The 115,343-nt window shown below is 35.9% G+C and carries 115 protein-coding genes and 1 tRNA gene (2 of these 116 running past the window's edge); 35 read left to right on the plus strand and 81 right to left on the minus strand.

Annotated elements, in window-relative coordinates; translation table 11 throughout:
• The 17 genes from FB551_RS08860 to FB551_RS08940 all read right to left on the minus strand — a co-directional run.
• Positions 1-694, minus strand: partial view of an EboA domain-containing protein gene (locus tag FB551_RS08860; RefSeq protein WP_142016833.1) — the 5' portion only. It extends 164 nt beyond the left edge of the window; the window shows 694 of its 858 coding nt (coding positions 1-694); its start codon is at positions 692-694; its stop codon lies beyond the left edge, outside the window.
• Positions 695-782: 88 nt separating this feature from the next.
• Positions 783-1,625 carry a hypothetical protein gene (locus FB551_RS08865; RefSeq protein ID WP_142016835.1) on the minus strand — a complete coding sequence of 281 codons (843 nt, stop codon included), beginning with the start codon at positions 1,623-1,625 and terminating at the stop codon, positions 783-785.
• A 52-nt stretch (positions 1,626-1,677) separates the two neighbouring features.
• Positions 1,678-2,256 (minus strand): hypothetical protein, encoded by a 579-nt coding sequence (locus FB551_RS08870; RefSeq protein ID WP_142016837.1) that lies wholly within the window; start codon positions 2,254-2,256, stop codon positions 1,678-1,680.
• Complete coding sequence (locus FB551_RS08875; RefSeq protein WP_142016839.1) at positions 2,243-2,800, minus strand: hypothetical protein; 558 nt, start codon at positions 2,798-2,800, stop codon at positions 2,243-2,245. The genes FB551_RS08870 and FB551_RS08875 overlap by 14 nt, the downstream gene beginning before the upstream one ends.
• A 22-nt stretch (positions 2,801-2,822) precedes the next feature.
• Entirely contained in the window at positions 2,823-3,380 is a 558-nt protein-coding gene (locus tag FB551_RS08880) for a hypothetical protein (protein WP_142016841.1), read from the minus strand.
• 30 nt (positions 3,381-3,410) lie between these two features.
• Complete coding sequence (locus FB551_RS08885) at positions 3,411-3,998, minus strand: hypothetical protein (RefSeq protein ID WP_142016843.1); 588 nt, start codon at positions 3,996-3,998, stop codon at positions 3,411-3,413.
• A gap of 45 nt (positions 3,999-4,043) precedes the next feature.
• Complete coding sequence (locus tag FB551_RS08890) at positions 4,044-4,541, minus strand: hypothetical protein (RefSeq protein ID WP_142016845.1); 498 nt, start codon at positions 4,539-4,541, stop codon at positions 4,044-4,046.
• Positions 4,542-4,562: 21 nt separating this feature from the next.
• Positions 4,563-5,423, minus strand: coding sequence for a DUF4138 domain-containing protein (locus tag FB551_RS08895; protein WP_142016847.1), 861 nt, complete (start codon positions 5,421-5,423; stop codon positions 4,563-4,565).
• The gene (locus FB551_RS08900; RefSeq protein ID WP_142016849.1) at positions 5,420-7,777 is read right to left on the minus strand and encodes a TraG family conjugative transposon ATPase; all 2,358 of its coding nucleotides are present in this window, start codon (positions 7,775-7,777) and stop codon (positions 5,420-5,422) included. The genes FB551_RS08895 and FB551_RS08900 overlap by 4 nt, the downstream gene beginning before the upstream one ends.
• 33 nt (positions 7,778-7,810) lie before the next feature.
• Positions 7,811-8,980 (minus strand): conjugative transposon protein TraM, encoded by a 1,170-nt coding sequence (gene traM / locus FB551_RS08905; protein WP_142016851.1) that lies wholly within the window; start codon positions 8,978-8,980, stop codon positions 7,811-7,813.
• A gap of 3 nt (positions 8,981-8,983) precedes the next feature.
• Positions 8,984-9,391, minus strand: coding sequence for a M23 family metallopeptidase (locus FB551_RS08910; RefSeq protein WP_167497841.1), 408 nt, complete (start codon positions 9,389-9,391; stop codon positions 8,984-8,986).
• A 134-nt stretch (positions 9,392-9,525) separates the two neighbouring features.
• On the minus strand, positions 9,526-11,490 hold the full coding sequence (locus tag FB551_RS08915) for a type IV secretory system conjugative DNA transfer family protein (RefSeq protein ID WP_142016855.1): 1,965 nt from the start codon (positions 11,488-11,490) through the stop codon (positions 9,526-9,528).
• Between the two features lie 104 nt (positions 11,491-11,594).
• The gene (locus FB551_RS08920; protein WP_142016857.1) at positions 11,595-12,284 is read right to left on the minus strand and encodes a hypothetical protein; all 690 of its coding nucleotides are present in this window, start codon (positions 12,282-12,284) and stop codon (positions 11,595-11,597) included.
• A 48-nt stretch (positions 12,285-12,332) separates the two neighbouring features.
• Complete coding sequence (locus FB551_RS08925) at positions 12,333-12,593, minus strand: hypothetical protein (RefSeq protein WP_142016859.1); 261 nt, start codon at positions 12,591-12,593, stop codon at positions 12,333-12,335.
• Between the two features lie 212 nt (positions 12,594-12,805).
• Positions 12,806-13,105, minus strand: coding sequence for a hypothetical protein (locus FB551_RS08930; protein WP_142016861.1), 300 nt, complete (start codon positions 13,103-13,105; stop codon positions 12,806-12,808).
• A 184-nt stretch (positions 13,106-13,289) separates the two neighbouring features.
• Entirely contained in the window at positions 13,290-13,604 is a 315-nt protein-coding gene (locus FB551_RS08935; protein WP_142016863.1) for a hypothetical protein, read from the minus strand.
• Positions 13,605-13,954: 350 nt separating this feature from the next.
• Entirely contained in the window at positions 13,955-15,112 is a 1,158-nt protein-coding gene (locus FB551_RS08940; RefSeq protein WP_142016865.1) for a hypothetical protein, read from the minus strand.
• 1,318 nt (positions 15,113-16,430) lie between these two features.
• On the opposite strand from FB551_RS08940, the gene FB551_RS08945 reads away from it, so the two are divergent.
• On the plus strand, positions 16,431-17,729 hold the full coding sequence (locus FB551_RS08945) for a M20 family metallopeptidase (protein ID WP_142016867.1): 1,299 nt from the start codon (positions 16,431-16,433) through the stop codon (positions 17,727-17,729).
• Between the two features lie 813 nt (positions 17,730-18,542).
• On the opposite strand, the gene FB551_RS08955 is transcribed toward FB551_RS08945, so the two are convergent.
• The 11 genes from FB551_RS08955 to FB551_RS09005 all read right to left on the minus strand — a co-directional run bounded on the left by FB551_RS08955 (position 18,543) and on the right by FB551_RS09005 (position 30,144).
• Entirely contained in the window at positions 18,543-18,980 is a 438-nt protein-coding gene (locus tag FB551_RS08955; RefSeq protein WP_142016869.1) for an HvfX family Cu-binding RiPP maturation protein, read from the minus strand.
• A 60-nt stretch (positions 18,981-19,040) separates the two neighbouring features.
• Positions 19,041-19,781, minus strand: coding sequence for an HvfC/BufC N-terminal domain-containing protein (locus tag FB551_RS08960; protein ID WP_142016871.1), 741 nt, complete (start codon positions 19,779-19,781; stop codon positions 19,041-19,043).
• Positions 19,771-20,607 (minus strand): HvfB family MNIO-type RiPP peptide maturase, encoded by an 837-nt coding sequence (locus FB551_RS08965; protein ID WP_142016873.1) that lies wholly within the window; start codon positions 20,605-20,607, stop codon positions 19,771-19,773. The genes FB551_RS08960 and FB551_RS08965 overlap by 11 nt, the downstream gene beginning before the upstream one ends.
• 81 nt (positions 20,608-20,688) lie before the next feature.
• The gene (locus tag FB551_RS08970) at positions 20,689-21,009 is read right to left on the minus strand and encodes an HvfA family oxazolone/thioamide-modified RiPP metallophore (protein ID WP_142016875.1); all 321 of its coding nucleotides are present in this window, start codon (positions 21,007-21,009) and stop codon (positions 20,689-20,691) included.
• Between the two features lie 464 nt (positions 21,010-21,473).
• Positions 21,474-22,193, minus strand: coding sequence for a carbonic anhydrase family protein (locus FB551_RS08975; protein WP_226798652.1), 720 nt, complete (start codon positions 22,191-22,193; stop codon positions 21,474-21,476).
• A gap of 54 nt (positions 22,194-22,247) precedes the next feature.
• Positions 22,248-22,886, minus strand: coding sequence for a peroxiredoxin (locus FB551_RS08980; RefSeq protein WP_142016877.1), 639 nt, complete (start codon positions 22,884-22,886; stop codon positions 22,248-22,250).
• Positions 22,887-23,373: 487 nt separating this feature from the next.
• Positions 23,374-24,396 (minus strand): hypothetical protein, encoded by a 1,023-nt coding sequence (locus FB551_RS08985; protein WP_142016879.1) that lies wholly within the window; start codon positions 24,394-24,396, stop codon positions 23,374-23,376.
• A 342-nt stretch (positions 24,397-24,738) separates the two neighbouring features.
• Positions 24,739-24,813: transfer RNA gene (locus tag FB551_RS08990), tRNA-Arg, on the minus strand.
• Between the two features lie 70 nt (positions 24,814-24,883).
• Positions 24,884-26,647: a TonB-dependent receptor gene (locus FB551_RS08995; protein WP_142016881.1), complete on the minus strand. Its 1,764-nt coding sequence runs from the start codon at positions 26,645-26,647 to the stop codon at positions 24,884-24,886.
• Between the two features lie 35 nt (positions 26,648-26,682).
• Positions 26,683-27,039, minus strand: a complete 357-nt coding sequence (locus FB551_RS09000; protein ID WP_142016883.1) for a hypothetical protein — start codon at positions 27,037-27,039, stop codon at positions 26,683-26,685.
• Between the two features lie 141 nt (positions 27,040-27,180).
• Positions 27,181-30,144, minus strand: a complete 2,964-nt coding sequence (locus tag FB551_RS09005; RefSeq protein WP_142016885.1) for a tetratricopeptide repeat protein — start codon at positions 30,142-30,144, stop codon at positions 27,181-27,183.
• A 257-nt stretch (positions 30,145-30,401) separates the two neighbouring features.
• On the opposite strand from FB551_RS09005, the gene FB551_RS09010 reads away from it, so the two are divergent.
• The 4 genes from FB551_RS09010 to FB551_RS09025 all read left to right on the plus strand — a co-directional run bounded on the left by FB551_RS09010 (position 30,402) and on the right by FB551_RS09025 (position 37,344).
• A complete protein-coding gene (locus FB551_RS09010) occupies positions 30,402-32,639 on the plus strand; it encodes a CocE/NonD family hydrolase (protein WP_142016887.1) in 2,238 nt (745 codons plus the stop codon).
• A gap of 169 nt (positions 32,640-32,808) precedes the next feature.
• Positions 32,809-35,061 (plus strand): CocE/NonD family hydrolase, encoded by a 2,253-nt coding sequence (locus FB551_RS09015; RefSeq protein WP_142016889.1) that lies wholly within the window; start codon positions 32,809-32,811, stop codon positions 35,059-35,061.
• 104 nt (positions 35,062-35,165) lie between these two features.
• On the plus strand, positions 35,166-36,848 hold the full coding sequence (locus FB551_RS09020; RefSeq protein ID WP_047433513.1) for an APC family permease: 1,683 nt from the start codon (positions 35,166-35,168) through the stop codon (positions 36,846-36,848).
• Between the two features lie 157 nt (positions 36,849-37,005).
• Positions 37,006-37,344, plus strand: coding sequence for a DUF962 domain-containing protein (locus FB551_RS09025; protein ID WP_142016891.1), 339 nt, complete (start codon positions 37,006-37,008; stop codon positions 37,342-37,344).
• 340 nt (positions 37,345-37,684) lie between these two features.
• Here the strand turns inward: FB551_RS09025 and FB551_RS09030 are convergent, their stop codons facing one another.
• From FB551_RS09030 to FB551_RS09040, 3 genes are all read right to left on the minus strand, one after another.
• Positions 37,685-38,143: a hypothetical protein gene (locus FB551_RS09030; protein ID WP_142016893.1), complete on the minus strand. Its 459-nt coding sequence runs from the start codon at positions 38,141-38,143 to the stop codon at positions 37,685-37,687.
• A 25-nt stretch (positions 38,144-38,168) separates the two neighbouring features.
• On the minus strand, positions 38,169-38,624 hold the full coding sequence (locus FB551_RS09035) for a lipocalin-like domain-containing protein (RefSeq protein WP_142016894.1): 456 nt from the start codon (positions 38,622-38,624) through the stop codon (positions 38,169-38,171).
• 131 nt (positions 38,625-38,755) lie between these two features.
• Positions 38,756-40,765 carry a hypothetical protein gene (locus tag FB551_RS09040; RefSeq protein WP_374709950.1) on the minus strand — a complete coding sequence of 670 codons (2,010 nt, stop codon included), beginning with the start codon at positions 40,763-40,765 and terminating at the stop codon, positions 38,756-38,758.
• Between the two features lie 155 nt (positions 40,766-40,920).
• On the opposite strand from FB551_RS09040, the gene FB551_RS23500 reads away from it, so the two are divergent.
• Positions 40,921-41,535 carry a DUF4377 domain-containing protein gene (locus tag FB551_RS23500; RefSeq protein WP_226798653.1) on the plus strand — a complete coding sequence of 205 codons (615 nt, stop codon included), beginning with the start codon at positions 40,921-40,923 and terminating at the stop codon, positions 41,533-41,535.
• A gap of 151 nt (positions 41,536-41,686) precedes the next feature.
• On the opposite strand, the gene FB551_RS09055 is transcribed toward FB551_RS23500, so the two are convergent.
• The gene (locus FB551_RS09055) at positions 41,687-42,625 is read right to left on the minus strand and encodes an SPFH domain-containing protein (protein WP_142016898.1); all 939 of its coding nucleotides are present in this window, start codon (positions 42,623-42,625) and stop codon (positions 41,687-41,689) included.
• 191 nt (positions 42,626-42,816) lie between these two features.
• Between FB551_RS09055 and FB551_RS09060 the strand changes: the two genes are divergently transcribed.
• From FB551_RS09060 to FB551_RS09085, 5 genes are all read left to right on the plus strand, one after another.
• Complete coding sequence (locus FB551_RS09060; RefSeq protein WP_142016900.1) at positions 42,817-43,389, plus strand: Crp/Fnr family transcriptional regulator; 573 nt, start codon at positions 42,817-42,819, stop codon at positions 43,387-43,389.
• A gap of 106 nt (positions 43,390-43,495) precedes the next feature.
• A complete protein-coding gene (locus tag FB551_RS09065) occupies positions 43,496-44,272 on the plus strand; it encodes a YceI family protein (RefSeq protein ID WP_226798654.1) in 777 nt (258 codons plus the stop codon).
• Between the two features lie 7 nt (positions 44,273-44,279).
• Positions 44,280-45,014 (plus strand): SDR family NAD(P)-dependent oxidoreductase, encoded by a 735-nt coding sequence (locus FB551_RS09075; protein WP_142016902.1) that lies wholly within the window; start codon positions 44,280-44,282, stop codon positions 45,012-45,014.
• 68 nt (positions 45,015-45,082) lie between these two features.
• The gene (locus FB551_RS09080) at positions 45,083-45,463 is read left to right on the plus strand and encodes a nuclear transport factor 2 family protein (protein WP_226798655.1); all 381 of its coding nucleotides are present in this window, start codon (positions 45,083-45,085) and stop codon (positions 45,461-45,463) included.
• A gap of 11 nt (positions 45,464-45,474) precedes the next feature.
• Positions 45,475-46,569, plus strand: coding sequence for an NAD(P)H-dependent flavin oxidoreductase (locus FB551_RS09085; RefSeq protein WP_226798656.1), 1,095 nt, complete (start codon positions 45,475-45,477; stop codon positions 46,567-46,569).
• Between the two features lie 3 nt (positions 46,570-46,572).
• On the opposite strand, the gene FB551_RS09090 is transcribed toward FB551_RS09085, so the two are convergent.
• Positions 46,573-47,928 (minus strand): deoxyguanosinetriphosphate triphosphohydrolase, encoded by a 1,356-nt coding sequence (locus FB551_RS09090; protein WP_047435818.1) that lies wholly within the window; start codon positions 47,926-47,928, stop codon positions 46,573-46,575.
• 205 nt (positions 47,929-48,133) lie between these two features.
• Between FB551_RS09090 and FB551_RS09095 the strand changes: the two genes are divergently transcribed.
• On the plus strand, positions 48,134-48,763 hold the full coding sequence (locus tag FB551_RS09095) for a class I SAM-dependent methyltransferase (RefSeq protein WP_142016904.1): 630 nt from the start codon (positions 48,134-48,136) through the stop codon (positions 48,761-48,763).
• Between the two features lie 89 nt (positions 48,764-48,852).
• The gene (locus FB551_RS09100) at positions 48,853-49,587 is read left to right on the plus strand and encodes a DNA-formamidopyrimidine glycosylase family protein (protein ID WP_047433524.1); all 735 of its coding nucleotides are present in this window, start codon (positions 48,853-48,855) and stop codon (positions 49,585-49,587) included.
• A gap of 187 nt (positions 49,588-49,774) precedes the next feature.
• Here the strand turns inward: FB551_RS09100 and FB551_RS09105 are convergent, their stop codons facing one another.
• Positions 49,775-50,497, minus strand: a complete 723-nt coding sequence (locus tag FB551_RS09105; protein WP_047435819.1) for a LytR/AlgR family response regulator transcription factor — start codon at positions 50,495-50,497, stop codon at positions 49,775-49,777.
• Positions 50,497-51,573, minus strand: coding sequence for a sensor histidine kinase (locus FB551_RS09110; protein ID WP_142016906.1), 1,077 nt, complete (start codon positions 51,571-51,573; stop codon positions 50,497-50,499). Before FB551_RS09110 ends, FB551_RS09105 begins: the two co-directional genes overlap by 1 nt.
• A gap of 191 nt (positions 51,574-51,764) precedes the next feature.
• Between FB551_RS09110 and FB551_RS09115 the strand changes: the two genes are divergently transcribed.
• The 3 genes from FB551_RS09115 to FB551_RS09125 all read left to right on the plus strand — a co-directional run bounded on the left by FB551_RS09115 (position 51,765) and on the right by FB551_RS09125 (position 54,026).
• Positions 51,765-52,193 (plus strand): hypothetical protein, encoded by a 429-nt coding sequence (locus FB551_RS09115; RefSeq protein WP_142016908.1) that lies wholly within the window; start codon positions 51,765-51,767, stop codon positions 52,191-52,193.
• Between the two features lie 7 nt (positions 52,194-52,200).
• A complete protein-coding gene (locus FB551_RS09120) occupies positions 52,201-53,172 on the plus strand; it encodes a hypothetical protein (protein WP_142016910.1) in 972 nt (323 codons plus the stop codon).
• A 197-nt stretch (positions 53,173-53,369) separates the two neighbouring features.
• On the plus strand, positions 53,370-54,026 hold the full coding sequence (locus tag FB551_RS09125) for a glycosyltransferase family 32 protein (RefSeq protein ID WP_047433527.1): 657 nt from the start codon (positions 53,370-53,372) through the stop codon (positions 54,024-54,026).
• On the opposite strand, the gene FB551_RS09130 is transcribed toward FB551_RS09125, so the two are convergent.
• Positions 54,023-54,358 carry a DMT family transporter gene (locus tag FB551_RS09130; RefSeq protein WP_047433528.1) on the minus strand — a complete coding sequence of 112 codons (336 nt, stop codon included), beginning with the start codon at positions 54,356-54,358 and terminating at the stop codon, positions 54,023-54,025. The genes FB551_RS09125 and FB551_RS09130 overlap by 4 nt on opposite strands.
• A gap of 985 nt (positions 54,359-55,343) precedes the next feature.
• On the opposite strand from FB551_RS09130, the gene FB551_RS09135 reads away from it, so the two are divergent.
• From FB551_RS09135 to FB551_RS09145, 3 genes are all read left to right on the plus strand, one after another.
• The gene (locus FB551_RS09135) at positions 55,344-56,063 is read left to right on the plus strand and encodes an AAA family ATPase (protein WP_142016912.1); all 720 of its coding nucleotides are present in this window, start codon (positions 55,344-55,346) and stop codon (positions 56,061-56,063) included.
• A complete protein-coding gene (locus tag FB551_RS09140; protein WP_142016914.1) occupies positions 56,060-56,797 on the plus strand; it encodes a YggS family pyridoxal phosphate-dependent enzyme in 738 nt (245 codons plus the stop codon). The genes FB551_RS09135 and FB551_RS09140 overlap by 4 nt, the downstream gene beginning before the upstream one ends.
• Positions 56,798-57,205: 408 nt before the next feature.
• Complete coding sequence (locus FB551_RS09145; protein WP_142016916.1) at positions 57,206-57,604, plus strand: helix-turn-helix domain-containing protein; 399 nt, start codon at positions 57,206-57,208, stop codon at positions 57,602-57,604.
• Positions 57,605-58,001: 397 nt separating this feature from the next.
• Here FB551_RS09145 and gcvP read toward each other — a convergent pair whose 3' ends face one another.
• The 26 genes from gcvP to tpx (FB551_RS09275) all read right to left on the minus strand — a co-directional run bounded on the left by gcvP (position 58,002) and on the right by tpx (FB551_RS09275) (position 80,299).
• Complete coding sequence (gcvP, locus tag FB551_RS09150; RefSeq protein ID WP_142016919.1) at positions 58,002-60,860, minus strand: aminomethyl-transferring glycine dehydrogenase; 2,859 nt, start codon at positions 60,858-60,860, stop codon at positions 58,002-58,004.
• 642 nt (positions 60,861-61,502) lie between these two features.
• Positions 61,503-62,150: a J domain-containing protein gene (locus FB551_RS09155; protein WP_047433533.1), complete on the minus strand. Its 648-nt coding sequence runs from the start codon at positions 62,148-62,150 to the stop codon at positions 61,503-61,505.
• 703 nt (positions 62,151-62,853) lie between these two features.
• Positions 62,854-63,402 (minus strand): lipase family protein, encoded by a 549-nt coding sequence (locus FB551_RS09160; protein ID WP_167497842.1) that lies wholly within the window; start codon positions 63,400-63,402, stop codon positions 62,854-62,856.
• A 232-nt stretch (positions 63,403-63,634) separates the two neighbouring features.
• Positions 63,635-63,892, minus strand: coding sequence for a hypothetical protein (locus FB551_RS09165; RefSeq protein WP_142016923.1), 258 nt, complete (start codon positions 63,890-63,892; stop codon positions 63,635-63,637).
• Between the two features lie 91 nt (positions 63,893-63,983).
• Positions 63,984-64,316 carry a hypothetical protein gene (locus tag FB551_RS09170; RefSeq protein WP_047433535.1) on the minus strand — a complete coding sequence of 111 codons (333 nt, stop codon included), beginning with the start codon at positions 64,314-64,316 and terminating at the stop codon, positions 63,984-63,986.
• Between the two features lie 11 nt (positions 64,317-64,327).
• A complete protein-coding gene (locus FB551_RS09175) occupies positions 64,328-64,906 on the minus strand; it encodes an RNA polymerase sigma factor (RefSeq protein WP_047377580.1) in 579 nt (192 codons plus the stop codon).
• A gap of 781 nt (positions 64,907-65,687) precedes the next feature.
• Positions 65,688-67,691 (minus strand): S9 family peptidase, encoded by a 2,004-nt coding sequence (locus FB551_RS09180; protein WP_047433536.1) that lies wholly within the window; start codon positions 67,689-67,691, stop codon positions 65,688-65,690.
• A 173-nt stretch (positions 67,692-67,864) separates the two neighbouring features.
• Positions 67,865-68,323, minus strand: coding sequence for a DoxX family protein (locus tag FB551_RS09185; RefSeq protein ID WP_047433537.1), 459 nt, complete (start codon positions 68,321-68,323; stop codon positions 67,865-67,867).
• Between the two features lie 108 nt (positions 68,324-68,431).
• Positions 68,432-68,890, minus strand: a complete 459-nt coding sequence (locus FB551_RS09190; RefSeq protein ID WP_047433538.1) for an SRPBCC family protein — start codon at positions 68,888-68,890, stop codon at positions 68,432-68,434.
• 84 nt (positions 68,891-68,974) lie between these two features.
• On the minus strand, positions 68,975-69,403 hold the full coding sequence (locus tag FB551_RS09195) for an SRPBCC family protein (protein WP_047433539.1): 429 nt from the start codon (positions 69,401-69,403) through the stop codon (positions 68,975-68,977).
• A 118-nt stretch (positions 69,404-69,521) separates the two neighbouring features.
• Positions 69,522-70,355 carry an SDR family oxidoreductase gene (locus FB551_RS09200; protein ID WP_142016925.1) on the minus strand — a complete coding sequence of 278 codons (834 nt, stop codon included), beginning with the start codon at positions 70,353-70,355 and terminating at the stop codon, positions 69,522-69,524.
• A 47-nt stretch (positions 70,356-70,402) separates the two neighbouring features.
• On the minus strand, positions 70,403-71,269 hold the full coding sequence (locus FB551_RS09205) for a VOC family protein (protein WP_047433541.1): 867 nt from the start codon (positions 71,267-71,269) through the stop codon (positions 70,403-70,405).
• A 141-nt stretch (positions 71,270-71,410) separates the two neighbouring features.
• A complete protein-coding gene (locus tag FB551_RS09210; RefSeq protein WP_226798657.1) occupies positions 71,411-71,650 on the minus strand; it encodes a helix-hairpin-helix domain-containing protein in 240 nt (79 codons plus the stop codon).
• 35 nt (positions 71,651-71,685) lie between these two features.
• Positions 71,686-72,099: an SRPBCC family protein gene (locus FB551_RS09215; protein WP_142016927.1), complete on the minus strand. Its 414-nt coding sequence runs from the start codon at positions 72,097-72,099 to the stop codon at positions 71,686-71,688.
• A 78-nt stretch (positions 72,100-72,177) separates the two neighbouring features.
• Positions 72,178-72,609: a VOC family protein gene (locus tag FB551_RS09220; protein ID WP_047433543.1), complete on the minus strand. Its 432-nt coding sequence runs from the start codon at positions 72,607-72,609 to the stop codon at positions 72,178-72,180.
• Positions 72,610-72,698: 89 nt separating this feature from the next.
• Entirely contained in the window at positions 72,699-73,475 is a 777-nt protein-coding gene (locus FB551_RS09225) for an alpha/beta fold hydrolase (protein ID WP_142016929.1), read from the minus strand.
• Between the two features lie 2 nt (positions 73,476-73,477).
• Positions 73,478-73,978, minus strand: coding sequence for a DinB family protein (locus tag FB551_RS09230; protein ID WP_226798658.1), 501 nt, complete (start codon positions 73,976-73,978; stop codon positions 73,478-73,480).
• 310 nt (positions 73,979-74,288) lie between these two features.
• Complete coding sequence (locus FB551_RS09235; RefSeq protein ID WP_142016933.1) at positions 74,289-74,750, minus strand: hypothetical protein; 462 nt, start codon at positions 74,748-74,750, stop codon at positions 74,289-74,291.
• 28 nt (positions 74,751-74,778) lie between these two features.
• Positions 74,779-75,189: a VOC family protein gene (locus FB551_RS09240; protein ID WP_047433547.1), complete on the minus strand. Its 411-nt coding sequence runs from the start codon at positions 75,187-75,189 to the stop codon at positions 74,779-74,781.
• 94 nt (positions 75,190-75,283) lie between these two features.
• Positions 75,284-75,691 carry a VOC family protein gene (locus FB551_RS09245; protein WP_047433548.1) on the minus strand — a complete coding sequence of 136 codons (408 nt, stop codon included), beginning with the start codon at positions 75,689-75,691 and terminating at the stop codon, positions 75,284-75,286.
• Between the two features lie 77 nt (positions 75,692-75,768).
• Positions 75,769-76,359 carry a Crp/Fnr family transcriptional regulator gene (locus tag FB551_RS09250; RefSeq protein WP_052187084.1) on the minus strand — a complete coding sequence of 197 codons (591 nt, stop codon included), beginning with the start codon at positions 76,357-76,359 and terminating at the stop codon, positions 75,769-75,771.
• Between the two features lie 272 nt (positions 76,360-76,631).
• Complete coding sequence (locus FB551_RS09255; protein WP_142016935.1) at positions 76,632-77,843, minus strand: DUF763 domain-containing protein; 1,212 nt, start codon at positions 77,841-77,843, stop codon at positions 76,632-76,634.
• Between the two features lie 105 nt (positions 77,844-77,948).
• Complete coding sequence (locus tag FB551_RS09260; protein ID WP_047433550.1) at positions 77,949-78,296, minus strand: VOC family protein; 348 nt, start codon at positions 78,294-78,296, stop codon at positions 77,949-77,951.
• 86 nt (positions 78,297-78,382) lie between these two features.
• Positions 78,383-79,072, minus strand: a complete 690-nt coding sequence (locus FB551_RS09265) for an alpha/beta hydrolase (protein ID WP_142016937.1) — start codon at positions 79,070-79,072, stop codon at positions 78,383-78,385.
• 67 nt (positions 79,073-79,139) lie between these two features.
• On the minus strand, positions 79,140-79,715 hold the full coding sequence (locus FB551_RS09270) for a Crp/Fnr family transcriptional regulator (RefSeq protein WP_142016939.1): 576 nt from the start codon (positions 79,713-79,715) through the stop codon (positions 79,140-79,142).
• Between the two features lie 83 nt (positions 79,716-79,798).
• On the minus strand, positions 79,799-80,299 hold the full coding sequence (gene tpx / locus FB551_RS09275) for a thiol peroxidase (protein ID WP_142016941.1): 501 nt from the start codon (positions 80,297-80,299) through the stop codon (positions 79,799-79,801).
• Positions 80,300-80,659: 360 nt separating this feature from the next.
• Between tpx (FB551_RS09275) and FB551_RS09280 the strand changes: the two genes are divergently transcribed.
• The 7 genes from FB551_RS09280 to FB551_RS09310 all read left to right on the plus strand — a co-directional run bounded on the left by FB551_RS09280 (position 80,660) and on the right by FB551_RS09310 (position 88,125).
• A complete protein-coding gene (locus tag FB551_RS09280) occupies positions 80,660-82,879 on the plus strand; it encodes an NADP-dependent isocitrate dehydrogenase (RefSeq protein ID WP_142016943.1) in 2,220 nt (739 codons plus the stop codon).
• 436 nt (positions 82,880-83,315) lie between these two features.
• Positions 83,316-84,299 carry a heme-binding domain-containing protein gene (locus FB551_RS09285; RefSeq protein WP_142016945.1) on the plus strand — a complete coding sequence of 328 codons (984 nt, stop codon included), beginning with the start codon at positions 83,316-83,318 and terminating at the stop codon, positions 84,297-84,299.
• Positions 84,296-84,739 (plus strand): hypothetical protein, encoded by a 444-nt coding sequence (locus FB551_RS09290; protein WP_142016946.1) that lies wholly within the window; start codon positions 84,296-84,298, stop codon positions 84,737-84,739. The genes FB551_RS09285 and FB551_RS09290 overlap by 4 nt, the downstream gene beginning before the upstream one ends.
• A gap of 79 nt (positions 84,740-84,818) precedes the next feature.
• Positions 84,819-85,832, plus strand: a complete 1,014-nt coding sequence (locus FB551_RS09295) for a sensor histidine kinase (RefSeq protein WP_047433557.1) — start codon at positions 84,819-84,821, stop codon at positions 85,830-85,832.
• A complete protein-coding gene (locus FB551_RS09300) occupies positions 85,813-86,577 on the plus strand; it encodes a LytR/AlgR family response regulator transcription factor (protein WP_142016948.1) in 765 nt (254 codons plus the stop codon). Before FB551_RS09295 ends, FB551_RS09300 begins: the two co-directional genes overlap by 20 nt.
• A 341-nt stretch (positions 86,578-86,918) precedes the next feature.
• Entirely contained in the window at positions 86,919-87,695 is a 777-nt protein-coding gene (locus FB551_RS09305; protein WP_142016950.1) for a DUF1223 domain-containing protein, read from the plus strand.
• Positions 87,696-87,732: 37 nt separating this feature from the next.
• The gene (locus FB551_RS09310; RefSeq protein ID WP_142016952.1) at positions 87,733-88,125 is read left to right on the plus strand and encodes a DoxX family protein; all 393 of its coding nucleotides are present in this window, start codon (positions 87,733-87,735) and stop codon (positions 88,123-88,125) included.
• 305 nt (positions 88,126-88,430) lie between these two features.
• Here the strand turns inward: FB551_RS09310 and FB551_RS09315 are convergent, their stop codons facing one another.
• The 4 genes from FB551_RS09315 to FB551_RS09330 all read right to left on the minus strand — a co-directional run bounded on the left by FB551_RS09315 (position 88,431) and on the right by FB551_RS09330 (position 92,058).
• On the minus strand, positions 88,431-89,423 hold the full coding sequence (locus FB551_RS09315; protein ID WP_142016954.1) for an MBL fold metallo-hydrolase: 993 nt from the start codon (positions 89,421-89,423) through the stop codon (positions 88,431-88,433).
• A 79-nt stretch (positions 89,424-89,502) separates the two neighbouring features.
• Positions 89,503-90,504 (minus strand): aldo/keto reductase, encoded by a 1,002-nt coding sequence (locus FB551_RS09320; protein ID WP_142016956.1) that lies wholly within the window; start codon positions 90,502-90,504, stop codon positions 89,503-89,505.
• Between the two features lie 86 nt (positions 90,505-90,590).
• Positions 90,591-91,496 (minus strand): helix-turn-helix domain-containing protein, encoded by a 906-nt coding sequence (locus FB551_RS09325; RefSeq protein WP_142016958.1) that lies wholly within the window; start codon positions 91,494-91,496, stop codon positions 90,591-90,593.
• A gap of 103 nt (positions 91,497-91,599) precedes the next feature.
• Entirely contained in the window at positions 91,600-92,058 is a 459-nt protein-coding gene (locus FB551_RS09330; protein WP_142016960.1) for a hypothetical protein, read from the minus strand.
• Positions 92,059-92,628: 570 nt separating this feature from the next.
• Between FB551_RS09330 and FB551_RS09335 the strand changes: the two genes are divergently transcribed.
• Positions 92,629-92,916: a GNAT family N-acetyltransferase gene (locus FB551_RS09335; RefSeq protein ID WP_047433564.1), complete on the plus strand. Its 288-nt coding sequence runs from the start codon at positions 92,629-92,631 to the stop codon at positions 92,914-92,916.
• On the opposite strand, the gene FB551_RS09340 is transcribed toward FB551_RS09335, so the two are convergent.
• Entirely contained in the window at positions 92,917-94,014 is a 1,098-nt protein-coding gene (locus FB551_RS09340; protein ID WP_142016962.1) for an MBL fold metallo-hydrolase, read from the minus strand.
• A 315-nt stretch (positions 94,015-94,329) separates the two neighbouring features.
• Here FB551_RS09340 and FB551_RS09345 point away from each other — a divergent pair, with 315 nt between their 5' ends.
• Positions 94,330-95,724 carry a S41 family peptidase gene (locus tag FB551_RS09345; RefSeq protein ID WP_226798659.1) on the plus strand — a complete coding sequence of 465 codons (1,395 nt, stop codon included), beginning with the start codon at positions 94,330-94,332 and terminating at the stop codon, positions 95,722-95,724.
• A 42-nt stretch (positions 95,725-95,766) separates the two neighbouring features.
• Here FB551_RS09345 and FB551_RS09350 read toward each other — a convergent pair whose 3' ends face one another.
• The 6 genes from FB551_RS09350 to FB551_RS09375 all read right to left on the minus strand — a co-directional run bounded on the left by FB551_RS09350 (position 95,767) and on the right by FB551_RS09375 (position 100,691).
• Positions 95,767-96,357 (minus strand): hypothetical protein, encoded by a 591-nt coding sequence (locus FB551_RS09350; RefSeq protein ID WP_142016966.1) that lies wholly within the window; start codon positions 96,355-96,357, stop codon positions 95,767-95,769.
• A 13-nt stretch (positions 96,358-96,370) separates the two neighbouring features.
• Positions 96,371-96,880, minus strand: coding sequence for an RNA polymerase sigma factor (locus tag FB551_RS09355; RefSeq protein ID WP_142016968.1), 510 nt, complete (start codon positions 96,878-96,880; stop codon positions 96,371-96,373).
• 268 nt (positions 96,881-97,148) lie between these two features.
• The gene (locus FB551_RS09360) at positions 97,149-97,508 is read right to left on the minus strand and encodes a DUF7716 domain-containing protein (protein ID WP_142016970.1); all 360 of its coding nucleotides are present in this window, start codon (positions 97,506-97,508) and stop codon (positions 97,149-97,151) included.
• Positions 97,509-97,568: 60 nt separating this feature from the next.
• Positions 97,569-98,384, minus strand: a complete 816-nt coding sequence (locus FB551_RS09365; RefSeq protein WP_047433570.1) for a hypothetical protein — start codon at positions 98,382-98,384, stop codon at positions 97,569-97,571.
• Positions 98,385-98,394: 10 nt separating this feature from the next.
• Complete coding sequence (locus FB551_RS09370; protein ID WP_142016972.1) at positions 98,395-98,904, minus strand: RNA polymerase sigma factor; 510 nt, start codon at positions 98,902-98,904, stop codon at positions 98,395-98,397.
• A 155-nt stretch (positions 98,905-99,059) separates the two neighbouring features.
• Entirely contained in the window at positions 99,060-100,691 is a 1,632-nt protein-coding gene (locus FB551_RS09375) for an NADP-dependent glyceraldehyde-3-phosphate dehydrogenase (RefSeq protein WP_142016974.1), read from the minus strand.
• A 286-nt stretch (positions 100,692-100,977) separates the two neighbouring features.
• Between FB551_RS09375 and tpx (FB551_RS09380) the strand changes: the two genes are divergently transcribed.
• A complete protein-coding gene (gene tpx / locus FB551_RS09380) occupies positions 100,978-101,547 on the plus strand; it encodes a thiol peroxidase (RefSeq protein ID WP_185097557.1) in 570 nt (189 codons plus the stop codon).
• 493 nt (positions 101,548-102,040) lie between these two features.
• Positions 102,041-102,415, plus strand: coding sequence for a helix-turn-helix domain-containing protein (locus tag FB551_RS09385; protein WP_047433574.1), 375 nt, complete (start codon positions 102,041-102,043; stop codon positions 102,413-102,415).
• A gap of 239 nt (positions 102,416-102,654) precedes the next feature.
• Here the strand turns inward: FB551_RS09385 and FB551_RS09390 are convergent, their stop codons facing one another.
• Positions 102,655-102,891: a hypothetical protein gene (locus tag FB551_RS09390; RefSeq protein ID WP_142016976.1), complete on the minus strand. Its 237-nt coding sequence runs from the start codon at positions 102,889-102,891 to the stop codon at positions 102,655-102,657.
• A 393-nt stretch (positions 102,892-103,284) separates the two neighbouring features.
• On the opposite strand from FB551_RS09390, the gene FB551_RS09395 reads away from it, so the two are divergent.
• The 4 genes from FB551_RS09395 to FB551_RS09410 are packed head-to-tail and all read left to right on the plus strand — an operon-like array spanning position 103,285 to position 107,580.
• Positions 103,285-104,079: a Hachiman antiphage defense system protein HamA gene (locus tag FB551_RS09395; RefSeq protein WP_142016978.1), complete on the plus strand. Its 795-nt coding sequence runs from the start codon at positions 103,285-103,287 to the stop codon at positions 104,077-104,079.
• A 3-nt stretch (positions 104,080-104,082) separates the two neighbouring features.
• Positions 104,083-106,563, plus strand: coding sequence for a DEAD/DEAH box helicase (locus FB551_RS09400; protein ID WP_142016980.1), 2,481 nt, complete (start codon positions 104,083-104,085; stop codon positions 106,561-106,563).
• A 21-nt stretch (positions 106,564-106,584) separates the two neighbouring features.
• Entirely contained in the window at positions 106,585-106,824 is a 240-nt protein-coding gene (locus tag FB551_RS09405) for a hypothetical protein (protein WP_142016982.1), read from the plus strand.
• 3 nt (positions 106,825-106,827) lie between these two features.
• Positions 106,828-107,580 carry a hypothetical protein gene (locus FB551_RS09410; RefSeq protein WP_142016984.1) on the plus strand — a complete coding sequence of 251 codons (753 nt, stop codon included), beginning with the start codon at positions 106,828-106,830 and terminating at the stop codon, positions 107,578-107,580.
• Positions 107,581-107,817: 237 nt separating this feature from the next.
• On the opposite strand, the gene FB551_RS09415 is transcribed toward FB551_RS09410, so the two are convergent.
• The 3 genes from FB551_RS09415 to FB551_RS09425 form a co-directional block, all read right to left on the minus strand.
• Positions 107,818-108,579, minus strand: a complete 762-nt coding sequence (locus tag FB551_RS09415; RefSeq protein ID WP_142016987.1) for an MBL fold metallo-hydrolase — start codon at positions 108,577-108,579, stop codon at positions 107,818-107,820.
• Between the two features lie 377 nt (positions 108,580-108,956).
• Positions 108,957-109,499: a Crp/Fnr family transcriptional regulator gene (locus FB551_RS09420; RefSeq protein WP_142016989.1), complete on the minus strand. Its 543-nt coding sequence runs from the start codon at positions 109,497-109,499 to the stop codon at positions 108,957-108,959.
• A 14-nt stretch (positions 109,500-109,513) separates the two neighbouring features.
• Complete coding sequence (locus tag FB551_RS09425; RefSeq protein ID WP_142016991.1) at positions 109,514-111,499, minus strand: urocanate hydratase; 1,986 nt, start codon at positions 111,497-111,499, stop codon at positions 109,514-109,516.
• Between the two features lie 274 nt (positions 111,500-111,773).
• Between FB551_RS09425 and FB551_RS09430 the strand changes: the two genes are divergently transcribed.
• The gene (locus tag FB551_RS09430) at positions 111,774-112,211 is read left to right on the plus strand and encodes an endonuclease domain-containing protein (protein WP_142016993.1); all 438 of its coding nucleotides are present in this window, start codon (positions 111,774-111,776) and stop codon (positions 112,209-112,211) included.
• A 114-nt stretch (positions 112,212-112,325) separates the two neighbouring features.
• On the opposite strand, the gene FB551_RS09435 is transcribed toward FB551_RS09430, so the two are convergent.
• The 4 genes from FB551_RS09435 to FB551_RS09450 form a co-directional block, all read right to left on the minus strand.
• Complete coding sequence (locus FB551_RS09435) at positions 112,326-112,619, minus strand: hypothetical protein (protein ID WP_047433582.1); 294 nt, start codon at positions 112,617-112,619, stop codon at positions 112,326-112,328.
• Between the two features lie 49 nt (positions 112,620-112,668).
• Entirely contained in the window at positions 112,669-113,655 is a 987-nt protein-coding gene (locus tag FB551_RS09440) for a 2-hydroxyacid dehydrogenase (protein ID WP_142016995.1), read from the minus strand.
• Between the two features lie 365 nt (positions 113,656-114,020).
• Positions 114,021-114,671 (minus strand): protein-L-isoaspartate(D-aspartate) O-methyltransferase, encoded by a 651-nt coding sequence (locus FB551_RS09445; RefSeq protein ID WP_047433584.1) that lies wholly within the window; start codon positions 114,669-114,671, stop codon positions 114,021-114,023.
• 103 nt (positions 114,672-114,774) lie between these two features.
• Positions 114,775-115,343 carry the 3' portion of a hypothetical protein gene (locus FB551_RS09450; protein WP_142016997.1) on the minus strand. 79 nt of this gene lie beyond the right edge of the window, so 569 of the gene's 648 nt are visible here — the last part of the coding sequence; its start codon lies beyond the right edge, outside the window; its stop codon occupies positions 114,775-114,777.

The raw sequence follows: 115,343 nt of genomic DNA on the forward strand, positions 1-115,343 counted from the left end.
GATCTGAGGTAATCTCTTTAGTGACAAATCCGTCCGTCAACCGCCAGATCTCCGGAGATACGGTTTTCCCAGCAGACCACCTTTCGCGAATAAAATTGTTGGCGATGAAAGCCAGTTTTCCATTGTTACGCAAATCCAAATTGGTGATTTGATAGAGCGGACGTTTCATAAACAATGCTTTAAGGACCAATTGATTCCAGGAATCCATAGGCAGGTATTTGGCTGCAAAAGGGTTTAAAATAGCGATGGAATCAAAAACAGAAGTGATATGGGTTGTAATACCCTCTTCAACAAGGGGAACAAACTCACAGGCATTTTCAAGGAAGAAAATTCCCTTGTAGATACTGATCAGTTCGCTGATATCTGCTGGCTGCATAAGCTTTTTTACGACAGCTACATTCTGATCTTCAGGAATACAAAGCATCAGTAAACATTGGCAGAACTGTTGAAGGTTCCATTGGCCGGAAGTAAGGCCTGGATACAGTTTTTCAAGGTTTATTTTCTCAGATGAGCTCCATTCCGGTGAAACCGATGGAATCATTTCTGGAATCCGTCTGAAGTTCTGAAAGAAAAGGGTTTCATTTTCATATATCATCATAGTTTTCATCCAATCCATCTGGTCTTTCGGAAGCCTGGTCCGGATCAGTGCGTATATTATTTCGCAGGAATTATTTTTAAAAGTATGCTCTGTCATCTCAGAGTAGTGTTTTTTGAATTGTTATTTAATGGTAGATGTAGGAATGACCTCTTAATTAAAAATAAATACATCTCTTTCATATGTATTATTTTCCCCGTAATTTATCATAAGCTTTTCCAGGTAAACCTCTCAGAACAGAACCGGCCTTATTACTAAATCTGTTACCTGATTCAGGATCTACCAAAAGATTAGCAAATTGTGGAACTTTTAGTATCATAAGTATCATGATAACCTGAAGAGCAATAGAAAGGAGAACATTAGTAAATTCTGTATTTCCAACAGGCAAAAGAACTATAATCACTTTCAGAATCGTTAATATGGGCTCCCACAGCAATATAGACAGGAAGCCAAAGAACCATGTCTTCAGAATTCTTTCATTAGATATAATAAGTGAAAACGGTAAGACAATCATTCCCAAAACATAATAGACAAATATCATCAGTAATTGCCTCATTAAAATGTACCCTCCAACAATAGAAGCAACAAAATAAATAATGATGTGAAACAGTTCTAAAAAAGGATTGACCTGCAGTACATCATACACTCCATTCCCATCTGCTCCTGTTCCCTGCACATGGGTTATCCCCCTTTGGAATGCCTGTTCAAAATCAGCAGGGCTACGTCCTGTCACTTTATAGGCACCGTGTTTTATGATCTCTGATAAAATATCTACCGTATCAAATAATAATAATTTGACCAGGGGAATGTATAAAGTAATAGCCATAAGAGTAAGAATGGGCCTTAACAGTGCATCACGTCCAATCTTTTCATCCGGATCCGACATTGCTTTCATCACTTTGTACCCGACAAAAACAAATGTAAATGTAACGGCTATGAGCAGCACATACGGTCTCGTCTCGTTAATAAACAGGTCAAATCTGGTTTGAAGAATTGTCCTGTATTGATTTAGAATTTCTTGTATTGTCATTTACTTTGTATTTTTTAACATCACTGATTTTTGTATGTTGTAAATCTTACTACTATTTAATTAAGACTTTATTGATTACCGATATGGATTGCAGATCTTTCTTTATAGACAAAACAGTGGCTCTGATTTTCAAAATCCTTGTTAAAAGCTTTCCAAAAACAGTATAAAACTGTCCTAAACCTCCGGAAAGAAGTCCTGATGCTAGATATCCCCTATAGTCACTTTCGGCTTCCTCTAAGTATCTGTTTTCAATGGCCAGCTCTTCGGATTTCTTTCCCAGGGAATGTTTAATAAATAATGGATTGTATTTGATGATGCTGATCACCTTTCTGAGATCTTTTATATCTGTTTTGGTAATTTCAATCGTAGCGATAGCGGCAGCAGCAAGTGCAAGGCTCTGCAGACTTTTAATGCTCTTTTTGTCATCAATCTCTTTTTCCAGCTTTATAAGTTTTTCAAACAGCTCATTTTGTTTATCTTTTAAAACAATTTCTGCTGCTAATCCTCCAATAATTCCAGTTTTGGTTCCTGCAACGGTATAATCATTAATATCAAAAGACCAGGTCTGTGTATAAAAAAAACTAAAGCTAAAAAGAAGCAGGAATGCGGATATTGGTTTAATATGTTTCATCTTCCAGTGTTACTCGTATTACTTTATCTAAGGCCTGTTGAATGAAACGCAGTCTTTCTCCTTCAGGAATATAGTTACCGGTATCCAGATAGTTGGTAATATTTTCTTTCTCAGCATCAAATTTCTTTTTGAATCTTCTTCTTACCAAAGCATTTGAAAGTTTACTGCCTGAAAGCGGGGAAACTGGTACTATCGGATATTTATACTTTATATAATCATAACTTGTTCCGGATAAAAATTTCAATAGATCGTCTTTTTTTGAAGCTAAACCAGATGATATGCGGGTAAGTTCCTGATTAGGCTCTATATAAATATCTTTTGTTCTTTTCGTAACAGCTGTTCTTGTTACGGCATATCCATCCAGCTTTCTGTGTGCTGAGGCCATATCTTTATAATATTCCTTAGACAGGAGATCATTAGCAGACCAATTCCAAGTGAAATGAAGTGTCACAAGCTGCGCTTTAGCTAATATAGATAACAATAGTACCCCTATGAGAACTACCTTAGCACTGAATGATCTGAAATTAACATATAGTATATTCATGCCTTTAAAAATTTAGATTAAACTATTTAGTAAACTGCCGGACTAATTTCCTCCTCAGCGTACTTTCTTTGATATTATCTTCTACCCGATCCAGTTTCCGGTTAATGGCAGACAGCGATGTTCTCAGGTCTTCATACAGATTAAATTTTTCTCCCAAAATGACGGCTTTTTCACCATTTAAGAAATGGGAAGACATATTCTCAATCTGACTGTCTGCTGACAGCAGATAAACCCTGTTCTCTTTCTTTTTTGAATAATACAGGAAAGAAAGATTTTCATTATCCTGTCTGAGTTTTCGGGATCTGTCTTTCACATTATTGATAATATTATTTACCGTAAACAGCCAGATAACAGATCCAGGATAATAAATAAGCCTTTTTCTATATTCTTTATAAAAATCTTCTGTCCTTTTCTCTGTTGTTTCTTCTCTGCTCTTCAACAAATATTTTTCTACAATAATCCCACCTGAGCCAAGATTCGACGGAACATCTGAAATCGGGCCAACAGGGTTATTGGCAAACGGCTGGGAATAAGCTCTTATTGAGGCAAATACTAACAGTACTAACAGAAACCTGTACATATTGAAATAAATTTAGAGATGAATGAAAAACTAGAATATAATTTCAAGGTTCTTGATTAATTGGATAAGTCCAGGATTGTTTTGTATCAGAGATGCTAAAGCTGGCAAAGTCATCACGCCAACAACTTCCTTATCATTTTTAGAATATACCCTTATCAGCTGATCCCGGATTCTGTAAATTTCCTGTCTTTCGGCTGCCTTTATTTTTGAAGCATCCACATTCTGGAGGGAAAGAAGTGCAGCTTTATCTAACGCTAAAGATTGTAAATAATCCTTCTTAACATTGGTTATATAAGGAAGTTTTTTAAACTGATTCAATAGCACAGGTCCTATCCCTAAAACCCCGGTCTTTAAAGACTTAATCGTATTATTTTGCTTATCGAATTTATCAGACTTTTTATAATTCCTTTCTAAAAATTCTTCATCATTCCTAATCATTTCTTCCAGGTAATCATTCTGGATTTTTAACTGAACTGCTCTTGCCGCGGTATGTCCAGCAATTTCTAAAAGCTTTTTTCTTGTATCCGAATCGGTATTATTCAAATGGATAGCAACATGTACAAACTGAGCTGAAAACAGCTGAAATGCAAAAAAAAACAACAATGGTAATGCTCTCATAATAAGGGTATTGTTAAAACTTATAATACATGTGTAATATTGATATTACTTGGGTATAAGGCCTAATTTGTAGAACAGATTGCTTTGTTCCGCCTCATATTTCATTTCATCCAGTTCCTGAATCAGAAAATTTAAAGTACCCATAAATCCTGCATCCAGTCTTTCTCTGTTTCCGCGGTTGATCTGTATTCCTACCCCAGCTATAAATGCATCTTCCAATATGCTGTTGGCAGCTTTAATATATTCCAGTTTCTTTCTGCATTTCCTTTTTTTAATAGGATTAAAATAAGGGTTGCAGACATTGGAGTACTTTGAAAAGTTGATAAGATCTTTTTTAGAAATGGTAGTTCTGGCTAAGTTTTCAATTTCATTAACTGCCGCAATCTGAGCCAGCTCATCCAGGCTTTTTTTAGTCGCTTTTTCATAGTCGTCAGTGGCATTTTTCTCAAAAGTCCTTTCCACTAAACCTATGGGATCAATATAGGGTATCTGCCCCTGATACTTTAATGAAAAAAAAAGCAATAGCAGAATCAGATATTTCATAACTGAATACATTAACTGTTTCTATATATATTCCGGGAATAAAAGTTTCTTTCTGGGAATGCGGATATTGACGCTTCTGCCTCCGGCATGCTCCCCTACTTCCAGGCTCAGTATTTCATCTTCATTCAATGTGAATTTGTCGAAGATGAAGGTAAGAACCCTTGTTTCCCCCAGTTTAATATTTCGCTGCTCACCACAGGTTTTTACCGGGGTCAGGATTCTCTCCTGATATACATAATCTTTTTTGGCGGCATTATGATTCTTAAGCTTTGATCTGAAAAGGATCTGGTCTATATCCAAAGTGATTTTAGACGTATTATAAATTTCTACGCGTAAGACAATTTTATTCTGAAAGTTTCTGTAATAGATTCCGTTCAAAGTAAGGTTCAATCCATCATGAGTATCTTTGATTTTTACTGTTGAAGGGGCACTTTCAGATAACATACACAATTCCTGAAGATCCTGCGCTGTCCTTTCTTCTTTTTCAATTTTGTAAATGCTTTCTTTTGCAAAATAATCGATCGTGGTAAGGGTTTCCACCGCCTTATACGTTGTGATATCCGGATTTCTGTTATACTCCATATCAATAGAGTAATAGCTTCCTTTACCATTAATCACGGTAAGATTTGCCTGCTGGCTTTTTAAGTTTTCCAACTCTTCACCTGTATGCTTTAATTTGAGCATATTACCAATGGTATCGGCAACGAAATAGGTAGATCCCACATCCACATATTTTATTTTTTCATCAAAAATAATGTGTGTGGTTTTCACATCTGAAACTTCAATGGCCTGGCGCTGAGATAAGGGTTCCAGTATTTCCTGGGCAAAAGAGACCTGAGAACATATAAAAAATAGAATAAATAATATAATGTGTTTTTTCATTTCTTTTGAGAATTTAAGTCAATAAAATCATTAATGGCCACCGACATATTTCCTTTGGCTTCGTATATTCCCCGGATTACTTTGTTTTCATCGGCATTGGAAGAGTAACAGGCATATCTTTCCGGGGATACTTTCACTTTATATACATTAGACATACTTCCTACTTTAACATATACCTCTCCTTTGTCTGTAGAGTAAAGTTTTTGAAGATCAGATTCACTGAGTGATAAATATTTAGAAAACTTGTCTTTGGATGCCATTTTCTTTTTATGGGAAAGCATGATCAGAGTATCTGTATTATTCACCATGGCTGGTCCAGCAGCTGTATCCAAGATATCTTCCAGATCCTGGGTGGCAATGGCAACTTCTCCATAAAACTTACGGACGGTCTTGTACAAATACTTGATAAACTCTGCCATCTCTCCTTTGGAAATAGGCTTCCAGCACTCGTCTATAAATATTGATTTCTTCACGCCCGGGATCTTTTGGATCTTGGTCATCACCAGATTAATACACAACATGGTAACTAAAGGAAACAATGTCGGGTGATCTTTGATATTATCCATTTCGAATACAATAAAACGCTCATGAATCAGGTTGGCAGGTTCTGCTGCATTAAGTATATCTTTGTAATGTCCATCGTAAAAATCTCTGAGAGAGAGTTTAAAGCTGACCTTGTCAAAATAACTTGATTCTTCTTCAACAGCTGAATTTTCCGATATAAACTCATAGAAAGTAGCCATAGAAGGAAAAACATCATTATTGACGACATGTTCGTAATAAAGATCGAGGTAAGTGGACAATATTTGTTTTTCTTCTCTTGAAGCACCTTCTTCTCCCTTCCATAAGAAAAAGATCAATGAAAGCAGAAAGGTTTTCTTATCTATGTTGATTTCGTCTTCATCGTAGTAATAGAAAGGATTAAACTGTAAAGGAGAGTTTAAGTCATAGGTAAAATAAACACCTTCCACCAGTTCACATAACTTTTTATACGAGTTTCCGATATCGATCATAACGATATGGTGGCCCTGTTCATAATACTGACTCGCAATATGATTGATCAGAAATGACTTTCCGGTTCCTGAAGGCCCGAAAATTAATCTGTTTCGGTTCACGATGATTCCCTTTTTCACAGGCTCATCCCATAAGTCAAGACGTAAAGGAGATTCATTCTTACGGTCACAGAAAAGAATTCCATCTTTATTGCTCTCGTAATAGGACTCAAAATTCAGTAATGAAGAGGTTTGCTCTGATATCCCGATAAATTTATGATTCTCTGAAATATAGGCAGGCGCTCCCGGGCAATTGTTCATATATAATTCATTGAGCGCATACTTTACCTGATAAGGAGTAATTCCCAGATCCCTGAAAGCATTTTCCAGTAAATTGACATCATGTTCCAGTTTCTTTTGCGAAACATTCCAGACAATCACACTGAAGTGCTGATAAACAAACGTCAGCTCTCTTTCCAGCACATCTTCTACAAGATCTTCCACCTGCGAATAAGTAACCTGATTTTCTCTGGAAAGTATGGCCATACTTTTAAACTGATTCATTTTGGTCTTCAGAGAAGAAAAAACTTTTTCTGAATCCTCAATAAAAATCACCTGATTATAGATATGGTTTACATCCAGCCCTGCGGATACCGGCTGTATAAAAGGAATTCTGAAGTCAGTTTTTGGGGTGGAATATTCAATACTTTTGATGGTACTATTAATGGTAATAGGAAGCTGATTGTTGGAAGAAATCGTATACAGTTCTGCAAATTTATTTCCTATCTGTAAGTTCTTATCAAAAAACATATCCCTCAGATTGGTCTCCCCTTCTTTTGAAAGAGATAAATATTTTCCCAACAGGGCGATAATCTTATTATTATCCAACCTTTCTACTGTGAAAAAACCTTCCTTTGTTAAAAATGAAAGACTCGATTCCACGGCTTTGATAAAATCATCTATTCCATCTAAATATTTGTTATACTGGCTGGAATTATTAAGGATACTTACTTTACTTTTAGAGTCTTTTATTATGGTGAGATAACACTCATGACTCATTGTAGGCTTTTCATGAAAAAACCTGTTATCGCTTGATGCTAAAAAATTAGGACTGTCCGATACCTGCTCTTTGATAGAATCTACAAAAAAGAAATCCTGTTTCTGCAAGATTGTTCCGGCAGGTAAAGATCTGATTACTTTGTCAAAAATAACACTGATCTGCTCAATCTGATCGCTATCAAGCGAATATATCTGAGGGAGCATCACTTTATACACCAAGCCAACATCCCCTTTTTTGCTAATTAACAAATCATCGTCTACCGCTAATATGTTAAAAGCCTTTTTGATATCTATATCTTTCATAATCTTAGGAAATAATTATTAAACCATTGCGCTCTAATTAAAACCAGAGGCGTTATTTGAGGATCTTATATTGATCCATAACTGGTATTTTTTAGGTAAGAACACTCTCCTTTTTTCAAATATTTCTTTGCTTATTTCTTTTCCTGCTGATAAAATGGCCAGGTTTCTCGCCTCCTTTAAATCGATCCCGGTATTACCCCCTAAAACAGAGCCGCCATTTGTTCCTCTTTGAATAGCATAATCGAAAACATCTTTTGATACCGTCGAAGGGATTTTAAGCCATGACTGATTATTCACCTGAATACCTTCTCTCCCATCATAGTCATATACTCTAAAGTTTAACTGGTACAGAACATTATCTTTTTTATAGCTTTCAATATCAATATTGATACGGTCTTCCCCTAACGATATTCTTCCATAAACAATCGAATTCTTAGGAATTACCAAACCACCCGGAACATCTGTAAGCCTCATATCTTCTTTTATCCTGATAGGGATAATATTTTTATCTAATATTCTCTTCTGCTCTAAGGTTTCTGAAGGAATCAGCTGTAAAATCTTTTTATTGTTTCCGGCCGTTGTTCCCTGGAAAAAATTCTTTTGATCACGAACATCATTTTTAGCCAGATCCTTTTTATTTTCCTTAGTTTTTAATGTATCACCGGAATCCAGGGAATTTCGGGAGGCTGCACCTTCCGTTAATCCTGCACGGATCTTATCCTGAAGCTCAAATATTTTGCTAAGGCTGCTTTCAGTACCTGAACCATAATCGGAACCATAACCTGAATTTGAACTATAACCGGAATCTGAAGGATAACTTCTTCCCGGTGAAGAGATATTGGATAAAGCTTTCATATAGCGCTCCTGCCTTTTGGCATAATCATTTTCTTCAGTTTTACCGTCAAAACTCTGAAGCTGTCCCTGTAATAATTTTTCATCTTCGGGAAGTTCTGTATCTATGCCATACTTTCCATCTTTTGAAAAGTATTTCTTTAAATCCCTTTCATCCTGATTATAGATTTCTAATTTTGATTTTTCTTCAAGCTGTTTCTCATCAACATTAGGAGTTAATATCAACTTATCATTTGACTCCTTCATTTTTGGGAATAGTATCAGACTGATAATTAAAATAAGAATACCTAGAGCAGCTACAAAAACAACCCCAATAATGATCTTCTTTTTTTTGTCCAGATTTGCAAACATATTTTATAAACTATTTTTACACATAATATTGAGAAATAATAATGGGTCAATTTTTTTACCTTCAACTATTATTTCATAATGGAGATGAGGACCAGTAGAACGTCCTGTATTTCCACTTAAGCCTATCAGCTGCCCGGGCTTTACGGATTCTCCTTTTCCAACAAATAAAGCCATTAAATGTCCATATCTGGTTCTAAAGCCTCCCTCGTTATCAATTAAGATGGTATTGCCATATCCTCTTTCGTATGCTGAACTTAAAACGATCCCATAATAGGTAGAAAATACAGCAGTTCCTGGAGGTACAGAAAAGTCAACACCCTGATGCTTTTTAAATACTCCATCAACAGGATGCTTTCTATACCCGTAATTGGATGAAACAATTTTACTATAGGATTCAACCGGTGGTATCATCTTTTGTGATTGTACTTTCTGATAAGTAAATACAGTAAAAAGAATAAAAAAGGCAGGAAGTATCCTATTTCTTTTACTAAGAAATTTATACATAAGAAGTTGTCGTCATTTTATGTTTTCCCGATTACAAAAAATCAATTTTGTTGAGCATCCTCATGAGAAGACGGCTCACTGCTCATAGCAGCTTCTTCTTCCCGGGAAATTCTATATAATTCGTTTTCAATAAGAATATCTACCTCTTTTACAATTCTTTCAAAATTTCCATTTAAAACCTCATTGATCATTTCACCTTCTATAATGGTGGGTATTTTATTCTTTATCTGATCCGTACGCTTCTCTACTTTTATTTTTCCTCTGAAGATCTTCCGGTTAATTTCTTCTCCGAAATTATCAGCAACCACTCCTACAAATTCTCCCTGAGAAAGCTGAGATATAGCAGATACCGGAATTGCATACTCTAAATTCTCATTAATGGAATAGGAGTTATTCGTATCAATGGTTACATTTTTTAATTTTTGCTTTTTCTTTCCAAATATTTCCTGGAGCTTGCTTGCCGTCTCACTTCTTACTGAACCACTGAAAATATTACCTACGATATTAAATATGGTTTCCGCTACTTTATCGCCATAATCTCTCTTCAGCTGTTCGAGATCCTGCATTCCGATAGTTGTAGAAACTTTATTCGATCTTGCCGTGGCAATCAGGTTATCCAACCCCATAAAATACATGGTAGGCAGCTCGTCCAATATCACTGAGCAAGGCTGTCTTCCCTGTTGGTTTATTTCTTTCAGAAGCTGTGTAACCACAAGCCCTAACGCAGGGGAATTGGTGGTTTGGGTACTTGGTGAATTGGCAATGATTAATATGCATGGACTTTCGGGATTATTGATACTTAATGAAATATTTTCTTCAGGAAAAACATTATTACCCATCACCCAGAATAATTCCTTTGTTGCTAATTGAGACAGAGGTATTCTCGCAGAGGCTGTCTGACCTGAAAGCTGCTCGTAAGCCTGTTTTGCCAAAGCATCTGCAAAAGGAGTCATAAAGAACCTCAGTTCTGAGTATTGGCCAAAAACCTTAAATACTTTTTCATCCGGCAAAGAAGCTAAAGAGATGGCATGAGGCAGTGTACAGAATTTCCCGTCTTCATAAATTCTCAGAAAATAAATGCAGGCCGCGAAATAGGAAATGGCTGACTGGGCAAAAAAGTCTTTTTCAGTAATCCATTCTTTATTTAAGTTAAATAAGATCGTTTGTGATGCTTCAATGGCATCTGCAGCTTTTCTTATTAATTGAGGATCCAGAGGATTCACAAAATTAGATTTCTCCAGATCATCTAAAGAAACCACACAGAAACGAGGTTCAATGTCGTATTTATCTTTATAATATTCATAAAAAGCAAATGTTTCTTTTGCCAGTGCAGGAAATTTGAAATCATACACCATCATCGAAAACTGCTTTTGAATATGCTGCCGTATATATTCTTCAACTACAGAATAAGACTTTCCTGATCCCGGAGTCCCCAAAACCATCGTGGCTCTGAAAGGATTCACTACATTGATCACTCCGTTCTCTGTTTTAAAATTTACAGAATAAGGATTTTTCTTCACTACTTTTTCCTGTTCAAAAATTTGATTTTTATCATTAAATTCATCCTTTTTATCATAAAAATTGAAGAATTTTCTGAACTTTAAAAACCCAACTATATAAATAATATAAGAGGCAAAAGAGATAATCGTATAAGAAATAATCTCAATTTTCAAAACCGAAATGCTTAAGAAAGTGATCAGAGATGATCCTACTATGATAACATTCCTCATAAAAGAAGAATTTTCTCCCACTTCTCTCTTAACTTCAAACCCAAAGCAGCAAAAGGAAACAATAGCAAGGCTTATCGTTCTTAATAGTAATGGATTCTTAATGAGCGGGAAAGTTTTAAACAACTTTATGATGAATATATTGATATATTCGTTACCCAATCCTTTCTCAGCTATATAACTATATTTAGAATAATAAATATCTACTAAAATAAATAGTATACTTACTAAAAAGGAAAATATAATTAATATATCTAAAGAATATTTATCGTTTTTCATAATACACAGTGTAACAGAATTCCGTTGTTGAAATTCTAAATTATCATCAATACCTGGCCCTCAAAAAGGATTTTTAAATACAGTATTGTATCGTTATCTTCAGTCTATTGGGAATCTTCTTCATTAAGAGCAGCCTCCGCCTTTATGCCATTGCCAGCATCGTCAGCTGAAGCATTCTCAAACCCTTTACTTTTGAATAAATAGTTTTCAATGAGTAAACCATGAGGATTATTTTCAGTCCTTGCTACATTATATAAATCGAAAGAGGAATAAAACAGATTTTTTGTGCTCACATTCTGATCCACTCTGGAGACGCTGAGTTTTCCATAAACAGAGGCATGATAAGGATATTCTTTATCGTTAACTTTTATAGAATCTATCTCCAGTTTCTGAACCAGGTTCTGAGATTGTATCCTAGCAAAATGCCCGTTGGCTTTAAGAGACAGATACAATTGTTTTCCGGAGTTTCCAATCAGGTAGAGCGCCTCGTTGATATTCTTATCATAACTGAACTGATCATACCCAAAAAATAATCTGTGAAACACTTTAATCTGGTTCTTGATCTCAGGAAGTCTGTAATTTTCATAATCCTGATCATTATTCATAGAGTTTGCAATCGCAGCCTGTCCCTTTTCAGTGATAATATATATTTTTTTAGTAAAAACTTTACTTACATAAACGGCCCAGACTGAACTGGAAATGATGGCTATTATTGCAATAGAAAAGCTAAGAAATAATGCTTTTTTAACTAAAGAGTAAGTAGAAGGAATTTCACGTAATTTTTTTAAATCCATTGGTATTTTAATATTGATAAATGATGATACAGATAACAGAACAGCACTCTATTTGAATATTTTAACTTTAAAAGACGCTTTTCTGCAATTTTCACATAAGGGATATAGATTTTCTTCTTTATTTTCTGATAGAGGAGCAATATTAGCCACTTTAACATTCTGGTCACCTTTGCACTTTATGCACGCCATTTTATTGTTATTCGACAAGTTAATTTTCGTTATTGATGCTTTATTTCCAGCTTCTGTTTGAGCTGACTTCACACTCTCTTCTTCAATATTTGAAGGTTTAAGAAAAGATTTAAATTCCATAGTTCAATTAAAGAAGTTCTTAATGACATACGGTTAGAATATGCCACAAACAAAATTTCAGGAAAAAGTTGTACGAAGATGATATTGAATAATATGATGCTTTAAAGTATTCAATATTCCTGCAGGGGACGGTGGTATTAATTGAGATTTAAGCTATACCAGCTAAGGAATCTATAGCTTAAATCTAACAACCAGTTAAAGAGTTCTATATTTTAGATGAATACATGAGTAATGACATCAACCAGCCCAAAAATTGCTAAACCTATCACAAAACGGACAAAATTCTTTTGAGCCTGTTCGTTACCCTGCATATACTGAACAAATATCAGAAACGCACCCACCACCGCAAAAGCAGCAACTCCTGCATTCAATGAGGTTTTAAGGGTGGTTGTCCAACCGGAAATTTTTGCATCAATTGTTCCGGCACCACTACCTCCCTGAGAATATAGTAAATTCCCCATTGGCAATAATAATGCAATTAAGCCCCTTCTATTAAATTTCAAATTTTTCATTTCTATTCTATTTTAAAACTAAATTTCAATTTTTGTTTGTTTATATTTATCTGTAACTGCAATATCTGTTGAAAATGTAGTACTTTCGTTAACGGATTTCCCGGAACGATGGCTGCCCACAATCTGCTGATAATTGGGAGATTGAATCTAAACTCAATCGTTCAATTCAGAATCTGATAATGGCTCAGTGGTTTTTAGATTCCTTACGATCTTTTGAATTGATGCTGATCAGATTTTCTAATTTCTCATCAAATCTGATACATTGTACTCCCATCTTAAAATCAAAAAAGAATTCTTTAAACTCTCCTTTTCTGGGGTACTTTTTGATGATGTATAAATACAGGATGGGGATTACTAAAAACACTAATGATACCAGTACCTTCTTAAATACAATAAAAAGAAACAACATCAGACATATAACAACTATCATTGCGGTGATAACAGGATAACCAAAGACTAAAGGAGTCCTTTCTAATGTTTTTGGGGTTTTATATTCCATATAATTTGTGTTTATTTTAATCGAAAAATTCTAATCATTACAAAAACTTCACGTAAGTAAAGCCTGTTTTGATCATAAAGGATGGCAGGCCGATTATAAATCGGATAAATTTTCTCAGCCTGCACATACCCAACCTATATTGATGAATACTAATTGTTTTCACAATTGCAAAACTTGTCAGATTAGCAGCGGTGGTTTACTTCATAACTTTTGTCCACCCGGCTTTCTGATGTCATGCTATTAATCCTTTATATAACAAATTCATGATCATATAGAAATAATACTTTTTAATCTACAAGTACTTTTTCTATAGTACATTTTTTGCTTGTGTCTTTATTGACTAAGTACTTCTAACGCATTCTTTGTGCTCTAGCAGGAACCGGAGGGGCTTGATCAGCTTTAGCTCTAGGAGGAACCGGAGGAGCCTGATCAACTTTACCTCTAGGAGGAACTGCAGGTGCTTGATCTGTTTTAGCTTTAGGAGGAAGTGGAGGAGCAACTTGAGAACGATCCATTCCTTTTGCCTGAGATGCCTGAGACTTACCACCCTGTTCTCTAATCATTTGTGGCTTATTCTGTGTTTCAGTAAATTTTGAAAGATTTCCTTTTATATCATTTTTATCATTCAATACCACATTTTCTTTATATTTATGTTTACTTGAATGAAGCTCTCCTGCAGCATCACGATAGGCATATAATCCCTCTTCTGTATCTTGATTTTCTGTATAATCATGAGCTGAAGCTTTATCTGTTTTAGCCTTAGGAGGAACTACAGGAGTTCTAGGAGGAACTTCCGGAGCTGACAAACTCACACCTTTAGAAACAGATTCCTGCTTACCGGAAAGCGTTTTTTCAACTGCAGTAGTAAGATCCTTCAAGACAATTCCATTCGGTACTAAAATTCCGGTATTCGTAGCAGAATTACTGTTGTTTCTAAATACTTGAATATTTTCCTTACTATCATCAACAAAAATATTATGAACCGTATGCAGATCTTGATTTCTTACTCTTTGATTTTCTTCATATTTTTGTATTTCTGTAGTTTTATCCTGAGCCATTTTAATACGGTCACTATTAATTGGAACAGAAATTATTGAAATATCCTTTAATTCAGTTAAGCCGCTCATTGCATATACTGCCTTAATCGCATTCGGATACATAGAGGCAGTTAATACAACAACATCAACACCCTGGCCTTTACTTTTACCAACAAAGTCATTCAAACCCTTTCCATCAAAAAATTCAAAGCTGTGAGCTTTATGTTTTGGATTACCCTTAGCCCTTCCCCTATCCATCGTTAAGGACAACTCTAAAGCATCCTTTACCGCCTGTTTAGATCCCTCTGAAAGAGGACCTATATTCATCAGTTCCCTCTCTAACTGTTTTCTTGTTAATCCGTTAATATCGTTATCTTCGTACTGTCTTATAAATTGCGCCAGACTATTATGAAGGTGCCCATCAAATTGTGTGTTATCGAAGTCTAAAAAGACATTTGTTTTTGTTTGCATTTTTTATACTTATTTATTAATACTGATTATTTAAAATAGTACCCAATACATTTATTTTAAGCAGATCATCCATTGCGCAACGTGTAATTAAAATACCGTTATTGTTTAACTATTAATTGTTTGCAAAATTAGGAGCTGTTACAGTCCAGTGAAAATTAATACCGTAAGAATAAACCGTTATGTATGTAGTTTTTATTCGTGTTAATGAGCTGAAAAAAAATGACATTATCTTCAACAGATATACTTAAGAACCCCTCTTTCTTCCATCTCACTACTCATCTCTGGAGTATATAATAAATGATTCATTATTGGTTTACAGAATCTATTGCAAACACACCATTTATTACACAAAACACAATTAAAACAACCTATTGTTCAATTATTAATAATTCGAAAAAATAATTGATTTGATCATTTGCAGGAAAATAAGACCGTAAGAATAAGCAGCCGTGCATGTAGTTTTTATTCGTGTTATAATCAAAAAATCACACTATCTCCGTGTATGACTACTCCTAAAAAATATTCTCCATAAAAAACGGATGACTAACCTCCATCGGTCAATAATTTATCGGGTATGATAAGCAAAAAAAAGATCATATCAGTTAACGGATCTGTCATATTACATTATCTGCAAATAGTTTAATGTATGTAAACAATGACAACTTATATTTTCATCGAAGTAGTTTAATAACTACAAATAATCACCTGTATTACAAACACTTAATCAATACTTTTATCCACTATAATATGCCATTGATCTGCAATAATATAACGATTCAAACTGGCTAAAAATAAAAGATACTATGAACGATTTACTTACTATTGCAATTGTAACTGCATCCGTTGTTCTCTTTTCGTATTTAATGACGAGCCTCAGGGCCAATAAAAATTTACGGGAAAAACTATTACTTCAACCCATACAAACGGCAGCAATCAAAACGAAAGTATTACACATTCTTTTTAAAAGGAATCTCAGGAATGAAAGATTACTTTCAAAAATCAAAACCACAGAAGATAAACCAACAGATTCGTTTCTTCGATAATCAGAAAAAATTATTGACCTAACCCTGTTCGTAATAATGGCTTCGACAGGCTCAGCCTGACAATGCTTAAAAATTTCGGTTGATATTCTAGGTTTCACCGAGCCTGCCGAAGGGTTATCAATACAAAACCTTTGTTAATCATTAATATCGAGTATCAATTAAGGGATAAACCGACCAATGATCTGATCATGATTTTATTCCTGAAATAATAACTCAGACTTCTATCAGCAGGGCATTTTTTGCTGCGAATCAATACATTTCAATTTTTTACAAACATGATTAAACACGTTAAATATTTAATTGTAGCTGGAATATTCCTTTCCTTTAATCAACCTCGGGATAAAACTCCAAATGAAAAAGATATAATTGATTTTATTATAAAAAATAAACAGAATCAACTAAAACTTCTGGAGAACCTTGTTAATATCAATAGCGAAACATCCAATGTTGAAGGTGTTAAAAGAAATGGAGAAATCATCCAATCAGAGTTGGAAGCTCTGGGGTTTAATGTAAAATGGCATAACCTTCCTGCAGAAATGCATCATGCCGGAAGCTTAGTGGCTACCATCAAAGGTAATTCGGGTAAAAAAATACTGATCATAGGACATCTGGATACTGTTTTCCCTATTGACAGTCCTTTTCAACGTTTCACCCTTTCCTCCGACCATCAATATGCTACAGGACCAGGGGTTATCGATGCTAAAGGAGGAGTTGTTACCATTCTCTATGTAATGAAGGCCCTGCATCATGTTGGAGCCCTTAACAATGCCGATATCACCATTGTACTCACCGGCGATGAAGAACTGGCTGCGAAACCAACAAGCATATCAAGAAAAACCCTCATCGACATTGCCAAAAATAGTGATATTGCTCTGGGATTTGAATTTGCCCTTTCACCTGATGAACTCATTGTGGGAAGAAGGGGTCTTGATGAATGGTTTTTGACCTCAACGGGAAAATCACAGCATTCAGCAACTATCTTTCAACCCGATACAGGCTTTGGTGCCGTTTATGAAGCATCGCGTGTACTTAATGAAATACGGCAGAATCTTTCCCTTACTCCGGGACTCACTATTAATACAGGGCTTCTTCTGGGAGGCCAAAAAGTACATGAAGACCTTGAAACAGGAACAGGCTCTGCTTCCGGACGTAAAACCATTGTTCCTGCCATAGCTTATGCGCATGGTGATATGCGGTTTCTTTCTGATCAACAACGAAATGAAGCACAGAAGAATATGGTACAAATTTCAACGCGTTCATTAGAAGGTACCAACAGCAGCATTAGCTTTAAGCCCATTATTCCTCCAATGCAGGCAACAAAATCCAATGATAAGCTACTGGCATTATACAGTACAATTAATCAAAACCTGGGAGGCTCAGCAATAAAGGCGGCATCACCTGCGCTTCGGGGTGGAGCTGATATATCTTACACCTCTCCCTTTATCAAAGCAGGATTAGATGGCCTGGGACCCTGGGGTAAAGGCGCCCATACAGAAAACGAAACTTTAGAAATTAAGGCCCTGACTATAGCAACGCAGCGAACAGCCTTATTCATAGCTGATTATATAAAATAACAATAAATAGAAAGACAATAAAAAACGTCATCCATGTAGTTTTATAACTACTGATTTTCATCTTGCAATGATAACAATTTTCCTAAATTTACCATTATAAAAATCACTTGTTGTTAGTATTTTCTTAACATCAAATAGTTGCTTTGGGTTCAAAAAATCTAAAAACCAATTTTCAAAAAAATCTGTAACTGAACTAACCTTACCAGCAATGGTATATTTTTTAGATGAAAATGAGCCCAGGGCCTATTAAAAACTGATTTTTATATTTCTATAAATACTCTTTTCAACGCTCAAACATTTCGGCTGGTATTCGGTCACCCTCAGCCTATCGAAGGGTTATTCATAAGAATACATTCAATTTTTAATTCTGTTTAATTTTATCTCTCGCATTAAACCATTCTATTTCACCAACAACAATATGCTAACTTATCAGAGATTAGTATACTTATGGTAATCTAAAAAATCACTATTCCTTCTAGTAATAATAGCTTCGACAGGCTCAGCTTGACAACGCTCAAACATTTCGGTTGGTATTCGGGCTGTCACCCTGAGCCTGTCGAAGGGTTATCCATAACAATAGATTCAATTTTTAATTCTGTTTATTTTTATCTTCCGCATTAAAACATTTTATTTCACCAACAAGGAGTATGCTAACTTAAAAGAGAGTCAGCCAATTTATGACAATCTAACAAATAGTACTATCCCTTCTAGTAATAATAGCTTCGACAGGCTCAGCCTGACAACGCTCAAACATTTCGGTTGGTATTCGGTTGTCACCCTGAGCCTGTCGAAGGGTTATCCATAACAATAGATTCAATTTTTAATTCTGTTTAGTTTTAGAAATTGATCCAGGCTGCATTTTCCAGCTCCAAAAGATAAAAGAGTAAGGAGCATCAGAATATAATACAATGGGATTTCCAAGCCATTATCTCCCGCATCAAAACCATTTCCCCAATGTACAGTAACGATCGCGACAATCATCGTAATGATTAAAGGAATTGAAATCCATCTGTTAAGCAGTCCTAAGGTTAACAGAATTGCTCCCAAAAGCTCAGTCCCTGTTGCTAAATAAGCATTCAATACAGGTAAGGGAATGTTTATACTTTCAAACCACTCTGCAATACTGCTGATATCTTTTAACTTCATTATTGCGGGATTAAAAAAGCCATATGCCAGCACCAGACGTAAACCCAATAACACAAAATCCTTTATTCTATAAGACCTGTTAATTATTTCTTGTATTTTTTTCATTGTAATGTAATGATGTTAAGAAAGGAGCATGACCATGCTCCTTATAAAAGTAAATCCTGCTTATATTTGGTATCCTAAAAAAATAGTATTCTGCAATGCAAACTGTTCAAAATCCTGATATAATTTCATGATTTTTTCCCTGTCGCTATCATATTTAGCAAGTAATTCTATGAAATCTTTTCTGCTGAAACAGCCTTCATTGGCTTTTAAAATGATTTCCACAAAAGGATATGAAAGATCATTGAACTGTATTTGTTTTGTATAGAAGTCCCGATGCACAGAGACAAAATACTGACCTTTGTCTTCTTCTGTAATTTCTTTCCCATTTTTTAGATGAACAGGATATTCTGTAGATAAAATCTTAATTTCCGGATTAGGGATAATCCTATCTTCCTGTGATTTTTTTTCTATACTGAATTCATCAATGGGTAAATCCTCCATCATAAAAACTTCAATCTCCAGCCATTCATACTGTAGGAGAGTAACAAGGAAAGAGAATTTTTTCTTAAAAGGGAAATTAACCTGCTGATAATAATCTGAAAATTCCTGCGGAAGTTTCCATACCTGAGGAGTTTGACATTTGTGGTATTCAAAAAAATGCATGACCATTTTTTTCCATCTTCTTTTACCAATCAATTTCCTTGTCATAGGAAATGCTCTTCTCAGGGTATCTTTTATCACATTATATACCAGCCTTCTGTAATGAAATGTATGTTCCTGGATACTGGTTTGCGGCTCATATAAACCGGTTCTGCAGTACAAAGCAAGATCCGTTTGAAGAGAAAATGTTTTATTGTCCATATTCAGTATCCAATTGAAGTGTTAGGATTTCATTTTTTAACAATTTCAGAGTGTCAATTTCATATTGTAAGTTTTCCAGTTCCGGAATATTAAAATCCCTTTCCAAAAGAACAGGAATATCTTTGCCTGTTTTCTCCATAGTCCATGCCAATAAGTTATATACAGGATCAATAATATCTTCTCCATGAGTATCTATAATTAAATGATCATTGACCTTATAATGACCTGCCATATGAATATATTTCACCTTATCCAGAGGCATGCTTTGGATAAACTTTTCTGCATCATACTTGAAATTAAATGCATTAACATAGACATTGTTTACATCCAGTAGTAATTCGCAGCCCGTCCTGCTGACAATTTCATTGATGAAATCTGCTTCTGACATTTCAGCTTTTAAAACAGTATAATAGCTTCCGTTTTCTAAAATTAACGGCCTTTTCAAAATATCCTGAACCTGAAGAATATTTTCTGAAACCCGCTCTACTGCTTCCTGGGTGAAAGGGATAGGCAGTAAATCATACAAATGGGCATTATCCACTTTAGAGAAAGTAAGATGCTCGGAATACAATACGGCTTGAGTATCTTCCAAAAACTGCTTTACCTGTTTCACAAAATCCTTATCTACTCCTTCCGGACTCCCCACAGAAAGAGACAGTCCATGACAGTAAAGCGGGTATTTTTCCATGACTTGTTTTAATTCCTTCTTCCAGTATCCTCCGATTCCCATCCAGTTTTCGGGTGCTACTTCTACAAAATCAGGTTGTAAAACATCAGTATTTAAAAATGTTTTTGAGAATTCTTTTCGATAACCGATTCCTACCATAATCTTATATTTTTAATTAAGCTGATGTACTTAAAAAAACCGACAGACCTATTGTACAGATCTGCCGATTGAGAAGAAAATTTATTTAGTTGATGATGTTTTTGGTTTTTTGGTTTTTGGGGCTTCATTCTTAGTCTTTTTTCCACCACATTTTCCTTCCCCGCACTTCCCTTCTTTAGTTTTGGTTTCTGTTTTTTTTCCTCCACATTTTCCTTCGCCACATTTTCCTTCTGAAGTTTTTTTATCTCCGCACTTAGCTTCACCGCTTTTTCCTGTTTTACCTCCACAAGCAGCTTCTGTGGAATGTTCTTCCATTGATTTCACAGTAGCGAAAGCCGTGTTGGTTCCTAATGTAAACGCTCCTAAAGTGAGAGCTCCTAATAAAATTGATGGTTTTTTCATTATTTAAATCTTTAAAAATTATGTAACATTATTGCTTCTGGCTATGTAATTACTGGCTTCATCATCTATCTTGCATGGATCTGATTTACTTTGAATACTTACAATTAGTTTCTTATAGAAGGTCGAAATTCATCTGTATTTTTACAACTGGTCATCAGCATTTTTAATCTGGTAAGAGAATCATAAAACTGAATTCTCATTTTGTAAAAGTATATCATTCAGCTAGGTCCAAAAAAAATATTCTGTAGATATAAATTGTTGCGCCAACATAATAATTCGATCTGACTGTAGTCAAAAAAGGATCATTGTGTAAATGGTAAACGGTCATCAGAATGAAGCTCAAAAAATAAAAATCCGGAGAAAACAGATTCTCCGGATTAACAGTGTTCAAATTTTTGTCAACTTATTTCAGGACAACTCAGTATATTGAATACCATGAGTTCTAAACAAATTAACAGTCTGAATTATTTTACAAACTCCAATGTTCCATGGGCAGGGTTATACAATGTCCCGACAATTTTTATCTTTCCATTATCCTCCATTTCCTTAAGGATCGGACTTTTCGTCCGTATATCATTGAGTGCTATTCTAACATTATTTTCAGAAACTAACTTTATAAACTCATTGTTTTTTGAGTTCTTCATTCCTGAAAAGCTCAGACTTATATTCACCGCTGGTCTTAGCCTGTAAAGCGTTGCTGTAATATTACCAAACCTGACATTATCAATGGCTGCTTTTACAGCTTCACAATGTTGATGTCCCATTACCACGACAAGTCTGGCACCTGCTACTACACAAGCAAACTCAATACTTCCCAATACATCTTCATCTACAAAATTCCCTGCGACTCTTCCCTCAAAAATATCTCCCAAACCCTGATCAAAAATATCATCCACAGAAACACGGTTATCTGAACAGCTTACAACCATAGCTTTAGGAAACTGCCCTGTTACAAGCTTTCCTATATGTTTTGTATGATCTCTGACGTTTACAATTTCATCCTGAAATCTTTTATTTCCCTCCATAAAATCTTTCAGAACCGCTTCGCCCGTTAATTTATCCTGTTGTTCTTTTGTCATTACATGAGAAGAAACCTTTGACTGAGTCTCTCTATTTTCTTTTTTACATGAAACCGCCAATCCAAAGAGTAACAGACTTAATAAAATATATTTTTTCTTATTCATAATCAGATGTGTTTTTAATTTATCTTTAATCCTAGTTACCTTAGGAAGTACATCTTATTTATCAGGATTCGGCGTATATCTTAAATAAGGTTTAATTTCTATAAGACCTTTCGGATATAATCGTCTTGCATCCTCTGTAGAAATACCGGCCGGAATAATCACAACATCACCCACTTTCCAATTAACTGGGGTTGCTATGGTATATGTATCCACTAACTGTAAAGAGTCCAGAACCCGTATTATTTCATCAAAATTACGCCCTGTAGATGCCGGATAAGTAATCATTAAACGAATCGTCTTATTGGGATCAATGATTAACAGAGAACGGACTGTCGCTGTTGTGGATGCCTTTGGGTGAATAAAGTCATAAAGCTTTGAAATGGCAAGATCATCATCAGCAATGATTGGAAACTGAACACAGGTCATCTGGGTTTCATTAATGTCTTTGATCCAGTTCTGATGATCTTCTACTTTATCAACACTTAATGCAAGTACTTTAGTGTTGCGGTTATCAAATTCCGATTGAAGCTTTGCTGTCATTCCCAGTTCCGTAGTACAAACAGGGGTATAATCTGCAGGGTGAGAAAATAAAATTCCCCATGAATTTCCAAGATAATTATAGAAATCTATTGTACCAACAGACGACTCGGCCTGAAAATTTGGGGCAGTATCACCTAATTTAATTGACGTCATTATTTTTATTTTAATTGATCATATTATTCCTATCGCAAAGTAAATTCTGTAGATGTTTTATTATTGTTTTTCAATTATTTGCAAAACTATTTAAAAACTAATGCATTGAATAATACAGCTCGTAAACATTACACTATAAGAATGTAAATATTAATTGCAGGGATGAACAAAAATTCTATGAACAAATCTTATTTTCCGGCAAGCGGCTTTGCACTGTTCTATATGATTTTTAATCTTTAGGGGATTACAAAATTAAACTCTTTCATTTCGTTAATTCTTCAGATCATGAACAATTCTAATAGAGAACTTTGAAAGTTTTAGAAACTCAGACATTAAAAAGCCGGAATTTTCCGGCTTTCTATTATTTGTAATCTACTTGATATTATTTAAGGTTTAATCATAAAGAATTCACTATAAAAGTATCTTTTCCCGTATAAGTTGACAATAAATCTTTCTTCAGATCTTTTATGCAACAGGACTTGACTTATTAAAAATCTTTCGCCACCACTACCCATTCATTGGTTACATTTCCAAATGTATTTGCAGCAATAGCAAAAATAGTAATTCTTTTAAGCCCGGTAATACTGGTTAATTTTACTGCATTACTAACGGTTGGCGTTGATCCTGTCAGAGGTACAGCAGTACCAGCAGAAGCCACAATATATATCGATTTACCTATCTGAGATGAGGTGGGTATCGGTAAATTGATAGTTGTTCCGGAAGATCCACACCAGAGAACAGACTCATTTCCCGTTGCATTATAAGTTCCGGTAGGAATTAGTGATAAAGAAACCGGACCTGCCAACAAATTGTTGAAAGGGACATTTCTGACATCCCCTAAATTATCAATAGTAAGCACATTAGTCCCTGCAGTAGCCGTCTGCAGACTTGATACCCTTATTGGCAATGCAGAAGCATTAATATCCAGCATTCTTTGCGGCGTGGCTGTACCTATTCCTATCCTGTGATTGGCTGCATCTACTGAGAGTGTACTACCATCAACGGAAAATGCATTGACCTGATTTCCTGTAAATGAGAGTGTATTAGTCCCCTGTGATACGGTACGGTTACTCGTAAGGCTTCCGTTTGTATTATAAATATTCACACCTGCAATTCCTACAGCGCCACCGTCCGTAGGTCGCCATCCGGAATTACTGTATACATACTCCAGGGCTTTTCCATTGGGAATGGTAACCCCATTCAGTGTAGCTCCAAAACCGCCTGTTGTATTGTTGAAGATGATAAGACGCTGACCTGCATTGGGTGCAACTGGTGCAGTAATCGTTACTGTGGCAGTGGCCGCTCCCGTAAGCTGTACCTGGCTTACATTAGCTGGTACTGTGACCGCATTACCGGATATAGCTATTGCTGTTTCACGATTAGTGATTGCTCCGTTTACATCAAGCGTTGTCCCAGGAGTTACAGTATTAACCCCCACATTACCTGCTTGAGCAAAAAGGCCTATGTTTACATAGAGTAAACCAACTAAAATTAGTTTTTTGGGAATCATGATAAATAAATTTTTGTTTTTTTGTGTTATTTAGAATTTAGAACAATGAATTTAGAAATCCATATTATGACAGTCTATCAGAATCTATTTAAATCCCGTTGAGCGGAAGTTTTAATAAATTCTCAAATATTCTTTCCCTACTTGTGATCTTATAAAAAAATATTTTTCATCCGTAATTGATTGATATAAAGTTACAACTATATAATAAATTATAAAGAAAAATATACCATTATTATCAATTATACGTACTGTCCGAGATCTGGCTTAGAACTTTCTTTAAATACATATTAACAATAATTTATAAAAAAAGACGGACAAAACATTAAAATGTCTCGTCCGTCTTGGTGACCGCAGAAGGATTCGAACCCTCACTGTCGGAGCCGAAATCCGAAGTTCTATCCATTAAACTATGCAGCCGTATTCATAAGTTATGAATGATAAGTACTGAGTAATACCTGATTACTTACCATTCATTGTCTTTTATGTTTTAGAAAGTAATTTTCACACCTCCCAGAATCTGTGCACCCAGGACTTTATATCCTTTGTAAGTCTGGTATTTTGAGCTCAGAAGATTATTTCCGAGTGCGAAAATACTGAAATTTTTGTGAATTTTATACTCTGCAGAAAGATTTAAATCAGCATAACCGCCAACTTTATCATTTGTATTCTCTGTAGACTGGAAGATTACATTTGGAGCGCCTACGCCTTCGATTGCATAAGAGTTTGTTGTTCTGTCACTTGCAAAGATTCCTTTAAATCCTAACAATAGCTTTTTGTCAAGCATGGTATATTTTGCCCCGATGCTCGCATTGAACAAAGGAACGTTATAAATATTGTCATAATTCTTAAGATCGTACTTGGTGAACCTTAATTCTCCATCTAAAATCAGGTTTGCCAATGGAAAATACTGTATACTACCTTTAATATCGCTTACATTTCCATCGTCATATACTGCAGAGAATGTATTGGCAAAATTGTAAGCAGAGCGGTTAACAGAGGTATTATCAAAAAGCCCGTTAGCCTTAAAGAACATAATATCTCTCATCTTTCCATATCCTGCAGAGAAGTCATATTTCACTGTTTCATCAATATCCCCTCTCAATCCTACATAAAAATGGTATTTCGTTTCTGTTGGCTTTAAAAACTGGTCAGAAAGGATGAATGGATTCGTCTGTAACATGTCTCCGTAGGTGTTTAGTTTAAGACCTCCGTCTACCCCTCCATAGAATTTAAATTCTTGGGCTGCTGCAAACTGAAATTCTGCCTGCGGGAACCAATAGGTTTTATTGTTTTTCACCTGATCCATCTGCTCATTGGAATTCTTTGCATTCAGGAAAGAGAATGAAGAACCTAATGTCAAATAAGAATCTCCTTTTCTGAACGTCACTTTCGGAGTCAGGCTGGTATTGAAGAAATTGGAAGAGTTTTTATCTCTGATGGCAAAATCGGTCTTTACCGCATCTAATCCTACTCCAAGGTCAGCATTCAGATTGATTCCTGATTTACCCAGTTCAACAGCATGTTTGGAGAAGTTCGCAAGGATGGAAACCTGGTTTTCCTGCGCATCAAAATGATCTTTCAGGAATGATGATTTTACCCTTACATCATTTAAGATTTCATTGGAATAAAAATCATAGTAACCGTTTACTTTAAACTGATTTACTTTTTGTTTCAGATCAAGCTCTCCGGTAGGCTGCATGGCGTAGATTCCATAATAATTATAGCTGTCTAAACCATATTCAGCATTAAGGTTGAATTTCCCCTTTTCACCATATGAGTTTAAGAAAGCGCCAATATTAGCAGAAGTCTGCCCGGATTTCCAGTCGTAGTCTTTTTTAAGACCATTAGTGGAAAGAACATGAACATCTGCTCCTACTTCAAGCTTATTTTCAAGGGTTTTTGAGACGTTTCCGTCTATCAGAATTTTTCCGTAATTACCCATTCCGAACTGGAAGTAGTTATTCTGAGCCGTTCCGTCAAATTTCGGAGCTACATCTTCACCCTGAATGGTTGAAGTCTTGAAGTCTGAAACAGCAGGAACATCCGTGATGGTATATTTCACGGGAGTCTGTGATTTCTCTTCCGGCGGATAATTTTTAATGGTTTCCACAGAAGTCTTCTTCTTCTCGATCTTCTTCACTTCCGGTTCTCTCTTTTTATTAAGAACCAGTTTTTCCTCCTTGATCTGGGAAAACGCCACGGACGAAATTCCTAAAAATAATATGGATAATATTTGAATCTTCTTGTTCATATTTTCTTTATTTGAAAAAAATATATAACGGGTTTTTATTTATTGGAAGCGATATAGCTGCCTAATAAAGCTTTCCCTGACTGTTTTGAAAAAGTTCTCCCTAGTCTGAATATATTAAACAGCCAGAGGCTTTGATAAACCTGTAGTTTGTATTGATAATTTTTTGTTGTACTGTTCTCAGCTACATCATAACTGTAAGAAATATCATAAGGAAATCCTGAAGGCAATAATCCGACTGTCAGCATACTTCCAATCATTGGGTTTCCGCAAGGAGGAGTATAGGTTTTCATCGGATGCAGAGTTATTTTTGCTGCATGGGTACTGTCTTCTACAATTTCATAAATATCAGAATGTTTTAAAATTTTAAATTCTCTTTCAAGATCCTTGTTCATTACAAAAACTTTTTGCTTTTTGAAATCAGCTTTTGCATGGTTATACTCTTTTGGGTAGGCACTGTACGACGGAATGCAACTCCAGAGAGAAGTGGAAATCAAAAAAGAATATAGGGTAATTTTAAACACCTTCTTCATGTATTATTTCTTAATCTGTTTTTTAACTTCTTTAGCTTCAGCTACGATCTCTGGGAAATCTTTGTAATTCGCGATGATCTGATCACACGTATAACTTGCCTGATAATTATCCTTCAGACCGATATAGTTTTTCGCCATCAATACCAACGCTTTTGCTCCCCAGAATTCTTCTGATGCATAGTTATTGGCTAGCTTAAAGATCGTCTCATTAGAAGACTTGAACGCTTTCCCTTTGTTCTGATAATATGCCTTTGCATATAAAGCTTCCGCAGCTACAGAAGTGTTGGATGATTTTTCAAGAGCAACATAGGCAGACTGTGCGTCTTTATCTTTTCCTGAATTCATCAGACTTCTTGCTTTGATCACTTTTGCAGTTTCAATAACGGCTGCTGAGTTTTTAGAATTAGCAATGACTGCATTAGCCAGTTTCTCTGCTTCTGAGAAGTTATTTTCTTCTGCATACAGTTTCATCAGCTCTACATTAGCATAATTTTTAATGCTGATATCAGACGAATTTTTAATGCCTTCAAGATACTTTTTGGCTTCTGCCGTATTCCCCTGTGCAATAAAGATTTGAGCTAAACGAGTTTGTGCATCATCCTGGTAATCATTCTGAATTACAGCAACTTCTTGAAGAACAAGTAAAGCTTTAGTTGAATCATTGGTCTGATAGTAACTTTCTCCCAATTCATACTTCGCCTGGTACAATCCTTCCCCTGTTGGGTTCTGTGTCAGATACTTTTCGTAGTAAGAAATGGCACTTTTATAATCTTTCTTAGCAAAGAACTGTTTAGCTGTTGAAAGGTTAATTTCATCTATTTCAGCAGTATCTACATTCACCCCAATATTTCTTGCGAAAGTTTCATACCCTGAAACATCTCCGTTTTTCGTGAAGATAGGTTTTGCAGCCTGAACCACTTTCTGAGCATAGGCTGTATTTTTATACTGCTCACCCAGAGACTTCAGTTCAGAAAGCGCTTTATCATTCTGATTCTGGTCTATGTAATTCTGCGCTCTGTAAATTGAGGCATTTGCTATTAAATCTTTATCAGAAGATCCTTTAATTACTTTTCCGAAATAATCATTGGAGTTCGCAAAATCATCCTGAGCTGCATACGCTGTTCCTATTTCGTATTGAGCGTCATCAAAATATTCAGAATCCGGATATTTCGATAAAAGGTTTTTAAGGTTGGTAATCTTCGCCTGAGTATCTCCTTTGAATCCTAAAGCCATTGCTTTCTGATACAAAGTATAATCCGTAGCATCTTCATTCTTATCATAGATGGCAATCGCTTCATTCAGATCATTGTTGGCATAATGAATATCCGCAAGACGAAGTTCTGCATCATTTTTAAACTCCGGTTTCGGATTGGTAAGATACTGTTTGAAATAAGTAGCAGCCTGATCAAATTTCTTGGATTTAAAATAAGCATATCCTAAATCATAAGGCAGCTGCTGTTTTTCAGGGAAGCTTTCGGTAAGAAGCTTTTCATAACGAACAATGGCAGAAGGGTAATTTCCTTTCTGGTAATATACCTGTGCCAGCCAGTATAAAGCTCTGCTGTTGAATTCCTTATTGATATTAAAGCCAAGACTTCTTAAGAAATATTTCTCCGCTTCATCATAATTTCCTTTGTTGAATTCTTCAGTCCCCAATAAATAAGAAACCTCCTGGTCTACTTTGTTGATCTCAGGAGTTGAACTCTGCAATCTGTCAATAGCATTCAGGGTTTCTTTATAGTTTCCGGAATACAGATATGATTTCACCAATAGTGATCTCATTTCTGTAGCATTGGCACCATTCTGATTTTCGTTGATATAACTTTGGATCACCGCAGAAGGGCTTTCAAACGGGTTTCCGATATCATAACTTAATTTGGCATACTGCTCATGAGCCAGCTTTTTCACTTTCGCATCATAATCCATCTGATAAGAAGAACGGAATGCGGAAAGCGCTTCCTGCTTTTTATCAACTGCCAGATAAGCATTTCCTAACTGATAGTAAGCATTTTGTGCTAAAGCAGAATTGCTGTTCAGAAGCTGGTTGTAATAAGAAACCGCTTCATCATATTTTTTAAGCTGTGCAGCGACAAATCCCATCTCATACAAATCGTTTTCGGATGGATTCTGCTGTACGCTAAGATAATCTTTTAAATGTGGGTAAGCAGAACTGTAATCATTCTTCATGAAATAACTCTCTCCGATGATCTTATGAACTTCCGCTTTGTAAGAATCTGAAATATTTTCTTTTAACAGCGCATTTCCTTCTGTAATTGCCTGATCGTAATTCTTATCATTATAATACATCTGTACATAATAAGGACGTACAAGCTTCGAGAATTTATCCTGATCTTTTATGGAATCAAAATACTGGAAAGCTTTATCATTCTGTCTGTTGCTGTAATATAAATGCCCCAGCATGTAAGCGATATCTCCTTTTTGAGACTGATCCGCTGATTTATAAGCTTCTTCCAGTGCATCAATTGCTCCCTTGGAATCACCCGTCATAAATTTTGCATATCCAAGTTTCAGAATATACTGGGTATTTTCCTCTTTCGAAAGCTGGTACTGATTTACCTTTTTCAGCGTTTCCAGCGCTTTGTCAAAGTCTTTCTTCGCTAAATAGTAATCTGCCAGCGGAAGATTAGCCTGAGCAAAATAAGCAGAATTAGGATATTCTTTTATAAAAGCTGTTAACCCTTCTTCAGCATGATTTTTCTGAAGAATCACACCAATTACATTATCAAAAAACTGCGCAGCTTCCTTTTTCGAACGGGACAAATTCTGATTGTAGAAATATTGTCTTGCATATTCGTATTGTGAAGCGTTATAAATTTTAGTCTGATAAAGGTTTTCGGCTAGATTGAGCCTGTAATTTTCTTTCTGGGTAAAATATTGGGACTGTTGAGCATCGGAGATTCCGAAATAGATTACAGCAGCCGCTAAAAGTATTTTTTTTGATTTCATTCTTCTTGATATAAGAAAATTAGTCTAAATAAGTTAACGAAAATATTAAAAACTTATTGTTTAAGCAAGTTTTAACAGCGTTAATGGATGTTAATACTTATTTCATAACAACGAAAATTTTCTCACTGTACAATGATAAAATTTACTACTTTCGTTTGATAAAATGTAAACAATTTTAATAAACAGTTATCAAAAACGTATTTTAATTTGATACTTTTTCAACAGCAGCTAAAAACATACCATAAACACACCATGCCATGAAATTTAAGATTCTTTTAGCATTAATTTTTGTAAACCTTTTGCAGGCACAAAAATTTTACTTTCCAAAGACCGCTGTAAATGACTCTGTTATATTGGAAAAACAGATTCCCGGACTTGCTCAGCAGATCATTCCTCAGCTTCAGTCCACAAAGTATAAACCGGAAAATACGGTTGATCTTATGGATAATCTTTTCCGTTTGCAGATGGTGGCTCAGGATTATAAAAATTCATTGACTTCCCTCTCAGAGAACCGCAATCTGTTTGCCGATAACAATATGGGTGGATACAGATTTATAGGTCTTGAGTTGTACGCTTTGGCTAAAATGGAACAAAAAGAAACTAATTCTTCCTTTCCGAATGCCCTTCAGAAAGTATTCAACCAAAAATATGAAAGTCTTCCAGAAAAACTGATTCCAAGGCTTGGGCTAGCTCTTGACGGAGATGTGAATGCATCAAGAAAACTGTTGAAGAGTCTGCTGGATAAACAAAAAGACAAGGACAGCATTGATTACAGAACGGCTTTGGCATTATGTAAAAGTTATCTGAACTATAAAACGTATTCCAACATCAAACCTCAGGTCATGCAGCTGCTGGCTTCCAGAGACAAGGAAAAATTCATTACTGAAACCCAAGATCTTAAGATCAACGGGAATACTTTAACGATTACTATTGTTCGTAAAAAGGAGAATACTTCCCCACTTCCTGTTATTTTAACCAATAATATCTACGCTGGTCCTTTTGATGAGTTTTTTGGAAAGAGAGCGGCTACCTATAATTATGTGGGAGCAGTAGTCAATACCCGGGGTAAAAGAAACAGCAATGACGTGAATAATCCTTTTGAACATGAATCGAAAGATATTTATGAAGTGATAGACTGGGTAAGCAAACAGCCCTGGTGCAACGGAAAAGTGGGAATGATTGGCGGAAGTTATTTAGGTTTCAGCCAGTGGGCAGCCGTAAAAAAAGTTCATCCGGCATTAAAGACCATCGTTCCTCAGGTTGCCGTAGGTATCGGGATTGATTATCCTGCTCAGAATAATATTTTTATGAGCTATATGTTGCAGTGGATTCAGTATGTTACCAATAATAAGTTTACAGATGAGGCTGATTTTGCCAATGCTGTAAAATGGGATTCTATTTATACGAAATGGTACAAAAGCGGTAAATCATTCAGATCTTTAGACAAAATAAGCGGAAAGCCGAGCAAAATATTCCAGCGATGGCTGGATCATCCTGGATATGATGAATTTTGGCAGAAAATGGTTCCTTACAAAGAGGATTTCTCTAAAATTAACATTCCTATTCTGACTACAACGGGATATTATGATGATGATCAGATTGGTGCGCTGTATTATTTTAAACAACATCATTTATACAATAAAAATGCAGATCATTATCTGGTTATAGGCCCTTATAATCACGGAGGTGCACAAAGTTTCGGATTTACTTACGTGAATGGCAACCCTATTGACCCAGTAGCCAGAATAAGTATTGGCGATCTTGCTTTCTCATGGTTTGATTATATCCTGAAAGAAGGTAAGAAGCCGGAAATTTTAAAGGACAGAATCAATTTTCAGGTGATGAACACGAATACCTGGAAACATGTTGCTGATCTTGACAAAATGCATAATTCTTCTTTGAAATTCTATCTTCAGGACAAGAAGAACACTTCTTCAGTATTTAATAAACCTCAAACTAAAAGTTTTACAACTCAAATTGTTGATTTTAAGAACAGAGATCAGAAAGATATTTATTATAAGGTCAGCAAAAAAGACAGCATAAAAATGACAAATTCCGTTGCTTTTGAAAGTGAAGTTCTTGACAAGGATATGATCTTAAGTGGAAATCTCTCTGGTGTATTTAATGTTTCCATCAATAAAAAAGATTTTGATACGGACACTTATCTGTACCAGATTCAGCCGGATGGGAAATCTTCGCTGCTGTCCACTCATATTGTGAGAGCCAGCTATGCAAAAGACAATGAAAAAAGGCAGCTGTTTGAGCCCAATAAAATGGAACAGATCCCCATTAACAACTCTTATGTGATGAGCAAAAAGATAGAAAAGGGAAGCAAACTTCTACTGTTGGTCGGCGTTAATAAAAATCCCAACTGGCAGATCAATTACGGTACGGGCAAAGATGTAAGTGATGAAACCATAAAAGATTCCGGGGAACCGCTGGAGGTAAAATGGTACAATGACAGCTATGTGGAGTTACCTGTTTATAATGATTAAAAACCTTTATTTCAGTAAATTTCAGCAGGCTTTAAACAACAAAAGGGTTATTTCATCCTTTAATGATAAAAATTCTTAATTTAGTCGGCTAAAAATAACCCATGAGCACTCAATGATCAGGAACATATTTCGATGTGATGCTTTTTCAGTGGCTCAAAAAATACCATTAATGAAATTTAAGATACTCTTAGCATTAGTTTTTGCCAATCTAATGCAGGCCCAGAAGTTTTACTTTCCGAAAACAGCGACAACAGATTCTGTCATTCTTGAAAAACAAATTCCGGAACTCGCTCTAAAGGTGATTACTGAACATCAGTCTTCTAAAAATAAACCGAAATCTACCGTCACATTTTTAGACAACCTGTTTCGTTTACAACTCGCTGCAAAAGATTATAAAAATTCTATTACAAGTTTAGCTGACTACCGTAAAGAATACGCAGATCATAATATGGCAGGGAACAAATCTCTTGCTTATGAAATCTACAGCATGGCCAAACAGATGGAAAAAGATAAAAAAATCTCTTTTCCCAATGCCCTTCAGGCAGCATTTACTACAAAATATGAAAGCTACCCTGATCCGCTGATTGCCAAGATCGGGACCATTCTGGATGGTGATGTAAAGGAATATAAAAAATCTCTGAAAGCAGCTCTTGATAAGCAAAAAGATAAGGACAGTATAGATTATACTTCTGCTCTTGCTCTATGTAAAAATTATGTCAATTATAAAACTTATTCCAGCATCAAGCCTCAGGTTATGCAGCTGTTCAAAGTAAAGGAGCAGGAAAAATTCATCATCGAAAGCAAGAACCTTACCTTAAAAAACGGAACAACACTCACGATTACTGTTGTACGAAAAAAAGAAAATACATCTCCCCTTCCAGTTATTCTTACCAATAATATTTATGCAGGAGAACTTGTAGATGCAGGAATGGGAAAAAGAGCAGCAGTCTACAATTACGTAGGAGCTGTGGTTAATACGCGTGGAAAAAGAGGCAGTAATGACCCTAATAATCCATTTGAAGATGAAGCACAGGACCTTTATGAAGTCATAGACTGGGTAAGCAAACAACCGTGGAGCAACGGTAAAGTAGGAATGATAGGTGGAAGCTATTTAGGATTCAGCCAATGGGCAGCAGCCAAAAAACTGCACCCGGCATTAAAGACCATTGTACCTCAGGTATCTGTAGGAATCGGGATAGATTATCCTGCTCAAAACAATGTATTCATGAGCTATATGATGCAGTGGATCCGCTATGTTACCAATAATAAGCTGACTGACGAAGCAACCTTCACCAATTATCCGAAATGGGATTCTGTCAATACAACGTGGTACAAAAGTGGCAGGTCATTCAGAGCTCTGGATTCGATCAGCGGAAAGCCTAATAAAATTTTCCAAAGATGGCTGGATCATCCGGGTTATGATAAATACTGGCAGAAAATGGTTCCTTATAAAAATGATTTTGCTAAAATAAATATTCCCGTTTTAACAACTACAGGCTATTATGATGCTGATCAGATCGGAGCCATGTATTATTATAAACAACATCACAAATACAACAAAAACCCTAATCATTATTTAGTGATCGGACCATATGATCATGCAGGTGCTCAAAGTTATGGGTACAACTATGTCTATGGTTCCGGAAGTATCCTCATAGATCCCGTAGCCAGAATAAGTATTGATGAGCTTGCATTTTCCTGGTTTGATTATATTCTGAAAGATGGCAAAAAGCCGGAACTTCTAAAGGATAAGGTCAATTTTCAGATTATGAACAGTAATACATGGAAACATGTTCCCGATCTTGATAAAATGCATTCTTCTACTCTTAAATTTTATCTTCAGGATCGTAAAGACGGTTCTTCGGCTTTTGAGAAACCCAAAACCGAACAATTTACCAAACAGACCATTGATTTTAAAGACAGAGATCCGAAATATCTTTACCATAAAGTAAGCAAACAGGACAGTGTAAATGTAACCCATTCTATTCATTTTGAAAGTGAAGTCCTGGACAGAGATATTGTACTAAGCGGAAATTTATCCGGAGTATTCAATGTTTCTGTTAATAAGAAAGATTTTGATTCCAATACCTTATTATATCAGGTACAGCCGGATGGTAAGACATTTTTACTCTCTACGCATCTTACAAGGGCCAGCTATGCAAAAGACAATTCCAAACGTCATTTTCTTAAGCCTGGCAGAAAGGAGCAGATCCCGATCAAAAACTCATTCTTTATGAGCAAAAAAATAGAAAAGGGAAGCAAACTGGTATTATTGGTAGGGGTTAATAAAAGTAAAAGCTGGCAGGTCAACTATGGGACAGGAAAAAATGTAAGTGATGAAACCATAAAAGATGCTGGTGAACCTCTGGAAATAAAATGGTACAATGACAGTTATGTAGAAATACCTCTTTATAAAGATTAACATCCTTTGTTTGAGCATTTTTATTCAAATGTTCTTAACAACTGTTAACATCAAGATAAAAAATCATTACATTTGCTTTTTTTCAAATCAAATATAGTTATTGAATGAGTCAACTTTTTAGAAGAAAAATCTATTCAGATACAGATACTTCAACTGGACTTTTAAGAGTCTTAGGTGTATGGGACATTGTATTTTTTGGTATTGCGGCTATCATTGGAGCTGGGAGTTTCAGCAGTTTGGGAGAAGCCGTTTTCAGAGGTGGCCCCGGTGTTATCCTTCTATATTTGATCTGCGGTTTTGCCTGTGGGTTTACCGCTTTATGCTATGCTGAATTTGCCAGCAGAATTCCAACCGCGGGTTCTGCCTATACGTATGCTTATGCTAGCTTCGGAGAGCTAATCGCATGGGTTATTGGCTGGGCTCTGATCATGGAATATTCTTTCGGAAATATTTATGTAGCCTTTTCCTGGTCGGATTATTTCACCAGTTTCTTAGGACGCCTCGGAATGCATATTCCTGATTATCTGACCTGCAGCTATACTGAAGCCAGAAAAGCTGTTCAATATGGCTCAGAAAACAAAGAACTGCTAAATGCATGGAAAACCGCTCCGTTAATCGGAAGTTTGAAATTCATTGTAGATATTCCGGCATTGGTTATCAATGGTTTAATTACATGGCTTTGTTACGTAGGAGTAAAAGAAAGTAAAAACTTCAATAACTCTTTAGTTATCTTAAAACTGGGAGTGATTCTATTGGTTATACTGGTTGGTTTTGCTTATATCAATACTGAAAACTGGACTCCTGTAAGTCCTGTAACCGGGACACCATCCTTCATGCCGAATGGTTTTGCGGGAGTAATGAGTGCCGTATCAGGAGTATTCTTCGCTTATATCGGATTTGATGCTTTAAGTGTACTTTCTGAAGAGACCAAAGACCCACAAAAGACTTTACCAAAAGGAATGATCATCTCTCTTGTATTGTGTACAGTGATCTATATTGCTTTAACACTGGTATTAACAGGAATGGTAGATTACAAAAAATTTGATGGTGTAGGAGATCCCCTTTCATTCATATTTGAAAAAACAAATGCTAATGTGGCCTGGATGGAACTTGTTGTATCCTTCGTTGCCATTGTTGCCATTACTACTGTACTATTGGTTTTCCAGATGGGACAGCCGAGAATCTGGTATGCTATGAGCCGTGACGGACTGATGCCTGCAAGGTTTCAAAAGGTACATCCAAAGTATAAAACGCCTTCATACGCAACTATTGTTACGGGAATTGTGGTAGGTATTCCTATCCTGTTTACAGATAAAACGTTCATCCTTGATTTTACAAGTATCGGAACTATTTTTGCCTTTGTACTGGTATGTGCCGGAGTGCTGATGCTTCCTGCAAAAGAAAAGATTAAGGGCAGATTCCACCTTCCTTATGTGAATGGTAAAATCATTTTTCCTGTTATTTTCATTGGTAGTTTATTGGTTTTCTACAAATGGCAGCCAGAGTTTTTTGACAATCTGATGAACTGGTCAGATCCTAAAGAAGGAGAATTCAGGGCTTCTATTTTCTTCTTTATTATCATCAACCTGATTCTATGTGTAGTAGCTTTTATCAAGAATTTATCATTAATTCCATTGATCGGATTAAGTTCATGTCTGTACCTTCTTACAGGAATGAGCCATGAAAACTGGTTTTGGTTCGGAATGTGGTTCCTTGTGGGTATGGTTATTTATTTCTGCTATGGATATAAAAACAGTAAACTTGGAAAAGAACTAAAGAATAGCTAAGAAAGCAACTAAATAGTTACAAAAGGGCAAAATAGCAAAGACGTTAAACCTGAGGGAAAGACTGATTTGTTATTTTGCCCTTTTACTTTTTAATTCTTTGATGAAAATCGGCAGAATTATTGCTTTACCACCAGGAGAATCAATAAACTAGACCGCCATGACTGAAAGAATCAGAACATACAGAGAATTTTACCAGTTTTATCTTACTGAACACAGTAAAACAGGAACCCGCATATTCCATTTTATAGGAACATTTCTCGTATTTTTCGTTATAGGGTATGTCATCAGTTCCGGAAAGGAGCGATTTCTATGGTACATCCCGATTGTAGGCTATGGATTTGCCTGGTTCAGTCATGCTGTGATTGAGAGAAATAAACCGGCTACTTTTAAATATCCTTTATGGTCTTTAATTTCAGATTTCAGACTGTTTTTTGAGCTGCTGATCGGTAAGCAGAAATTCTTTACGTCCAATAATCAGCCTCAAAAGCAGGAATAGCCTTGAGTTTCTTTTCTTTTTTTAGTTTTGAAGACGCAGAGAATTCCGACTTCGCACAATGTGAGATTTTCAGCAAATGATGATATGATTTTTCTCGTAGATTGTGGAGATTTCGCAGATTTTTTTAATAATATCTGCCTGGTTTTCAAGAGCTGTAGAGGATATTAAAGTTTAGATTCCTTGCTCTGCCCGGAATGATAAAACAGAGTTTTGAAATTTTATCAGAGATAAAATCTTTGCGCCTTAAAAGCATTCCTTCTAATAATAATCGCGCCTTTACGTTTTCCAACCTTTACTTTTTGATTGAGATTGCTTCACCTTCGGTTCTCAATGACTATAATTAAGTAGGGTTTTGTTTGTTTGGGTGGAGCTTCTTCCCTATCATATATCCTATTGAAGGCAGAATAAATGACAGTACAACAGGAAATAACAATGCTATGCCTGAGCCCTCAAGAATAACTGTTAAAGGAAAAAGATAGCCATTATAAATGATGAACCCCAATGTAAAAAGAAAACTGTCACTGTTGCTCGTAGAAAGAATATTAAAATCGCTTCCAAAATGATCAAACAATCCCGAGCAGACGAATAAGAACACATTCACGAAAAACATCCACAGAGCAGTTCTGTAGATCATTCCCTTTTTTGCATTCAGATATCCGGCGAAGATCAGAAACAGAGATAATATTCCGGAAACGATATAATCCAGTCCTGAGACATCAACTTCACTTCCCGTTCTTCCAAAGAAATACATGGCATACAATATCAGATTCACGAGATAGATGACCGTTACATAATTCATAAGTCAAAAAATTTTGTGTTTACGGTTAATATTGTTTTTCAAGTATATCGTAATGAACTGTGTTTGCAATTTTTTCAGCGAATGTATCTCCATTTACTTTTTTCCGTTCAGGAATATAGCTTGAAAAGGTTATAGTATCATCTTTATTGATTGTTACTTCCACTTCTTCAAGGATATTCTGCTCATCTGCATAAAACTGGATTCTGTTTTCTACAATCCTCCAAAAAGAAAGTCTGGGTTCGGAAGGGCTGCAATCCCCTGTTATTCCTTCCACATAATTATAAATGGCAAAACCATCTTCTCTGATGGCATAATTTCTCATCAGACGGCAATTATCAAATTGTTTTACTACTTTCTTTTTATTTTCATAAAATCCCGCTTCCTTCAGTTTCCAGAATCCTGTAACATTTTCTTTGGTTAATTTTTGAGCACTGACCATAGAAACGGTCATAAAAGAAGCAAGAAAAAATATCCTATACATCAATGAATTTGTGTTTTTTTATTTTAAATGATATCATAATGAGTGAGTATCTTCGGGCGGCTTCGCCGCCCGAAGATACTCTAAGCTTTAAACCTTAAACCTTGAACCCTTAAATTTAAACTTAAAGAATTCTATTTGAATTTCTTCTTAAAGCTGAATTTAAGCATATTCATAAGTCCTGGTTCAATGATGTCAATTCCCAGTCCGAAATTACTATCTGCAACGGTATGATGGTCTGTTCTGAACTTTTCAAACTCACTTTGCGGAATTTCAATATTGATCAGAGGATTGTATTCAATGTATACACTTGCCCCATTTTTGTTTACTTTTTTTCGGCTTTTATAGTCAAAATACGGGTTGGATATCGTACTTTCCTGAACCGTATATTTCTCTTCAACATCAATTTTCTGGTCCGTCTGCAAATTGATTTCATATTTTTCACTGTCGAAATTATGCCAGAAAGGCAAATCTTTATGAATGAAATCTCTAGCACTCGCCTTTACAACATTTCGGTCAAAGTACATCAGAAAACGGTTTTTCTGCGGATCCACAAAATAAGGATTCTCAATAGTTGCAGTATATTGAATCTTCACCTCATTCAGCCTCTTGTCATCACTTACTACATCAATAGCGGCATCTTTGAATACGTTTCTTACATCAGTACCATTACGGTCACCTGAATAATTAAGCGCATAAAAGAGGAAACTGTTCCAGCTGTCTATGATTTCTCTTTTGTTGGTACTTTTAAAATACCTTCTCATTGCATTGGCTCTGTTTCCTTTGTAAGTTGTTGACAGAGTAAGTTTTCCGGTATTGCCCTGTGCGGTTAAATCGACTCTTTCATTAATGCAGAAATAAGGGAATTTATAAGATTTCCTTACCTGAAGCTCCTGATCCTTCTTCACTTCGAGATAATGCATAAAATAGATAAATCCTCTGTTTTCGATCAATCCGAATTCATCACGGATGGTTGCGTCAATAAAGTATTCTTCACCTTTATAATTCACTTTTACCACAACATGATTGAAACTTAACAGTGATGGCAGATAATATTTAATATAATAATCCGTATTAAAATTTACCAGCACTACAGATGCATCTACTCCTATATAATCAAGGATCACCTTCAATAAAACCGACTTTGCCTTGCAATCTCCCTGTTTATTTTCATAGGTTACTGATGGCTCCTGTGGCTTATGACCATTCATTTCATCCGCATTGAACACATAATAAATATGGTTCTGTACATATTCTATGGCAAACTGTAGTTTTTCATCCTGATCAGCAATGGCATCCAGTTTTTCAACCAGATTCGGAGCAAAATCCTGCAAAGAAGATTTATTAAAAATCTCCTCATAGAAAGGGACAATATAGTTGGAAAGGTCTTTCCAGTTGCTTTCTGTAGCAAAGTCTACATAAGGAAAAATTTCACGTCCGGAATCCACAGGATTAATATAGTTTTCTTCTTCAATGACAAATCTGTCTCCTTTTTTCAGATGGTTTATCTCCGGCTCAAGAACATTTCCCTGTTCATCTCTGAAAAATGTCTTTTTGTAGGCAATAGTCTGTTCACGTTCGTTGATGAATGTAAATTTAAAACTGCCATACGCCCAATAATTATCAGGACTTACCCAGACATATTTTGAAAATTCCTTTCTCAGAAAATCGCGGTCTGTAAATTCTTTGATCCTTGAATCTTCCAAGATCAGAACATCATACAGCCTGAGATCTTTGATGGTAATATTGATTTTTTTATTACTGCTCAAAACTCCTCCGCTGCTCTGATTTTCACTGTCAAGAACCTTAATTTTCGTATCCGGAATCTTATCTATCAGTACTCCGTCTCTCAACACGCTGATTCTGTGAATCTGATAGACTTCATTTTCCTCCACAATCACATCAGAAACAGATGCTCTCTCCAGATTTCCAGGCTCGTTCAGAGTATACGCCATGCAGACATACTCACTGTTTTCCGTATTGCTTGTATAGTATTTTTTGTCTAAAAAATAGCAGTAATCCCGGCCTTCATCAATTTGTCTTTTGGCAAATTCGGAATCTTTGATGCGGTTTTTTATTTCCTCATCCCCAATATTTCCTGCCCACATTTCAGGTTTTTGAATCCTGTAATTTTCAACTTGCATTTGATTATCCATATTTATTATAAGAATTAATTTGTGGTTAGTGTTTAAGAAATTCAAATTAAATAATTAAAAAAGTAAAAAACAATAGCAGAAGTACTACAAATTAAGGATTTTTTTCGGCATAGTAATTGCGAGGTATGGGGAAAATCAAGTTTATGAAAAGTATAGCAACAATTCTAAAAGGGGCAGCACCCGCATTAGCATTATTCGCAATGACGCAATGTACAACCACAGCCAATGCATCAGCAGGTGATGAAAAAACCTTCATCGTAGGACCACAAACAGCAGATTGTACAGGCGTAGCTCCTATGAAATGTCTGCAGGTAAAAGAAAACACTTCCGGAAACTGGACGAATTTCTACAGCAATATCGAAGGATTTACTTATGAACCGGGATATGAATATGTTTTAAAGGTAAAAACAGAAAAAATTGCCAATCCTCCAGCCGATGGATCTTCTATAAAATACACTTTGGTAAAGCAGGTTTCTAAAACAAAAAAAACTGAAATGGCAGCCAATGAAAAAACCATTATCGTAGGACCACAAACGGTAGACTGCTCTGCCGGAGCCGGCCGTATGAAATGTATGCAGGTAAAAGAAAGTGCATCTGAAAGCTGGACCAATTTCTACAGCAATATTGAAGGCTTCACTTACGAGCCGGGTTACGAATATGTTTTAAAAGTAAAAACAGAAAAAATTGAGAATCCGCCGGCAGATGCATCTTCAGTCAAATATACACTGATAGAACAGGTTTCTAAAACGAAGAAATAATACATAAAAAACGCTTCTGAAAATTCAGAAGCGTTTTTATTTTGCCGGAGGCTGGAAGAATGAAGTCAGAAGTACTTTTGGACGATCAGGAAAAAACAGCAAATGATTCATCTCTAATTATCTATTCCTTTCTTCTTACTTCCCGTGTATCTTAAAATCCGGTTTCTTTCTGAGGTGGATCCGGATATTTTCCTTTTGTAGCTTCTCCTACAGTATTTGCAGTGGTCATGGCCACTACAAGATCATTAAGCATTCCGCTTGCTGCAGTAGGTGAATTGGGAAGAAGTACAAGGTTACTTCTGTTGCTCGCTCCTACAGAATGTAAAGTATCATAATGCTGTGTTACAACAATAAGAGCTGATGCTTCATGAGAATTGATATCCACATTATTCAACATTCTTACAGACTCTTCAAGTCCTTTTGCAATTTCTCTTCTTTGGTCAGCAATCCCCTGCCCTTGTAATTTTTTAGATTCTGCCTCTGCTTTTGCAACCGCTACAATACGGATTCTTTGTGCTTCAGATTCATATTCTGCAGCCGTTTTTTCTCTTTCTGCAGCATTAATCCTGTTCATCGCATGTTTTACCTGCTCATCCGGATCAATATCGGTTACCAAAGCTTTGATAATATCATATCCGTAGCTGTTCATTGCTTCCTGAAGCTCACTTTTCACAGCGATAGCCACATCATCCTTTCTTACAAAAACATCGTCCAGTTTCAGTTTTGGAACTTCTGCTCTCACCACATCAAACACAAATGAAGTAATTTGATTTTCAGGATTTTCCAAACGGTAATAAGCATCTCCCACCTGACTTCTGATCACCTGATACTGAACAGAAATTTTCATTTTGATGAAAACATTGTCTAATGTTTTTGTGTCAATCATGACGTCCAGCTGCTGAATTCTCAAATTCAGTCTTTTGGCAATCTGATCTATGATGGGCAGCTTAAGATGAAGACCGGAATGTTTTACAGCCTTGAATTTCCCAAAACGTTCAATAATCGCTGCTGTTTCCTGTTTAACGACAAAGAACGAAGCGAATAAAATGATTAGCCCGAAGAAAATAACGGGCGCTAAATATATTCCCATAGTTTTTAATTTTATAATAAGTCGTCACACATCCTGTTTTGTTAAAAACATTTTTGTGGGTATTTGTTTAAATATAAGAAAAATAAATATAAGATCCGGAATATAACCCTCAGAAAATCAGACACAGCGTTATCAGATTATTTTTAAAACTATTCTGAAAAACTCTTACTTTTGAATATTCATTACACATCATGGTTAATTCTAAAGAAATATTAAAGGATCACATCTCTAAATTCACGACTCTTACTGAAGAGCAGTTTGGCTATGTTTTCGAACATTTTAACCTGATTAGTTTAAAGAAAGGACAAAGTCTCATCGCGGAAGGTGATTTTGTGAATCATGAATATTTTGTTCTGGAAGGCTGCCTGAAAGCTTTTTATCTGAATGACAGTATGAAAATGTTTATCCTTCAGTTTGCCATGCCTACGTGGTGGGTAACAGATTTTGATGCACTTTACAGCAAAACAAGGGCTACCATTAATGTAGACTGCATCACCAATGCTACTATTCTTTCTATCTCCAATGAAGACAGGGAAAAAATCTGTAATGAAATTCATGAAGTTGAACATTTTTTCCGATGGAGAACCAATAAAGGATACGTAGCCGCCCAGAAACGGTTGCTTTCTTTCATGAATAATGATGCTAAATTCCGGTATGAAGAACTTCTATCCATGTACCCTCAGTTGTACAACCTGGTTCCAAAACACCTGATCGCTTCTTATCTGGGAGTAACCAGAGAAACTTTGAGCAGACTCCATCAATAATCAACCTTTAAAAACGATGTATCTTCTCCTCTATTTTGTGAGGTACATCACGTAACTTTTTCTTTCGATCGGCTGAACTTTGTGTCAATATTTAAACCCAATAATAATGGACACAAAAAACTTTAAAGTCAATGCAGAAAACAGTACTATTGACTGGATCGGAAGAAAAGTAACCGGCGCTCATAACGGCACAATTGGTATCAAAGAAGGAAACTTCATATTTGAAGAAGGGAAATCTCTATCAGGAAAGTTTGTCATTGACACCCGTTCTGTCAAAATCCTTGATATTGAAGATGCCGAAACCAATGCACAGTTTGCCAACCATCTTGCTTCCGATGATTTCTTCAATTCGGAACAGTTTCCTGAAGCTTACTTCGAGATCACTCATACAGAACCGGCTGATGAGAATCTTTATTATGTGAAAGGAGATCTTACGATAAAAGATATTACTCACCCAATCGATACCAGCCTGGAGATTGTAAAAACAGATAACACAGCTGTTTTAAAAACAAAGATCGTGGTTGACAGAACGAAATTCAACATTAAATTCAGGTCTTCCAATTTCTTCACCAATCTTGGTGACACCTTGATCTACAACAATTTTGACTTAAACATTCATCTTGTTGCGGAAGCTTATCAATTTCTAACCTTAAAAATTGACATCATGCCATTCATCAAAGTAGAAGTACTTCGCGAAGATCTTAACCGCGAAACAAAACAACAATTAATCAGGAAAATAAGCGAGGCTGTAACTTCAGTTTTGAATAAGGATCCTCATTTAACTCATATTGTCATCAATGAAATTGAAGATGATAACTGGGGATATGCCGGAGAACAGGTTTCAGTATTAAAAGAACAGGGATTTTCAACAGAAAAAAAATAAATCAGCAATGAAAAAACAAACCGTCATTATAACAGGAGCTTCTTCAGGAATAGGATTGGAAACTGCCCGTTATTTCTTAGACAGAGGAGACAATGTCATCATCAATTCACAAACTGCATCCAAATTAGAGGAAGTGTTTCATGAATTGGGAGCGGGAGAAAATCTGGCCATGGTTGCCGGAAATGTTTCAGAGAAATCAACAGGAGAAGCATTGGTAAAAAAGGCACTTGAAACATTTGGATCAATCGATGTTCTTGTCAATAATGCAGGCATTTACGAGAATAAACCTTTCCTTGAAGTTACAGAAGATTATCTGGACCGTTTTTTAACAACGAATTTAAAAGGAACATTCTTCACTACGCAGGCTGTCATTCCCCAGATGATCAGACAAAAAGACGGCGTCGTGATCAATATCGGAACACCATTGGTATATCACGCAATTGCTGAATCTCCTTCTACAGCACCTATTTCGAGTAAAGGAGCGATTCATGCTCTGACATTGCAACTGGCTGCCGAGTTTGGGAAAGATAATATCAGAGTCAATACGGTTGCCCCAGGATTGATCAGAACTCCGATGCATGGTGCAGATCTTGACAATAATGCAGGAATCCACTTAATCAATCGTATCGGTGAGCCGGAAGAAATTGCTCAGATGATCCATGCGATTGCCAAGAACAAATTAATTTCCGGAGCCATCATCAATGTAGACGGTGGGATGGGTGCCGGACATCATTTATCATAAAACTATCATTAATTATAGCATGGCTGTTCAGCTTTCCGTTGAACGGCCATGCGCAAAATATAAAGAATATGAAAAATAATCAGACCTCAGAAGCTGAAATAAGGAATGTTATAGAGCATTATTATTTCAGAGGAATTAATGAAGGGAATACTGAACTTCTTACCAAAGCTTTTTATAAAGGCGCATTGCTTTTCGGAGATGTCAATGAAGTTCCCTATTTCAAAACTGCAGAGCAATATATTGAAGGTGTTGGAAATCGTGTAAGTCCACAGAAATCCGGCAAAGGATTTAAAGCTGAAATTATTTCAATAGACATTATAAATTCAATTGCTGTTGCGAAATTAAACGTGAGGATGTATGATTTCAATTATTATAATTTCATAACTTTCAATTATATAGACGGACGATGGCTGATTGTTAACAAGACATTGACCCATGTACAGCCTTAATTCAATTTTTAATGAAAACCAATACCATCATGTGGAATAAAAATAGAATTACAGATTTATTAGGAATTGAATATCCTATTCTGCAAGGTCCTTTTGGCGGAGGACTTTCCACCGTAGAACTGACAACAACCGTGAGTAATCTTGGCGGATTGGGAGGTTTCGGAGCGTATACTCTGTCACCACAGGAGATCTACGACACTCACAAAGCCATACAGTCCAAGACGGACAAACCTTATAATCTTAATCTCTGGGTAAGTGATCACGATATCATTAACGAAGAATATACAAAAGAGCAATATCAAAAGGCGGTTGAAACTTTCAAACCTTATTTTGATCTTTTAAACACGGCTATTCCTGCCCTTCCACCCTCTTTTGAATCGAGATTCCAGAATCAGCTGGATGTTATTTTTGATATTAAGCCTAAAGTTTTCAGCTTTATGTTTGGACTGTTGGATGAAAACCTCATCGAAGATCTTCATCGTCAGGGAACTATTGTCCTGGGAAATGCAACAACATTGAATGAAGCAATTGCACTGGAAAAAACCGGAGTGGATATCATTGTAGCTTCCGGCTTTGAAAGCGGTGGGCACAGACCTTCGTTTCTGGATCAGGCTGAACTTTCTACAACAGGAACTTTTGCTTTGATTCAATTAATTAAAGATCGTGTAAAAATTCCTGTGGTAGCTGCAGGGGGAATTGCCAACGGCCGTGGAATTGCGGGAGCTTTCAAACTGGGCGCTGATGCGGTACAGATTGGAACGGCTTTTCTGGCTACTGAAGAATCCGGAGCTTTACCCCTACACAAAGAGTTTTTGTTTTCTGACGCTGCTCAATCCACTACGCTTTCCAGAGCTTATACCGGAAGATTGGGACGTGGAATTACTACAAAAATCACAAGAGATCTATTGACTGCAACGGACAAAACTCTTCCCTTTCCTTTGCAGACGCATTTTATGGGTGAATTAAGAAAGGCTGCTTTGGAACAGCAAAAGAATGAGCTGGTGTTTTTCTGGGCAGGTCAGATTGCTCCCCTTTTAAAGCATAAAAAAGCCTCCACTTTAATGAAATCATTAATCGAAGAGGCTTCTGAATTATTGAATACATAGAATTTACACGGTCATTCCGATGTCTATTCCTTTAATTTTTCTATATAAATCGGTAGCATAATTATCTGTCATCCCGGAAACGAAATCAATGACTCCGAGAACTTTCTGATAATCGGTGCCGTCATTGTAAATAAATTGCTTTGGAATGAGTTTCAAAGCTTTTTCATCATATGATTTTCTGCTGTCTTTAGGCTTCAGAATAGAAGGTATAAAATGATCCAGTAATTCATACATTACATTATATCCGGCATTTTCAATTTCAACAACGGCTTTGTGATTGTAGATTTTTTCTACGGAGAAACCTGCAATATCCTGGAGTGCCTTATTTTCACTTTTATAGATATCAAGTAAGCCGTTACCAAGATTTCCTTCAAGGATAGTTCCGAAGTTATGTTTGTACATCTCAATAGACTTATTGATTAATGCATTGATTACTTTTGCTCTTAAATATGAAATCTGTTCATTTTCATTGGAGATAGAGCTCAGCTTTGTTTCAATTCTCTGAACATCATCAGTCTCCGATTTTACCAGCTCGAAAAATAAGTTTTTACAGTCTGCAGTTGAAACAATACCCAATCTGTGAGCATCTTCCATATCAATAATGTTGTAGCAGATATCATCAGCTGCTTCTACCAGCCATACAAAAGGGTGTCTCTTGAAAATATGAGGTTCCTCACTTTCAGAAATAAGCTGGGTTCCTTTGGCAATTTCCAGAAATATATCTTTTTCATTCTGGAAAAACCCGAATTTCTTTCTGTGAATGATTCCTTTCTTCTTTGCTACTGCTTCACATGGATATTTTGCAATACTTGCCAGCGTGGAAAATGTCAGCTGAATACCTCCGGCATCTTTTCCCTGCTGTTGCTGTGCCAGCACTCTGATGGCGTTGGCGTTTCCTTCAAAATTAACCAGATCTGCCCATTCCTTTTCATTGAACTTAGATTTCAGATCTCTTTCATTTCTTTCAAAATAACTTGCAATGGCATCTTCACCGGAATGTCCGAATGCAGGGTTACCCACATCATGACATAAACATGCAGCAGCAATTACATTTCCTAAATTATAGAGATAAAAATTCTTTGAATCTTCAGTCAGGTCATTTTTAAAATCTTCAGCAATAAATTCACCGATAATACTCCCCAAACTTCTTCCTACGGATGATACTTCTAAAGAATGCGTAAGTCTGTTGTGTACAAAAACACTTCCCGGAAGAGGAAAAACCTGTGTCTTATTCTGCAGCCTTCTGAAGGCAGAAGAGAAGATAATTCTGTCGAAATCCCTTTGAAAATCAGTTCGTGAAGCTTTGGTCTGTGGATTGTTTCCTGTACGTTGATTGGTGAAAATCTGGTTTAAATTCATCATTTTTCAAAATTACTCCAAATTTTAATTGTACGGAATAGTATTTAGATTTTTATTAAACAGATCTGTCATTCAAAAAATCTATTATAGTAAACGTTTTTCAGGGATCGGAAAGATTAAAGAAATACTTTACATTTGATGCAACTAATACAACCGGAGAATACTTATCATTCTTCTTTTATCCAAATTTTAAAATTCTTTTACAATGACGGACAACACATGGCTTAACAGATGGGACGAAAGGTACAGCAGCGAAGAGTTTGCGTATGGAACAGAACCCAACAATTATCTCAGAGAACAATTATCACAACTAACTCCCGGAAAAATACTTTTCCCTGCGGAAGGAGAAGGCCGGAATGCGGTTTTCGCAGCCACACACGGATGGCAGGTTTCAGCCTTCGATATCAGTGCCAATGGCAGAAGTAAAGCATTACAGCTTGCAAAACAACTGGGAACCACCATTGATTATCAGGTGGGAGAACTTTCTACTCTGGATTATCAGAAAGAACAATTTGATGCTATTGCTCTTATTTATGCTCATTTCCCGGGAGATATCAAATCTTCCATTCATCAGATGCTGAATCAATATCTGCGTAAAGGTGGTTTTGTTATTTTCGAAGCTTTCAGTAAAAATCATCTTGAATATATTGCTAGGAATGAAAAGGTAGGTGGCCCAAAAGATATTGAATCTCTATTCTCTATTGAAGAAATCAAGGCAGACTTTCCTGATTATCATATTATTGAATTAGCAGAAACAGAAATTGAGCTCAACGAAGGATTGTTTCATAATGGTACGGGCTCTGTGATTCGTTTTGTAGGACAAAAGACGATCTAATGATATTTTAAACAGGTTTGTTTTGGGATAAAGCTCATATTTTATTTCGTTATGGAATATTATTTGAATCTTTATCTCAAAACAAACGTATGCCTGAAGGACCATCCATCATATTAATGAAAGAAAACCTGCAGCCATTTGCAGGACAGCAAGTGACAGAGATTTCTGGAAATGCCAAATTTGAGAAAGATTCTTTTGTTGGCCAAACCCTTCTTGAGATCCGTACTTTTGGAAAACAGACTTATCTGGTTTTTGAAAAAGCAGCGATCCGGATTCATTTATTAATGTTTGGTTCTTACAGCATTAATGAACAGACCAAGCCGGATAAAAGTTTACGTTTAGCATTGTTTTTTTCCACCGGGAGCATCTATTTTTATACCTGTTCTGTAAAGTCCGTAGACCTGGAATTTCTGTCTACCATTGATTGGGAAGCCGATGTAATGAGCGATCAGTGGGATCCAAAAAAAACAGAAAAAAAGCTGAAATCGAATCCGGAAATGATGGTCTGTGATGCATTGATGAATCAGGATATTTTTTCGGGTGTCGGAAATATCATTAAAAATGAGGTTCTTTTCAGAATCGGAGTGCAGCCGGAAAGTTTATTGGGAAATCTTCCAGCCAAAAAAAGGAAAGAGCTTATTGCTGAAGCCAGAAATTACAGTTTTGACTTTCTGAAATGGAAAAGAGAATTTGTGTTGAAAAAACATTGGCTGGTTCATACGAAATCTGTATGTCCGATTTGTGGACAAAAACTGGTTAAAAAGCAAACCGGGGTTGGAAAAAGAAGGAGTTTCTTTTGTGAAAAGGATCAGAAACTTTATTAGATCAATATTATTTTAAGTTTTAGCTGAAGCCGTTGAAAGATTTGATTTATTTAAAGGGGTTGAAGCTCGTTTCAATTGAATCATAATATTCTATTTTTTCCCACTGATTACACAGATTTTCACAGATTTATTGATTACCTGAGTGATATTTATTATTACTCATTGCTCATTACCTATTACTCATAGATCAGTCTGAATTGAGAAGTCCTCCCGCAAATCTTGTGAAAAATTCGGATCTGTACACTTCTCCAAGAGGAATCTCAGAATCTTCAATGTAAATATTATGATTGTCAAATGAGTCTATGTAATTCATATTCACCACGTAGGATTTGCTGACTCTGATGAAGTTTTCACCGGAAATTTTCTGATGGATCGTTTTTAAATTCATTGCGGTAATAAGTTTCTGTTGCTTTGTATGAATAACTACATAGTCTTTAAGTCCTTCAATGAATTTGATATCTGAAAAACTGATTTTATAGAATCTCCGTTCTGCTTTAATAAACAAAAAATCTGCAGTATTGGATTCTACCGTATTTTTTACGGTATCTTTAGACAAAAGCTCAGTATAAAGTATCGCTTTATCAATTGCTTTTTCCAGCCTTTGGGGATCAATAGGTTTCAGAAGGTAATCAACAGCTTCCAGTTCGTAGCTCTTCAATGCATATTGGGAATAGGCAGTAGTAAAAATGATCAGTGATTTTTTGGGAAGCATTTCTGCAAACTCAAGGCCTGTCACCATCGGCATTTCTATATCCAGGAAAATAAGATCTACATCATTATCTTTAAGAAATCCGAGGGCAGACGGTGCGTTGGAAAATTCCCCGAGAATATCAATACCGGAAATTTCAGTAACTAAGGATCTCATCTCGGATCTTGCCAACGGTTCATCATCAATAATAATACAATTCATCATACGGGAATTTTTAAATTGACATCATATTCTACTTCTCCTGATTTTATCTGAAGATCAAAGGTCTCACCATAGAGAAGCTCAAGCCTTCTGGTAATATTGGCAAGCCCAAGCCCGCTGTTTTTTTTGTCGGAGACTGCATAACCGGCACTTCTTGAATTGACACATCTGAAATAAAGCTGCCTGCTATTGGTATTGATTTCTATTTTCACATAGGATTCTCCTCCACTTAGGTCTACACTGTGTTTCACCGCATTTTCTACAAAAGTGGTAAACAGATTCGGTGGAATGAATGTACTGCTCATTATTCTTTTCTCAATATTGATCTGAATATCAAAAGAGAAATTGTCACGTCTTATCTTTTCAAGGTTTAAAAAATTGGACAGAAAGTCGATTTCTGAAGTCAGCAGCGTTTTCTCTTCACTGTTTTCATACAGCTGATATCTGAGAAATTCTGAAAGTTTTACAATCACAACAGAAGCTTTAGCAGGATTTGTTCTGATCAACGCTTTCACATTATTCAGCATATTAAAAAGAAAATGCGGATTGATCTGATTTCTGAGCTCGTTCAGTTCCATATTCAAAGTAAGATTGCTCAGCTCATTGATCCTTTTATTATCACTGATCCATTTTTGCAGGAGTTTAATTGTTGTTGTCGTCATGATAATCGGAATACACATCAGAACCCCTTCATAAATTCCTCCTTTTTCATTTTCTCTAAGAATATTCTTTACTCTGAATTCTTCGAAAAACAATCTGAAACCATATCCGATAAAATTGAGTCCTATTATTCCCATCAGAACGAGCAGAATAAGATAGGTGACATATTTTGTCTTAAAGAAAAAACGCGGAACCAATACATATATATTAATATAGACCATGGTGATCAGAATCGTATACACAAAAAATAAAACATAGTACTGATATATTCCCGAGTACCAGTGCCAGAACCTCGCACTATAGATCAAAATAAAAAAGAAGATCAGAAACAGCAGATGTCTTCGGAATCCATACTTCGCTTCCACCAAAAAATCCATTACAAAGGTTTCTTCAAATTTCCGCGGACTGTATTTCATAGGGTAGGCTCATTTTATCATTAGCAAAAATAGACAATAGCGGAAATTACGACTATTTTATTATACAAAACCTGTATTTTATTATACCAATTATGCTCCTCCGGGGTTTTGTATAAAATACCAGCCATTTTGTATAAAAACAAATTAACGTACTTCTTTTCTCTATTCCTTTGTGCTGTAAATGAACACCTATGGAATTAACAACTTTTCACGAACTGACTCAGGAAATATCACTGGAATGTTTTTTTATGACAGAATCTCAACAGGAAGAAAAAGTAATACAGCTTATTGATCTGCACCATTTTGTAGAATGTTTCGATGCAAAAATGAAAATTCTGAGCTATCTGCACCATTCCATTAATATTGTGGATCATGAGGGAGAGAAAAAGGGGATTTTGTTTTGTGACCTTAAACATTCTGCAGTGCCTGACAGCAATGCATCTGAAGAGTTCAGAAGAAGATACGGACTTTCAGAAATCTGGTTTGTTTTTGTAGAAGAAACATTTATTCCCGATACCGCCTGCTATACGGATGCTATTATTGAAAATAGTCTGGATATCTTCTATGACAGGATTTTTACATTCAGTTTTTTCCAATCCATTATTCAGCCATTAAAATAACCAACCCATGAAAACATTGAGAAGAGTACTTGTTCCTCTGGCAATATTTCCTTTTAAAAACATTATGCACGCCCAAAAAAAGGATAGTATCCCTTTGAAAGTCCGTGCTTTTTTTGCGGATAAAATTCCGCAATCCAGAAACTTCAATCTTGAATATACCCAGGTTACTCCGTCTTCTTCTTCTTCACAACTCCAAGGCAAAGACCTTCCGGATAACAAAGTAAAAAGCTTTCAGCAAATGAAAGCAGATGCCAATATTTATTTTATCAAGAACAGAAGCTGGCTTTTGAGCACAGCATTAAGCTACCGTTACACTTCCATCGGGAACGAAAATCCTGTAATTCCCGAAACTCAAAATGAAGAAAACTTTCATTATCACTCGGAAGCCATTAATCTGAGCTACTTCTCAAGGTTATTTAATAAGACGGCCATCTATTCTGCCACTCTTTCTACGGATGGAAGTGACCGGCATTTTGAAAGGATCAGAGGATTAGTAACCGCTTCATTGATTTTAAAGGTCACTCCAAAAACAAAAATGACTCTTGGACTGGCTGGTGTCATTGACCCAAGTTCTCAGATTCCTGTGCTGCCTATTTTCACTTATGAAAACAGATTCAATAACGGATGGGTACTGGATGTCCTTCTTCCGAAAAAGGTATTGGTAAGAAAAGATATTTTTTCCAGCGGAAGAATTTCTCTGGGAACGGAAATGGATAACAACTCATTTTATACTTACCATAATGATAATACTTATGAATTCAGGCAGGTTGCACTCAATTCAGGAGCAATGTATGAGCATCACCTTGGAGGAAACTTCATAGGTATGTTCAAAACAGGAGTCAGGGCTAATATTAATTCCAGAGCATTTAATAAGCAGGATTCTTTTGATGATTATATATGGAAAGGGACTTATAAACCTTCATTATACTTCAATGTTGGAATCTCTTATAATCCATTCGAAAGGAAAAGGGCAAAGTAATGGGTAAAAATGTTCACTGTAAAAGACAGTATTTTTTCTTCTTTAAGTGTTTAACCATTCTTACAAATTACAATCAAAAACAGAGAAAAAGCACAAATTCAAAGATTCTCTTTCAGGAAAAATCTTATTACCTAACATGCAAATGATTTATGAAAATGATTTCAGGATATTATTAAGAATTGACAAAATAAAAGAGTATGTCTGTACCCAAACAAATATTTCAAACTTTTAAAACAAAAAAGCTTCCTTTAATCACCCGGTATCATATCTGGAATATGAAGCGAAAGAATCCAGAATATAGCTATTTCTTTTACGATGATCAGGATATAGAAAAGTTTCTCACAGAAGAATTTCCTCCCCAATATATTGAAACCTATCATAAACTGACTATTGGTGCAGCAAAAGCAGACTTTTTCAGGTATGCCATTTTATACAAAAAAGGAGGTATCTACCTGGATATTGACAGCAGTATTATAAAGCCGTTCCGAAAACTCATCAGAGAAAATGACGAAGCTGTGATCAGTGCAGAAAGACATGCAAATCTATATGTACAATGGGGACTTATTTTTAATAAAAATCATCCTTTTCTGAAGAAGACCCTGGAGCTGATGATCGATAATATTAACAACCACCGCTATCCTAATAATGTACATGCTACTACCGGTCCCACCGTATTCAGCAAAGGAATCAAACAGTCTTTAGCTGAAAATCCGGCTATACCTTTTACCCTGTTTGACGGGATTGAGTTCCGGGGATATTTAAAATTCAAATATAAGTTGGGCAAATTCTTTTTGTACAAAAAAAGATCCCAGCACTGGAAACAACAACAGATTCATCAAGACATTATTATTTAATGAGTTCCCATTTTTGAGAATACATTAATAATAATTACTCCAATCACAATCAGGGCAATACCAATAATGGCAGGCAAATCAGGAATCTGTTTGAATGCAATTACCCCAATCATTGTTATAAAGATAATACCTACGCCGGACCAGATGGCGTAGGTGATTCCCACGGGAATCTGGCGAAGGGTAAGACTTAGAAAATAAAAAGCACAGGCATATCCGATGACTGTCACAACCGATGGCCATAGTTTAGAGAATTCTTCAGATTTCTTCAGAAAAGTAGTGGCAATAATCTCAAATATAATGGCCAAGGCGAGAAAAATATAACTGCGTCCCATAAATTCATTCTTTATACAATACAAAAGTAATAAAAGCCGTCGGGTAATTCAAAACACGGCATTCCCATAGTCAGTCGCCAGACAGCTTTGCCATAGTTTGTGATATGAAGTTATAATTCTCTATGACATGAAATGTGACAGCTGACAAAAATTCCGCCATGAAAATTGGTGCTAAAAATAAATTTTATTAACATAAAAATCTGTTTGAAGTGAAAAATTAACATCCAAAAATTACACTTTAAAACAATATTATGCTAAGCATTATTTATTATTTGTTTTATCAACTCCAATATAGAAGTCGATAAACGATTAACACATTCACACAATTTTACAGATAGAATAATAAAAGTATTAATAAATTCTCAATAATACATTAATTTAATATAAACAAAATTCACCAACAAATGAACCTACACCACCGTAAGACACTGATAAACATCATAGTATTTTACTTTGGCACATGATTTGAAAGTAGTAATATTGCAATTGAAAGATTGATAAAAAAAAGTCAAATAATTAAAAATAATACAAAATGATAACTTATATCGGTATCGCAACAGGTCTAGTAGTAATCACTTCATATTTCATGACAGTAAGAAGAGAAAGAAACTAATCTTAAAATAAAACAAGCCTATAGAATATCTATACTAATTATATTGTTTTATGTTTTTAGTCTGAGAGATCGGATTGCTCTTTTACCATCGGGTAAAAGGGCCCAAAAACATAAGCAGAAAGATCTTAGTTTCATAACAAATTTTAATATCCAAATGAGAAAAGCCGGTCGCAAGTCTGGCTTTTCTTTTTTTATTTGGGGTCTTTTTCCCACAGATCTCACAGACTTTTACAGATTGTTGCTAATGCCAGCATCCATTCATCATTGATCATTCATTATCCGTTGGACCAGGTATTTATTATTTTTCAGGATTCTTTTTGACATTCAATAAAGCTTTATCTTTGTTATTCAATAATCCTTTTAATTGTCATTATGAATCTGTACAACCTCATTATCCAAGATAAAGAACAGGTAAACCTTAACGAAGTTTTTCTCAATACCAGCAATAAAGAGCAGCTTGTACAGCTTATCAAGGAATATACTTACGTTAAAGAACTGCAGGAATATGGACTGCCGGTTAACCATAAGATTCTCCTTGAAGGCAGCTCCGGATGTGGAAAAACAATGACAGCAAAGGCAATTGCTAATGCTTTGGGAAAAAATATTATAATTTTAAACCTTAGTAATATTGTTTCATCCCGTATAGGAGAAACATCCCAGAACATTAAAATGATTTTTGATAAAGCCGCCAGAGAAAGATCCGTACTTTTTCTTGACGAACTGGATCAGATCGGAAAAGCAAGAGGCAGCGATGACAAAGATGTAGGCGAAATGAGAAGATTGGTTAATACTTTGATTCAGCTGATTGATTATTATCCTGAGAATGCTCTTTTAATCTGTGCTACCAATCATCCTGAGATTATTGACACTGCTCTTTTAAGACGTTTCCAGTTAAAAATTAATTACGAAATGCCTTCTGCTGAGATTCTGGATACCTACTATGATCAATTATTAGCTCAGTTTCCTGAAGATATGAGAACTGTTGAAAGGAAGTATTCTATTTCCTTTGCTGAAGCTAAAGATTATGCTTTAACGGCTGTGAAAGCTGCTTTAATCAAAAAACTGGAAGCCAAAGAAACCATCTCATCATGAAAGATGACATCATCCACAATCTCAATATCATTAATGAACGGATAAGAAAAGCCTGTGAACAATCCGGAAGAAATATTGATGAAGTAAGATTACTGCTGGCTACAAAAACGGTTTCTGCAGAACGTATCAGAGTTGCGCTGGAACGCGGACAGACGTTAATTGCTGAAAATAAAGTTCAGGAACTGAAGAAGAAATATGAAGATTTGAAAAGCATTCCGCATGAAAATCACTTTATAGGCCATCTTCAGACCAATAAGATTAAAGATATCCTGAAATACGATATTACCTGCGTTCAGTCTCTGGATCGACTGGAACTGGCGGAAAAACTTCATCAAAGACTTTTAGCTGAAAACAGAACGATGGATGTTTTAATTCAGGTTAATACTTCAAATGAGGAAAGTAAATTTGGAGTCGATCCCGGTGAAGCCATTGAACTTACAAGGAAGATTTCCAACTACACTACTTTAAAAATAAAGGGACTGATGACCATCGGTTTATTCAGTGCTGAAACCGATAAAGTAAGAGCATGCTTTAAAATCCTGAAAAAGCTTCAGCAGGATATCATCACCGAAAATATTCCTGGCGTAGAGATGAAAGAGCTTTCCATGGGAATGAGCGGAGATCTGGAAACAGCCATTGAAGAAGGCGCCACCATTGTACGGGTGGGAACAGCTGTTTTTGGAGCGAGAATCTATCCGGACAGCTATTATTGGGACGAAGGAAAGCCCTCATAGAACACCTTTTTAAAGTCTATAAAATCGGTATACTTTTTGATGTAAATATTTCATAACCAAACAAATATATTTATGGATAAAAAATTACTATCGGTATGTCTACTCATGACATTATTATTCTTTTTTTCATGTGAAAAAGAAAACACACAGATGAAAAGTGGAATTTCCATTGAAACCATTTCAATTATAACCTGCGTTACTATGGGCTTTGCCATTTTGCTGGCGTATAGCTTTAAACGAAGATAACAACCGGAATTTAAATACTAAGGCACCTCTCAACTTTTGGGAGGTGATTTTGTTTGATTACAAAGATTTCAATACAAATCTTCACCTTCACATCTTAGATATCCACCACAATTTTCTATCTTTACTCATCATAAACCTTTAAATAAGCTTATAAAACCACAAATGGAACAAAAGATACATCAGGGAAGAAACGTAAAAAGATTCAGAGAAATGCTAGGCATCAAACAGGAAGCTTTAGCACTGGACTTAGGTGATGACTGGAATCAGAAGAAAATCTCATTGTTGGAACAGAAAGAGACCATTGAAGATCCTTTGCTTCAAAAAATATCTGAAGTATTAAAAATTCCCGTGGAAGCATTTCAGAATTTTGATGAAGAACAGGCTATCAATATTATTGCAAGCAACTTCCATGATAACGCGACAGGTGTAATTGTTAATAATTACAATCCTATTGATAAAATCATCCAACTTCACGAAGAAAAAATTGCGCTTTATGAAAGAATGCTGAAAGAAAAGGATGATATGATGACCAGGCTTGAAGAACTGATTAAAAGCAAGTAAAAGTCATTGAGATTGCTTCGCTACGCTCGCAATGACAATGGCCGTACAAGGCTCGTAATTTGTCGGAAAAATACATCATTTAAGCTTGGCTGAGTGGAACGCCTTTGCGAACGGTGAAACGATTAGTAGTCGAAAAATCCTTGCGACAATTGCGTTAAAGATATTGCTTCGCTACGCTCGCAATGACTATGACCACACACGTCTCCCAATTTGTAGAAAAACACATCGTTTAAGCTTGGCTGAGTGGAACGCCTTTGCGAACGGTGAAACAATTAGTAGTCGAAAAATCCTTGCGACAATTGCGTTAAAGAGATTGCTTCGCTACGCTCGCAATGACTATAAAAACAAAAATCCCTCTCATTACTGAAAGGGATTTTTTATAGTTAAAAAACTGAGATTACATATAAGCTTCAATTGGCTCACAAGTACATACTAAGTTTCTGTCTCCATAAGCTTCATCTACTCTTGATACAGAAGCGAAGAATTTGTGGTCTCTTACCCACTCTAACGGATAAGCAGCCTTTTCTCTGCTGTATGGCTTATCCCATGAGTCAGAGATTACCAGCTGTTCTGTGTGAGGAGCATTTTTCAATACGTTGTTTGTTGCATCTGCTTCACCGTTGGCAATTTCATCGATTTCTTTTTTGATAGAGATCAATGCTTCAGCAAAACGATCAATTTCAGCCTTACTTTCAGATTCTGTAGGCTCAATCATTAGTGTACCGGCAACCGGGAAAGAAACGGTAGGAGCATGGAAACCATAATCCATTAATCTCTTCGCTACATCAGCTACTTCAATTCCTAAAGATTTGAACTGACGGAAATCTACGATACATTCGTGAGCTACTCTTCCGTTTTCGTTAGAATATAAGATTGGGAAATGTTCTGCTAAAATTTCTTTCAGGTAGTTAGCATTCATGATCGCATGTCCTGTAGCCTTTTTAAGACCTTCAGTTCCTAACATCTTGATATAAGAGTAAGAAATATTAAGGATTAATCCTGAACCGTAAGGTGCAGCAGAAATTCCTTCGATAGCTTCTTTAGACCCGATTCTGATATTCGCGTTAGAAGGAAGAAAAGGTACTAAGTGTTTAGCAACACAGATTGGACCTACTCCAGGACCTCCACCACCGTGAGGAATAGCAAAAGTTTTGTGAAGGTTAAGGTGGCAAACGTCAGCTCCGATGTTTCCAGGACTTGTAAATCCTACCTGAGCGTTCATGTTCGCACCATCCATATATACTTGTCCTCCGTGCTCGTGGATAAGGTTGGTAATTTCTTTAATGTTAGCATCAAAGAATCCGTAAGTAGAAGGATAAGTGATCATTACAGCTGATAAATTCGCTGAATGAAGTTCTGTTTTAGCTTTAAGATCTTCGAAGTCGATTTCACCGTTTTCAAGGTTTTTCACAACTACGATTTTCATTCCTGCCATTGCAGCAGAAGCCGGGTTTGTTCCGTGTGCAGATTGAGGGATCAATACTACATTTCTGTGGTGGTCTCCTCTTGAGATATGATATTCTCTGATAACCATTAATCCTGCGTACTCACCCTGAGCTCCGGAGTTCGGCTGAAGAGAAGTTCCTGCAAAACCTGTAATTTCTGCTAAGTCTTTCTCCAGTTCACGGATCATTTCCTGGTAACCTTCAGCCTGATTTACAGGTACGAATGGGTGAATTGCACCCCAGTTTTCCCAGGAAAGCGGCAACATCTGAGTGGCTGCGTTCAGTTTCATGGTACAAGATCCTAAAGAAATCATTGAATGAGTCAATGATAAATCTTTTCTCTCAAGACGCTTGATGTAACGCATCAATTCTGTTTCCGTGTGATATTTATTGAATACTGATTCTGTAAGAATTTCGTCTTTTCTTAAGTTTTCTTCCGGAATGCTGTATCCTTCTTTGATTTCTAGTTTGAAAGTCTGCTTATCTTTGAACTGAGCGAAAGAAGCCATCAGATAGTTTAATTTCTCTAATGTTGTACTTTCGTTGATCGCAATACTTACTACACCTTCTGTAAAGTAGTTTAAGTTTAATCTGTGATCAAGCATCAGTCTTACTAATTTTGCTTTCTCTTCCTCAGGCATCGTGATCTTTACAGTATCGAAGATTGGCTCTTCTACTACCTGATATCCTAATGCTTTAAGGCCTCCTTTCAAAGCGTTTGCTTTAAAGTGGATCTGATCAGCGATATAGTTTAATCCTTTTGGTCCGTGGTAAACAGCATACATTCCTGCCATTACAGCCAAAAGAACCTGAGCTGTACAGATGTTTGAAGTAGCTTTCTCTCTTTTGATGTGCTGCTCTCTTGTCTGTAATGCCATTCTTAACGCACGTCTTCCGTACATATCCTGAGAAACTCCAATGATTCTTCCAGGGATATCTCTTTTATAGTCTTCTCTACAAGCAAAGAAAGCTGCGTGAGGACCTCCGTATCCTAATGGAATACCAAATCTCTGTGTAGTTCCTACTGCACAGTCAGCTCCCATTTCAGCAGGAGATTTTAGCTTAACCAAAGCCATAGAATCACAGGCAACAGCTACCTGAAGATCAAGTTTTTTATATTCTACAATATCTTCAGTATAATCTAAAACGATTCCGTTTTTACCTGGGTATTGTAATAAAACTCCATAATAAGAACCATCAAACTGGTGTGTTTTGTGATCTCCTACTACAATTTCTATTTCTAATCCTTCAGCTTTTGTTTTTAATACAGAAACTGTTTGAGGAAGTACAAGCTCAGAAATGAAGAACTTATTCGCTCCTGCTTTTTTCTGATCTTTAGATCTGTTGTTGAAGAACATATGCATGGCTTCAGCAGCAGCAGTAGATTCATCCAATAACGATGCGTTAGCCAGTCCAAAACCGGTAAGATCACATACTACAGTCTGGAAATTAAGAAGAGCTTCAAGTCTTCCCTGTGCAATTTCTGCCTGATATGGAGTATATGCCGTATACCAGCTAGGATTTTCAAAAATATTTCTCTGGATTGCTGAAGGTAAAAGTGTATTGTGATATCCAAATCCGATATAACTTGTATAATCAGTATTTTTAGATGCCAATTCTTTTGAGTGGTTCAACATTTCGTATTCAGAAAGTGGTTCCGAGATCTCAAGATCTTTCTCTAAACGGATAGAAGAAGGGATGGTTTGAGAAATTAACTCTTCAATACTAGAAACGCCAAGCTTCTCCAACATCGCCTGTTTATCGGCTTCATTAAGGGAAATGTGACGGCTCACAAACTGTTCTGTATTCATTTTTATTTATTAGATTTTGTTTGTAAAAAGATGGGTAAAATTACAATTTTTTGAACGATTGTACAAGAGCATATCCGGAGTGATAATTCACAAAAATATTTGTGATTTTTATCACAATTTGTTTTTCTCAAGCTTCAGGTAAAGTTAATATTAGTTTCAACAATCATATTCATTATTCTATACATAATACACAATAAAAACTTCAATTCCCATTTAATTAAACACCTTTACCAATATTAAAATACTATAAGTTTTTCAACAGATCCTATCCTATTGAGGAAACTTGGTTTCAAAAGAACTGTAATAGTGAATTTTATTCAAAATGTAAACTTAAGCCTCATTTATCATGAATGTAAAAGGTTATGATCAGTAAAATGTAAGTTGATTAATTCCCGCTAAAGCAATTCAACACTGCTATACATCAGGTTTAAAGAATTTTATGAAATTTTATTAATTATATTTATTCTAAATTAATATATTTGCAGCATGAATATGATTGTCCCATTTAAAGTTCCGCCTTTGGCACCTTACTCATTCAATAACGAAGAGATGTTCTGTGAAAAGAAATCATGCTGTAAAAAATTCAAGAAAGGGAAAAGATGTAAAAAGTGCCCTGGAAGAAAGAAAATGGCATAAACTCAATTAGCTGAAGTTTTTTATCAGCATATAGATAGCAATCGCCAGGATAATAATTCCCCAGATCAGCATCATCATCTTAGGCTGACCCGACCTGTTAATTCTTGTTCTGGGCTGCGGCTTAAACATTTCTTCCACCGAATTTTTGAACTTTTCAGAATCGTTTTCAAAAACTTCTGTGATGGTAATTCCCTGAACAACCGTTTTGTGCAAAAGAGAATTGGTTGCATGAAGCAAAAGCTGGAATTTTCCGTCTTTAAATTCTGTGATCTTAAAGATCCTCTCTCCATACGGCTTTTCCAATCCGAAAGGCAATACTTTCACCACATCAGCATTGCTCGTCTGCCAGTTGATGATAATTTCCTCTCCTTTTTTCGCATGAATTTTATTCGCTGTAAAAGTTTTAATAGCCGGCGGAATATTATACCTGAAACTTCGCTGATGATTTTCTAAATTCTGATCATACGTACTTCTGAGTGCACGATCACTTAAGGTTTCATAAGCTTCCTGAATTTCGCGGAAACGGTCAGCAAAAAAGTCGTCATTGTCATTTTTATCGGGATGATATTTTAAAGACAGTTTTCGATAGGCTTTTTTGACGTCTTCTTCTGAAGCATCCTGTGATATACCGAGAAAATAGTAGTAATCTTTCATTGAGCATGACAAAAATAAGGATTTATTTTTCTTTGTGTTTGATGTTTACGGTAAAATTTTGTTGAAAGTATGAATCAAAAAGTCATTCCGAACCGAAGGTGAGGCATTCTCAATATAGCTCGTAATTTATTGGTTGGAAAACGCAAGGATGCAAAGTTTTTTACAGCTACCTGCATATTTTTAAGGCGCAAAGATTTTATCTCCGATAAAATTGTACTTCACTAAAAATGAATTTGTTATTCCAAAGGTCCCGCTGTCATTGCGAACCGAAGGTGAGACATTCTCCATATAGCTCGTAATTTATTGGTTGGAAAACGCAAGGACGCAAAGTTTTTTACAGCTACCTGCATGTTTTTAAGGCGCAAAGATTTTATCTCCAATAAAATTGTACTTCACTAAAAATGAAATTGTTATTCCAAAGGTCCCGCTGTCATTGCGAACCGAAGGTGAAGCAATCTCCATATAGCTCGTAATTTATTGGTTGGAAAACGCAAGGACGCAAAATTTTTTACAGCTACCTGCATGTTTTTAAGGCGCAAAGATTTTATCTCCGATAAAATTTCAACGGCGAGTTTGTCATTCCGAGCAAAGCAAGGAATCTCAACTTCATATCAAAGGTATTTCCCACAGATCCCGCAAATTACCCAGATCATTTCGTAGTAACTTCAATCATAAGAACTGAACGGTAATAGACCGACCGTAATTATTTACGGGAAACCCAATCTTTAGTGGGAACAATCCAATCATTGAGGGCTTTGAAAAGAAAACCATGGTTTAGTCCTGTAGTAAGCTCTATTTCTTTAAAATCCTTAATGCCGGATCTGATCAATCTCTGTTCCTGAGACACCTGCACATGCCCATCATCTGATTTCTCCGTAATGGAAAGAATCCTTCCGTACAACCTGAAATTTTTATCTTTTTCCAAAGAATCATCTTTAAAACTGGCTCCAATGAAGACAAACTTCAATTGCGGATTTTTTTCATAATAAGACACATATTGTGCAATATATCCTCCCTGCGAAGTTCCTACAACGGTAATCCTTCCGGCAGGAATTCCTTTTTTCATCAGGCTGTCAATCTGCTTCTTTACTTTTTCAGCATACACTGACGGATCTGTGTCTGCTTTTCTTTTCTCAGAAATAACAACCGTATTTTGATCTCTTAGCCTGTTGAGTATTGTTTGATATTCTGCAACACCATATCTGGGATGTTTTTCCTCAAAAGAATGATCTTCCAGAAATTTATTATGCAAAAAGAAAACATATTGTTGTTGTCCGGACTTTTGTCCATATATAATGATTGAGAAAAACGAAAATAGCACAAAGAAAATATTCTTACACTTTATCATAGCATGAAAAGGATTTAGTGACAACAAATATACTGTTAAAAGCCCTTACAGGAAGTATTTTAAATAAAAATTCCGGCGCGGGAAGCTCTGCTTCCCGCGCCGGAATGTAACAATTTCAATTTAGTTTTACTTTTTCTTATGCTTCGCAGATATTATCCTTTTTGCAGCATCTTGAATGAAATTCTTTTTTGAATTTCCCTTTCAGTTCCTGATAGTCTTCGTCGTTCATTTCTCTGATCTTATCTGCCAGTCCGAAAGGTGACTTTTCTTTAATTCCGTACTCATCAAAAATACCTTTGATAAATCTTTTTCTTTGTATTGCTTTTTTAGCGATTAAGGCTACACCTACAACGGCCAATGCTCCAAGAGCTCCTTTTAATGCTGAATTTTTCATTTTTTCAAAATTTTAAATTTTACTACTTCTTGTTTTTTTATAGAGACGAATGAATTTTAATTTTACTTTACTACTTCTTAAAATTTTCAAATTATTCGTTGTTTCTGTTGAAGAATCCACCGGAGCATTTATTTCTCCAGACTTCCTTGAATTTCTCTCTTTCCTCAGGGGATAAACCTGCCATTTTCTCTCTCATCTTTCTTTCCTTGAAATCTCTCACTCCCTTACCGAAATGGAAACCTCCGAAAAGAATTTTGCTTAAGATCAGTATTCCCATGGCCTGCCAGAAAGTAATCGTTTTTGCTCCTAAAATCTCCGGAAGAAGGCAGTTCCAAAGCATCATTACAATCCATGTAACGGCAGCTAAAATTAATGGCGGGCATAGCAATAAAAAAATCCAACCCTTTTTGTGTTTATGATTCATAATTTCTTTTTCTAACTTTTTAAATCTTCGTATAATTTTCTCAATCTGTTTCTCAAATGCTTCACAGCATAGTTTTTTCTACTGATGATAGTTTTGATGTTTTCTCCCTGTTCATCGGCAATCTCCTGGAGGGTTTTGTCGTTCAGTTCGTTTTCTACGTAGACCAGTCGTTGTTTTTCGGGAAGTTCGTCAAGCGCTTCAAACAGTTTTTTCCAGATCTCATCCTGAAACATCTTCACTTCAGGTCCCGCGCTTTCATCCATCAATAAGATATCCTTGATAGAAAAACTGCCGTCTTCATCCTCATATACGAAATCTTCAAGATTTTCTGTTTTCTTTTTCCGGTAACGGTCTGTAATTTTATTTGCCGTTACCCTATACAGCCACCCACCAACATTTACGATCTCCGAAATATTCGTCAGGCTACTGAACTGATACCACACCTCCTGCAGAATATCTTCCGCATCCTCCGTGTTTTTCACTTTCGGACGAATATAGGACATCAGCTTCCCTCCGTAGTTGGAAACGGTCTGTGAGATGATGCTTTCTTTCTCCTTCTGTGGCATTGTTATTTTTTCGACAACCTCCATATTGATATGACGGTTAGCCTTTTGGTTTTACTTTAATAAATTTAAAATATTTTTCTTAGAAATCAGTTTTTCTTTTATCCATCAACATTTTTTATCTTCTAATTATTCCCGGATTACTCATTACTCATTACTCATTACTCATTACTCATTGCTTATGTTTAAAGGAGCTTATTCCCGCTATCCGCTCATACTCCTCACGCCAAGCTGCTCCCCCAACCTTACCTCCGACGTTCCTACCCATGCTCCGGGGTAACCGCTGCTATCGGGGCTAAGTTGATGATTGATGAATGATAATTGGTGAGTGATGATTGATGATTGATGATTGATGAAATTATAAACAATATTGCTTTTTTGTTGGAAAACGCAAGGGCGCAAAGTTTTTCTAATCTTATGGATAATTTTTTAAGGCGCAAGAAAATCAAAAATTTTCAGCAAATGAGATTCTTTTTATTTTCTATTAAACAGTTTTTATCAATACCTGTATAATTAACAAGAAGAGCTATTTTCAACACAAAGCCTGGATTCTTCGCTTCGCCCGGAATGACAAATGCTCCGTTTAAATATCCGTAAAATCTTTAGAACTGTACAATTTTATCGGAGATAAAATCTTTGCGACTTAAAGCATACCGCTTGTAAAACTTTAGCGACTTTGCGCTTTTCCAACTCCATTTATTGCACTTACACATTATATTGAGATTGCTTCGCTTTGCTCGCAATGACTTTGTCATAAAAAAAAACGGAAGACCTTAAGTCCTCCGTTCAATAGTATTTAATTAATAGTTTACTTATTAAAATTTTCTGCAAAGAATCCCAACATCGATTTGTAAAGTTCTATTCTGTTCGGCTCTTTTCCAAATCCGTGTCCCTCATCATATTTTACCAGATAAGGCACTTCAAAACCTTTGGCACGCATCGCTTTTACGATCTGATCAGATTCATTGATATTTACCCTTGGATCATTGGCTCCCTGCACTACAAATAAAGGTTTCTTAATCTTATCAATCTGGAACACCGGAGAAACTTCTTTAGCAATCTTCGCTTCTTCAGGGTTATCAAGATCGTACCAGATCTGTTTTACCATTTCTTTGTATGGTTTCCAGTATTCCGGGAAAGAATCGAAGAAAGTAAAGATATTGGAAACTCCTACATAATCCACTCCACATGCATATAAATCCGGAGTTTTGATGAGTCCCATCAAGGTTGCATATCCACCGTGGCTTCCTCCATAAATAGCCACTTTATCTTTATCTACCCATCCTTGTTCAATGGCATATTTTACGCCGTCTTCCACATCATCCATTGCTTTTCTTCCAATCTGCTTGTAACCCGCTTTCTGGAATGATTTTCCATAGCCTCCGGAGATTCTGAAGTTCACCTGCAGCGTTGCATAACCTCTGCTTGCAAACAACTGTGTTTCCGGATTAAAGCCCCAGCTGTCTCTGATTCCCTGAGGTCCGCCGTGAGGATTTACGATCAGAGGAACTTTTTTACCTTCCAGCGCAGCTTTAGGGAGAGTAATATATCCATGAATAGTCAATCCGTCTCTGCTTTTAAATTCGATAGGTCTCATTTCAGCCATATCTTCTTCTTTAAGCTGAGGCATCAGATTGTACAGAAGTTTGGTCTGTTTGGTTTTGGTATCGTATTCATAATAGGTTCCGTAGAGCTTGTCACTTCCTACTACAACCAGAAGTTTATCATTATTATCATCAGAAGAAGCAATTCCAAATTCCTTGTCTCCAAACTGAGATTTTAATTTGTCATGTATTTCCTTATAGAATTTACTTACCGGAACTGTTTCTCCTTTTGTGCCTTCATAGCTGATATAGTCAAGTTCATAGTTTCTGTTTTTACCTGCTGTGCTTATTGAACTTACATCATATACAGGATTGGAATAAATTTCTTTAATCACTGCATTTTTTTTCAGATCATACAGTACGATTCGCGCTTTATCACTGTCAAGATTCGTTACTACATACGCTTCGTCTTTATTTTTAGAATTTTCATTAAACTCGATAATACTGAAGGTATCAGACCAGTCTGCAGATTTGATCAGGTTAAATTTTCCTGTCTGCAGATCTTTATAATAGGTTTTTGTGGTTAATCCGTTTTCAAGAACGCTATAGCCTCTCAAGTTTCCATCTTTATCAAAAAGATAGTCGTCAATAGGGCTGTTGACATCTTTATTTTCATACAGCTGAGTCATTTCCCCGGTAACGAAATTGATTTTAAAAGGCTCAAAGATCTGTTTGTTGTTTTTATTCATAGTAACCACAACGAAATCAGTATCTTTTATAGGAATAATAGCTTGCACTTTTACCCCGTCAAATGGTGTTAAATCCTTTTGGTTGCTTCCATCCGTATCGGTAGCATAAAGATGTATATTTTCATTTCCTCCTCTATCCTGTGTATAGAAAAGGCGTTTTTTGTTCAACCAGCCATAATTTCTGATCAGGTCATCTTTTTCAACAATAGCTTTGGTAATTTTTCCCGTGCTCAAATCTTTTACATAAACATGATTTTTTTTCTCCTGATCTTTTTCTTTATATGAAAGATATTTCCCATCAGGAGAGATTTTAAATGCTGAAGCTTTTGGTCTTGCAAAGTAATCTTCAACTTTATATTTAAAGTTTCCTTTATCGTAAGAAATAAGCTTTTCAAGGTTGGCCCTGGAAGAGGGTAAAGTAGGATCTCCCGGCAGTTTGGCAGTAGAACTCTGTGCGTTGGTCATAATGGTGGATAGTACAATAAGGGCTGTACCGAAAATGTTGTGATTTAGGTTCATAACTTCTGTTTTAAAGGTTAAAGTTATAGATAGCACTCATTTTTAAAACAATAGAAAACAAATGCATTTTATATAATAAGACACATTATCCCTACAAAATGTTACAATTTTATATTATTTAATTAAAAAAATATCGATTATATAAAAAAAACAGCCTTTGCAGACTGTCTTTTTTAGTGTAAATAAATTCCGAAATACCAGGTCCAGACTATCAGAATAATCTGCATAGGAATTCTTTGAGTATAAAGATATCTCATTCCCGGACCAGTGTAATCAGCTTTAAAAATATTAATCCTTTTCCTGGAAGAATTGATATTGGCTATGAAAACCAATACATAGAAAATGATCAGTAAAATAGCTGTGATTTCACGAATTGCCGGAATCATCAATCCGATTCCTGCTGCAATTTCCAGAATTCCGGTAAAATATACCCAAAACATTCCGGCAGGGATAAAATCAGGAATCATCATTGCCATGCCCTTTTGGAATTTAAAATGGGAAAAACCTGTAAATATGATAAAAACAGCCATTCCCAGATTACCAGAAAATATAAAATCCGGCTTCCCCTGAAACAAAAAAGTCCCTAGCAAAGCCAGAATAAATGTTGCGAAAAGTATGGTGAGTAATTTCATTTTTAGGTGGCAGATATTAGGTGGCAGGTAGCAGGTATTAGTATTCAGGATAAGATACCAACTCTAAACATTAAACATTAAACCTTGAACTTTAAACTTTGAACTTCATCATACTGAGCCAAGGCTAACTCCCTCGGCAAGGCTTTTTACCACCATCAGTCCTTTTGTAAAGCCTGTATTCATATGATCCTGCCATTGTTTGTCTACCTGAACTTCGGCATGAAGTTTCGTTTTTCCGTCAAAGTCTATCAGAAAGTATTTTTCATAACTTCCGTTCCATTCCATGACTTCTTTGCTCTGGGTATCTTCATTACCTTCTTTATCTACCATTCCCAGGTGTTTGAACACAATCTGATTAGGTTCGTCCAGGCTGTCTATGGTGGAGACCATTCCTTCTCCCTGTGCATTAAGGAAATAGGTTTTCCCACCTACTTTCCAGTCGGATTTCATGACAGATCCTGGCCCGAAATACTTTGTCCATTCGCTGTACGTTTCAGGATTCCAAAGGATGTCCCATACTTTCTGCATAGGAGCATCTATTACTGTTTCGTATGATAAGGTTTCCATTTGTTTTATTTTTAGTGGTCATTGCGAGCTAAGCGAATCAATCTCAAAGCTCAATAATTTTTTCTTTAGTTCTAACTGAATTATTTACAGTTGATTTTCTGAAAGGTGCTTAACAATTGTCATTGCTTTTGGAAATTTCTCTTCAAAGAATTCTTTGAATTCTGCCGGAGTATGAACTTCTGTTCTCAGCAGAGTTCCTTCTTCGTTTTCCTCAAGAAAATAAGCTTCTGTAGCTTCTCCCCAATCCTGAGGCACTTCAATACCTTCATAAATTTCACCCAGATGCAGAAATGTTATTTCTTCGTTGGGAATCACTTTTATTACTCTGCTGTACATCCCGTTGTTTTTAGGATCAAGGAATTTAACAATATTATTTTCTTCCAGCGTTCCTTCGTAAAAAGAACCGTCTGTAAATGCTGTAGTCCATTGTCTGTAGGTAATATCGCTCCAAAGGACACTCCATACTTTTTCAGGTTCAGCATTGATTTCTATTTCGTATGATAATTTTTCCATATTTAAAGTATTAAGTGGTGGGTAATTGACTATAGGTGATTGGGTTGGAGGGTTTGAGAGTTTTAGGGTTGGAGGGTTATGCTGTAACACTTTTAACTTTTAACTTTTAACTTCTCATCTATCCTCCGACAAAATCACCGCCGTTGATATGAATAATTTCTCCTGTGATGTAACTTGCATCTTTTGAAGCAAGAAAAACATAGGCTGGTGCTACTTCAGAAGGCTGTCCCGCCCGTTTCAGCGGAGTATCTTTTCCAAATGTAGCGAGATCATCAAAAGCTTCTTTCACCAGCGGAGTCCATATAGGTCCGGGGGCAATTCCGTTCACCAGAATTTCTTTTTCTGCGAGGTTATCTGCCAGAGACCGGATAAAAGACAAAACAGCACCTTTCGTTGCCGCATAATCTATCAGGTGATCGCTCCCACGGTAAGCCGTAACAGAAGTTGTACAGATAATACGCCCTCCTTTGGTAATCATCGGAAGAAAATTTCTGGTGAATGAAATCATGGAAATGATATTGGTATCAAACGTTTCCTGAATCTGTTCATCAGAAATTTTTTCCAGACTACTTTTGGAAGTATGAATTCCTGCATTATTCACAAGAATATCAAGTTTCTTCCACTCTTTTTTAATCTTGTCTGCACATCGGATCCTGAATGCTTTCCGGGTAAGATCTCCTTTGATCAGGAGACACTTCTGCCCTTCTTTTTCAACCAGTTTTTTGGTTTCTTTAGCATCGTCGTCACTTTCTTTATAGATAATGGCAACATCTGCTCCTTCTCTGGCAAAATGAACAGCTACAGCCTGTCCTATGCCGCTGTCTCCTCCGGAAATAACTGCTTTTTTACCTTTCAGCTTCCGGCTTCCCTGATAATCGTTCCGGATAATCTCCGGAAACAGCCCTTCTTTAGGGACTTTCGACTTAGATTGTGATTTGTTCTGCGTCTTCATAGGCAAATCTTTTCTCTAAATCACATCAAACAATACGCCGAAAATATTTAAGAATTATAAGCATCCTCCAAATCCTGGATGATAATTTTCTGCATTTTCATCATCGCCTGAACTACTTTATAGGCTTTCTCCTGATCAGAATCGTTCATTAACTGGATGAGTCTCTTAGGAACAATCTGCCAACTTAATCCATATTTATCTTTCAGCCAGCCACACATACTTTCTCTTCCTCCATCTGCTGTAAAGGTATTCCAGTACCTGTCTGTCTGTTCCTGGTTGTCTGTCATCACAACCAATGATATTCCTTCATTGAAATCAAACGGGTGGTCGTAGGAGTTATCCATACAGAATAAGCTGTAATTATCGATCGTAAAATGAGCATGCTGAACATTTTCTGCCGGTTCCGGAGTGTCATGCCCTTCACTTCCTGCTCCATAGGTCAATATGTTTCCTATGCTTGAGTTAGGGAATGTTTTAGTGTAAAGTTCCATTGCTTCTTTTGCTTTTCCATTGTTTGCATGAATAAACATCAAAGTAGGAATTATTTTTTGCTCACTTGCTTTTTCACCCAGAAACAACTGCCATGTTACGCCGTATTTATCCTGAACCCATCCGTATTTCGGGCTCCATGAGTAAGATCCCAGTTCCATTAAAGCCATTCCGCCCTCCAGTAGCTGATCCCAGTATTTCTGAACTTCATCTTCTGTTTCGCAGATGACCATAAAAGAAATGGAAGCATTTTTTTTGAACTGCGGGCCTCCATTCAGAAGCATAATCCTTTGTCCAAACAAATCAATGTTCATTACAACAGGAGTATCTGCTGTAATTTCGCCTCCAAAAACTTTACAATAAAATTCTGCAGACTGCCTGGCGTCTCCATCATACCAGAGACATGGGAAAATATCGTTATTCATAATTTTAAATTTTAACAGGGAGTGATGTATTTATACTTTTAATTCTCTATACAGGAGCAAAACAGATCTAATGCCTTTACCTAAAACGATACAATTACGTTTTTACTGTAATGACATTGCATAATTCCAGTTGTATATGTATTATGCTTCTTTAAAGCAAACCTGATTTTCTTTCATGTAATTCTTCAGTTTCATCATCGCATTTTTACCAAAACCATGCAGCTGCATGATTTCTTTTTCGGAATAGTCTGAAAGTTTTTCCAAAGAATTTATTTTTTCTTTTTCTAAGGCTCTTCTCGCTGGTATTGCAATAACTCCGTGAAGGAATGCTGCTTCAGAGTCATAATTAAAAGCATACATGGAATTTAAACTCTTTGACATGATAACTAGATTGATCATGGCTACAAAAAATATTGTTAATGATTCTCAACATACTTATGGAAGTTGTTCAGAATAGCATACCAGCCATCCCTTTGCATTTCCATAGAATTTTGTTTTTCCGGATCGAAAATTTCTATCACTTTTGTTGTATTCTCATCTATTTTATCGAATACCACTTCTACTTTCCGTCCGTCCTCCAGGTGATACTTAATGACCTCATGAGGAATAATCTCATCATATACTCCTTCAAAATCGAATCCGAAACTTTTGTCTTTCGCTTCCATTCTGTTTTTGAATTTGCCCCCTACCGTAAGGTTATTTTCAGAACTAGGACACTGCCAGCTTTCATGGGCGAAATTCCATTTCGTAATATGTTTAGGTTCATTGAAATAATTCCAAACCTTTTCCACTGGTGCTAAAATTGTAATATCGATTTTAATTGGATCCATAGTTCTACATTTTTTAAAGTTAAATAAAGAGCTGCCCAAAAATGAGCATCTCTTTATTATCATTAGTTAAATATAAGATTATTTTGCAAATTGTTCATTATAGTTCACCATCCAATGAACACCATACTTATCCTGAAAACATCCGAAGTAGTCTCCCCAGAACTGATCTTCAATGGGCATTTCTATATTTCCGCCATCAGAAAGTTCTTTAAAGATCCTGTCAGCTTCACTTTTTGAATCAGGAAAAATAGATACATAATTATTATTTCCTACGGTAAGAGTCTGCCCGAATCCCGGTACAATATCGGATGCCATTAAAAGATCGCCTCCCACAGGCAAAGCAATATGCATTACTCTGTTTTTTTCTTCTTCTGAAAGGTTTTCTGTTCCGGGAGCATTTCCCATTTTATGAATTCCTCCAACGAATTCACCACCAAAAACCGTTTTGTAAAAATTGAACGCTTCTTCAGCTGTTCCATCAAAATTTAGGTATGGATTTAATTTAGCCATGATTTTTAATTTTAAAGTTATTATTATAAGATATTGTTTCTACTGTTGATCCATTAAGGATTAATTAATTTATTATGAATAAAAAACACTTAATGGTTTAAAAATTTTTCTACTTCTCTGACGGTAAAGTCTATTAGGCTGGTATCCAAACTTCCATCAAAGTCCGGCATCATATAAGTGCCATGGGTAGCTGGAAGGATTATTAACCGTGAACCGTTTACCAACCTCCACATTGCCGCAGTATGTTCCGGTTTCATCACATCCTGATCTCCACTGATAAATAATGTGGGTGATTTGATAGATGCCAGTACCTCATCACTCCAGTCTTCAAACGTCTGCATTCTTTTGCAGTCTTTCTCAAAAAGGTTTTCCAGTTTTGAAAAATCCGGATTAAGATTTAAGAAATTGATTTTGAAAGGCTCTGGCATTGATTCAAAAGTGGCTTCCTGCATTCCTTCAAAAAAACCGTCTATCATTCCGCTTCTTTTATAAAAAGCTGAGGCAACGATCAATTTTTCAACAATCTCAGGATGACGATGGGCAATCTGCATGACGGTACTTCCTCCATTACTGAATCCCCAGAATGCAGCTTTCCTGATATTGAGTTCTGCTAAAATTCCGGCTACATCATCAGCATCCTGTTCAAATGTTTCAGGAATATCGCGGTGTTCACTTCTGCCATGATTCTGTAAATCTATTCCTATCAACTGAAATTTATCTTTCAGTCTTGCGATAACCTCTTTAAAATCATAGAGAATGGAAGAGCCACCACCATGGATTAAAACCAGAGGTTTTCCAGATCCATAGATTTCATAATACAATTGGATTCCGTTGACTTTTTTATAACCTTTTTCTATTGGATTCATTGTTAATACTTAAGATTTTCGTCTACATCATACTTCATACCCGGATAGTCTAAAATTCTTCGCATTAAGCCTATCTGACCGCACAAATAATCTTCACGACCAATACACATTCCGACAAAATTGAGTTTTGTTTCTTTAATGAAAGGAATATTCATTCCTATTTCAAATATTTCATCCAGCTCCTCATCTGTTACTTCATGAAGTTTTTGAAATACTTTAGCTGAAATGGAATGAAAATTTTCTTTTAGTTGAGCTAAAGTGGGATATTTAAAACTTTCATCCAGTGCTTTTCCCTGGAAAAACAAATCATTGTACGGATCTTCTCCCTGAAGTCCAAGTACTGAACCTAAACCATAGCGCATATTGACAAAGTTTCCTGCCATCCACACAATATGATTGGTTTTATTTTCAATTCTTTTCAAAGCATCTTCTTCCGAAATGCCGTCTAAAACATTCATAAAGCTTTGAGAATGCATTCTGTAAGCCGGAATGACGAGCTCCATTTTTTTTGATTTTGGTGTGTCCATTTTAATTAGAGATTAGAAGTTAGAATGTTGAAAAAACGCAAAGTCGCTAAGTATTTTACAAGCTATACGTTTTTAAGGTGCGAGGATTTTATCTTCGGTAAAATTGTACTCATCTAAAAGGTAATACTAATATTTCAGCGTTGTACTTGTCATTCCGAGCAAAGCAAGGAATCTAAATTTAAGATGATCCCGCAGATCTTGGAGATTTTGCAGATGCTCGCATGTATTATTTTGCTTAGTCTGTTCTTCTCATTTCTGACAAGGTTAGAACTCTAAAAATACAATGTTATTTTATAGCACCCGGTTTCCCTAAAATTCTTCGGAGATAGCCCAGCTGTCCGCTGTGATAGATTTCGTGAAGGCTGAGGGTTGATATATCTTTAACCATTTCAGGTTGAAAATTTTCAAGATGACCGAGTTTTGCTTCCAGCTTATCCTGAGATTGTTTCAGGTAAGATTTTAAATCTTCAAAATTCACCAGTTCGTCTTTCCGGTCCAAAGGAATTTCTCCTCTGTTATAGAAGGAAAACTTTTCGCTGTTCCACACAGATTCTTCTCCTAAAATATTCAGTAAAGGATTTCTGATGTAGATTAAATGTCCCAGAATCCAGTTCATACAATTGGCTTCACCATTAGGAAAAATCATAGATTCTTCGTGGGTGATACCATCAATATTCAAAGTAATCACATAATAGTTACTGGTTACCTGATTTTTTATGATTTCTATATCGTTTGATTGTGTCTCCATTTGATGTGTATTTTATGATATGAGCAAACTATTCAGCAGGGATCTGAGAGACATCTCCATGCATTACTTCCCACTGATGGCCGTTGATATCTGCAAAACTGCTTTGATACATCCATCCGTAATCTACAGGTTCACTGTATTTCGAACCTCCGTTTTCGATAGCGGTTTTTACCATGCCATCTACTTCATCCCGGCTGTTTACCCCGATAGCGAGAAGCACCTGTGTTGTATCGCCTTTGGCAAAAGGCCTGTTGGTAAAGGTCTGAAAGAACTCTTCTTTGAGAAACATGGTATAGATATGATTTTCTTTCATTACTACACATATTGCCTTATCATCTGAAAACTGTTCATTAATAGAAAAGCCAAGCTTTGTCCAGAATTCTCTGGTTTTTTGAACGTCTTTTACGGGTAAATTGACGTAAATATCTGTAATGTTCATTTTGTAAATTTTAGTGGTGATTGTTATCCAAAATTACCAGGATATGGTAAGAATTTGCTTGCCATAGGACAAGATTTCATTTATTTGGTTTAAATTATTCTGTCGGCATTTGAGACATATCGGCAAAAGTGATATTCCAGCCATGCCCATCCAGATCCCAGAAAGAATTCTGGTACATCCATCCATAATCCTGAGGTTCTTCATGCTGCCATGCTCCGTTCTCTACGGCAGTATTTACTATTTTGTCTACTTCTTCACGACTGTTTAATCCCACGGCCACAAGAACCTGACTGGTATTTTCTTTGGCAACAGGTTTATTGGTGAAGGTCATAAAATAATCTTCCTGCAAAAACATCACATAAATGGTATCATTCAAAACAACGCATGTTGCTTTCTCGTCTGAAAACTGTTCGTTAATAGAGAAACCTACCTTAGTCCAGAATTCTTTGGTTTTCTGTACATCTTTTACCGGAAGGTTGACATAAATTTGGTTGACTTTCATTTTTCGTAATTTTAGTGTTAATCTGTAATCCAAAATTACCGAGGTGTAATGAAAATCTACTTGTCATAGGGCAAGATTTAAATTTTCTTAGGATGTGAGACAATTTCCTTACGGATACGGCTCAAAGAAGTGTCTGTAACTCCCAGATAGGAAGCAATCTGTTTCAAAGGTGCAAATTGTATGACTTTAGCTTTCTGCTCCAGCAGATTAAGATATCTTCTGGTTGCTGAGAGGGTGAACATTTCTACAGATCTCTGTTTATAGGCAAAAAGTTCCTGAGACATCCATGATCTTCCCCATTCTCTAAGGTTTGGAATTTTATGGAATAATTCCTGAAACGTATCATAATCCATCCTCCAGCATTCACAATCTGTAATACAAACGATATTTTCCTGAGACGGAACCCGCTGAAACATTGACAAAACCTCAATAATGACTTCATTTTCTACGAAAAAGTGAGTGGTTACTTCATTTCCGTTGAAATCATTAACATAGGAACGCGCCAATCCGCTTTCAAGAATATAATATTCATTGGCTGTTTTTCCTTCTTCAAGGATGAAATCACCTTTCTGGAAAGATGTTTTCTCATGAGCCTGAAATATCTCAGCAAGCTCTTCGGGAAAAAAGAAAGGGAAATCATAGCAGATTTCTAAAGCTTGATTGGTCATTGGTGTCAATTTTTTAAAGTCTTTAAAAATAAAATTTTTAATTGAATTAAGAGCAAAAAATATTAAACAAAGAATGGAATGATTTTACAAAAAACCGCACACCACATTGAAATAAAAGGTATTTCTAAAGCAGATTGTTTTTAAACAGTTATTTGAAACATACTATCTCTAACCACCCCGTCAAAAATTCTTTGAATTTTTGCCACCCCTCCGGAGGATGGGAATGACTATCTGCCGATATAGTAATTGTAAGCTTTTTACAGGAAATATTTTTAAAACAGGGAAAGTTGTATTGATTTTGGAGTAGTGGGTTTCTGGGCATCACCAAATACGGTCTTTCCGCCAAAACGCCAGGAATTTTGTCTTTCTTCTTCAATCACCTGCTGAATATCAAAATCCGGAGTAAAATCTTTTTCGGCATTGGCAACGATCTGGTGAAGCTTGTTTAAAGAATTCAGCTTATCAGAATTTCCTAGCTTAGATTTCTCAATCCCTTTTCTGATGATGTTGATACTTTCATCATACGTATTGACAGGGACAGGGAAAGGATGTCCGTCTTTACCTCCATGAGCAAAGGAAAACCTTGCCGGATCGGCAAATCTCGATGGCGCTCCGTGAATCACTTCACTTACCAAAGCCAATGACTGCATGGTTCGTGGTCCTACTCCTTCCAGCATCAGCAAGTCTTCAAAATTCTGAGGCTGCTGCTCTCTGGTAACATACAGAAGTGCCCCCAAACGCTTCAGATCTACATCAGAAGCCTGCACATCATGGTGGGCAGGAAGAATCAATGTTGCAAAATCCTTCATTACTTCTGCGGAATCGGTATGGGAAATATCTAGAATCCCCTTTCTGTTCCCTGAAGCTTCAGCATCGGTAAGGTTAAGTATCTTTCCTCTTGAAATTCCGTTAATTCCCGTATGAGGCTGTTCTACAAAGGATTTTATATTTTCGGAATGCCAGTGATACCGCCTTGCTGTTCCATCAGACTCATGCATTCCCTGCTGAATAACACTCCAGTTTCCATTATCTGAAAGAACGAAATTGTGCAGGTACAACTGATAGCCGTCCTGAATGGCTGTATTATCTACTTTTGCAGAAAGTTTACTGGCTCTTACCAGATCTGTTCCGTTCAATCCGGTTTTATCTGCAATTCTGATCAACTCTGATGGAGTTTCCCTGGAAAACTTTCCTTTTCCACCACAGATATAAAGTCCGAGAGACTGAGAATTAGGGTTAATGGAACGTTTCAAAGCACCCATCACGGAAGTGGTAATTCCTGAAGAATGCCAGTCCATTCCCATCACCGCTCCAAAACTCTGAAACCAGAACGGGTCTGCCAGACGGCGCAACACCTCATCCTTACCATAATCCATGAGAATGACTTCAATAATAGAAAGTCCCAGCACAGACATACGTTCATACAGCCATGGCGGTACTTTGCCATAGTGAAGGGGTAAATCTGCTGTTCCTGAACGTTTCATTATATTTTTAAAATGTAAAGGTAGGTTTATTCCCCTTTATTTTTAATGATCCGGATCATTAATAATGACCCATTACGGTAAAAGATGTGGCCCTGTGAAATTATTTTATTGGTGAGACAGTATATTGATCAGCTTTTGAAATGGATCTTTAACAAAAAATCTGCGGACTCCCCATTCTTCATTGGTGAGCTCGTAGTTGATTTCAAAGCCTGCATTTTTCATTTTCTCATAAATTTCATCTACATTATCTACTTCAATGGAAAGATCCGGGACTTCTGTATCGTTTCCTCCCTGCTCGGCAAAACTGATCTGAACTTTTGCTTCTTCATCGTTACCCAAAGTTTTAATCCATCCATGATCCATCAAAACATCCAGTTCTAAAATATCCTGATAAAACAGATTGGCTTTTGAAAGATCATCTGTTTTAATATTAGCTACGATTCTTTTTACCATTTCTGAAGTATTTTTTCATTAAAAAAGCCTTGTGAAATTACGTAAAATTTCACAAGGCTTAGCTAATTATTGTATTGTATCTTCTATTAAACGGAAGCAGCAGCTTCTAAAATCAGCTGAGTAACTTCTTCAGGATGTGATGCCAGCGAGGCATGTCCTGCATCTAATGAAATTATTTTCTTTGGTTCAAGACGCTCTGCCATTTCTTTTTCTGTTTCCGCAGGAATCATACGGTCCTGCAGGGAGATCTGGTACCAACTTGGACGTATTTTCCATGCCGGTTCACCCGCTACATCTCCAAAACACTGACCGTGAATAGGTTTTTGTGATAATGACATTACCAGTGCTTTTTCATCATCCAGATCCTGACAGAAAGCAGATTTGAATTCATCATATTTGATCCATAAAAAACCTTTGTTGTCCGGATAAATACTTGCTCCCCCCGGTGATTCTCTTCTTCCCAACAGGGATCCCAGACTGTCTCCGGCATCAGGTGCAAAAGCAGCAATATAAACCAGCCCTGCAACTTTATCATGATGTCCGGCTCCCGAAATAACAGCTCCTCCATAAGAATGTCCTACTAAAAGTACTTTTCCTTCCTGAGCATCGATAAGGTCTTTAGTCTTATTAATGTCATCCTGCAGCGAAGTGAGTGGGTTCTGGACACTTCTTACTTTATAGCCCGCTTTTGTCAGTGAAGGGATAATGTATTGCCAGTGTGATCCGTCTCCCCATGCTCCGTGTACTAAAATAATGGTTAAATCTTTTTGTTCCATAATGATTGTGTTAAAATTTGATAATGGTAAAGCTACAGTTTAAAAGACCAGTGGACGTTAACTTAAGTTAATTAACAATACGGCTTCTTATCCGGCTGAGTGACTGCTCTGTTACGCCCAGATAACTGGCAATGTGTTTCTGGGCTATTTTCTGAAAAAGAGCAGGCTGTTTTTTAACAAGATTGAGGTATCTGTTTTCAGGGGAAAAGCACAGCAGATCATCAATCCGTTTTTTAGCATCCAGATAAATCTTTTCGCTCATCACTCTTCCGAATTGCTGCCAGTAGGCTTCTTTTTTATATAAATCCTGTAAATGCTCCTTACTCAACAGCAGAATTTCGCAGTTTTCCAGCGCCTGGATGTTCATATTGGAAACAGTATCACAAAGTATACTTTCGTAATCGGTGAAAAATTCATTTTCAAAATAGAATCCGAAATTGATTTCGCGTCCCTGATCATTGATGTAGAAACATCTGATGGTACCTTTTTTAATAAAGCCAAGATATTTGCATTTTTCTCCCTGCTTGAGAAAAAAATCAGATTTCAAAAGCTCAGTATCATGAAGTAAAGTATAGAATTCTTCGAAATGCTCAGAATCTACCTGGAAAAGTTCTCCATATTTCTTATAATTATTTGACATCATTTGGTGTGATTTGATTAGGTTTTATATTCAAAAAAAGCCTTGCAAAATTTTATTCACAAGGCTTTTCTATAAAAATTATTTTATTATTTCAATGCTGCAAGAGCGGCATCGTAATTAGGTTCATCGGCAATTTCCAGAACCTGCTCGGTATATACTACTTTGTTGTTTTCGTCTGTAACGATAACGGCACGGCTCAATAATCCTTTCAAAGGAGAATCTGCAATGGTCACTTCATAATCATCTCCGAAGCTGCTTCTGAAATCTGAAAGTGTTTCCACATTATTCAATCCTTCAGCAGCACAGAATCTTCCTAATGCAAAGGGAAGGTCTTTAGAAACGTTGATGATAACCGTATTGTCAAGTTTTGAAGCTTCTTCATTGAATTTTCTGGAAGATGCGGCACAAGTTGGAGTATCAATACTTGGGAAAATATTGAATACTTTTTTCTTTCCGTCAAAATTTTGAAGTGTTTTCACATTTAACCCTGAATCCACCAGTGCAAAATCTTTTACAGTAGTTCCTACAGATGGTAATGCTCCTATTGTGTGTACTTCGTTTCCTTTTAAAGTGATGGTCGTGGACATAATATTTATTTTTTTATTTTTTCAAATGTAATCAAAAAAGAAAATTTTCCCGGTCTTATTATGGTTAAATTAATCTTAAAGTGAAAATAAAAACCATCTTACTGACAATCAGTTTTTCAAACAAAATTTTTCCTGTAGCTGCAGCCTGAAAAAACAAGACTTCGGACTGCCAAAGTTCAATCAGTGAAATGGTACATTTTTTTTTAGAATTAATAATAACACATCATGAAGCAATACAATTACACAGATATAAAATTAAAGATACAAAAGCCTCTTTTTTTTATGGAAATATCTTAAATAAAACAATGATATTTACTAAATTTGTGGGACTTAAAATTTCAAATAAAAAATTACAGTATAATGTCAGAAAAATCAAAAATCTATTACACACTTACTGATGAAGCTCCAATGCTGGCTACTCACTCGTTTTTACCTATTGTAAAAGCTTTCACAAAATCAGCAGATATCGAAATCGCAGTTCCGGATATTTCTTTGGCAGGAAGAATTTTAGCCAACTTCCCTGAGTTTTTAAAAGACGACCAGAAAATTGGTGATGCTTTGGCAGAACTAGGAGAATTGGCAACGCAACCTGATGCGAACATCATTAAGTTACCTAACATTTCTGCTTCTGTACCGCAATTGGATGCAGCGATTGCTGAATTACAAGGTAAAGGTTTCGCAGTTCCAAACTATCCTGCAGAGCCTAAAAATGACGAAGAAAAAGCAATTAAAGCTAAATATGCTAAAGTATTAGGAAGTGCTGTAAACCCGGTATTAAGAGAAGGAAACTCTGACAGACGTGCTCCGAAAGCTGTTAAAAACTATGCAAAAGCAAACCCTCACAGAATGGGTAACTGGGCATCTGACAGCAAAACTGACGTAGCTCACATGAACAATGGTGATTTCTACGGTACAGAAACTTCTACAACATTAGAAAACGCTACAAAATACAGAATCGTATTCAAAGGTAATGACGGTTCTGAGTCTGTACTAAAAGACTTTGCAGATCTTCAGGCTGGTGAAGTAATTGATTCTTCTGTAATGAACTTAAATGCATTGAAGGCATTCGTTCAGGAAGCTATCGAAGAGGCTAAAAACAGAAATGTACTTCTTTCTGCTCACCTTAAAGCGACGATGATGAAAATCTCTGACCCTATCATTTTCGGGGCTATCGTTGAGACTTTCTTCAAAGAAGTATTCACTAAATATGCTGAGACTTTCAAGTCTTTAGATATCAATCCAAATAACGGTCTTGCTGATCTTTTTGAAAAAATCAAAGGAAATGCTCAGGAAGCTGACATCAAAGCTGATATCGAAGCTGCGTTGGCAAACGGACCTAGAGTGGCAATGGTAAACTCTGACAAAGGAATTACCAACTTCCACGTACCTTCTGATGTCATTGTTGACGCCTCTATGGCTGCTCTTGTAAGAGGAGGAGGTAAAATGTGGAACAAAGACGGAAACGAAGAAGATACGGTTTGTATCATTCCGGACCGTTCTTATGCAGGTTTCTATCAGTCTGTCATTGACGATATGAAAGCACATGGAAAATTAGACCCTACCACTATGGGATCTGTTCCAAACGTAGGTTTAATGGCTCAGAAAGCTGAAGAATATGGTTCTCATGATAAAACTTTCCAATTAACTACTGACGGAACTGTAGAAGTTCAGGACGAAGCTGGAAATGTTCTTCTTTCTCAAAAAGTAGAAAAAGATGATATCTTCAGAATGTGTCAGACTAAAGATGCTCCTATCCAGGACTGGGTAAAATTAGCGGTAAACAGATCAAGATTATCTGATACTCCTGCCATCTTCTGGTTAGACAAAGGAAGAGCTCACGACAGAGAAATCATCAAAAAAGTAGAGAAATATCTTGCTGATCATGATACAACAGGTCTTGACATCAGAATTCTTGATGTAAAAGATGCTATGACTGAAACGTTGAAGAGAGCCAGAGAAGGTAAAGACACGATCTCTGTTTCCGGAAACGTATTGAGAGATTATTTAACAGACCTTTTCCCAATCCTTGAGCTTGGTACTTCTGCAAAAATGCTTTCTATTGTTCCCTTGATGAACGGTGGTGGTTTATTTGAAACAGGTGCCGGAGGTTCTGCTCCTAAACACGTTGAGCAGTTCTTAGAAGAAGGATATTTAAGATGGGATTCTCTAGGTGAATTCTTAGCACTTCAGGCTTCTTTAGAGCACCTGGCACAAACTCAGGGGAACACAAAATCTCAGGTTTTAGCTGATGCATTGGATGAAGCTAACGCTAAATTCTTAGCTACAGACAAATCTCCTGCAAGAAAAGTAGGACAGATCGATAACAGAGGTTCTCACTTCTATTTAGCAATGTACTGGGCTGAAGCACTAGCTAACCAGACTGCTGATGCTGAACTGGCTGCTCAGTTTGCTCCTGTAGCTCAGGCTATGCAGGAAAATGAAGAAGTAATCAATGCAGAATTAATTGGTGCTCAGGGTAAACCTCAGAACATTGAAGGATACTACAAAACTGATACGTATAAAACATATGCAGCAATGAGACCTAGCACTGTTTTAAATGAAATCATTGACGGAATCTAATTTTTCGTTTTGATATAAATGAAAGCTCCTTTTTTAAGGGGCTTTTTTTGTGGATATAATCTGCGTAGTAAACCACCCCGTCAAAAATTCTTTGAATTTTTGCCACCCCTTCAAGGGAGGGGAATAATGAGCACATACTTATTGATAAAGGTCGCTGCTACCTGATCACTGCTACCTCTCATCTGTTACCTGCTACCCCTCACCTACCTATCCTCTACAATCACTCTTCTATGTTCTCTGTCCCAGTTGATCATCTCCTAGATGATATTTCCAAAGGTTCGGCAGTATTCTGTAGGTTCATATTCTATTAAAACGGGAGTTTCGGGGTTTAAAATTCGGGATTCACCTTTTGATTTGTCCAGCTCGGTCTGTTTTCTGTTTCACAGCATGTACTACCCGCCTACTTTTGATCCAGAAAATAAAAACAATATTCATTATGGATACCGTAAAGAAAAAAAGAAATCCCATTGCCATTGTTTTTCTGGCTATACTAGGAATCTTCGGAGGACTGCAGTTATTCAGTAAACCTTTGGAAGGAAAACCGGTTACAGGAAAGATTGAAGCCCCAAGGGAAGTGATCAGTATTCTTGAAAACTCATGTTTCAGCTGTCATTCCAATCAGCAGAATTTAAGCTGGTACGATAAACTTGCTCCTGTTTCATGGGCTGTGAATAAAGATATCAAAAGAGCCAGGGAAGTCCTGAACTTCTCAGAATGGGAAAAGTTATCTCCCGCTGAACATCAGGGAAAGATGTATGCTATTCTTAATATGATGCAAAGTGGTAAAATGCCTCTCCATGAGTACACTCTTCTGCATCCTTCGGCTAAGATTACACCAAAAGATATTGAAACGATTAAAAAATATACTCTTTCATTATCCTCAGCAAGTTCATCTGCTCAAAAAAAGAGTGAGACCCCTCAAGTCTCATCCAATTTACCAGTTCAGCCATCAACAAAATTTCCGGTTTCTCCTAATGGAATCCGATACACTGATAATTTTAAAAACTGGAAGGTTATCAGCATGAGTACTCTTTTTGATAACTCAATCCGCGTAATTTATGGAAATGATATTGCGGTAAAAGCTGTGGAAACAGAGAACTTTCATCCATGGCCGGACGGAAGTATGGTAGTAAAATCCGTATGGAAACAGGAAGAACTTCCCAACGGAGAAATCAGACCAGGAAAATTTATCAATGCTCAGTTTATGGTAAAAGATTCCAGACAATATAAGGATACCGAAGGGTGGGGATTTGCAAAATTCTCCGGGGATGATCTTCATCCAACAGGAAAAACGGCATCTTTCGCCAAAGAATCCTGTATTGCGTGCCACAGACAACTCGCTGAAAAAACAGGATATCTGTTTGATGTTCCGATGAAAGTAAATACTCAAAGATTAATTCAAAATTTACAGAAAAAATGAAAAATATCATTCTGATCTTAATGGTAAGCCTGATTTCTCTTACCGCTTGCAGCAAAGAAAATAATGTTACAAATGATGGCCTTTCAAGGGTTGTTTTTAACCCAGGCCCTCTGAAATTCATTTCCAATTCTTTAAATCCTAAGGAAGAAACAATGTCCGCTTTATATGGAAACGAAAAAGCGCTGGAATCTTTATCAAAGGAAAACCAGACACCGGAAGCCGGCTCTGTTATGAAATTGGTAACCTGGAAATACCATGATAATCCTCAATATATTGGCGGAACTATCACCGGAGAACTAGTAAGTATAGAAACGGTTCAGGCTGACAATGATGGAAACGTTTCTTATGATCTTAAAAATGATCAACCCAAGACTAGGCTCTCAGATAACCAGGAAAGAATACAGTATTTCATGAGTTATCGCCCTGTAAGCAGGCCATAATAAAAATTCCCGTTTCACTATTTATCATAATATTTTCAATAAAAAGCACTAATTTAACCCTTTCAAACCAGCAGATTTCATGCAACAGCAAAAAATAAAAATCTCACAGGCCATTATCTGGATAAGCTCCATTTTCCTGGGAGTTCTATCTTCAGTACCTCAGCTGGCTTCTCATCAGTTTAACTGGAAAGAAGCCGTGGTAAACTCAGCTATTACAGCAGCTTTTTCTGTAATCATGTGGTATATCAACATTTATATGCTGAACCGTACAGCAAAACGAAGACAGCATATTTCTTATTCGAGACTGATGGTGGTACTGGCTTTTGGGATGGTAATTATGTTTGGACTGGCCTGGATTCAGCAGCTGATTCTTTCACATATTAACTTCGGACCGGTCATGCTGATGATTGAAGTAAGAGGAATTCTAATCAATCTGGTGTGCTACATGTTTCTGAATCTTCTTCAAAATAACTATACAGGCCAGCAGATACAGCTTGAACTGGAAAAGGTAAAAAGTGACAATCTGGGAGCTCAGTATGAATTGTTAAAGCAACAGATCAATCCTCATTTTCTTTTCAACAGCCTGAATACTTTAAAACTGATGGCGGAAACCCGTGATGAAGAAACCGTTGATTTTATTGTAAAACTTTCTGATTTTTACCGATTTACACTGGAAAGCAGAAAACTGGATCTGATAAGTGTTCAGGAAGAAATGAAAATAGTGGATTCTTATCTTTTTCTTCAGAAAGCCCGTTTTGGAGAAGGCATTAATTTCACCAACGAACTTGGAAAAGAATCAGCACAAACCCTTATTCCTCCTTTCACTCTTCAGCTTCTGGTGGAGAACTGCATCAAGCACAATATTGTCTCACAAAGCAAACCTTTACATATCAAAATCTATAATGCTGAAGACAAAATTGTGATCGAAAATCCTATACAGCGAAAAGTAAACCCCGAAGATTCCCTGGGAGTCGGACTGGATAACATTAAAATGCGCTATAAACACTTGCTGGAAAAGGATATTACTATTCATTCAGACGAAAAAACATTTCAGATAAAACTACCATTAATTCATGAATATAATCATTATTGAAGATGAATTCAGGGCGGCAAAAGCTCTTCAGAATTTAATCTCAGACTTAAAACCGGACTCAAAGATACTGGGTGTTTACGACAGTATTGAAACAAGTATTGAAGGATTAAATGCGAACAAACCAGATCTCATTTTTATGGATATCCATCTTTCGGACGGACTTTCATTTGAAATTTTTAAATCAGTGGAGATTATATGCCCTGTGGTTTTTTGTACCGCCTTTGATCAGTATATGCTGGATGCCTTTAAAAGCAAGGGAGTTGATTATATTTTAAAACCATTTTCCAGGGAAGATATTGCTGAAGCTCTGGGAAAGGTTGACGAACTGAAAAAATTCTTTCAAAAAAAGGATCTTCCTGATCTCGAGTCCCTGATACAGAAAATCAGTCAGCCTGCGGCTGCAGGTAAGAGCAGTTTCCTGGTTTTTAAAAATCAGAAATATACCACAATTGCCACTGAAGACATTGCTTATTTTTACATTCATAATGAAATTACGCATTTGGTAACTTTTGCCAAGGAACAGTTTCCTCTGACACAACCTTTAGGGCAAGTGGCAGAACAGGTTTCCGATAAACAATTCTTCAGAGTTAACAGGCAATATCTTGTTAATTTTAAAGCCATTAAAGAGATGGAGCATTATTTTCAGCGCAAAATACTGGTGAAACTCACCGTTGAAACACCTGAAAAGCTTTTGATTAATAAAGAAAAAACGCATAGTTTCTTCACCTGGCTGGAGGATAGATAAAGGTGGAGGGAAGCTGGGGGCTGGAAGTAGGAAGTACTTGCAGTCATTCTAAGCTATAGAACTCTTTTGAAATACATTATAACCCTGATCGTTATGATCAGGGTTTTCTTTTTATTTCTTATTTGATTGTACCAATTTCTTAAGCTCTTCCTGCTTATATTTCAATATTTAAAAGACATACTTTATTCCTTTGGTACTCTGGAAACTTCCAACTTCCTTCTCCCAGCCCAGATATCCTTCCCCTCACAATTTCCGGGTTCACCTTTCAATTTGTCCGGTTAACCTCTTTTTACATTCTTTTGCCTCTCCAGAGTATCTACTTTTGAATCAAATTAAAAGACATGATACTAAAAAACTTAATCACAGTAAGCGCTTTTACCGCGTTATTATTTGCTACTTCGGCATTTATTCATCAAAATAAAGATCAAAAGGCAGCACAACATTCAACATCTGAAAACAATGGTTTTGCCGTTCTGGAACTCTTTACTTCAGAAGGCTGTTCCAGCTGCCCTCCCGCAGATGAACTGATGGGAAAAATTGAAAAAGAATATAAAGATGAGCAGGTTTACCTTCTCTCCTACCACGTAGACTACTGGAACCGTCTTGGATGGAAAGACCGATTCAGTACTGCTGAAAACTCACAACGACAACAGCAGTACAGCCGTATTTTGAATTCGCAGGTTTATACTCCACAGCTGGTAGTGAACGGAAAAACAGAATTTGTAGGTTCTGATGAAAACAATATCAGAAATGCTATTCAGAAAGCTTTATTTACTTCTAAAAAAACACCTGTAGCATTATCTGCAGCTGCTTCTCAGAATAGAATTGACGTTCAGTATAAAACATCTTCCACAGATTCTCAGAATATACTGCTCATTAATCTGGTTGAAAAACATTCTTCCACTCAGGTAGGAAAAGGTGAAAATGAAGGACGCCATTTGCATCACTGGCAGATTGTTCACAAGCAAAATCAGCTCTCTATCAATAAGCAGCAAGAAGGAATAACCACATTCAAACTTCCTGAAGGCTTTTCTCCTGAAAACTGGGAAGTTATCGCTTTTATTCAGAATATGAAAACCGGAGAAACCTCAGGATCAGCAAAAACAGCTTTTAAATAAAATAATATACAATTTAATTACATTAAAAATTACAACAATGAAAACAAAAACTACAAAAATCATCTACTGGACAGGCGCTATTTTTATGTCATTATGGTTTGGAGCCAGCGGTTTCTTTGAACTGACAAAAAATCCGGTTGTGTGGGACATTACCCAACAGCTTGGCTATCCGCCTCACTTTATTTATATACTAGGTATTTTTAAAATCTCCGGAGTTGTGGTTCTTCTGCTTCCCAATAGATTATTGAGATTAAAAGAATGGGTATTTGCAGGAATGTTTTTTGATATCCTGTTTGCTTTCTTTTCGAAGATTGCCGTGCTTGGTTTTCCATCTACGGTAGATGCAATAGTCGCTTTTTCTGTGCTTACGATGACTTATCTGATGTTCAGAAAGCTATATTCTCCTGAAGTGGTATTTGGTGAAGCTTAATGATAAACTCTAATTTTTTCTTATGTATAAAAACAGATCCTCTCTTTGCCCGGGAGGATTTGTTATTTTATAAATTTGGGCTAAAGCCGAATGGTAAAATTTTATTGAAAAAGCGGACTAAAGTCCGCTGCTATTGATAGTATTGTGTGTATGATTTTACCACCCCGTCAAAAATTCTCTGAATTTTTGCCACCCCTCCAGAGGATGGGAATGCCAAGCACTTTATTACTATTGGTTAAGATAACATTTCCTTGTTTCCAATTTCTATTTGTCATCCCTAATCTCTGCAAACTATTACCTGACATTTAATTCATAAAGCCTTCGGGAAACCACTCAAATCCAGTTGCTTTTTTCTTTGTGTACCCCAAGCCTGGCCATGGTAAGTGATAAGCAAATGCTCTTACTCTGGTATCAGCCAATTGCTGAAGGAGTTTTTTTCTTGATGCAGTTGCGATATCCAGATCAGTGTCACCAGAAAATCCCCATTCAGGGTGTGGAAAAAGGACAACATCAGAATGGATCAGATCAGCAATATAGATGAGTTTTTCATTTCCTGAAGAGATAGTGGTAACCGTTAAACCTGGTGTGTGGCCGGGAGCCAACCGGAAACTAAAATAATCATACAACGGATTATTAAGGTCATAAAATTTCAGTTTGGGTTGAATGGTTTTCAGAATATTCTGAACTGCAGGAATAATCTGATTAAGGAATTCAGGTTGTGCCTTCAGAGCACTGTTACTGAAGTCTTTGATTGAAGCTTTCATCCAGAAATCATGTTCCGTTTTGGAGATGAAAATATCAGCATTAGGAAAAATAAACTTATTTTGTTTATCCACTACTCCGCCTATGTGATCCGGATGGGCGTGAGAGATAAAAACATCGGTAATATCTTTTGGAGAAAATCCTGCTTTTTGAAGGCTTTTTAATAGAAATCCAGTTCTTTCATCTGCAAAAATTCCCATTCCCGTATCAAACAGGATGGTTTTATTCTTTGTTTTAACCAATAGAATATTCATCGCCATATCGATATAATTATCGGGTCTGAAATTATTTTTAAGGATTGATTTCACTTCCTGAACGGTACCTCTGGGAGCAAATGAGCTCAGGTTTTCTTCATGAATATATCCATCTGTGAGGATGAACAGATCCAGTTCACCTAGCTTTACTTTTTTAAAGCCTGATAGATCTTCGCCAGTTTTTTCAGCAGTTCTTTTAGGCTCGGCCATCAAACCGGAAAAAGGAATCATACTCAATGTTCCTGCCAGTAATCCGTTTTTTAATAATTCTCTTCTGTTCATCGTTGAATACTTTGGTTTTAAATATAAAATAAAACTGAGCTCCTTTCATGTTCAGAGCTCAGTTTTATATGAATAGTTTTTAGTTGTTCACCAGTTTCATTGAACCTTCGGTATACCTTTCTCCTACATTCGGGTATTTTTTCAGAATGGCATCAATGGCATCCAGATCCGATTGAGAAAGTTCTATATTGACTGCTGCAATATTTTCCTCCAGATATTTGATTCTTTTTGTACCGGGAATCGGAATAATATCATCTCCCTGATTCAACACCCACGCCAGGGCGAGCTGAGTTCCTTTTACTCCTTTGGAAGCGGCAAGTTCATTGATCTCGTTTGCAAGTTTGGTGTTATTTTCAAGATATTCCTGCTGATAACGCGGTAATGATTTTCTAAAGTCATCGTCACCCAGGTTCTTTACATCATAGATATTGGTGAAAAGCCCTCTTGCTAACGGAGAATATGGAACCAAGGAAATTCCAAGCTCTCTGATGGTTGGTAAAATCTCTTTTTCAACATCTTTGGTAAGGATGGAATATTCTGACTGTAATGCTGCAATAGGATGAATTTTATTGGCTTTTCTGATAGATTCTGCTGAAGCTTCAGACAATCCGATATATTTCACTTTTCCTGCTTTCACCAGCTCTGCCATAGCTCCTACTGTTTCTTCTACAGGAACATTCGGATCTACTCTGTGAGCATAATACAGGTCAATAGTATCGATCTTTAATCTTTGAAGGCTTAAGTCTACGGCCTGTCTGATCCATTCCGGAGAACCATCGAAATAGGTTCCCGGCGCTCCGCTGTGACTTGCTTTGCCATCTTTAAACCTGAATCCGAATTTGGTCGCAATAAAAATCTTATCCCTGTTGGGTACTAAAACTTTAGAAATTAGTTTTTCGTTTTCTCCATTGGCATACATATCTGCTGTATCCCAAAAGTTAACCCCTAAATCCAAAGCTCTGTGCAGGGTATTGATACTTTCCTGCTCATCGGTAGGACCATAGGCAAAACTCATTCCCATACATCCTAAACCGATTGCTGATAACTGTTCTTCTGTGTTTCCTAATTTTTTAAATTTCATGATAGGTATGATTTAATTTTACATGACAAAATTAGAGCATCCGGAAGCTAACCCCGATATAGAATTCAAACTAAGAATTATAAAATTCAAACAACATCCATTCTTAAAGCATTGGGAGTAATTCCGGTTTGTTTTTTAAAGTAATTGGTAAAATAAGCAGGTTCTTCAAAACCTAGTCCATAGGCAATCTCAGAAATATTCCAATCTGTATGTTTCAATAAGGCATTGGCTTCCTGAATAATTCTTCCGGTAATCTGCTGGCTGGTTGTTTTTCCTGTAATCTCTTTTACAGAACGGTTTAAAGAATTCACATGAATAGAGAGGCTCTGAGCATAATCATTAGGAGTTTTTAATTTTAAAAAGGCCTCAGGGCTGTCGATAGGAAACTGTCTTTCCAACAGTTCCATAAATAAAGAGGCCACTCTTTGTGAAGCATTCTGATAAGGTTCAAAACTTTCTGCCGGCTGCATTCTCATGGTTTCATGAATCATCAGATGAAGATACGCTCTCAGCATATCATATTTGTGAATATAATCTGATTGGATTTCCGTCATCATTTTGGTATAAATCTCAGAAAGTATGCTCTGCTGTTCTTCATCTACAAAGAAAACGGGAGTTCCTCCAATCTTGAAAAGCGGAGAATCCTGAAGATTCCCTATACGGCTTCCGTTATGCAGAAACTGATCGGTAAAGAGGCAGAACCAACCCTTCTGATCCTCATCATCAGCTTCCCATGAATAAGGAATAATAGGATTGGAAAACAATAATGCGGGACGGTCTACTTTGATCCATTTATCGGCATAATGTAATTTTCCTTTTCCTATGATGAGTGAAATCTTATAATAATCTCTTCTGCTGTAAGGGGTAAGAGGAGAACAGTATTCCCGCGAAAACACATTGAAGTGCCCCATTTTATTCACCCCAATACATTGTGATGCCAGGTTGAGAGCATTTCTTTCATAAAAACCTTTGAGTGATTCGTGTGATTCCATAGATCAAAGTTATAAAAATCAAACAAATTACATAACAATACCATCACATATTGAAAAAATAAATGACTGACAAAAAATGCCAGTCATTTAAGTTGATCATGGGTTAATCCCAATCATCATCACGTCCGTGACCATGATGTTTATTTTGTTTTTTGTAGTACTTTTCCTGATTTTTGTAATACTTCTCCTGTTGTTTACGGTATTTTTTATAATCGTTTTTGTTTCTTCCATAAACAATTACAGGGTTTTGACCTCTGTAGTATTTCTTTTTAAAGATGATATACTTTTCTCTGCCCAGAATTCTTTCCAGCTCCGAATAACGGTCATTTCTCCATCTTCCAGGTTCTACAACATATACTCTGTTCCAGGTATCATAATCATGGTATCTGTCATTCAACACATAGATCTGATTAGCCTGTGTTGATGAAAGAACAAGGTCGGTAATCACTCTTTGCCAGTTGATATCCGAGATACTCCTTCTATAATCATTATAATAATCTGATTGGGCATAACTCAAACTGAAGGTCCCAACAAATAATGCGGTTAATATTAACTTTTTCATTTCATTCCACTTTAAAAATAATTATCAAGGGATAGTCAATTAAAGTGCCAATTATTAATTACCAATACTAATATTTGTTAAAAAAAATCATAAACAACTGATTATCTTTGAATTATTTTCTGTATTTTTTATTAAATTCTTAAACATTAATGATTCTAAAGCTATGATTAGATCCAAGAATTATTATACAACAACCCTATTATAAATTAATAATCAACACATTGCAGATTTATAAAAAACACATATATTTAAGTTTCGGCTAAAGCCGCAAGAGAAATTATGTATTGTATGGCGGGCTAAAGCCCACCTCTATTGATCCTTACATGCGGATATTTAATGGTAATATCTTTTATCTTTTATCTTTTATCTTTTATCTTTTATCTTTTATCTTTTATCTTTTATCTTTTATCTTTTATCTTTTAACCTATCATTACACCATTTATGTTATAAAATTCGTTAAGATTCCAAAAAACTATTATTTCATATGATATAATTTTGTAATTTTAATGGAGAGAATGTTTTTAACGCAATGTTCTCAAATTATTTTAATCAACCAAATCTTACATTGTTATGGAAAATATAAAGTTTCAGGTATCTCAATATCAGGATGAGTTGCAGCTACTTATAGACGGGAAAAAGGCAGGTTATATGTCCATAGAGGTTGACGGAAGACTGCTTATTGTATTTTATACGAAACTTGACGAAGAGCGTGAAGGAAAAGGATACGCCAAACTATTGCTGGACGAGCTGGTACGTTACGCAGAAGAAAAAGATTTGCTTGTAGACCCGGAATGTGATTTTGTAAGACAGCAGTTTGAAAATCATCCTGCAAGGTATAAAGAAATCTGGCATGCCTGATCAGCTTTCCCACCAGGCTGTAAATTCCTGTTCTGACTGATTCAGATCTACTACCTCGCCGATCATCGGAGTGAGGATATTCAGTTTTTTTTCTTTTCCAAGAGCCGTTATCTTTTGTAAAGGCTCATTCCACGGGTGAAGTGCCAATGCAAATTTGGCAGCATGAACCGGAATGATACGTTGTGCTCTAAGGTCAATAGCCGCCTGAATGACATCTTCAGGTAATTTGTGAATATACCTCCATGCCTCTCCATACTGTCCGTTTTCGAGAACAGCATAATCGAAAGGTCCATATTGCTCACCGATTGTTTTAAAATGAGAATCATAGCCACTGTCCCCTCCTAAGAAAATTTTCCTGGTAGGTGTTATCAGAACATAAGAACTCCAAAGTGTATCATTTTGCCTTACTCTTCTGCCGGAAAAATGTCTGGCAGGAGTAAAAACAATTTTTATATCATTTTTCAGGGTAATTTGTGTTCCCCATTCTTCTTCAATCAGCTTATTTTCAGCATATCCCCATCTTTCAAGGTGTGCTCCTACTCCCAAAGGTATAATGGCCATTTTCGTCCTTCCCTCAATAGATTTTACAGTTGGGTAATCCAGGTGATCGAAATGATCATGGGTAATGATAAGATAATCTATACCCGGGATGTCTTCAGGCTTAAAAATATCTGAACCTTTGAAAGCTTTATTAAAGTATTTAAAAGGAGAACCATACAGGCTGAGGACAGGATCTATTAAAAAGGAAACTCCGTTGGTTTGCAGATAATAAGAGGAATGCCCCAGCCAGATCAATACATCTTCATTTTTATCAATATTTTTCAGATCGGTATGAAGGGACGGAATAGCTTTTAGGGGTTTCAACAGCGGATCTTTCTTTCCTAAAAAGAAATCGTAGGTTACTTTCCACATTTTATAGCCTTCTGTAAGGGAAGGAGTATGGCTGATATTCTGAAACTGTCTCTTCTTGTAGAGTTTCGACTGTCTGATACGCTTCAGCCTTTTCCCTTTTGGGACTCCACCAAACGCTTTCATATTGATCACTATAAAAAAAGTAACCGTCAAAACAGCCACACAGGTAATAATCCAGTAAATCATCGGTACAAAATAAATATCAAATGTATTGACTTTTGCTTTTAAATGAAAGTTTATTCCATTTTACTCTATTTTTTAACTAAATTTATCATGTATTTTTAAAAATTTATTAGTCATTTAGATCAGGATTAATTTTAAACTTTCTATTTTAGCACCCTAAAAAACTCAGATACATTGAAAAATTATTCGGTAATATTTCTTCTCGTTATTTTTTCGTCTTGTGCCTCTATAAAAAAACACAATGAACAGCGAGCCTCATGTATTCCACCGGAGCAACTTAAAGAAGATGTGGATTTTGCGTATTCAAAATTACAGCAAATGCACCCTCAATTATACTGGTATATTCCTAAGAAGGAGTTGGAAAGTAAATTTGACAGTCTTAAACAAACCATCACAGAGCCTCTTACTCCTCTTCAGTTTTATTTCAAGCTTCAGCCTGTTATTGCCGGAATTCGTGAAGGACATCTTTCCCTGAGGATTCCCAGAAAGAAATTTACCAAAAGTGAAATAAAAAGACTGGAACATCAGAAAGGAATGTTCAGCCGTTTTGAATATTATATTTCAGGAGATCAGATGTACATTATTCAAAACAAAGATTCTATTGAACATATACAGCCGGGAACTGAAATTTTATCCATCAATAATGTTCCTGTATCCGATTATATCAGGAAGTACAGAAGCCTGATCAGCAGTGATGGTGATAATACTACCTTCCATCCGTATTTTTTAAAAGATCTGTTCTTTAGTTTTTATACTGCCGAAAATGGATTTGAAAGCAGAGCTACTCTTGAAACGCTTTATAATGGACAAAAAAAGACATATACCTTAACCAGAGAAACAAAATCTGATACTGATCTTGAAAAAGATAAGGAAATGCAGAAAAAGACCCCGGAAAAGAAACTGAACGATTATGTTGCTTCCAGTAATTCTTATAACAGAAGTTTCAGGTTTCTTGATAAAGACAGTACAATCGCTTATATTAAGGTGAAAAGCTTCTCAAGGGATTATTCAGATGAGTTTTATAAAAAGACTTTTGCCAGGATCAGCCATGCAAAATCTCCCTACCTTATCATAGATGTCCGGAATAATTATGGCGGCTCTTTATATGAAATCAATAATCTGTATTCCTATTTAGCTGATGAACCGTTTACGCTGATCAAACCTTCTCAGTTAACGTCAAGAAATGCCCCTCTGCGCACCAATTATTTCAGAAAAAGCAATCCTTTAGAGTATGCTCTTAAAAGTATTGCCTATCCGAGCTATTTTTTTGCACAGACTTTCAGTACCTATAAAAAGGATGGAAAGGTATTCTACAAAATGAAGGCAGACAAACCTACAAAACCTAAAAAGGAAGCCTTTCATGGAAAAGTTTTTGTACTGATCAACGGAGGAAGCTTTTCGGCATCTTCTATTATTACTGCTAAGCTTAAAAATGATAAAAGAGCAACGCTTGTGGGAGAAGAAACAGGAGGTGCCAATGACGGAACTGTTGCCGGTTTTTATTCCTACCAGAAGCTTCCCAATTCTGAAATCAGATTTCCCATAGGACTGCTTTTGGTACAGCCCAATATCAATTTTTCAGACTCGCGGAAAGGTGTTGTTCCTGATGTGACTGTTCCTGAAAACATGCAGGATATTATTAATCAAAAAGATCCACAGCTGGATTGGATAAAAAAAGAAATTGCAAAAGAAAAAGAAAATAAAGGACAATAGTAAATATAGGTTCGGCGGGCTTTCAGCCCGCCGAACCTATATTTATCTTTTTAATTCTTCCAAAAGATCTTCAATATGTTGGATGTATCTTCCATAGTAGCGCTGATACCAGAACCTTCCAACAATATAAAGCAAAAATAGGCCTATGGTTACTGTACTAATTAGGATCACCGCAATCTTCAGTTCACCCGGAGGATTGGGCCATGGGATAAACTCCAGAACAATAAGGATTTCACACACCAGAAAAGGTGCAAAACTGATATAGTATGAGAGGTAATACTGTTTGTTAAGATTGAGCTGCATCACGAGATCTTTCAAAGAATCATAAGTTTTAGGTGCAGGATTGCTGATTTCATTGTACAATTTAAAAAACTTACTGAAAAAGAAAACAGTGACAATAAGCATGGAGGCAATCAATACCGTTATGTACAATTGAAGTTTAAATGGTCTGCATACGGAGCACACCAGAAAGGCGAAAATAAAGATCCCGATCATCCACCAGAATTCAACACGCATATTTTTGCGTATCTTTTCAAGAGGAAGATTCAGTTTATTTGTCTGTTCTATGGTTATTTCGGGAGTTTCCTCCACAATATCTTCGTTCCAGGTATTTTTCAATTCATCGATATTCATGGGATTACTGATTTTAATGTTTGTTGGTTTTTATTTGGCTTAAGATATCTTTAAGTTTATTTTTTGCCCGGTTCATTTTCACTCTTGCATTGCCTTCAGAAATTCCTATCTGTTCTGCAATCTGCTTTCCTGAAAAATCTTCCAGATAGTAGAATATAAAAGCTTTATCAATAGGATTGAGTTGATGAATGGCCTTATACATTTCAGCCAGGCGTTCTTCTTTGCGATTATCATAGTCTTCCTGTACAATGATATGATTGGAAAAATCTACGTGAGCGATAAAACTTCTTCTCTTTTCTGATTTCAGGAAAATAATAGCTGTGTTCAAAGCAATTCTGTACAGCCAGGTAGAAAATTCACTTTCACCTCTGAAACCGGGAAATGCTTTCCAGAGCTGATAGGTAATCTCCTGAAAAAGATCATCACGATCATCCTTTTCAGTCATGTACATTTTAGAAATCTTAAACAGGATTCCTTTATGCTGTTCAATTTTACTTATAAACTCTTGTTCTAATGAGGTCATAGCTTGTTACTCTATAGAGTTAGTTTTCGTTTAAAAAAATTGTTACAGATTTTGACAAAAGAAATAAAAAAAACCTGACAGCAAAATAATGTCAGGTCTCATTGTGTGTTTTTTAAGCTTTTTACTATTTCTTCAGAATAGTATGAGTCGAAATAATTTTCTGACTTGATCAGTTAGTAGAAGAAAAGTAAAAATGTTACATTAAAAAAAGCAATAACCTGATATTTTTTTACATCAGGTTATTTATTTAAAGTATTTAATTCTCCTATTATTTAAAATCTAAGAAATCATCTTTTTCCAGATAATGGTTCAGAGCCATAATAAGTTGGGAAGAAGTAACATCAGCCTGCTGCGTGATAGCAAGATCCACCACATCCTGAATATTTTCATCAGAACACATATAATGAAGCTTGTTGTGAAAAACGAAATCAGGTAAGATTTCATTATCATTTCCACCGATATCCAAGGGATCTCCGATAAAAACTTTCATTTCGGATTTAAATTCATCTGTTGAAGAATAGACAGCATAATTAAATTCCGGATCAAACGATGCTTTCCTGTCCTGTTTGCTCTTTACTAACTCCAGAAATTCTTCTATAGAATACACCTGATTTTTAAAATCATCCATGTGATATTTTTTTACAACTCAATTTTCTAAAGATAGAAATTTTACAGAAGATAGGATTATCTAATTCAGTTTATTTAAAGCTCTCTGCAATGAACCGATATCAAGAAAATCAAGTTTTGCGCCTACTATGATAATGATCAAAAGAACAATTGTCAGAAATAAAATGATAAAAAAATACATGGATACAAACCATATGACGGTATTCAGGACATTTCCTTTAATCCCCATTTTATTCATAAAAAATGTCTGTGAGCGTTCAAACCACGTTTTTCTCTTTTCAGGTTTTGGACTTACTTCAATTCCGTTAAGTTCATCTACCAAACGTACCACATCATCAATATACCTTCCGTACATATAATAGATCCAGTATTTGATGATAAAAGCGATCAACAGAAGAGTAATCAGAAGACTGATCCCGAAAATAGCCAGGTTATACTCTCTATCAAAATGAAAATTGATCTGGATCAGAGATAAAAGAAAGCCAAGGGGAATATAAGCAATATAATAGGAAATATAAATCTCTTTCGAGATGAGAAGCTGCGTCTTAAGATTAAACAAGTCGTAATTTGTATTCGTACTGTTTTTTCTAAGCAGCTTATACAATTTCAGGAAGCGGGAATAAAAATAAACGATAATGGCCACGGTCAGTATGGTGACAAATGCTGAAATCGTTTTAATATTAGAATCAGCAGAAGCTGATGGAACACCTGTTAAAAGCAAAGGCAATGTTATAATCATCAGCCAGAATTCAGTTTCCATATTCACTTTCAGCATCTCCAGCGGAGAATGTATTTCCTTCTGTTTATCCAGAGAAATTTCAGGGGATTCCTGCCCTGTATCTTTATTCCAAAGTTCTTTAAAGTTTTCTAAATCCATAGTGTTATTTTTAATAGGAACCTGTACCCTGTCTGATAATGATCTCTTTCAGCTTTTCTTTTGCCCTCTTCAGCTTTACGCGTGTATTCACTTCTGTAATTCCGAGCTGTACAGCGATCTCTTTTCCCGAAAAGCCTTCTAAAAAGAAAAATATTAGGGCTTTATCAATGGGGCTTAACTGATGGATGGCTTCATACATCCGCTTCATATTCATATCATCCGTATCATTATAAGGTTCCTGCCGGGCACTCAGCCCGTCAATATTCTGATTTTGGATAAAACTACGTTTTTTTTCACTTCGCAAAAAAACAATTGCTGTGTTAAGCGCAGTTCTGTACAGCCATGTGGAGAAATCACTTCTCTTTTGAAAATCACCGTATGATTTCCAGGCCTGGTAAATGATCTCCTGATAGAGGTCATTCTGATCGTCCTTATTATCCATATACATTTTAGAGATCTTGAAAACAACACCTTTGTGTTTTTCAATTTTCTCTAAAAATTCTTTTTCTGGTGAAGACATGATTTACACACTGATCCTTAGATAATATTTCTAAAAAACATTATCTTATTATAACACAAAACTTTAATTTCCGGCATTAAGTTAAAAAAATCCTCAACAAACCAAGGCGTTTATTAAGGATTTTTATTTTATGTTAAATACAATATCAGTCAGAATCAGAAAATATAATCTGTGCTTAAAAAGTTAGAATCATGTTCTCTGACAATCGTATTCAGCAACTCTTTGTTGGAATCTGTCAGTTTTGCAGCCACCAGAGACCGTATGGAGAATGAGCGGAGCGCATCAAACACGGAAAGTGTTCCTTCCGCACTGTCTTTTCTTCCGGTGAAAGGAAAAACATCAGGACCTCTCTGTGCCTGGCAGTTGATATTGACACGGCTTACAAGATTTACAAACGGATCAATCAGTCTTGCTACTTCCTGAGGATCTTCACTGAAAATACTTACCTGCATCCCATGGGAAGCATTCACCTGATATTCTATAGGCTCCTCTATATCTTCGAACGGAACAACAGGAATCACCGGACCAAACTGCTCTTCATGGTAAAGCTTCATATCACTGTTTACAGGATACACTACGGCCGGAAAAACAAAAGATTCATCTGTATAGCCCCCATCTTCATTCAGCACTGCAGCTCCTTTCTGTAAGGCATCATCAATACATTCTTTCAGATAAGCAGGTTTGTTGACTTCCGGAAGTGGTGTTACTTTTACATCTTTTTCCCATGGCAGCCCGGCCTTCAGCGAAGAAACTGCAGCACTCAATTTTTCTGTAAACTCCAGAGCCACTTCTTTCTGGACAAATATCAGTTTCAATGCTGTACAACGCTGTCCGTTGAAAGAAAGTGCTCCCAAAATACACTCACTTACCGCTACATCAAGATTCGCATTTTTAGTAACGATGGCTGCATTTTTAGCATCCAGACTTAGGATCGCTCTTAAACGGTTTACCTTCGGGTGCAGTTTTTTCAATCCGTTAGCTACTTTACTTGAACCGATAAAAGCCAGAACATTCACTTTTCCGCTTTCCATAATCGGTGTGATAATTTCTGATCCTTTTCCATATAATGTATTCACCGTTCCTTTCGGGAATGCTTCTTTAAAGGCGTTTAACAAAGGATAATGAGCCAGAACACCGTGCTTTGGAAGTTTAAACAGGATGGTATTTCCCATGATCAAAGCAGGAATCAATGTGGTAAAAATCTCATTCAGAGGGTAATTGAATGGCCCCATACTTAAGACCACGCCCAGCGGTGCTCTTCTGATCTGCGCAATGGTTCCTTCTGCCTGTTGAAAACGGGAAGATTCTCTGTCAAGATCTTTAAGAGCATCAATGGTCTGATTGATATAATCTACAGTACGGTCAAATTCTTTGGTAGAATCAGCAAGTGTTTTTCCGATTTCCCACATCAGCAGTTTGATAACCAGATCTCGCTGCTGGATCATCAGATAGACGAATTTCTGCATGCATTTGATTCGTCCTTCCACCGACATGGTAGGCCATTCACCAAGTCCATTATCATAAGCTTTTACACAGGCTTCAAGAACTTCCATAGCCTCATTCGGACCAATATTCGGGATGCTTCCCAGAAGTTTTCTTTCCAGTCCGTGTTCTGTCGGGATGCATACCGGAGAATAAATTTCAGTGACGTCGCCGTTCCACTCTACCAGTTCCCCATTCAAAAGATAAGTTCTCTGATGGATAACCGGAACTTTATATTCTTCCGGAATTTCGTTTTCTCCTTTAAAAATGTTGTGATGAAATGATGCTGTATTTTCTGAACTCATAAATCTTTCTATTTTTTTATGTGATAAGATTGAGATTGTCTCAAAATTTAAATTATTTGACTTTTGTCATCCTGACGAAGGAAGAATCTTTATTGATTTTTATATGAGATTCTTCATTACATTCTATTTCATTCAGAATGACACCTTTGAAACTACTACATTTTATAACATAAAGGTAGAGGTAAAATATTTTAGAAGAAACAATCTGACAATAGATTCGATCTATTTGAATTAAAATTAATCTCAGCTCCTAAAAAAAGAATAATTTAGCTTAAAAATAAATTTCATGTTTTCAAAATTAGTTTGCAGCACACTGCTATTCTTCTCTGCAGTGGGGTTTGCTCAAAAATCTAAAGCAATCAATACTGTTTTAATGGGAGGAAAAGAAGTTCATACTTATGCCAAATTGCCAGCACTGAATAAACCTGCTCCCAAATTTACCCTTACAGATGTCAATATGAATGATCAGACACTGGATTCATTCAAAGGTAGATATGTTATTCTGAATATCTTCCCAAGTGTAGACACGGGTGTTTGTTCTGCTTCTGTACATCATTTCAATGAAGAGGCAGGAAACCTTCCCAACACCGTAGTACTTTGTATTTCCAAAGATCTGCCGTTTGCCCAGAAAAGATTCTGTGGTGCGGAAGGAATTAAAAATGTAGTGATGCTTTCAGATTTCCGTTCCGATTTTGGATGGAACTATGGGGTGGAACTGGTAGATTCTCCAATGAAAGGGCTTCTGAGCAGAGCCGTTGTGGTAATAGATCCTTCAGGAAATATCATCTATGAAGAACAGGTGCCGGATATTTCTCAGGAACCGAACTATGAAGCGGCTATTGCGGCTGTGAAATAATAAATACATTAAACCATTAAGTAGATTTAAAAAGTTAAGAGTATTAAGATGAAGCACAACGCTTAAAAACATCTTTGATGTTGCCCTTAACTTATCTTAACAACTTCAATGCTCTTAATGGTTCAAAAAAAAACTCAGCAAATTGCTGAGTTTTTTTGTTGTTGGAAACGCTAAGGCGCAAAATGATATTTAAAAAGACTGTTGTAAGGCGCAAGGATTTTATCTCCGATAAAATTTCACGGTACCACACTTTCATTGAGAACCGAAGGTGAGGCAATCTCAATGTTCTCTCTCAGATTAGGCGGATTAAGCAGATAAATAAGAAAAGATCTATGAGATCTGTAGGAAAAAAATAACTTAATACTTACTGAAAGCCTCACATTAAGCAAAAACGAAATGTTCTTGCACCTTAAAATGACAAATGAAGTATAAAAACTTTATGCCCTTGCGATTCTCCAACAAAAATTTTGCATATTTGTAGAAAATACGGGTCATGCAAAAAGAAAAACTACGTAATGTAAGAAAAAGAAAAGGCTTCACACAACAGCAAGTCGCTGAATATATTGCTACAGATGTCTCTAACTACAGCAGAAAAGAAAGCGGAGATGTAAAGATTTTCAATGATGAATGGGAAAAAATTGCCCGTTTCCTGGAAGTTCCCGTAGAGGAAATCTTTGAAGAAGAGGAAGCAAAGCAGATCAATCATTTTGAAAATAATACCAATAGTAACAATATAGGAAATGTTAGTGGTAATTATTATTGCAATGTTCCAGAATTTCTTCTCGAAAGCCAAAGAGAGCTTATAGAAATGCTAAAAAAAGAAAACCAGAGATTACAAGAGGAGCTAAATGCTCTTAAGAAAAAATAATAAAAACTCAGCTATTTGCTGAGTTTTTTTGTATTGTAGTTGGGATCAACGCAATGGCGCAAAATGATATTAAAAATTTCTGTTTTAAGGCGCAAGGATTTTATCTCCGATAAAATTTCAACACTACCACTGTCATTGCGAACCGAAGGTGAAGCAATCTCAATGTTCTCTCGCAGATTAGGCGGATTAAGCAGATAAATAGGAAAAGATCTGTGAAATCTGTGGGAAAATAAAGAGTCTTAATTTGTTTTATATTTTTTTCTTTTTGTAGTAATTACGATTACCCCATCTTTAGCTTTTTCGCTGTAGACCTCCTTTGTATAGACCTTGTCGTATTCCGTATAGGAAGACGTCAAAGCTCCTACAAGAGGATGATTGTTAATAACAGGGTATTTTCTGGATTGGACATTAGAAAGAATTCTCTGAGCTAAAGTCGCAAGATCTTTAGTGCTCAGCTGTGTGAGGGCAATTTTCATTTTTTTGTGTTTTTTGGGATTAATAAATTAATGATCAAATATAGAAAAAAGTTGTTTGGTTACAAACATACTTGCAACAAACCTCCCGAGGTCTTGGAAGCTTTCCCCCAACTTGCAGGAGACTTTCCAAGTTCTTGGGAAGTTCCAAACATACTTGTTTTTAATAAATGGAGGGCTTGGGAGGGGTGTTTTAGTATTGTCTTAGAGTTCAGGAAATATCGGGTGGTTACAAACGGGGGTGTTTTGAAGTGGGGAGATTTTTGGGATTACGGGATACCGTAAGGTTTTAAAAATCATGTAGTTTATATTTGATAAAATTTCCGTATTTCTACGGAGATAAATATTAAACTCGTTTTATATATTTGATAGTCACACTAAATAAATCTAATTAAAATGCTAATTGATGGAGTAAGACAAATAAACAAGCCAAATTGCACGCTCTATATAATCGATAATTTTTCAGATGAGTTTAAACAGATAATTAGAAATCAATTACAGGGTATTTGGAGTGGATTTTCAGAAGCGGATTCACTACCCGAATTTTATTCTTATAAATTTACATTAGAATCCTTTTTAGAAAGATATAGACCAAAAGACGATAAAACAAAGAAAGGAATGATTGGAGAATTACTGGCTCATACCCTTCTAAATCATACAGATAATAATTTAACATCACTATCAATTTTAAAAAATAAAGAAGAAAAAAGTATTAAAAAAGGGTTTGATATTATTTATTGTGAAATTGATTGTGACAAATTATGGTATGCGGAAGTAAAATCAGGAAAAAGTGAAACTGGAAAGGAGGATTCCACGACTTACAATCAAATTCTTTTAGATAGAGCAAAAAACGGTATTAATTCAATGATACTAGAAAAAAGAAATTCTTTATGGGAAAGTGCATTAATTGATGTTGATTTAGTGATAAAACAAAACAATGGTAAGCTCGATTTAAAAAAACTTCTTTCCAAGGATTCACCAAAGTTAAAAACAAGACAAAAAAAGAATGTTATACTAATTTCAAGTTTATATCATAATATTTCTGATTGTATAAATGAAAACAGTCAAGTCTCTTTTTATAATAAGACAAAACTTGAAGATATATTTGAAGAAATTAAAATTATTTCAATACAAAAAAATACATTTGAAACAGTTGCAGATTTCTTATCCAATGAATTAATTATTTCTTAACATATGAAAGTAAAAGAAATAACACTAAATGAATTTAGAAAAAATCAGAATTCTACTTTTTTTAATGATGCATATATAAAACTTCAGCTAGGCCAAAATCTATCTGAAGAGGAAATTATTAATTTACTTTCTAACGCTATAATATTTTCAAATTGGGGAGATTCAAATTTACAAAGGCTTGGATATAAAATTATTGTTTCTTATTCTAATATATATTCAGATTACAAACCATTGTATGATTTTGCAATAAACAAAGGCTATATTCCCATTTCAAAGTTTATCGAAAATAATCATTCATCTAATAAAGATTTTGAAGAACATTTCTTTGGACTATTCTTTTCTTCATTTAAAGAAAATTTTAAAGAAAAAAATTATTATATCTCAAATGGTCAAAAAAAATTAATAGAATTTGCTACAAAAAATAATTCTAGTTTCGTCTTAGTCGCTCCAACATCATATGGTAAGTCAGAAATTATTATTAATAAAGTTTATGATAATCTAGACAAAAGAATCTGTATAATTGTCCCAAGTAAAGCACTCTTATCACAAACAAAAAAAAGACTATTAGATAATTCTTTTAATAACGAACTATCTAGGATAATTACTCACCCAGAAATGTTCAAAGGAACTGAGCAAGAATTCGTTGCAGTATTAACACAAGAAAGATTATTAAGACTATTGCAAAAAAATGAATCTTTAAATTTTGATTTAGTATTAATTGACGAAGCTCATAATTTATTTGGAGATAAAAAAAATGATAGCAGATCAATTTTGCTAGCTCAAACTATCATAATTTTGAAGGCTAGAAATAGCAATGTAAACTTTAATTTTTTCTCTCCATTTATTTCAAACCCTGAAAATTTAAAAGTAAGACAATTGAATTACGAGGTATCATCTAGGGATACAGATGAATTTATTAAATCAGAAAAATACTATATATGTAATGTTTTTGAGTCATCTGGGCAACTTTTACTTTATGATCAATTTTCTAACTCTTTGATAAACACAGGGAATACTTATACAAATACAATTGAAATTTTAAAGCACGAAAAAGCTTCAAAAAATATTGTATATCTGAATCGTCCTAAGCATATAGAGGATTTTTCACAAAAATTAGCTGAAAGCTTTGAGGAAAAAAACTTTGATATAAGTGAATTAATCAATACAATTTCAGACTTTTTACATCCAGAATATAATTTAATAAAATGTATAAGAAAAGGAATTGTTTATCACCATGGAGGCATGCCAGAAATTGTTAGGCTTTATGTTGAAAATGTTTTTTCAAAATTAGATTATTTAAATTTTGTAATTACTAGCTCAACCTTATTAGAAGGCGTAAATATTCCGGCAGAAAAAATATTTTTATTATCAACAAAAAAAGGTAGATCAAATTTATCAATATCTCAATTCAAAAATCTAATTGGAAGAGTAAATCGTTTTAGTGAAATATTCAATAAAGAAAAAGGCAATCTTGAACTTTTGGAACCACATATTTTCATAATAAAAAGTGAATACGAAAATAGAAGAGCTAATATTGAAAATTTTATAAAGTCAAGAGCTCGAATAGAATTAAAAATTGTTGATGAAGTCAATAATCTTTTTTTAAAAGACGAAGATTCTTTAACTCCTGAAGACACATCAGAATTACACAAATCCTTAGAATACTTAGAAAATATTGAACCTAATTCAACCGATTTAGTAAATGTAGAATACGTTTCATCAATTATTGCAAAATTGTGTTATCAAAATAATATTTATGACTTTGATATAAAAGCAAATGAACAAATGCTCAATAAGAATCTTTTAGATTACACCAAGCAGCTGTTTTCTACAATAAGAGATTGTAATCAATTAATGTATGCAATATATTCTATATTCTTAAAAAATATTGAAATATTTGAAGATAATATTAAACGTTTACAAAATTCCTCAGCAAGAAATTTTTATTCTATGATTCTGGGCTGGAGAAGTTCAAGTGCTTCGTTTAAAGAAATGATTGGAAGTTTTATGAGACATTGGTCATCTTTGACAGATACCGAACTACTAGTTTATATTGGTGAAAGATGGGGAGAAGAAAAAAGAAATTTCACTGATATTAAAGAATTATATGTTGATTTAAGAAAAAAGAATAATTCTCAACGAGTAAATTTAGCAATACTAAAAATAAAAGAAGAGCAAGATTTCGTAGAATTCAATCTTTTAAAATACATTGAAATTATAAATGAATTAGGACTTATTGAATTGGATTTTTATGATAAAATAAAGTATGGTACTTCGGATAAAAAATTAATTACTTTATTGAAAAATGGTTTTTCTATTGAACTCTCAAAGTGTATTACTCAAATCCAATATTCTAAGTTTATTCAAATAAATACTATAACAGAAGAAGTTATTATAAATAATGAAATTATTGATGAAATGCATTTAAATAATGAGAATAAAATTTTAATATTTGAAATTAAGTTTCATATAAATCAACGATAAATATAATAAAATCAAACTATCATGAAAAAACAGCAAATCAAACAATTACTTATCAAATATTTTCAAGAAAAAAAAGTATATGAAAGTGTAAATCAAAACGAATTAGATAATGTAGCTGAAAAGCTTTCTAAATTAACATTTATAACTAAAGATATTTTATTTAAATACATAAATGAAATATCATATTTAATTAAAGAATCTGTTGATTTTTCAGATACTGAATATTTATTATCTCAGATTATAAACATTATTAACAAATAATAAATGGATTATAATCAGATAATACTTGATGAAAAAAATAGTCTAAACACTTTATTAAAAGATTTTATTGTTCAAAATAAAAATATTTCAGATAATGATGACGCACAAAAGGTTGTAAATAATTTTATCACTTCATTCTCAACTTTGTTGTCAAAAACAAATAAATGTATTTCTGACTGTCATCAAAAAAACGATTTTTTTTATAGTAGTGATTTAAAAAATGATTTTAAAGCAACTATAGAAAATTATTTAACCACATCATTTACGCTAATTGATATAATTGATATCCTGATTGAAAAATATAACCTTCCACCATGGAATATTAATGATAGTTCATTTTATATAATTCAAAAATTTATAAGTTCTTTTTTTTCTAAAAAAGAAAAGGAAAAAATTATAATTGAATTCAATAAAAGGAATATCAAAACAGATGGTTTTAATTTAAAATTTAAAAAATTGAAAACAAAATATTTACAAATACAATTATGGGTTGGAATTCCTCTTTTAATTCTGACTGCTACAATAATTTTATTTGCTGAGTTATTTATTGGAAAAGCTTTTAATGGTATGCAATTAACTCTAACTAAAGCGTTACTAGCATTATCTATTTCAATAGTAGGCTCCTCATTGATTGAAGGTCAGATCGAGACCAATTGGTCAATTAAAAAAGGAATTACCATTCGAACAATTGGTTGGGCCGGAATATTTATTTTAATATATCTAGTAAACCCTTCTAATCCTGGGGATGTACATTAAATAAAATTCTTAGACTAGATTATCACTAGCTCGAATTTGCAAATTTTGCGTTAAGAAAAAATCCTATATAAATAATAAGAACCAATAAAAAATATAAAACCTGCTGAGAAGCAGGTTTTATATTATCAGTAACATGATCATTACTCTTAATAGGAATAAAGCCCGTTTCTATTGATATTGAGATTCTTCACTCCATTGCATTTCACTCAGAATGACAGTTTTCCTTACAAATATCAGTTAAGATTCTACCAGCATTGCTCCATCTTTCAAAATCATATACTCCTGTCCTACTTCCTCTGAAATGTTTTTCAAATCCTGCTCATCAAAAACCTGAGGGATGTAGCATTTCTCATGTGCAAACAATCCGTAATGGATGGGTACCAGCTTTTTGGCATGCAGAAGATGAGCTGCTGCAAAGGCTTCTTTCAGATTGAGGGAAGCGGGAACTGGGCTGTATTCTAATCCAATGATCTCAAAATTTACTACTACGCCGTTTACGGGTAAGAAAGCGTAATTTATATTGGGATTTTCTTTTCCAAGTTTCCAGAACTGGTTGTGCCAGATGGTATCTCCACCATGAAATATTTTGGTCGTTCCATCATCGACAATCCAGGAAGATTGTATTTCTCCTACTCCATCCATAGCAAATACGGGTTTGAAGGTGATATTATTTTCTGTGAAGGTTTCATCAAGATCAAGAACAATAATTTCTACGTCATCCACCAACTTTTTTACAACAGTTTCCAGTCCTGCATAGACAATCAGTTTACCGTCTTTTTTTAAGCATTTTCGAATCACTCCTTTATCAAAATGATCAAGATGCATATGCGTAAACAGAATATAATCTGCCTTTACATGGTCTGAAAATTCTATAAGATTCTCTACGGCATCTCCCAAAACAGGTTTATAGTAAGAGAAATCTTCTACAGCATCTATTAAGATGGTTTTGTTGTGTGAAGTGAGGCGGATGCCTGCCCAGTTTAATTTTTGTATTTCCATATTCTTTTTTAGCAAAGGAAAAGACTTACGAAAGGCCAGTCAATAAACAAAAGATAATTAATGGAGTGTTTTACGGATGGGAGATGGAAGTTGATTATTTCTCTACAGTTTCTATTGTCTTTTCTTTGAATTAACAGTAAGGATTTTATAAACGCAAAGTTTTTATTTATTAACTGCAGATTCTAAGGGGGCAAAGAAGGCGGCAAAGCCGTTGTCCAAGCTAATGATAAGAGCACGCTTCATCAAATCGATTGAAAATCGATTCATCCTTTGCTCACTTATAATGTGGATTTAAAATTGAAACTTTGCGTTAAAAAAACTCTGCAAGATAATATAGTCTTAGTAAGTTCTTTTATTATCTTCAAATTTCCAGCTTATTACAAAATCCTTTTCCTAATTCTGCTTAAAGAGATTGGCGTAATACCAATATAAGAGGCCAGGTATTTCAGAGGAATATTCTGAATGTAATGAGGTTTGTTCTTGAGCAAGTATTCATAGAGGTCCTGTGGAGTGTTTTTCAGCAGGAGCATTTCTCTTTTCATCGCAGCACTAAGTTTTCTGCTCAGATAGTAATTCTGCACGAAACGGCAGTGTGGATTTACAGCAAACAGGTTTTTCACTTCATCCAAGGTAATCTCCCATGCCAATCCTTTATTGATGGATTCGTAAACGGCACCGGAGTTTTTTTCTTCTACAGTGAAAATATCACCGGGAAAGTAAAATTCTGCACAGATTTCGGTATCAATATCCGAAGTGCTGTTGATGTAATATTTACGGACAAGCCCATCTTCTACAAGATAGGCTTTGTTGTCAGTAAATATGTTTTTCTTTGAAAATTCAACCTCAGCAAACTTCTCCCATACAGGATCACTATCCTCTACGTTCAGGTGTGAAAACAGTTTTTTGTTGATCGTTGCCAATGCTGAATTTTATATTATAGTAAATTTTCGTCTACAAGGTTTGGAAGCGTTACTTTCAGATTAGGTTCTGCTTCCATCGCTCTTTTAATAGCGAAAACAGCGCCTTCGTTTCTCGCCCAGCTTCTTCTTGAGATTCCGTTGTTTACGTCCCAGAAAAGCATGGATTTTAATCTTCTGTCGGCATCATCACTTCCGTCAAGGAGCATTCCGAAACCACCGTTGATCACTTCGCCCCAGCCTACTCCACCACCATTGTGAATAGACACCCATGTAGCTCCACGGAAACTGTCTCCAATCACGTTGTGAATGGCCATATCTGCCGTAAATCTTGATCCGTCATAGATATTGGAAGTCTCTCTGTAAGGAGAATCTGTCCCTGAAACATCGTGGTGATCTCTACCTAATACTACAGGTCCGATTTCTCCGTTTTTAATAGCTTTATTGAAGGCTTCTGCAATTTTCATTCTTCCTTCTGCATCTGCATAAAGGATTCTGGCCTGGGAACCTACCACCAGTTTATTTTCCTGTGCTCCTTTGATCCACTGGATGTTGTCTTTCATCTGCTGCTGAATCTCTTCCGGAGAATTTTTAACCATTTCCTCCAATACTGCACATGCGATATCATCCGTTTTCTGCAGATCTTCCGGATTTCCACTGGAACATACCCAACGGAATGGTCCGAAACCATAATCGAAACACATAGGCCCCATAATATCCTGTACATAACTCGGATATCTGAATTCTCTTCCTAATGTCGGATTTTCTGCCATTACATCAGCACCGGCTCTGGAAGCTTCCAGTAAAAAGGCATTTCCGTAGTCGAAGAAATAGGTTCCTTTTGCGGTATGTTTATTGATCGCTGCAGCATGTCTTCTCAATGTTTCCTGAACTTTTTCTTTGAATAATTCAGGATTTTCAGCCATCATGGTATTAGATTCTTCAAAACTTTGTCCGGCAGGATAGTAACCACCCGCCCAAGGATTGTGAAGTGAAGTCTGATCTGATCCGATGTCAATTCTTACATCTTCCTGATCAAATTTTTCCCAAACTTCAACAATATTTCCAAGGTAAGCCAAAGACACAGTTTCTTTGTTAGCCTGTGCTTCTCTTACTCTTTTAACCAATTCATCAAGATCTTCATGGATTTCATTCACCCATTTCTGATCGTGGCGGATTTTTGTGATCTTAGGGTTCACTTCTGCACATACCGTAACACAGCCTGCTATATTTCCTGCTTTTGGCTGAGCTCCACTCATTCCACCTAATCCTGAAGTTACAAAAAGTCCTCCTTTAGGCTCTTTTTTGATTTTTCTGAAAGCATTTAGCACCGTAATCGTTGTTCCGTGAACAATCCCCTGAGGGCCGATATACATATAACTTCCTGCAGTCATCTGTCCATACTGGGTAACCCCTAATGCATTGAACTTCTCCCAATCATCCGGTTTTGAATAGTTAGGGATCATCATACCATTCGTTACAACCACTCTTGGTGCATCTTTATGAGACGGGAACAATCCCATCGGATGTCCTGAATACATCACCAATGTCTGATCATTATTCATTTCCGACAGATATCTCATTGTCAACAGATACTGTGCCCAGTTTGAGAAAACCGCTCCGTTTCCACCATAGGTAATCAGTTCGTGAGGGTGCTGGGCCACGGCATAATCCAGGTTATTCTGAATCATCAGCATAATGGCTTTGGCTTGCTCAGACTTTCCGGGATAATCTGTGATAGGTCTTGCCTTCATTTCATAATCCGGACGGAAACGGTACATATAAATCCTTCCGTAGTCTTCCAGTTCCTGTTTAAATTCAGGAATCAGCTCTGCATGAAACTGAGGATCAAAATAACGTAAAGCATTCTTCAATGCCAGTTTTTTCTCTTCTTCTCCTAAAATTTCTTTACGCTTCGGAGCATGGTTGATATTCGTCTCATATGGTTTGGGTTGTGGCAGCTGATCAGGAATCCCCTGCTGTATCTGTTCTTGAAATGTCATATTACTATTTAAAGGTCTATGTTTTAAACAATGTTTGAAGTTTTAAAGATATTCAAAATAGGAAATATAGGCAAGAGGGGAAAGAAGAATGGTTTAAGGTTTAAGGTTTAAGGTTTAAGGTTTAAGGTTTAAGGTTTAAGCAAAATTATTGAATCCGGATATCTCACAATTTGATATTAATACTATATTTGAATAAATACACCTCAATTCCCCTCCCCCGGAGGGGTGGATTTCAAAGTTAACAAATTTGAAAGAGGGTGGTCAAAACACAACAATGAAAGAAATCCTTACTACTATCAACGGAATTTCTATCCGCAGGAATTTCGTTGAAAATCTGCCCTACAATCACCATTTAAAAGTATTATTAAAAGAAAAACGCAAGGCTCGGATTCTGGGAGAAGTAATCTTCTGGAAGAAAGTCCGTGCAAAAAAATTTTATACCATTGATTTTGACAGACAAAGGATTATTGGAAACTATATTGTTGATTTTTATGTCAAAAGATTAGGTCTCATCATTGAAATAGATGGTTCAAGCCATGATGAAAAAGAAGTTTATGACAGCATAAGGCAGAAATATCTGGAGTCATTGGGATTATTGGTTTTCAGAATAAGTGATTTTGATGTAAGGAATAATCTGAGTCTGGTGATGAAGGAGTTGGAGGATTTTATTGTGCTGCATTATGGAACCACCCCGTCTTCAAAAATTCTTTAATTTTTGAATCTACCCCTCCGATGGAGGGGAATTGTTCTTACGGATATGAGTTGATATTCAACATAAAAAAACCTTACTGAAATTCAATAAGGCTGGTTTTTGTATCGTTAAAATTTAGGTTAAAACATCATCATTTTCTTCTTCATGGTCATCTTCATTATCGCTGAGACTCCAGTAGTTGTTTTCTTCATCTTCCTCTCCTATTTCTTCCATTTCATCATCGTCCTCAGCTCCGGGAATGTCTAGCCCTTTATCAATTTTATCATCGTCAAATTCTTCATCCAGAATTGGATTTCCGTCGCCATCGAGCGAAATATGTTTTTCTCTCTTAAATATATCTTCACTGGGGTTATAATCCATCTGTTCTAACCTCTTGTTTTGTTCATTAATATTTTTCTCTGGTGCCATACTATTTAAGATTTTAGGTTTATATCATCAGAACAAAAATAATTCCAAGTTATGATGATTGATGAGAATAAACGTCAGGATTTGCACAATTTGGCATTTTCTCATTTTTTGAAAAGGCGATAATATTTCCTGCAGCCAGTCTGGCCATTCCGTTTCGTGCTTCAACAGTTGCAGAGCCGATGTGTGGCAGAATACAAACACTGGAAAGCCCAAGAATAGGGTCATCCGCAGACATTGGTTCCGGATTGGTAACATCCAGACCAGCTCCCCAGATTTTCTTATCTACAAGTGCCTGATACAGATCTTTTTGGTTGTGAAAACCTCCTCTTGCTGTATTGATGAAAATAGCGTTTGGTTTCATCTGCTCAAATATAGAATAGTTGAATAATTCTTTCTGCTCAGGCGTGAAATTAGCATGTACACTTAATACATCTGATCTCTGAATCAGTTCTTCGAAAAAAACATAAGTTGCTCCCAACTCCTTTTCTGCTTCTTCATTTTGATGGCGGTTATGGTAGATAATATTCATTCCAAAAGCCTTTTTTGATTTTTCGGCCATCTCATAACCGATACGTCCTAATCCAAAAATCCCCAGTGTTTTCCCATACAATTCCTGTCCCAAAGCATGTAAAGGGTCGAACGTACCCCAATTGTCATCTTTTACTTTCTGAAAATTATAGCTTGCCCGCCTTGCCACAGACTGCATCAGTAAAAAAGCGACATCCGAAGTAGCCCTGCTCAAAACATCCGGAGTATTTCCTATCGGAATATTTCTTTGGGTAGCTTCTTTAATGTCCACATGATCAAATCCTACAGAATATAAAGCAATGGCTTTGATATTCGGGCAGGCATCAAAAAAATTCTTATCATATTTGAAATCTCCACCTACATTGAGAATGGTATCTGCATTTTTACAGTAGCCAAGCCATTCTTCGTAAGAAAGATTTTCTTTTTCCGGGAATATAAGTTCCAGACCTGCTTCTTTTAGCATATCAATTCCTGTTTCTGGAATTCTTTTATTGATAAAAACTTTCATTGTACTGTTGTTTAATGATTTTAAATAAAAAAACCTCACTCGCAAAAAGTAAGGTTATTGAACTTTAATATTAAAAAAATTATCTCTTTTCATCTGAATGCTTTATTCAAGATCTATTTTATTTTCTGTGATGGTGATTGTATACTGAGGATTTTAATTCTATCAATTTTCATTCCGAAATGAAGTTAAAAAATTTTAAATTTGATTAAATCCAAATGAATTTTATTAATAAAAAAGGTTCTTTAAAAGTCAAATTATCTAGATTTTGCTGTTCTGAATGAAAAATAATCTCATTGACGAAACTGTATGAGATTCTTCACTGCATTGTATTTTATTCGGAATGACACACTTTTAGAGATAAGTTGCTATTGATTTGTATTACCAAGCATCGGAACAAATTTATAAGCTCCAAATTCTTCCTTTTCAAATTCTGTTGGGCTTACTTTTGTAAATCTGTATAAGACCTGTTCGTCTGTTGGGCCTAATGGAATCACCATTATTCCTCCGACATTCAGTTGTTTTAAAAGTTCTGTAGGCAGTGTGGAAGCGCCGCAGGTTACAATGATTTTGTCGAAAGGAGCAAAAGTAGGAAGCCCTGCAAAACCGTCTCCAAAACTCTGAAATTTAGGAAACAGATGAAGTTCTCTGAGTTTCTTTTTAGAAAAATCAAACAGATCTTTCTGCCTTTCCACCGTATAGACATGAGCTTTCATCGCCATTAAAACTGCGGTCTGGTATCCACATCCTGTTCCAATCTCCAGCACTTTTTCACCTGGTTTTACCTTCAACAATTCAGACTGTTCTGCTACCGTAGAAGGATGGGAAATGGTCTGATGAGCCAGAATGGGAAATGCTCTGTCTTCATAGGCAAAATCTTCAAAAATACTCTCAATAAAAAGGTGTCTTGGAACTTCACTCATTGCCGAAAGTACATTTTCGTCTGAAATTCCAATTCTGTTTCGAAGATACTCGACTAAAATCTTTCTTTTTCCTTTATGTACAAACGAATCCTGCATTTCACAAAAGTAAGAAATTAGATATTAGATTTCAAAAAAATCGGAGTAAAGATTTATCCACAAAAATAAAACAATCAAAAAATGACTGCTTTATTATTATTTCTTAATTCCACTTTATCGGATAAGGTCCGTAAAAATCACTGAAGGTATTATCAGCGCATTTTTTTCTCACAAAAAAGTTATAAGTCACTGTTTTACTTAGCCCTGCATAGATGGCTTTTTGACCTGCAAATACCAGATCTCCGCTTGCAGGAGGAGCAGAACTGGTGGTCAACACAGTTTCGTATGCAGAAACTCCATCATTTTCCCAGGACACTGTAGCATCAAAAATAGAAGAATTCGCAGAAGAGGTTGTTTTTGAACAGGTTGCATATTCTGGTTTTACGCAGGTGGTTGTAGTACTGGCCAAAATGGTAACAGGTCCCGCCCACTTGCTCCGGCCACCAGCTGTTCCGCAATTTTTTCTCACATAAAGATCATATTTGTTGTCTTTATAGAGAGGAAGGTTATAAAAATACTTGTTGGTGACCACTGTAGTTCCCTTTCCTAAAATGAAACCCTGTTCCCCATACTGCACTTCAAAATATCCTTCTCCCTGACTTATAAAGCTCCAGGAAAGCTTGTTATTTCCTTTGTCAAATATCAGATTTGTTGGAGTTCCGCATTGCGCCT

The sequence above is a fragment of the Chryseobacterium aquifrigidense genome (assembly GCF_006716485.1).
Classification (GTDB): Bacteria; Bacteroidota; Bacteroidia; order Flavobacteriales; family Weeksellaceae; genus Chryseobacterium; species Chryseobacterium vietnamense.

Excerpts from the sequence above, each read along its gene's own strand:
- FB551_RS08865 (WP_142016835.1), bottom strand. The coding sequence starts at position 1,625 with ATGACAATACAAGAAATTCTAAATCAATACAGGACAATTCTTCAAACC.
- FB551_RS08870 (WP_142016837.1), bottom strand. The coding sequence starts at position 2,256 with ATGAAACATATTAAACCAATATCCGCATTCCTGCTTCTTTTTAGCTTT.
- FB551_RS08875 (WP_142016839.1), bottom strand. The coding sequence starts at position 2,800 with ATGAATATACTATATGTTAATTTCAGATCATTCAGTGCTAAGGTAGTT.
- FB551_RS08880 (WP_142016841.1), bottom strand. The coding sequence starts at position 3,380 with ATGTACAGGTTTCTGTTAGTACTGTTAGTATTTGCCTCAATAAGAGCT.
- FB551_RS08885 (WP_142016843.1), bottom strand. The coding sequence starts at position 3,998 with ATGAGAGCATTACCATTGTTGTTTTTTTTTGCATTTCAGCTGTTTTCA.
- FB551_RS08890 (WP_142016845.1), bottom strand. The coding sequence starts at position 4,541 with ATGAAATATCTGATTCTGCTATTGCTTTTTTTTTCATTAAAGTATCAG.
- FB551_RS08895 (WP_142016847.1), bottom strand. The coding sequence starts at position 5,423 with ATGAAAAAACACATTATATTATTTATTCTATTTTTTATATGTTCTCAG.
- FB551_RS08900 (WP_142016849.1), bottom strand. The coding sequence starts at position 7,777 with ATGAAAGATATAGATATCAAAAAGGCTTTTAACATATTAGCGGTAGAC.
- traM (WP_142016851.1), bottom strand. The coding sequence starts at position 8,980 with ATGTTTGCAAATCTGGACAAAAAAAAGAAGATCATTATTGGGGTTGTT.
- FB551_RS08910 (WP_167497841.1), bottom strand. The coding sequence starts at position 9,391 with ATGATACCACCGGTTGAATCCTATAGTAAAATTGTTTCATCCAATTAC.
- FB551_RS08915 (WP_142016855.1), bottom strand. The coding sequence starts at position 11,490 with ATGAAAAACGATAAATATTCTTTAGATATATTAATTATATTTTCCTTT.
- FB551_RS08920 (WP_142016857.1), bottom strand. The coding sequence starts at position 12,284 with ATGGATTTAAAAAAATTACGTGAAATTCCTTCTACTTACTCTTTAGTT.
- FB551_RS08925 (WP_142016859.1), bottom strand. The coding sequence starts at position 12,593 with ATGGAATTTAAATCTTTTCTTAAACCTTCAAATATTGAAGAAGAGAGT.
- FB551_RS08930 (WP_142016861.1), bottom strand. The coding sequence starts at position 13,105 with ATGAAAAATTTGAAATTTAATAGAAGGGGCTTAATTGCATTATTATTG.
- FB551_RS08935 (WP_142016863.1), bottom strand. The coding sequence starts at position 13,604 with ATGGAATATAAAACCCCAAAAACATTAGAAAGGACTCCTTTAGTCTTT.
- FB551_RS08940 (WP_142016865.1), bottom strand. The coding sequence starts at position 15,112 with ATGCAAACAAAAACAAATGTCTTTTTAGACTTCGATAACACACAATTT.
- FB551_RS08945 (WP_142016867.1), top strand. The coding sequence starts at position 16,431 with ATGATTAAACACGTTAAATATTTAATTGTAGCTGGAATATTCCTTTCC.
- FB551_RS08955 (WP_142016869.1), bottom strand. The coding sequence starts at position 18,980 with ATGAAAAAAATACAAGAAATAATTAACAGGTCTTATAGAATAAAGGAT.
- FB551_RS08960 (WP_142016871.1), bottom strand. The coding sequence starts at position 19,781 with ATGGACAATAAAACATTTTCTCTTCAAACGGATCTTGCTTTGTACTGC.
- FB551_RS08965 (WP_142016873.1), bottom strand. The coding sequence starts at position 20,607 with ATGGTAGGAATCGGTTATCGAAAAGAATTCTCAAAAACATTTTTAAAT.
- FB551_RS08970 (WP_142016875.1), bottom strand. The coding sequence starts at position 21,009 with ATGAAAAAACCATCAATTTTATTAGGAGCTCTCACTTTAGGAGCGTTT.
- FB551_RS08975 (WP_226798652.1), bottom strand. The coding sequence starts at position 22,193 with ATGAATAAGAAAAAATATATTTTATTAAGTCTGTTACTCTTTGGATTG.
- FB551_RS08980 (WP_142016877.1), bottom strand. The coding sequence starts at position 22,886 with ATGACGTCAATTAAATTAGGTGATACTGCCCCAAATTTTCAGGCCGAG.
- FB551_RS08985 (WP_142016879.1), bottom strand. The coding sequence starts at position 24,396 with ATGATTCCCAAAAAACTAATTTTAGTTGGTTTACTCTATGTAAACATA.
- FB551_RS08995 (WP_142016881.1), bottom strand. The coding sequence starts at position 26,647 with ATGAACAAGAAGATTCAAATATTATCCATATTATTTTTAGGAATTTCG.
- FB551_RS09000 (WP_142016883.1), bottom strand. The coding sequence starts at position 27,039 with ATGAACAAGGATCTTGAAAGAGAATTTAAAATTTTAAAACATTCTGAT.
- FB551_RS09005 (WP_142016885.1), bottom strand. The coding sequence starts at position 30,144 with ATGAAATCAAAAAAAATACTTTTAGCGGCTGCTGTAATCTATTTCGGA.
- FB551_RS09010 (WP_142016887.1), top strand. The coding sequence starts at position 30,402 with ATGAAATTTAAGATTCTTTTAGCATTAATTTTTGTAAACCTTTTGCAG.
- FB551_RS09015 (WP_142016889.1), top strand. The coding sequence starts at position 32,809 with ATGAAATTTAAGATACTCTTAGCATTAGTTTTTGCCAATCTAATGCAG.
- FB551_RS09020 (WP_047433513.1), top strand. The coding sequence starts at position 35,166 with ATGAGTCAACTTTTTAGAAGAAAAATCTATTCAGATACAGATACTTCA.
- FB551_RS09025 (WP_142016891.1), top strand. The coding sequence starts at position 37,006 with ATGACTGAAAGAATCAGAACATACAGAGAATTTTACCAGTTTTATCTT.
- FB551_RS09030 (WP_142016893.1), bottom strand. The coding sequence starts at position 38,143 with ATGAATTATGTAACGGTCATCTATCTCGTGAATCTGATATTGTATGCC.
- FB551_RS09035 (WP_142016894.1), bottom strand. The coding sequence starts at position 38,624 with ATGTATAGGATATTTTTTCTTGCTTCTTTTATGACCGTTTCTATGGTC.
- FB551_RS09040 (WP_374709950.1), bottom strand. The coding sequence starts at position 40,765 with ATGCAAGTTGAAAATTACAGGATTCAAAAACCTGAAATGTGGGCAGGA.
- FB551_RS23500 (WP_226798653.1), top strand. The coding sequence starts at position 40,921 with ATGAAAAGTATAGCAACAATTCTAAAAGGGGCAGCACCCGCATTAGCA.
- FB551_RS09055 (WP_142016898.1), bottom strand. The coding sequence starts at position 42,625 with ATGGGAATATATTTAGCGCCCGTTATTTTCTTCGGGCTAATCATTTTA.
- FB551_RS09060 (WP_142016900.1), top strand. The coding sequence starts at position 42,817 with ATGGTTAATTCTAAAGAAATATTAAAGGATCACATCTCTAAATTCACG.
- FB551_RS09065 (WP_226798654.1), top strand. The coding sequence starts at position 43,496 with ATGGACACAAAAAACTTTAAAGTCAATGCAGAAAACAGTACTATTGAC.
- FB551_RS09075 (WP_142016902.1), top strand. The coding sequence starts at position 44,280 with ATGAAAAAACAAACCGTCATTATAACAGGAGCTTCTTCAGGAATAGGA.
- FB551_RS09080 (WP_226798655.1), top strand. The coding sequence starts at position 45,083 with ATGAAAAATAATCAGACCTCAGAAGCTGAAATAAGGAATGTTATAGAG.
- FB551_RS09085 (WP_226798656.1), top strand. The coding sequence starts at position 45,475 with ATGAAAACCAATACCATCATGTGGAATAAAAATAGAATTACAGATTTA.
- FB551_RS09090 (WP_047435818.1), bottom strand. The coding sequence starts at position 47,928 with ATGAATTTAAACCAGATTTTCACCAATCAACGTACAGGAAACAATCCA.
- FB551_RS09095 (WP_142016904.1), top strand. The coding sequence starts at position 48,134 with ATGACGGACAACACATGGCTTAACAGATGGGACGAAAGGTACAGCAGC.
- FB551_RS09100 (WP_047433524.1), top strand. The coding sequence starts at position 48,853 with ATGCCTGAAGGACCATCCATCATATTAATGAAAGAAAACCTGCAGCCA.
- FB551_RS09105 (WP_047435819.1), bottom strand. The coding sequence starts at position 50,497 with ATGAATTGTATTATTATTGATGATGAACCGTTGGCAAGATCCGAGATG.
- FB551_RS09110 (WP_142016906.1), bottom strand. The coding sequence starts at position 51,573 with ATGAAATACAGTCCGCGGAAATTTGAAGAAACCTTTGTAATGGATTTT.
- FB551_RS09115 (WP_142016908.1), top strand. The coding sequence starts at position 51,765 with ATGGAATTAACAACTTTTCACGAACTGACTCAGGAAATATCACTGGAA.
- FB551_RS09120 (WP_142016910.1), top strand. The coding sequence starts at position 52,201 with ATGAAAACATTGAGAAGAGTACTTGTTCCTCTGGCAATATTTCCTTTT.
- FB551_RS09125 (WP_047433527.1), top strand. The coding sequence starts at position 53,370 with ATGTCTGTACCCAAACAAATATTTCAAACTTTTAAAACAAAAAAGCTT.
- FB551_RS09130 (WP_047433528.1), bottom strand. The coding sequence starts at position 54,358 with ATGGGACGCAGTTATATTTTTCTCGCCTTGGCCATTATATTTGAGATT.
- FB551_RS09135 (WP_142016912.1), top strand. The coding sequence starts at position 55,344 with ATGAATCTGTACAACCTCATTATCCAAGATAAAGAACAGGTAAACCTT.
- FB551_RS09140 (WP_142016914.1), top strand. The coding sequence starts at position 56,060 with ATGAAAGATGACATCATCCACAATCTCAATATCATTAATGAACGGATA.
- FB551_RS09145 (WP_142016916.1), top strand. The coding sequence starts at position 57,206 with ATGGAACAAAAGATACATCAGGGAAGAAACGTAAAAAGATTCAGAGAA.
- gcvP (WP_142016919.1), bottom strand. The coding sequence starts at position 60,860 with ATGAATACAGAACAGTTTGTGAGCCGTCACATTTCCCTTAATGAAGCC.
- FB551_RS09155 (WP_047433533.1), bottom strand. The coding sequence starts at position 62,150 with ATGAAAGATTACTACTATTTTCTCGGTATATCACAGGATGCTTCAGAA.
- FB551_RS09165 (WP_142016923.1), bottom strand. The coding sequence starts at position 63,892 with ATGAAAAATTCAGCATTAAAAGGAGCTCTTGGAGCATTGGCCGTTGTA.
- FB551_RS09170 (WP_047433535.1), bottom strand. The coding sequence starts at position 64,316 with ATGAATCATAAACACAAAAAGGGTTGGATTTTTTTATTGCTATGCCCG.
- FB551_RS09175 (WP_047377580.1), bottom strand. The coding sequence starts at position 64,906 with ATGGAGGTTGTCGAAAAAATAACAATGCCACAGAAGGAGAAAGAAAGC.
- FB551_RS09180 (WP_047433536.1), bottom strand. The coding sequence starts at position 67,691 with ATGAACCTAAATCACAACATTTTCGGTACAGCCCTTATTGTACTATCC.
- FB551_RS09185 (WP_047433537.1), bottom strand. The coding sequence starts at position 68,323 with ATGAAATTACTCACCATACTTTTCGCAACATTTATTCTGGCTTTGCTA.
- FB551_RS09190 (WP_047433538.1), bottom strand. The coding sequence starts at position 68,890 with ATGGAAACCTTATCATACGAAACAGTAATAGATGCTCCTATGCAGAAA.
- FB551_RS09195 (WP_047433539.1), bottom strand. The coding sequence starts at position 69,403 with ATGGAAAAATTATCATACGAAATAGAAATCAATGCTGAACCTGAAAAA.
- FB551_RS09200 (WP_142016925.1), bottom strand. The coding sequence starts at position 70,355 with ATGAAGACGCAGAACAAATCACAATCTAAGTCGAAAGTCCCTAAAGAA.
- FB551_RS09205 (WP_047433541.1), bottom strand. The coding sequence starts at position 71,269 with ATGAATAACGATATTTTCCCATGTCTCTGGTATGATGGAGACGCCAGG.
- FB551_RS09210 (WP_226798657.1), bottom strand. The coding sequence starts at position 71,650 with ATGTCAAAGAGTTTAAATTCCATGTATGCTTTTAATTATGACTCTGAA.
- FB551_RS09215 (WP_142016927.1), bottom strand. The coding sequence starts at position 72,099 with ATGGATCCAATTAAAATCGATATTACAATTTTAGCACCAGTGGAAAAG.
- FB551_RS09220 (WP_047433543.1), bottom strand. The coding sequence starts at position 72,609 with ATGGCTAAATTAAATCCATACCTAAATTTTGATGGAACAGCTGAAGAA.
- FB551_RS09225 (WP_142016929.1), bottom strand. The coding sequence starts at position 73,475 with ATGAATCCAATAGAAAAAGGTTATAAAAAAGTCAACGGAATCCAATTG.
- FB551_RS09230 (WP_226798658.1), bottom strand. The coding sequence starts at position 73,978 with ATGGAGCTCGTCATTCCGGCTTACAGAATGCATTCTCAAAGCTTTATG.
- FB551_RS09235 (WP_142016933.1), bottom strand. The coding sequence starts at position 74,750 with ATGGAGACACAATCAAACGATATAGAAATCATAAAAAATCAGGTAACC.
- FB551_RS09240 (WP_047433547.1), bottom strand. The coding sequence starts at position 75,189 with ATGAACATTACAGATATTTACGTCAATTTACCCGTAAAAGACGTTCAA.
- FB551_RS09245 (WP_047433548.1), bottom strand. The coding sequence starts at position 75,691 with ATGAAAGTCAACCAAATTTATGTCAACCTTCCGGTAAAAGATGTACAG.
- FB551_RS09250 (WP_052187084.1), bottom strand. The coding sequence starts at position 76,359 with ATGACCAATCAAGCTTTAGAAATCTGCTATGATTTCCCTTTCTTTTTT.
- FB551_RS09255 (WP_142016935.1), bottom strand. The coding sequence starts at position 77,843 with ATGAAACGTTCAGGAACAGCAGATTTACCCCTTCACTATGGCAAAGTA.
- FB551_RS09260 (WP_047433550.1), bottom strand. The coding sequence starts at position 78,296 with ATGGTAAAAAGAATCGTAGCTAATATTAAAACAGATGATCTTTCAAAA.
- FB551_RS09265 (WP_142016937.1), bottom strand. The coding sequence starts at position 79,072 with ATGGAACAAAAAGATTTAACCATTATTTTAGTACACGGAGCATGGGGA.
- FB551_RS09270 (WP_142016939.1), bottom strand. The coding sequence starts at position 79,715 with ATGATGTCAAATAATTATAAGAAATATGGAGAACTTTTCCAGGTAGAT.
- tpx (WP_142016941.1), bottom strand. The coding sequence starts at position 80,299 with ATGTCCACGACCATCACTTTAAAAGGAAACGAAGTACACACAATAGGA.
- FB551_RS09280 (WP_142016943.1), top strand. The coding sequence starts at position 80,660 with ATGTCAGAAAAATCAAAAATCTATTACACACTTACTGATGAAGCTCCA.
- FB551_RS09285 (WP_142016945.1), top strand. The coding sequence starts at position 83,316 with ATGGATACCGTAAAGAAAAAAAGAAATCCCATTGCCATTGTTTTTCTG.
- FB551_RS09290 (WP_142016946.1), top strand. The coding sequence starts at position 84,296 with ATGAAAAATATCATTCTGATCTTAATGGTAAGCCTGATTTCTCTTACC.
- FB551_RS09295 (WP_047433557.1), top strand. The coding sequence starts at position 84,819 with ATGCAACAGCAAAAAATAAAAATCTCACAGGCCATTATCTGGATAAGC.
- FB551_RS09300 (WP_142016948.1), top strand. The coding sequence starts at position 85,813 with ATGAATATAATCATTATTGAAGATGAATTCAGGGCGGCAAAAGCTCTT.
- FB551_RS09305 (WP_142016950.1), top strand. The coding sequence starts at position 86,919 with ATGATACTAAAAAACTTAATCACAGTAAGCGCTTTTACCGCGTTATTA.
- FB551_RS09310 (WP_142016952.1), top strand. The coding sequence starts at position 87,733 with ATGAAAACAAAAACTACAAAAATCATCTACTGGACAGGCGCTATTTTT.
- FB551_RS09315 (WP_142016954.1), bottom strand. The coding sequence starts at position 89,423 with ATGAACAGAAGAGAATTATTAAAAAACGGATTACTGGCAGGAACATTG.
- FB551_RS09320 (WP_142016956.1), bottom strand. The coding sequence starts at position 90,504 with ATGAAATTTAAAAAATTAGGAAACACAGAAGAACAGTTATCAGCAATC.
- FB551_RS09325 (WP_142016958.1), bottom strand. The coding sequence starts at position 91,496 with ATGGAATCACACGAATCACTCAAAGGTTTTTATGAAAGAAATGCTCTC.
- FB551_RS09330 (WP_142016960.1), bottom strand. The coding sequence starts at position 92,058 with ATGAAAAAGTTAATATTAACCGCATTATTTGTTGGGACCTTCAGTTTG.
- FB551_RS09335 (WP_047433564.1), top strand. The coding sequence starts at position 92,629 with ATGGAAAATATAAAGTTTCAGGTATCTCAATATCAGGATGAGTTGCAG.
- FB551_RS09340 (WP_142016962.1), bottom strand. The coding sequence starts at position 94,014 with ATGATTTACTGGATTATTACCTGTGTGGCTGTTTTGACGGTTACTTTT.
- FB551_RS09345 (WP_226798659.1), top strand. The coding sequence starts at position 94,330 with ATGCACCCTCAATTATACTGGTATATTCCTAAGAAGGAGTTGGAAAGT.
- FB551_RS09350 (WP_142016966.1), bottom strand. The coding sequence starts at position 96,357 with ATGAATATCGATGAATTGAAAAATACCTGGAACGAAGATATTGTGGAG.
- FB551_RS09355 (WP_142016968.1), bottom strand. The coding sequence starts at position 96,880 with ATGACCTCATTAGAACAAGAGTTTATAAGTAAAATTGAACAGCATAAA.
- FB551_RS09360 (WP_142016970.1), bottom strand. The coding sequence starts at position 97,508 with ATGGATGATTTTAAAAATCAGGTGTATTCTATAGAAGAATTTCTGGAG.
- FB551_RS09365 (WP_047433570.1), bottom strand. The coding sequence starts at position 98,384 with ATGGATTTAGAAAACTTTAAAGAACTTTGGAATAAAGATACAGGGCAG.
- FB551_RS09370 (WP_142016972.1), bottom strand. The coding sequence starts at position 98,904 with ATGTCTTCACCAGAAAAAGAATTTTTAGAGAAAATTGAAAAACACAAA.
- FB551_RS09375 (WP_142016974.1), bottom strand. The coding sequence starts at position 100,691 with ATGAGTTCAGAAAATACAGCATCATTTCATCACAACATTTTTAAAGGA.
- tpx (WP_185097557.1), top strand. The coding sequence starts at position 100,978 with ATGTTTTCAAAATTAGTTTGCAGCACACTGCTATTCTTCTCTGCAGTG.
- FB551_RS09385 (WP_047433574.1), top strand. The coding sequence starts at position 102,041 with ATGCAAAAAGAAAAACTACGTAATGTAAGAAAAAGAAAAGGCTTCACA.
- FB551_RS09390 (WP_142016976.1), bottom strand. The coding sequence starts at position 102,891 with ATGAAAATTGCCCTCACACAGCTGAGCACTAAAGATCTTGCGACTTTA.
- FB551_RS09395 (WP_142016978.1), top strand. The coding sequence starts at position 103,285 with ATGCTAATTGATGGAGTAAGACAAATAAACAAGCCAAATTGCACGCTC.
- FB551_RS09400 (WP_142016980.1), top strand. The coding sequence starts at position 104,083 with ATGAAAGTAAAAGAAATAACACTAAATGAATTTAGAAAAAATCAGAAT.
- FB551_RS09405 (WP_142016982.1), top strand. The coding sequence starts at position 106,585 with ATGAAAAAACAGCAAATCAAACAATTACTTATCAAATATTTTCAAGAA.
- FB551_RS09410 (WP_142016984.1), top strand. The coding sequence starts at position 106,828 with ATGGATTATAATCAGATAATACTTGATGAAAAAAATAGTCTAAACACT.
- FB551_RS09415 (WP_142016987.1), bottom strand. The coding sequence starts at position 108,579 with ATGGAAATACAAAAATTAAACTGGGCAGGCATCCGCCTCACTTCACAC.
- FB551_RS09425 (WP_142016991.1), bottom strand. The coding sequence starts at position 111,499 with ATGACATTTCAAGAACAGATACAGCAGGGGATTCCTGATCAGCTGCCA.
- FB551_RS09430 (WP_142016993.1), top strand. The coding sequence starts at position 111,774 with ATGAAAGAAATCCTTACTACTATCAACGGAATTTCTATCCGCAGGAAT.
- FB551_RS09435 (WP_047433582.1), bottom strand. The coding sequence starts at position 112,619 with ATGGCACCAGAGAAAAATATTAATGAACAAAACAAGAGGTTAGAACAG.
- FB551_RS09440 (WP_142016995.1), bottom strand. The coding sequence starts at position 113,655 with ATGAAAGTTTTTATCAATAAAAGAATTCCAGAAACAGGAATTGATATG.
- FB551_RS09445 (WP_047433584.1), bottom strand. The coding sequence starts at position 114,671 with ATGCAGGATTCGTTTGTACATAAAGGAAAAAGAAAGATTTTAGTCGAG.